Here is a 111132-nt window from a genome sequence, read left to right as displayed (position 1 = left end):
TACCAGGCCTACGCCGACTACCGCGACAACATGGACCTCACCGAGGAACTGTTCCGCGAGCTGGCGCAGCTGGTACTGGGCAGCACCGACGTGCCGTACGGCGACAAGGTGTTCCACTTCGGCGAGCCGTTCGTGCGCCTGTCGGTGTTCGACTCGATCCTCAAGTACAACCCGCAGCTCACCGCCGCCGACCTGCAGGACGTCGACCGTGCTCGCGAGATCGCCAAGAAAGCCGGCGCCAAGGTGCTCGGCCACGAAGGCCTGGGCAAGCTGCAGGTGATGATTTTCGAAGAGCTGGTCGAGCACAAGCTGGAACAGCCGCACTTCATCACCGAGTACCCGTTCGAAGTCTCGCCGCTGGCCCGTCGCAACGACGACAACCCGGCCGTGACCGACCGCTTCGAGCTGTTCATCGGTGGCCGCGAGATCGCCAACGCCTACTCCGAGCTCAACGATGCCGAAGACCAGGCCGAGCGCTTCCTGGCCCAGGTGGCCGAGAAGGACGCCGGTGACGATGAGGCCATGCACTATGACGCCGACTTCGTTCGTGCCCTGGAGTACGGCATGCCGCCGACCGCCGGTGAGGGCATCGGTATCGACCGTCTGGTGATGCTGCTGACCAACTCGCCGTCGATCCGCGACGTGATCCTGTTCCCGCACATGCGCCCACAGGCCTGAGCGATCTGAACAAGCCGCCTTTCGAGGCGGCTTTTTCATGCCTGAAGCTTTATGTTGTTTGTGCTGGCCTCTTCGCGGGTAAATCCGCTCCCACAGGGGCGTCGCACATAACCTGTGGGAGCGGGTTTACCCGCGAAGAGGCCGGCACCGGCAACCCACTGTTCATGAGGTACCTCCAGTGACCCCCGCAATGCCCCACCAGGGCGCCGCCGGCATCGCCACCGCCGTCGCCGAGAGCGTGCAGTACCAGGGCCGCAAGACCGCCCGCCAGGGCAGCGAACAGCGCCGCCAGCAGATCCTCGACGCTGCCATGCGCATCGTCGTGCGCGATGGCGTGCGCGGCGTGCGCCACCGCGCCGTGGCCGCCGAGGCCGCTGTACCGCTGTCGGCCACCACCTACTACTTCAAGGACATCCAGGACCTGCTGGCCGATACCTTCGCCCAGTACGTCGAGCGCAGCGCGGCCTACATGGCCAAGCTCTGGACCAACACCGAAGGCGTGCTGCGCCAGTTGCTGGCCCAGGGCGACGGCAGCCCCGAGGCCCGGGCGCACCTGGCCGATGAAGTGGCGCGCATGCTGGCAGACTACGTCCTGCGCCAACTGAACAACCGCCGCGACTTCCTCATGGCCGAGCAAGCCTTTCGCCAGGAGGCGCTGCTGTGCCCGCGCCTGGCCGAGCTGGTGCAGGCCCACGAGCAGATCCTGCTGCATGGCGCGCGGCAGATCCTGCAGGTGGTCGGTTCGCGCCAACCCGAGCAGGATGCCCAGATGTTGACGGCGATAATCGAGCAGATGGAATATCAGGGCCTGCTCAAGGATGCGAATGCGCAGGCCGATGAGCAGATGCTCGCTATCCTTGTCCGATACCTGCAGATGGTGCTGGCCTCGGCCTGAGTGGCGAACGACTTTTCAAGGAGAACCTGATGAAAGCCTGGCGTGTGGTGTTGTTGACCTTGTCATTCCTCCTGCTGGGCGGTTGTCTGGTGACGTTTGACGAGCCGCTGCCGGCCAACCAGCCGGCGCCTAAGACCCTGCTCGGGCAGTGGAGCAGCAAGGACGCCTGGGGCCAGCCGCTGAAGCTGAGCATCAGCCGCGCCGGCGGCAACACCTACAAGGCGGTGGCCCGCGCCCAGGGCAAGGCGCCCGAGGAGTACGCGTTCACCGTGGCCCGGCACGGCAACCGCTGGTACCTGTCGGCCGGCGTGCCCAAGCGCCTGGGCGGCAACTTCCTGATCGGTGGCTTCGAGGTGATCGACGGCAAGCAGCTGGTGGTCTACAACCTCGATGTCGAGCAGGTGCAGCAGGCCGTCGCAAAGAAAGAACTGAGCGGGCGCAATACCGAAGTGCCGGAAGATAACGGCGAGGGCGTGCTGATCGACAGTCCGACCGAGCGGGTGCTGGCGTACCTGGACGATCCCGCCAACTCCGATCTGTTCGTCGAGGTGGCGCGCTTCCAGCGTGTTGGCAAATAGTGGCGACAGTGTGTGCCTTTTCGCGGGTAAACCCGCTCCCACAGGCACTGCGCAGCTTTGTCGACGGCGCTGAACCTGTGGGAGCGGGTTTACCCGCGAAAAGGTCTGGCACGTATCTGAACCGTTAAGGAGTCCCGCGTGGACGAGTACCAGCAGACCATACGCACGTTGTCCGACCGCATCGTCGCCACCCAGACCCCGATCCGCGTGCTCGACGCAGTGAAATGGGACGACGGCATCCGCCAGGGCTTCCTCAAGGCCAAGGGCAAGGAGCCACCGGCGGTGGACCGTGCCTACTACCAGAGCCGCCCGCTGTCGTTCGACTCCAGCGCGGTGAAGGCCGAGTTCCAGAGCATCGAGCGCGACATCACCCGGCAATTGGGCCAGTTCAACCCGGTCGGGCAGATCATGCGGCGCATGTGCAAGGAATACCGCATGGTGGTGCGCATGCTCGAGGCACGCGGCACCGAGGACTTCGGATTGATCTCCCAGGAGCTCTACGGCGCCGCCTCCGATGCTTTCCACGCCGGTGATCCGACCCTGGCCGACCTGGGCCTGATGCTCTCGGACTACCTGAACAACATCGACGGTCGCGGCGACCTGAAGGACGAACCGAAGAACCTCACGGCCAAGGAAGCGGTGGCGATCCTCCAGCGTCGCCTGAACAAGGTGTTCGGCGAAGCCGAGGAGACCATCCGCGTGTTCGAGTCCGACGGCATCGTCGCTGACGCCGCGGCCGGCGCCGACTACATCAAGGTGCGCGCCGACGCGATGTTCAACAGCCGCGACGTGCGCGCCCTGGAAGTGCATGAAGGCCTGGTGCACGTCGGCACCACCCTCAACGGCCTGAACCAGCCGATCTGCACCTTCCTGGCCAAGGGCCCGCCCTCGTCGACGGTGACCCAGGAGGGCCTGGCCATCCTCATGGAGGTGATCGCCTTCGCCTCCTACCCCAGCCGCCTGCGCAAGCTCACCAACCGCACCCGTGCCATCCACATGGTGGAGGAGGGCGCCGACTTCCTGCAGGTCTTCGAGTTTTTCCGTGGCCAGGGCTTCGAGATGGGGCAGAGCTACAGCAATGCCAGCCGGGTGTTCCGTGGTTCGGTGCCCAATGGCCTGCCATTCACCAAGGACTTGTCCTACCTCAAGGGCTTCATCATGGTTTACAACTACATTCAGTTGGCCGTGAAGAAGGGCAAGCTCGAGCAGATCCCGTTGCTGTTCTGCGGCAAGACCACCCTGGAAGACATGCGCACGCTGCGCCAGCTGGTCGAGGAAGGGCTGGTCGAGCCGCCCAAGTACCTGCCCGAGCAGTTCCGCGACCTCAACGCGCTGTCGGCCTGGATGTGCTTCTCCAACTTCCTCAATCACCTGAGCCTGGACCGTATTGAAGCCGACTACGCGAACATTCTCTGACGCCTGCCGTCACCTCGCCTTCGGCCTCGGGTTGCTGCTGTTGAGCGGCTGCAGCAGCCTGCTGTTCTACCCTGAGCCCGGCCAGCCGTTCACCCCGGAAATGGCCCACCTGCAGTACCAGGACCTGACCCTCAACGCCGCCGACGGCACGCGTCTGCATGGCTGGTGGCTGCCTGTGCCGCAGGGTGTCGAGGTCAAGGGCACGGTGCTGCACCTGCATGGCAATGGCGGCAACCTGGCCTGGCACCTGGGCGGCAGCTACTGGTTGCCGAAAGAGGGCTACCAGGTGCTGATGATCGACTATCGCGGCTATGGGCTGTCCCAGGGCAAGCCGACATTGCCTGACGTGTATGGCGACATCGGCGCGGCGCTGGACTGGCTCGACAAGGCGCCCCAAGCCAAGGGCAGGCCGCTGGTGCTGCTGGGCCAGAGCCTCGGCGGGGCCATGGCCATCCACTACCTGGCCCAGCACCCCGAGCAGCGCCGACGCTTCAGCGCCCTGGTGTTCGATGGCGTGCCGGCCAGCTACCGGGCGGTGGGGCGTTATGCCCTGAGCACTTCGTGGATGACCTGGCCACTGCAGGTGCCGCTGTCGTGGCTGGTGCCGGACGGCGACAGTGCGATCAACTCGATCGCCCGCCTGGACAGCCCGCCGAAGCTGTTCTTCCACAGCATCGACGACAACCTCGTGCCGTTGGACAACGGACTGCGCCTGTACCGCCAGGCGCCGCCGCCCCGGGTGCTGCAGCTTACCCGGGGCGACCATGTGCAGACTTTCGCCGACCCGACCTGGCGCCAGGTGATGCTGCGCTTCCTGGAAGACCCTAGCCATTTCAACGGCCTGCGCCGCCTGGCCGAAGTACCCAACTACCCTGACGAGAAGAACAAGCAATGAGTGAAGAACGCAACGCCATCCCGCTGATCCTGACCGGCGTCGGCAGCATCATCGTGACGGTGGGAGCCCTCTGGTACTACGGCTACCTGCATTTCGCCAAGCCCGAGGATGCGCTGTTGCTGCAGGATTTCACCATGCTCAAGACCATTCCGGGCGAAGACTACAAGCTCTCGCTGACGCCGGCGCCACAGGTGGCGCAGTGCATCGATGGTGTGCTGGTGCTGTTCGACACCGAGCAGAAGGGTCTGACCGGCGTGCTGGTGGACAACCGCAAGCGCGCGGTGCGTTGCATGGGGCAGGAGACGCCGCAGCAGGTGCAGTGAGCGTGTCCTGATTTCAGATGGGACAGGTGCTAGGACAGGCTTCAGGAGGGTGCATCTGCGTGGGAGCGGGCTTGCCCCGCGATGCGTCGCCCGCACGATGTTCAATCCTAAGCCATGAAAAACCCCGCCATCAGGCGGGGTTTTTCACTCAAGCACCAGCGATTACTGGATCTGGCTCACCGCCCGCGGTGCCACCGGCTGGTTGTCGTTGGAGATGGTCACCTCCACCCGACGGTTCTGCGCGCGGCCCGAGTTGCTGCCGTTGTCGGCCACCGGGTACTCCTTGCCATAACCCTGGGCGACGATGCGCGCGGGATCCACGCCGGCACGTACCAGTGCCATACGCACGGCGGCGGCGCGGCGCTCGGACAGGGTCTGGTTGTAGTTGGCCGAGCCGACACTGTCGGTGTAGCCCTCGACGATCACCTTGCGCTCAGGGTTCTCCTGGAGGAACTGGGCCAGCTTGGTGACGTTGGGGTAGGCGCTGCTCTTGAGCACGGCCTTGTTGAAGTCGAACAGCACGTCACCGAAGGTCACCAGGGTGCCACGGTCGGTCTGCTTGGCGTTCAGGCTGTCCTGCAGCTTCTTGATCTGCGCGTCGCGGGCGTCCAGCTTGGCCTGGGCGCGCTGGGCGGCGGCGTTCTTGAGCTCGGCCTCGGCGCCGCGCAGGGCGATGGTCTGCTTGGCCACTTCGACACGCTGGTTGGTCAGGTAGGCGAGCTGGTCGACTTTCTTCGAGTCCTCGCGCTCCATGTAGGCCTTGTCGGCCTTGTTCAACCAGTCCTGGGCGTCCTTGGTCTCGAGTGCGGCCACCTTGCTCGATTGCGGGTCGCTCTGCAGGGCGGAGAAGTTGGTGCGGGCCGACTCCAGGTTGGCGTTCGGGTCGTGGGAGCAGGCGGCGAGGCCCACGCTCAGGGCCAGCAGGGCGGGAATCATGACGTAGTTGCGCATAGTGTTCATCCTTTGATCGTTAACGAAGGCTCATGAGGCAGGGCAGGGCTCATTCGGCGCTGCGCAGGCCTTCCTCGCGTACATCGTTGATACCCTGGCGGGCATCCTGCACGGCCTTCTGGGCCTTGGCCGCCTGGGCCTTGCGCTCGGCGACGCGGGCGTCCCACTCAGCTTGCTCGGCCAGCAGCTTGGCCTGGTCGTACTGCTTGTCGTGCATGGCGATCTCGGCCTTCTTGAACTTGTCCTGGGCAGCCTTCATTTCCACTGCGGCGAACTCGGTGCCACCGGCACTGACCGCCGAGTTGACCGCCGATTGGGTCACGGCGTATTGCTCGGTCGGCGGTTTGCCCGCGCAGCCGGCCAGCACCAGGCTGCTGCCCAGGGCCAGCGCGGCCAGCTTGAGCCCGCGCAGGTGAGTGGAGGAAGGTTGTGCGATGCGGGTCTTCATGGTGGTCAACTCCATTGGGTCACTCCTGTTAAACGACGATGCCACGCCGTGGCTATCGCTGTTCCCCTGTGGCCAGCGTCGGGCGCAAAGGCCCGTGTTTACAGGGTTTTGCCGTGATGGCTATTGGCTGTGACCGAGGCGTTTTTTGAATAGTTCAGAAAAATTTGCACGCTAAAGGTATTTTTTTCTGACTAATCAGTCAGCGGAATTTCCATGGAACTTCCGCTGTGGATGACGGTATGCCGGGTCTTGCCCGGCACCCGGAAAGGCTCAGTGCGACTGCTCTTCCTGCACCCGGCCAAGGGCCTGCAGGTGGCGCCGGGAGAGGGCCAGGAAGCGCGGCGTAGGGCCGATGTCCTCGTACAGCGGGTCGCCTTCCTCGTCGGTGGCGATCACCTGCTGGCCCTTGATGTAGGGGAAGCTGGTCTCCAGTTCCTCGAGCGCCGCCGCCACCAGTTCGCCCAGCAGTTCCTCTGGGCTGCGCTTGGGGTACATGTCGATCAGCGCGGCCAGGCGCGCTTCGGCTTCCATTTCCAGGTGCAGGACATGGCCGGTGGGGCTAAGACGGCCGGCGGCGTTCTGTTCCCAGTGCTGGGCAAGTTGGCGAATTTTCATGATGACCTCTGTCAAAGCCTGGTAATGGCATTGCTTCGGATGTCCTGTGTTCACTTTAGTTGCTCTGGCCGCTTCTGGCTTGCCAGGCGCAGGCGCGAGTGGGCACTCTTGGGCGCATGCGGTTTCCTGGAGTGGAGAAGGCTGATGAGTGATATCGATCTGCGCTTGCGCGAGGATGTGCACCTTTTGGGAGAACTGCTGGGCGAGACCATCCGCCAGCAGCATGGCGAGGCGTTCCTGCAGAAGATCGAGGACATCCGCCACAGTGCCAAGGCCGACCGGCGCGGGCAGGGCGAGCGACTGAGCTCGACCCTGGGTGACCTGGCCGAGGAGGACCTGCTGCCGGTGGCGCGGGCGTTCAACCAGTTTCTCAACCTGGCCAACATCGCCGAGCAGTACCAGCTGATCCGGCGTCGCGACGCCGACCAGCCCGAGCCCTTCGAGGCGCGGGTGCTGCCGGAACTGCTGGCGCGGCTGAAGACGGCGGGCCACGGCAACGATGAGCTGGCCCGGCAACTGGCCAGGTTGAACATCGAGCTGGTGCTTACCGCCCATCCCACCGAGGTAGCCCGCCGCACCCTGATCCAGAAGTACGACGCCATCGCCGCGCAACTGGCCGCGCAGGACCACCGTGACCTCGTTCCCGGCGAGCGCCAGCAGGTGCGCGAACGCTTGCGCCGCCTGATCGCCGAAGCGTGGCACACCGAGGAGATCCGTCGCACCCGGCCGACCCCGGTGGATGAAGCCAAGTGGGGCTTCGCGGTCATTGAGCACTCGTTGTGGCAGGCGATCCCCAACCACCTGCGCAAGGTCGACGCGGCCTTGTTCGAGGCCACCGGGCTGCGCCTGCCGCTGGAGTCGGCGCCAGTGCGCTTCGCCTCCTGGATGGGCGGTGACCGCGACGGCAACCCCAATGTCACGGCGGCGGTCACCCGCGAAGTCCTGCTGCTGGCGCGCTGGATGGCCGCCGACCTGTTCTTGCGCGATATCGACGGCCTGGCCGCCGAACTGTCCATGCAGCAGGCCAGCGCCGCCCTGAAAGACAAGGTCGGCGACAGCGCCGAGCCTTATCGCGCCCTGCTCAAGCAACTGCGCGACCGCCTGCGCGCCACCCGCGCCTGGGCCCATGCCTCGCTGACGAGCACGCAGCCGGCCAGCGCCGCGGTGCTGGTGGACAACCGCGAGCTGATCGCGCCGCTGGAGCTGGCCTACCAGTCGCTGCATGAATGCGGCATGGGTGTGATCGCCGACGGCCCGTTGCTCGACTGCCTGCGTCGGGCGGTGACCTTCGGCCTGTTCCTGGTGCGCCTGGACGTGCGCCAGGATGCCGCCCGCCACCGCGATGCGCTGTCGGAAATCACCGACTACCTCGGCCTCGGTCGCTATGCCGAGTGGGACGAGGAGCGACGCATCACGTTCCTTCAGGCTGAGCTGAAAAACCGTCGCCCGCTGTTGCCGGCGCACTTCCAGCCCCAGGCCGAGACGGCCGAGGTGCTCGCCACCTGCCGCGAGATCGCCGCCGCGCCTGCGGCGTCGCTGGGGTCGTACGTGATCTCCATGGCTGGCGCGGCCTCCGATGTGCTGGCGGTGCAGTTGCTGCTGAAGGAGGCCGGGCTGACCCGGTCGATGCGCGTGGTGCCGCTGTTCGAGACCCTGGCCGACCTGGACAACGCGGGCCCGGTGATGGAGCGCCTGCTCGGTTTGCCGGGTTACCGCGCCGGTCTGCAAGGGCCGCAGGAGGTGATGATCGGCTATTCCGACTCGGCCAAGGACGCCGGCACCACCGCGGCGGCCTGGGCCCAGTACCGCGCCCAGGAGAACCTGGTGCGCATTTGCCGCGAGCACCAGGTCGAACTGCTGTTGTTCCATGGCCGGGGCGGCACGGTCGGGCGCGGCGGCGGCCCGGCCCACGCGGCGATCCTGTCGCAGCCACCGGGCTCGGTGGGCGGACGTTTCCGCACCACCGAGCAGGGCGAGATGATCCGCTTCAAGTTCGGCTTGCCGGGCATCGCCGAACAGAACCTCAACCTTTACCTGGCCGCCGTGCTGGAGGCGACCCTGCTGCCGCCGCCACCGCCGGAGCCGGCCTGGCGCGCGCTGATGGACCAGTTGGCCGCCGACGGCGTCAAGGCCTACCGCGCCGTGGTGCGCGAGAACCCGGACTTCGTCGAGTACTTCCGCCAGTCCACCCCCGAGCAGGAGCTCGGCCGTCTGCCGCTGGGCAGCCGGCCGGCTAAGCGCCGCGCCGGGGGCATCGAGAGCCTGCGGGCGATCCCGTGGATCTTCGGCTGGACCCAGACGCGACTGATGTTGCCGGCCTGGCTGGGCTGGGAAACGGCGCTGAACAATGCCCTGGCACGCGGGCAGGGGGCGCTGCTGGCACAGATGCGCGAGCAATGGCCGTTCTTCCGCACCCGCATCGACATGCTGGAGATGGTCCTGGCCAAGGCCGATGCGCAAATCGCCGAAGCCTACGACGAACGTCTGGTGCAACCCGAACTGCTGCCGTTGGGCGCGCACCTGCGCGACCTATTGTCGCAGTCGTGCCAGGTGGTACTGGGCCTGACCGGGCAGCCGGTGCTACTGGCGCACAGCCCGGAAACCCTGGAATTCATCCGTCTGCGCAACACCTACCTGGACCCGCTGCACCGCCTGCAGGCCGAGTTGCTGGCACGCTCGCGCAGCCGTGAAGCCGCTCTGGACAGCCCGTTGGAGCAGGCCTTGCTGGTGACCGTGGCGGGGATCGCGGCAGGTTTGCGCAACACCGGCTGAGGTTGTTCGAGGCCGGTCGTGGTCATTAGCCGGGCTGGCCTCGACCCAACCCCCGACGGCCGGTTGCGCCGGGCGCAACCAGTGCCCCGGCCAGCGGCGGGCGGCCCGTTCCTGGCACTTTTGGACGCTTGTCGGGGGGGCGGGCGCTGTGTATCTTGAGCAGCCTTTTGACCGATTTTACGGTCTCGTCCGATTTTCCGGAGTTGGCCTTGTGCGCCGAATCCGTTGATTTGCAAAGAAAAATATGAGGAGCACAAGATGCGCGTAATTCTGCTGGGAGCTCCCGGGGCCGGTAAAGGTACTCAGGCAAAGTTCATCACCGAGAAGTTCGGTATTCCGCAGATCTCCACCGGTGACATGCTGCGTGCCGCCGTCAAGGCCGGCACCCCGCTGGGCCTGGAGCTGAAAAAGGTCATGGATGCCGGCCAGCTGGTCTCCGACGAGCTGATCATCAGCCTGGTCAAGGAGCGCATCGCTCAACCGGACTGCGCCAACGGCTGCCTGTTCGACGGCTTCCCGCGTACCATCCCGCAAGCTGAAGCCATGGTCGCTGCCGGTGTCGACATCGACGCCGTGGTCGAGATCGCCGTGGACGACGAAGAGATCGTCGGCCGCATGGCCGGTCGCCGCGTGCACCTGGCCTCGGGTCGCACCTACCACATCCAGTACAACCCGCCGAAGGTGGAAGGCAAGGATGACGTTACCGGCGAAGACCTGATCCAGCGCGACGACGACAAGGAAGAAACCGTGCGTCACCGCCTGTCGGTCTACCACAGCCAGACCAAGCCGCTGGTGGACTTCTACCAGAAGCTGTCGGCGGCCAACGCCGGCAAGCCGAAGTACAGCCACATCGAAGGTGTCGGCTCGGTCGAGTCGATCACCGCCAAGGTACTGGCAGCCCTGAGCTGATCCGTCGACCTTGTCCGACAACGGCCCGCTTGCGGGCCGTTGTCGTTTATACTGCCGCTCTTTTTCCCCTGTTGCCTGGATACCTCGTTCGATGACCACCTTGCTGGCCCTGGATACCGCCACCGAAGCCTGTTCCGTCGCCCTGCTGCACGACGGCAAGGTGACCAGCCACTACGAGGTGGCCCCACGCCTGCACGCGCAGAAGCTGTTGCCGATGATCAAGCAGCTGCTGGCCGACTCGGGTGTGGCGCTGAGCGCGCTGGACGCCATCGCCTTCGGTCGCGGCCCGGGCGCCTTCACCGGCGTGCGTATCGCCATCGGCGTGGTCCAGGGTCTGGCTTTTGCCCTCGAGCGTCCGGTGCTGCCGGTATCCAACCTGGCGGCCCTGGCCCAGGGCGCGCTGCGCGAGCGAGGCGTGCAGCAGGTGGCCGCGGCCATCGATGCGCGCATGGACGAGGTGTACTGGGGTTGCTACCGCGCCGAGCAGGGTGAGATGCGCCTGCTCGACCAGGAAATGGTGCTGCCGCCCGAGCGGGTAACGCTACCGCAAGGTCTGGATGGCGAGTGGTTCGGCGCCGGTACCGGCTGGGGCTACGCCGAGCGCCTGGCGGTGCAGGTCGCGGCGAGCGACGCCGTTGCCTTGCCCAGCGCCCTGGACATCCTTGCCCTGGCCGGCTTCGCCTGGGCCCGGGGCGAGGCGGTCGCCGCCGAGCAGGCGCAACCGGTCTATCTGCGCGATAATGTGGCTACGCCCAAGGCGCGTTGAATGCAGTTCGTCGGCTATCGCTGTTCACGATAAAACCTTTTGCGCGTTCTGTGGTCCAGTTATCAGTTCGGGCATTAGCGAAGGATTCCTGATGCTGCTAAATTGCCATCATTGATCCTGAGTGCCCCTGTCATGCGTATCGACGGCTTCTCCTCACAGAGCTACCCCATCAAGCGTACGCCTCGCAAGGCGCCAGCGCGTGACGAAGCCATCGACGAAGCCGATGCCGAGATCATCGAGGACATCGACGCACAGGTCAGCCGTGCCAGCCGTCGCGGCGAGAACCTGCCGGCCCGCCAGCAGGACCTGATCTACCCCCGCGCCCGCGACCGGCGTACCTCCACGGCCCTGGCCAGCTACCTGACCACTGCCGGCTTCACCGACTGGGAGATGGAAGTACTGGGGCTGGACCTGTACATTTGATGGATGACGCCATCACCCCTCCCTTATTTCCTCGGTTGCCCGTCCTGGGCTGAAAACGCCTGGCGCGAGTACCTGTACCCCGCCGACGCTCGCACCAGCGAATTCCTCGGGCTGTACAGCCAGGTATTCAACGCCGTCGAAGGCAACACCACCTTCTATGCCCGTCCCGCGCCAGCGACGGTCGAGCGTTGGGCGCAGATCATGCCGATGGGGTTTCGCTTCACCGCCAAGTTTCCCGGGGATGTCAGCCACGCGGGCGACCTGCGCGAACAGCTCGACTCGGCGCTGGACTTCACCCGACTGATGGCCCCCTTGGGCGAGCGCGTGTCGCCTTACTGGCTGCAATTGCCGGCGATGTTCGGCCCGGCGCGCCTGGGCGAGCTTGCGTACTTCCTCGATGAGATCGGCGTGCCGGTGGCGGTGGAGGTGCGCAACGACGCATTCTTCGCCCGTGGCGAGGAGGAGCGCCAGCTCAACCGGCTGTTGCATGAGCGTAGTGTCGAACGCATCTGCCTGGATCCGCGTGCGCTGTTCAGCTGCGCTTCGCGCGAGCCCGCCGTGCTTCATGCCCAGGCCAAGAAGCCCAAGGTACCGCCGCGCCCGGCAGCCTTTACCCAACACCCGCAGGTGCGCTTCATCGGCCATCCCGAGCTCGAGGCCAATGAGCGCTTTCTCACGCCCTGGGTGGACAAGGTCGCCGCCTGGATTGAAGAGGGGCGCCGCCCCTACGTATTCCTGCACACCTCGGACAACCGCCTGGCTGCGGCACTGGCGCAGCGTTTTCACCAGCGCCTGATGACCCTGTTGCCAGGCTTGGCGGCGCTGCCTGAATTGCCGCGCGCCCCTGAGGTCGAACAACTGGGATTACTGTGATCTGACTGTCGGAGGTTGAACCATGGATGTGCAAACCCTGCGAGCCGAAGCCTTCAAGGCACTGCATGAGCGTGATGGCGCGTTCGTCATTCCCAACCCGTGGGATGGCGGCTCCGCACGGTTGCTGGCCAGCCTGGGTTTCGAAGCGCTGGCCACCACCAGTGCCGGGTTGGCGTTCAGCCTCGGACGGCCGGATGCCGAAGGCGCGCTGACGCTCGAGGAGACCCTCGACAATGCCCGCGCCATCGTCGATGCCACGCCGTTGCCGGTGGCGGCGGACCTGGAAAACGGCTTCGGCGATCTGCCGGAAGACTGCGCGCAGACTATCCTGCGCGCTGCCGAGGCGGGGCTGGTGGGTGGTTCGATTGAAGATGCCAGCGGGCGCAACGATGCGCCGATCTACGATTTCGAACGCTCCGTGGCACGGGTGCGTGCCGCCGTTACGGCCGCCCGCAGCCTGGCCTTCCCCTTCACCCTCTGTGCCCGCGCCGAGAACCTGCTGCACGGGCGCCTCGACCTGGACGACACCATCCGCCGGTTGCAGGCCTATGCCGAAGCCGGAGCGGACGTGTTGTACGCGCCCGGTCTGCGCAGTGTCGATGAGATCCGCGCGGTGGTGCAGGCCGTGGCCCCCAGGCCTGTGAATGTGTTGATGGGCATGGCAGGCGTGCCCTTGAGTGTGAACCAGTTGCAGGACCTGGGGGTGAAGCGCATCAGTGTCGGCTCCTCGCTGGCGCGGGCGGCGTTGGGCGCTTTCCAGCGGGCTGCGCTGGAGATCCGCGAGCTGGGCACCTTCGGCTATGGCGAGCAGGCCCTGCCTTTCGCCCAGCTCAACGATCTGTTCCGTCGCTGAGGTCGCATGCGCAGAATGTTCACCCTGCTGGGCGGCCTGTTGCTGGTTGTGCTGCTCGCCTGGTTGTCGGGCTGGCGTCTACCGGATGCCTGGAACCCCTGGGCTGCCCTGGATGTGCGGCATCCTCCGAATCTGCTGACGCCCTACAAGCTGTCGCGCCTGCGCGACGATCCCGAGCTATGCCGCCAGGCGTTGCAGACCACCCCGCTGCGGTATCGACCGCAGAGTGACAGCCCGCCGCAGGCCGCTTGCCCGTTGCGCAACGTCTGGCGTGTGGAGGGAGGACAGGCGCGCTTGAGCAGCAGTTTCCTCGCCAGTTGTCCGCTGGCGGTGGCCTATGCGCTGTTCGAAGTGCATGGATTGCAGCCGGCGGCGCAGCGGGTGTTCGGTCAGCCGGTGGTCCAGGTCGATCATCTGGGCAGTTTCGCCTGCCGCAATGTCTACCACCGCAAGCAAGGCCGGCTCAGCCAGCATGCCACGGCCAATGCGCTGGATATCAGCGGTTTTCGCCTGAAGGATGGCCAGCGCATCGTACTGGCTCAGGACTGGCGGGGAGAGGGCCTCAAGGCTGACTTCCTGCGGCAAGTTCAGGCGGCGGCCTGCGAGAGCTTCAGCACGGCTTTGGGGCCGAACTACAACGCCGCGCACCACAACCACTTTCACCTGGACATGGGTTTCTGGCAGATCTGCCGTTGAACTCAGGCGTGTACGCGCACGTTGTTCAGCACCACCGGGCGCGCCCAGTGGATATCGAACTCCAGGTCGTTCTGCTGCTTGGCCAGCGTCTGCTCGTCGAAGGGTTCGGGCGCAGGGTCGAGCAGGTTGGTCTCGAACTCGGCGATCGGCAGGAACAGCGGCCGTGGCGATGGGCCGGGGCCGGGCTCGGCGGTGGGGTGGCCCTGGCTCATGACCACAGGGCGCAGCCAGCTGTTGCTGATATCGAGCTGGCGCTGTTGCTCGATCAGTTCGACGGTGTCGAAGGGCTCGGGGGCGGGCGGCAGCAGCTTGGCTTCCAGTTCTGCCTTGGGCAGGAACAGCGGCTCAGGCGGAGCCACTTCGGTGTCGTGAACAGGCAGGGTGCGCTGGGCATCGATCAGGGCCAGGGCGCGGGCGCCGCCGACTGGTTCGCCGCTGTCCTGGTCGCACTGCATCAGCGCCTGGCTGAAGGTGTCGACTTTGCCTTGCGATTGCTCTGCCATGGCCTGGGCGAAGAAATCCTGCCACAGGTGGCTGACGCCACCCAGTGCCTGGGTATTCTGTCGACCGTAGTTGCCGACGGGCGACAAGTAGGTCAAGCCGATGGGAAGAGTGTCTGACATGGCAGTCGCGGACGTTGAGCTCTGGCAGAATAGCGGGATATTGCCTGTATCGGCTCTGGCCGGGGTTTCATTAATTTATTTCGAGTGCGGGAACGGATGGTAGATCAGCAGCAGGGCGCAGGTATCAGGGTCGAGGCACTGGCCCCGCAGTTCCAGGCACAGGCCGAGGCATGGGCCGAGCGGCTGGGCTTGCCGTTGGTCGATGAAACCGCGGAATTCGCCGTGCAGCTGGGGGGCGAGGGGCTGCAGATCCAGCAGCTCGGGCCGCAGGCGCCGGGGCCGGTGCGGGTGGATTTCGTCGAGGGGCAGGCGGCGCACCGGCGGTTGTACGGGGGTGGCAATGGGCAGATGATCGCCAAGGCCGTGGGCATCGCCCAGGGCGTGCGCCCGCAGGTGCTCGACGCTACTGCGGGGCTGGGCAAGGATGCGTTCGTGCTGGCCAGCCTGGGTTGCCAGATGACCCTGATCGAGCGTCAGCCGTTGATCGCTGCGCTGCTGGAGGATGGTCTGGCGCGGGCGCGTGGGGACGAGGAGATCGGACCGATCGTTGCGCGCATGCGGTTGCTGACTGGCAATGCCATCGAGCGGATGCGGGCTTGGGAGGGGGAGGCGCCGCAGGTGATCTACCTGGATCCGATGTTTCCGCATCGGGACAAGAGTGCGTTGGTGAAGAAGGAAATGCGGGTGTTTCGGCCTTTGGTCGGCGATGACCTGGATGCGCCTGCTTTGCTCGAGGCGGCTTTGGCGCTCGCCACGCATCGAGTGGTGGTCAAGCGGCCGCGCAAGGCGCCTGTTATCGAGGGGGCCAAGCCGAGTCATAGTCTGGAGGGGAAGTCGAGTCGGTACGATATATATCCCAAGAAGGCTTTGAAGGCTTGACTGCTGGTTAGTTAGTTAGTTAGTTAGTTAGTTAGTTAGTTAGTTGGTTGGTTGGTTGGTTGGTTGGTTGGTTGGTTGGTTGGTTGGGGTGTTTGTTTTTTAAGTTGTAGACGCATTCGTTTGCGATGTCGACGCTTATTCACCTTTCCGCCCTTACGGCGGGTTACTTTGGTCTTGGCCAAAGTAACCAAAGCCGTTGCGCTCCATTCATCCGGCCCTCCGCTTCGCTCCGGGTCCCCTCACTCCGGTCTTGCTCCCGGGAGGACCGCGCTGCAGGGCCCATCCTGGGCCCCAGCGCTTGACGGGCATCCATGCCCGTCACCTCCCTCCGCAAGAACTCCGTTCGGCCTCCTGAAGTCGCGAAGTTACGGGCGGCGCCTGGACTGGCGCAGCTGTCGCTAGTTGAAATTTAATTGATCTCCCGATCGCATCGCGGGGCAAGCCAGCTCCCACGCAATAGTCGCCGCGATATATAAACCTGTAGGAGCGGGCTTGCCCCGCGAAAGGGCAGGAACAGCCAATACATAATTAACTGTCAAACAACAAACTTCGAATTTCTTGCTCTTGCTCTTGCTCTTGCTTCTAAGCGCGCAATAGTCCAGGCACCACCAATTGCGACTTCAGGAGGCCGAGCGGAGTTCTTGCGTAGGGAGGTGACGGCCATAGATGGCCGTCAAGCGCTGCGCCCCAGGATGGGGCGTTCAGCGCGGTCCTCCCGGGAGCAAGAACGGAGCGAGGGAACCCCGGAGCGAAGCGTAGGGGCCGGATGATGGAGCGAGGATTTTTTGGTTCCTTTTTGATCCTTCAAAAAGGGACCCGCCGTAAGGGCGGAAAGGTGACTATGCGTCACCATCGCCAATGAATGCGCATAAAAAAATAAAAACAATCATCCCCGAACCCGATCCCGATCTACCCCCGAAAAGCCCGAACAAAAACCCCAACAGCCTCCCGCACATGCGCCTCAGCCTCATCCCCACTCAGCGCCTGCGCACACCCCAGCAACAACCGATAATCCGGCGCCCCCTTCACCAGGCAGAAGAAATGCTCCGCCGCCCGCAACGGGTTGTCGATCCGCAGCAACCCCCGCTGGTCGACACAGTGCAGCAGCGCCGCCATCCCGGCCATCACCCGCTTCGGCCCCGCCTCGTAGAAGTACTGCCCAAACCCCGGATCCTGGCTCCCGAGGGCAAAGATCAGGCGACTCAGCTTGACCGCCTCGTCACTGCTGATCAGCGCCTGGAACCCACGGGCAATGTTCAGCAGCACATCCTCCACCGCCACCCCTTCCGGATACTCGAACATCAAGTCAGGCAATTGGTTCTGGCAGGTGGACATGACCGCCGCGCCAAACAGCGTCTGCTTGTCGGTGAAATGGCTGTAGACGGTGAGCTTTGAAACACCTGCCGCCGCCGCGACCGCATCCATGCTGGTGTTGGCATAGCCAAGGCTGAGGAACAGGTGCTTGGCGGCTTCGAGGATGGCCTCGCGCTTGGCCAGGTCCTTGGGCCGGCCTGGGCCGATGGGTGCGTCGTTGGACATGAGGGACCGCATTCAGTGTGAAAGGGGCACATCTTACCGGGTCGTGAAGCCGTCGGCTGCAGCATACGTCGCAACGCAAATATGAGTTTTCTCTGAAACGCCCGCTTCCCCGGCAAGGTTCGCTGACTTAATATACTCGCCAGTATAAATATTCGATGCACCCTCTGCCAAAGGTCATTCATCATGTTGCGTCGTGCGTTGTCCCTCGCCCTGCCGGCAGCCGCCGTGCTCCTGCTTTCCGCCTGCGGCCAGGAGGCCGCGCCACCTGCCGCGCCGCGGCCGGCGCTGGTGGTCCAGCCGCAACCCGCGCAGGCTTCGGCCGACAGCTATCCGGGCGAGGTGCGCGCGCGCTTCGAGCCTGAACTTGCGTTCCGCATCGGTGGCAAGGTCAGCAAGCGCCTGGTGGAGGAGGGGCAGCGGGTCAAGACCGAGCAGCCGCTGGCCGAACTCGATCCCCAGGACGTGCGCCTGCAACTGGAGGCCAACCGCGCCCAGCTGGCGGCGGCCGAGGCCAACCTGGCGCTGGTGCGCGCCGAGCGCGACCGCTACCAGAAACTGCTGGACCGGCAGATGGTCAGCCGCTCCCAGTTCGATAACGCCGAGAACCTCTACCGCGCCGGCCAGGCGCGCCTGAAACAGGCCAAGGCCGAGTTCGAGGTGGCCGGCAACCAGGCCGAGTACGCGGTGCTGCGCGCGCCCCAGGCCGGGGTGATCGCCAAGCGCCAGGTCGAGGTGGGCCAGGTGGTGGCCGCCGGGCAGACCGTGTTCACCCTCGCCGCCGACGGTGAGCGCGAAGTGGTCATCGGCCTGCCGGAGCAGCAGTTCGCCCGCTTCGCCGTCGGCCAGACGGTGAGCGTGGAGCTGTGGTCGCACCCGAACCGACGCTTCGAGGGCCGCATTCGCGAGCTTTCCCCGGCGGCGGACCCGCGTTCGCGGACCTTTGCCGCACGCATCGCCTTCACCTCCAACGACACGCCGGCCGAGCTCGGCCAGAGCGCCCGGGTGTTCATCGACCATGCCGAACGCTCGCCGCTGGCGGTGCCGCTCTCGGCGGTGACCGCCGAGGCCGGCCAGGCCTATGTCTGGAAGGTCGGCAAGGACAACCGCCTGGAGCGCGCGCAGGTGCGCCTTGGCGCCTATGGCGCCGACAGTGTGCCGGTGCTCGAAGGGCTGCAGGCCGGCGATTGGGTGGTCGCCGCGGGCGGCCATGTGCTGCGCGAGGGACAACAGGTGCGGCCTGTGGACCGCAGCAACCGTGAAGTGAACCTGGCGGCCAAGGAGTAAGTCCCGATGGGTTTCAACCTTTCCGCCTGGGCGCTGCGCAATCGCCAGATCGTGTTGTTCCTGATGATCCTGCTGGCGGCGATCGGCGCCATGTCCTACACCAAGCTGGGGCAGAGCGAGGATCCACCCTTTACCTTCAAGGCCATGGTCATCCGCACCCTGTGGCCCGGGGCGACCGCCGAGGAAGTGTCGCGCCAGGTCACCGAGCGCATCGAGAAGAAGCTGATGGAGACCGGCGAGTACGAGCGGATCGTCTCGTTCTCGCGGCCCGGTGAGTCCCAGGTCACCTTCATGGCCCGCGACGCGATGCATTCCAAGGACATCCCCGAGCTGTGGTACCAGATCCGCAAGAAGGTCGCGGACATCAAGCACACCCTGCCGCCCGAGGCGCAGGGGCCGTTCTTCAACGACGAGTTCGGCACCACCTTCGGCAACATCTATGCCCTGACCGGCGCCGGCTTCGACTATGCGGTGCTCAAGGACTACGCCGACCGTATCCAGATCCAGTTGCAACGGGTCAAGGACGTGGGCAAGGTCGAGCTGATCGGCCTGCAGGACGAGAAGGTCTGGATCGAGCTGTCCAACGTCAAACTGGCCACCCTGGGCATACCGCTGGCCGCCGTGCAGCAGGCGCTGCGCGAGCAGAACGCGTTGAGTACCGCAGGCTTCTTCGAGACGCCCAGCGAGCGCCTGCAACTGCGGGTCAGCGGGCGCTTCGACAGCGTCGAGCAGATTCGCCAGTTCCCCATCCGCGTAGGTGACCGCACCTTCCGTATCGGCGACGTCGCCGAGGTGCAGCGCGGTTTCAATGACCCGCCCGCGCCGCGCATGCGCTTCATGGGCGAGGATGCCATCGGCCTGGCGGTGTCGATGAAGGACGGCGGTGACATCCTGGTGCTTGGCAAGGCCCTGGAAGGCGAATTCGCCCGCCTGGCGCAAAACCTGCCGGCGGGCATGGAGCTGCGCAAGGTGTCCGACCAGCCGGCGGCGGTAAAGGCCGGGGTCGGCGAGTTCGTGCAGGTGCTGATCGAGGCCCTGGCGATCGTCCTGTTGGTGAGCTTCTTCTCCCTGGGCCTGCGCACCGGACTGGTGGTGGCGCTGGCGATCCCGCTGGTGCTGGCCATGACCTTTGCCGCCATGTACTACTTCGGCATCGGCCTGCACAAGATTTCCCTGGGGGCGCTGGTGCTGGCCCTGGGCCTGCTGGTGGACGACGCGATCATCGCGGTGGAGATGATGGCGATCAAGATGGAGCAGGGCTACGACCGGCTCAAGGCAGCGAGCTACGCCTGGACCAGCACGGCATTCCCGATGCTCACAGGTACCCTGATCACCGCCGCCGGTTTCCTGCCGATCGCCACGGCGGCTTCCGGCACGGGGGAGTACACCCGTTCGATCTTCCAGGTGGTGACCATCGCCCTGCTGACCTCATGGGTCGCCGCGGTGGTGTTCGTGCCCTACCTGGGTGAGCGCCTGCTGCCGGACCTGGCCAAGCTTCACGCGGCCCGCCATGGCGCCGACGGGCATGCCCCCGATCCGTACGCCACGCCGTTCTACCAGCGCGTCAGGCGGGTGGTGGAGTGGTGCGTGCGGCGGCGCAAGACGGTGATCGTCCTGACCATCGCCGCGTTCGTCGGCAGCATCCTGCTGTTCCGCTTCGTGCCGCAGCAGTTCTTCCCGGCCTCCGGCCGGCCGGAGCTGATGGTCGACCTGAAACTGGCCGAAGGTGCCTCGCTGAACAACACCTCCGAACGGGTCAAGCAGCTGGAGGCGCTGCTCAAGCAGCAGGATGGCATCGCCAACTACGTCGCCTACGTCGGCACCGGCTCGCCGCGCTTCTACCTGCCGCTGGACCAGCAACTGCCGGCGGCGAGCTTTGCCCAGTTCGTGGTGCTGGCCAAGTCGCTGGAGGACCGTGAGCGGCTGCGCAGCTGGCTGATCGGCACCCTCGACCAGCAGTTCCCCGACCTGCGCTCACGGGTCACGCGCCTGGAGAACGGCCCGCCCGTGGGCTATCCGGTGCAATTCCGCGTCACCGGCGAGCACATCGAGAAGGTCCGCGCCCTGGCCCGCGAGGTGGCGGGCAAGGTGCGCGAGAACCCGCATGTGGTCAACGTGCACCTGGACTGGGAGGAGCCGAGCAAGGCGGTGTATCTGGACATCGACCAGGACCGTGCCCGGGCGCTGGGGGTGAGCACTGCGCACCTGTCGAGCTTCCTGCAGAGCTCGCTGACCGGCAGCAGCGTCAGCCAGTACCGCGAGGACAACGAACTGATCGAGATCCTTTTGCGCGGCACCCCGGAGGAGCGGCGTGAACTGGGTAACCTCGGCAGCCTGGCGGTGCCCACCGACAACGGCCAGAGTGTGGCCCTGTCGCAGGTGGCGACCCTGGAGTATGGCTTCGAGGAAGGCATCATCTGGCACCGCAACCGCCTGCCCACCGTCACCGTGCGCGCCGACATCTACGACAAGGAGCAGCCGGCGACCCTGGTCAAGCAGATCCAGCCGACCCTGGCCCAGATCAAGAGTGAGCTGCCCGATGGCTACCTGCTTGAAGTGGGCGGCACGGTGGAAGACTCCGAGCGTGGCCAGCGCTCGGTGAACGCCGGCATGCCGCTGTTCATCGTGGTGGTGCTGAGCCTGCTGATGATCCAGCTGCGCAGTTTCTCGCGGATGTTCATGGTGTTCCTCACCGCGCCCCTCGGGCTGATCGGCGTGACCCTGTTCCTGCTGGTGTTCCGCCAGCCGTTCGGTTTCGTCGCCATGCTCGGGACCATCGCCCTGGCGGGGATGATCATGCGTAACTCGGTGATCCTGGTGGACCAGATCGAACAGGATATCGCTGCGGGGATGGCGCGTTGGCAGGCGATCATCGAGGCCACGGTGCGGCGCTTCCGGCCGATCGTGCTGACCGCATTGGCGGCGGTGCTGGCGATGATTCCGCTGTCGAGGAGCGTGTTCTACGGGCCGATGGCGGTGGCGATCATGGGTGGCTTGATCGTCGCCACGGTGTTGACCCTGCTGTTCCTGCCGGCGTTGTATGCGGCGTGGTTCAGGGTCAGGAAGGACTGAAAACCGCAGGGGAGGGCTGTGCCCTCCGTTCGCGGCACAAGGCCGCTCCTACAGGGATACGCAATCCACTGTAGGAGCGGCCTCGTGCCGCGAAAGGGCTGCAAAGCAGCCCCCATGGCCCTCAAAGAGCGCCGAACACCTTCTTGGCCAGGCTGGTCGCGGCACCGGCCGGGTTCTGGCGAATGCTTTCTTCCTGCTTGGCGATCATCTCGAACAGCCCGTCCAGGGCTTTCTCGGTCACGTAGCTCTCGATGTTGGCGCTCTTGGCGTCGACCACGCCCAGGCCTGCGGCTTGCCCGGCGAAGTTGTTGTACTGCTGGGCCAGGCCGACCTTGTCGGTGGCCTGCTTGACGATCGGCAGGAACTTGGCGCGGATCTGCTCGCGGCTGCTCTTGTTCAGGTACTGGGTGGCCGAATCCTGGCCGCCGCTGAGGATGCCCTTGGCATCGGTCACGGTCATCTTCTTCACCGCGTCCACCAGGATCGCCTGGGCTTGTGGCACCGCAGCCTCGGCGGCCTTGTTCATGCTGGATTCCAGGGCTTCGACCTGTTCACCCTTGCCGAACATCTTCATGGCCTTGGCGGCCTTGCCGAGGTTGCCCGGCAGCTCGATGCGCACGTCGGGGTTGTTGCTGAAACCGCCGGGGGTGCTCAGTTGCTTGACGGCGATCTGCGCGCCTTGGGTGAGGGCGTCCTTCAGGCCGCCGGAGGCGTCGCTCTGGGACAGGTCGCCGAGCGACAGGGCCAGGGCGCTGGCCGACAGCAGCAGGCCGGCGCACAGGGTGGTGAAGCGCAGGGAGGAGCGGATCATGGGGATTTCCTTATGGGCAGAATGGTGCAGGTTCAGCGTATCGGGTAGACCGGGATCGGGCCAGTTCACTCAACCGCCACAGGTTCCGGTGTTTCATCGCGGTGCAAGGCTACCTGGCGAATCGACAGACGCAGCTCTGCCGACAGTACCCGCTTGGCCACGCCCTCGGCCAGCTCGGCAAGCTTGTCGTGGTAACCCAGCTTGCCGTTGTCGTCCGGCTGCAGCACGCCTTCGCGCACCAGGGTCTGGATGAAGTGGCGGAACAAGGTCTTGTCGAAGAACTCCGGGGCGTTCAGGCCATGCAGGATCGACAGGCGCTGGGCCATCATCACGCACAGCTCCTCCAGCTCTTCGGCGCTCAGTGTGTGCTGGCCGCTGTTGAGCAGCAACGAGGTGGCCATGTAGAAGCGCTGCAGGGTCTGGGTGATGGTGCGTGCCAGCAGGGTCAGCAGGACGAACTGCCGCGAGCTGGGAGCTGGACGCATGTAGATGTCCTGCTCCCTGCGCAGCAGCCCCTGCTCGACCAGCGCCGTCAGCCACTGGTCGATCACCTCGTCCAGTTGCTCGGGCGTCCAGCGCAGGAACAGCTCGGCCTGCAGGTACGGATACAGCGCCCGCACGTACTGGCCCAGCAATTCGCGGCTCATGCGCGAGCTGCTGAGGAAGAAGCTCGCCAGCAGCCCCGGCAGGGCGAAGATGTGCAGTACGTTGTTGCGGTAATAGGTCATCAGCACCGCATTGGCTTCGTCCAGGTAGAGGATGCGCCCCAGCGCGTCCTTCTGCTCGGCCAGCAGGTCCATGCCCAGCACGTGGTCGATCAGCGCCTTGCCGTCGCCATCGGGCAGCGTGGTATGCGGCGAGTAGGGCACCTGGCGCAGCAAGGCCAGGTACAGGTCGAGTACGCGGGTCAGGGCGCGTTCGTCCAGGGCCAGGCGGCTGGTCGACAGCAGGGCCAGGGCCACCAGGTTGACCGGGTTGATCGCCGCGGCTTCGTTCAGGTGACGGGCGACCGTCTCGCCCAGACGGGTGGTGGTGTCGTTGAGCCAGTCCGGGCGGAACTGCGGGCCGAGCGGCTGATCGCGCCAGCCGGGCTGCTGTTCGTCGAGGAAGCTGTTGAGGCGGATCGGCTCGCCGAAGTTGACGTAGACCTGGCCGAAGCGCTGCTTGAGCGCGCCGATGACCTTGAAGATGTCGAAGATCGATTCTTTCTTCTTGCTGGCGCCGCGCAGTTCGCCCAGGTAGGTGCGGCCTTCGAGCACCCGCTCGTAGCCGATGTACACCGGGACGAAGACGATCGGCGTGCGCGAGGAGCGCAGGAAGCTGCGCAGGGTGATCGCCAGCATGCCGGTGCGCGGCTGCAGCATGCGCCCGGTGCGCGAGCGGCCGCCCTCGACGAAGTACTCGACCGGGAAGCCCTTGGTGAACAGGGTGTGCAGGTACTCGTTGAACACGGCGGTGTACAGCGGGTTGCCCTTGAACGTGCGGCGCATGAAGAAGGCGCCGCCGCGGCGCAGCAGGCCGCCGATCACCGGCATGTTGAGGTTGATGCCGGCGGCGATGTGCGGCGGCGTCAGGCCGTTGCGGAACAGCAGGTAGGACAGCAACAGGTAGTCGATGTGGCTGCGGTGGCAGGGTACGTAGATCACCTCGTGGCCGGGGGCGATGCCCTGCACCTGCTCGATGTGGTTGACCTTGATGCCGTCGTAGATCTTGTTCCAGAACCAGCTGAGCACCACTTCGAGGAAGCGGATGGCGGTGTAGGTGTAGTCCGAGGCGATCTCGTTGCCATAGTGCAGCGCCTTGGCCTCGGCCTTGGCGTAGGGGATCTTCTCGCGATCGGCCTCGTCGCTGATGGCCTGGCGCACCAGCGGGTCGTGCACCAGGCCCTTGACCAGGTTGCGTCGGTGCGAGATGTCGGGGCCGATCACCGCGGTCTTCAGGTTGCGGAAATGCACGCGCATCATGCGCTGGGCCATGCGCACGGTGCGCTCATGCCCCTTGTTGTGCTGCACCAGCTCGCGCAGGTGGATCGGCGCGGAGAACTGCACGCGGGTCTTGCGCCCCAGGATCAGCACGCTGAGCAGGCGGCGCAGGCGGCCGGTGACGGCCCAGCTGTCGGCGAACAGCAGCTTCCACGGGCTCGACTCGCTGGCGGGGGTCTGGCCCCAGAAAACGCTGACCGGAATGATCTGCGCGTCTTCCTCGGCGTGCTGGCTGATCGCCGCGACCAGGCGCTCGAGCGTCGGTGGCGCGCCGCGTTTGTCCTGGCGGCCGAGCCAGTCAGGCTCGGGGGTCAGGTAGAAGAACGCCGCGGGCTCCTGCAGCGGGCCGACGGCCACCGGCAGCACCGGACGTGGCAGCCCCGCCTTGGTGCACTCGTGGTCGATCACGGCCAGATCGGTGAGCGACGGCGAGGAGAGGGCGTAGAACACCGGTCGGCTGCGGTCGAGCTTGAGCGTCAGCGAGGACTGGTTGATGGTTTCGGAGCGCACCCACAGGTAGAGAACGCGACGCAGGGCGCCGAAGATGAGGCGGCGCAGGGGGGAACGGGTCATGGGGTGGGGCCCTGGGTGAAAGTTTTCGTGTTTTACTGCCCGTTAGTCTGCCGTATCTGCGTAAGTTCAGCAAAATTCGGCCAAAAATGACCCTGTCATGAATTTTTTTTGTTCCCTGTCATATACTCGGCCTGCCGCTTGCAGGATATTCGTGCAAGCTGCGTCGGCGCGGACGGTGAACCCGCGCCAGCAAGGCGATCTTCAAAATAAAAATCCGGAGTAGTTCAGATGTCGTCTCGTGAGACTGGGAATGTGAAGTGGTTCAACGATGCCAAGGGTTATGGCTTCATTCAGCGCGAAGGTGGTGCGGACGTGTTCGTCCACTATCGGGCTATCCGCGGTGAGGGGCATCGCACCCTGGTCGAAGGGCAGCAGGTCGAGTACGCCCTCGTGCAAGGCCAGAAAGGCCTGCAGGCCGAGGACGTGGTAGGGCTCTGAGCCTCGCGGCTGTACGCTCAAGCTGCAAGTTGACCGTGGAACTTGCAGCCTGATGCGAACGCCTTCAGTTCGTGCGCCAGGTGATTTCCTGTTCACCGTCGGCGCTGATGCGGATCCAGCGATCGGCATCTTCTTCCCCGTCTTCCTCCGCCCAGCTGCCAGGCGCACAGCGCACTTCGACGTTGAGCGCGGCGAATGCCGCACGGGCGCAGGCGATGTCGTCGGCCCACGGGGTCTGGTCGCTTTCCAGGTACAGGCTGTTCCATTTCCCCACAGCTTTCGGTAACCAGGTGACCGGAATGTTACCGGCCATGCACTTGAAGGTCTGGCCTTTCTGCTTCCATTCGCTGCACGGGCCCAGGGCCAGGGCGAGCCAGTCGGCGATCTGCTTGTGATCGACGTCGTCGTCCTTGAGGTAGATCTCGATATCGGGTTGACGCATGGGGGGCTCCAGTGTGCTCAGTCTTGGCGCACGAAATAGTCATAACGCATGGAAACGGTGACCTCAAAGGGTTCGGGCTGGTCGATCACCCGTGCGCGCTTCTCGGCGCTGGCACGCCAGCCGTGCGGGGTCATGGCCAGCAGGTCGGCGCGGGCCTTGGCGTCGGCCAGGCTCAGGCGGAACTCGAGGATCTCGCCGTGGGCGTGGGCCATGCCCTCGGGGACCAGGGCCAGGTGCTTGTCGTCGGCGTACGGGCGCACTTCATCGTAGAGCACCTCGCGCAGTTCCATCAGGTGGCCGCTGGTCGGTCCGACCCGCATCAGGCCGCCGCCGGGGGCGAGCAGGCGCCTGGCCTCCTGCCAGTCGAGCGGGCTGAACACGCTGGCGATGAAGCCGCAACTGGCATCGGCCATGGGCACGCGGGCCATGCTGGCGACCATCCAGGTCACCTCGGGGGCGCGGCGGCAGGCGCGCTTGACCGCCTCGCGGGAGATATCCAGGGCGTAGCCGTCGGCGGCCGGCAGGGCCTGGGCGATCTGCGCGGTGTAGTAGCCTTCGCCGCAGCCGATGTCCAGCCAGGCCTGTGGCTGGCGCTCGGCAGCCAGTTGCGCCAGGCGGTGCGCTACCGGGGCGTAGTGGCCGGCGTCGAGGAAATCGCGGCGGGCTTCGACCATGGCCTGGTTGTCGCCCGGATCGCGGCTGTTCTTGTGCTGCACCGGCAGCAGGTTCAGGTAGCCCTGGCGGGCGCGGTCGAAACGGTGGCCGGCGGGGCAGGCCACGCCATTGTCGAGTTGCGCCAGCGGCGCCTGGCAGAGAGGGCAGGCGAGCATCAGGCGAGCAACCGTACCAGGGTCTGGTAGTAGATCTCGGTCAGCAGGTCGAGGTCGCTGGCCAGGATGCGTTCGTCCACCTGGTGGATGGTGGCGTTGACCGGGCCGAGCTCGACCACCTGGGTGCCCATGGTGGCGATGAAGCGGCCGTCGGAGGTACCGCCGCTGGTCGATGGGCGGGTTTCGCGACCGGTGACCGCCTTGATGCTCGACGACACCGCATCGAGCAGGTCGCCCGGCTCGGTGAGGAACGGCAGGCCCGACAGCGCCCAGTCGATGTTCCATTCCAGCTGATGCTTGTCGAGGATTGCCGCGACGCGCTGCTGCAAGCCTTCGACCGTCGATTCGGTGGAGAAGCGGAAGTTGAACAGCGCGGTCAGCTCGCCCGGGACCACGTTGGTGGCGCCGGTACCGGAGTTGAGGTTGGAGATCTGGAAGCTGGTCGGCGGGAAGAACGCGTTGCCTTCGTCCCAGTGCTCGGCGGCAAGTTCCGCCAGGGCCGGCGCGGCCAGGTGGATCGGGTTGCGCGCCAGGTGTGGGTAGGCCACGTGGCCTTGCTTGCCGCGCACGGTCAGCTTGGCGCCAAGTGAGCCGCGACGGCCGTTCTTGACCACGTCACCGAGCAGGGTGGTGCTGGACGGTTCGCCGACGATGCACCAGTCCAGGCGTTCGTTGCGTGCCTTGAGGCGCTCGACCACGGCCTTGGTGCCATGGTGGGCCGGGCCTTCCTCGTCGCTGGTGATCAGGAAGGCGACCTTGCCGCGGTGGTTCGGGTAATCGTGCACGAAGCGCTCGCTGGCTACCACCATGGATGCCAGGCTGCCCTTCATGTCGGCGGCGCCACGGCCGCAGAGCATGCCGTCGGCATCGATCAGCGCCTCGAACGGTTCATGCTGCCACTGTTGCACCGGGCCGGTGGGGACCACGTCGGTGTGGCCGGCGAAGCACAGCACCGGGCCGTCCTGGGTGCCATGGCTGGCCCAGAAGTTGTCGACGTCCTCGATGCGCATCGGCTCGAGCTGGAAGCCGACGGCGCCCAGGCGGTTCATCATCTGGGTCTGGCAATCGGCATCGACCGGGGTGACCGAGGGGCGACGGATCAGGTCGCAGGCCAGTTGCAGGGTAGGCGAGAGCTCGGCTGGGGCCGTCATTGAAGGACTCCGGGGCAAGGCAAGGCGGGGAAACTGAGGGGCGTTATCTTATATCAAACCATGGTGGAATGGGGCCGCGTTACGGCCCTTTCGCGGCACAAGGCCGCTCCTACAAAGACCGCGCTGCCTGTGTAGGAGCGGCCTTGTGCCGCGAAAGGGGCGCAACGCGCCCCCGGCGATCTCAAGCCTGTTGTGGCTCTGCAACCTTCTCGGCGGGCTTGGGCAACGACGACAGCAACGCCATCACCAGCGCCGCCAGGTACGGCAACGACTGCACCAGCAACATCGCCACCCAGAAGCGCATGTCCGAACTCGGCAGCCCCTGCACCAGGTAGATCCCCAGCGCCGCGCCCCACAGCAGCAACATGATGAACAGCTCTTCTCGGGCTTCGGAGATCGCCACCAGCACACCGTGGCTGTCGGCATTCTTCGGTGTGCGGAAAAACGGCATGCTGCTGGTGAAGAAACCGTACAGCACCGCCTTGGCAATGGTGTGCGACAGCGCCAGCCCCGCCAGCGCTGCAGCGAAGGCATCTTTCATGTTGACCCCCACCGCGCGGCGGTAGAGGAAGACGATCTTGCCGACCTTGAAGAAGAACAGCGCCAGCGGCGGAATGGCGAACATCATCAGCGGCGGGTCGACCCGGTGCGGCACGATGATCATCGCCGCCGACCACAGCAGCGCGCCGACGGTGAAGAAGATGTTCATGCCGTCGGCGATCCATGGCAGCCAGCCGGCCAGGAAGTGGTAGCGCTGGCCGCGGGTCAGCTCGCTGCCCTTGCCGCGCAGCAGGGCGCCGGCGTGGTGCTTGATGATCTGGATGGCGCCATAGGCCCAGCGGAAACGCTGTTTCTTGAAGTCGATGAAGGTGTCGGGCATCAGGCCCTTGCCGTAGCTGTTATGGGCATAGGCTGCCGACAGACCCTTCTCGAACACGCGCAGGCCAAGCTCGGCATCCTCGCAGATGCACCACTCGGCCCAGCCCAGCTCCTCGAGCACGCTGCGCCTGGTCATGGTCATGGTGCCGTGCTGGATGATCGCGTCACGGTCGTTGCGGGTGACCATGCCGATATGGAAGAAGCCCTTGTATTCGCTGTAGCACAGCTTCTTGAAAGCGCTCTCGTGCTGGTCGCGGTAGTCCTGGGGCGATTGCACCACGGCGATCTTCGGGTCGGCAAAGTGCGGCACCATGTGCTTGAGCCAGTTGCGATCGACACAGTAGTCCGAGTCGATCACCGCGATCACCTCGGCGTCCTTGGCCGTGTGCGGGATCAGGTAGTTCAGCGCGCCACCCTTGAAACCGGCCAGCGGCGCGACGTGGAAGAACCTGAAGCGCTCGCCGAGCTTTTCGCAGTGGGCCTTGAGCGGCTCCCACACGGCCGGGTCCTTGGTGTTGTTGTCGATCACCAGCACTTCGTAGTCCGGGTAGTCCAGCGCGGCGAGGGCGTCGAGGGTCTGCTTCACCATCTCCGGCGGTTCGTTGTAGCACGGCACGTGCACCGAGACCTTGGGCCGGTAGGCGCTGTCGCCCTGCACGGGCAGGAACTCCCGCCGTCGCTTGTGAATCCACACCGCCTCGGCCAGTTCATGGGCCTCGGTCAGCAGCACGATGAACACCCCGAGGGCGCCCAGCGCCAGCAGCACGCCCACGGTGAGGCTGAACCAGGTGCTGTACTGCTGGCTGTAGTCATAGGCGATCCACACCAGCACCGACCCGCACAGGAAGGTGATGAAGGTGAGGAAGGTGCGCCCGCGCTGGCGCAGGGCCGAGCCGTCGATCAACAGGATGGCCAGGGCGATCATCGCCAGCACCACCGAGGCCACGGCCAGGGCGCGCCATTGCGGGATCGCCACGATCGGGCCCTCGAAGTTGAATTTCTGCTGGCGCTCGGCGTTGTACACGCCCCAGTAGGCGCCCACCGAGCCTTCGTCGCTGGCCTTCCACGGCTGATCGTAGGCTTCGATGACGAAATAGTTGTAGCCGCGGCGGTTGAGGGTGTTGACCAGGGTGCGCAGGTAGATGGCCTGGTCGGCCTGGGTGGCGTCGGCGCCGCCGCGCATGCGGCCGTTGCTTGGCCAGCCGACCTCGGACAACAGCAGCGGCTTGCGCGGGAACTGCTTGCGCAGCTCGCGGGCACGGTCGAGGACGAACTGCACCGAGTCCTTCATGGGCACGAACTCCCAGTAGGGCAGGATGTGCGCGGCGACCAGGTCGACGTGTTTCGCCAGTTCCGGGTGCTCCTTCCAGATGTGCCACTGCTCACTGGTGGTCACCGGCACCTTGACCGCGGCGCGGACCCGGTCCAGGTATCCGATCAGTTGCTCGGCGGTGACTTCCTCGCGGAACAATGCTTCGTTGCCGACCACTACCCGCACCACGCTGCGCGAGGTGTTGGCCAGGCCGATGGCCTTTTCGATCTCCCGCTCATTGCGTTCCTGATCGTTGCTGATCCAGATCCCCAGGGTGACACGCAGGCCAAGCTCTTCGGCCAGGCGCGGCACCTCGGCCTGGGTACCCTCGACGGTGTAGATACGGATGTTGTCGGTCAGCTTGTTCAGTTGCTCGAGGTCCTGGCGGATCTCGTCCTCGCTGGGGTATTGGCCCTTCTGTGGGCTCTGGCCGAGACGGAACGGCGAGTAGGAGAAACCGGAAATCTGTTCCGGCCAGGCGGGGGCGGATACCGGGCGGTTGATCAAGGCCCAGAACCCGGTGAACAGCGCGGCGATGGCCAGGACCACCACCAGGTTGAGACCGAATTTACGTGATGACATAGGTGTTCGAGGTTCCGAAGAGGGGAGCGAGGCGTCGCCGCTGGGGCGTGGGTCCTACGGATTCCGGGGAAGGTAATCCGTTGGATTGTCGACAGAGGATGTAGTTCTCAGTCCGCCTGGCTGTCGTCCAGATATAGTTGCTTGATAGGACATTAAAGCAGGCATGGCAGGATTTTTTCCAACCCGTGGCCGCTCTGGCACGCCCAGGTGGCGTGATCGGGCCGTGCGCTATGCCCGCGAGCCCATGGCTTGGCCTATAATGCGCGCCGGTTTTTTCGGGGTATCAGCATGAGCACAGAAGATCCACGCTTCGCCGGCGTCGCCCGGCTCTACGGCGACGACGGCTTGCAGCGCCTGAGTCAGGCCCATGTGGCCATCGTCGGCATTGGCGGGGTTGGCTCGTGGGCGGCCGAGGCCCTGGCCCGCAGCGGCGTGGGCGAGATCAGCCTGTTCGACCTGGATGATGTCTGCGTGAGCAACACCAACCGTCAGGCCCATGCCCTCGAAGGCCAGGTCGGCCGAGCCAAGGTCGAGGTGATGGCCGAGCGCCTGCGGGCGATCAACCCAGCCTGCACGGTGCATGCGGTGGCCGATTTCGTCACCCGCGAGACCATGGCTGAGTACATCACCGAGCAGATGGACTGCGTGATCGACTGCATCGACAGCGTGATGGCCAAGGCGGCGCTGATCGCCTGGTGTCGCCGTCGCAAGATCGCCATCGTCACCACCGGTGGTGCCGGCGGGCAGATCGACCCGACCCAGATCCAGCTTGGCGACCTCAACAAGACCTTCAACGACCCGTTGGCTTCACGGGTGCGCTCGACCCTGCGCCGCGACTACAACTTCTCGCGCAACACCAGCCGCAACTATGGCGTGCCGTGCGTGTTCTCCAGCGAACAGCTGCGCTACCCCAAGGGGGATGGCAGCGTGTGCCTGCAGAAGAGCTTTGTCGGTGAAGGCGTGCGCCTGGACTGCGCCGGTGGATTCGGCGCGGTGATGATGGTGACCGCGACCTTCGGCATGGTCGCGGCGAGCAAGGCCGTGGAGAAACTGGTGGCCGGGGCGCGCCGGCCTTCTGAGCGGATCAAGCCTGAATAAATGGGGCCCTTCGCGGGTAAACCCGCTCCCACAGGTCTTGCACACTTCCTGTGGGAGCGGGTTTACCCGCGAAGAGGGCAGCACCGATTCAACGGTTAGACACCAGCTCCGCCATCTTCAGCAACACCGCATGCAGCCCATTGCTGCGTGACGGCGACAACTGCCGCTCCAGCCCCAACTGGGTAAACCAGGCGCTCAGGTCCAACCCCATCAGTTGATCGCTGGCCAAGCCTTGCACCCGCACCAGCAGAAGCGCCAGCAAGCCCCGCAGCATCCGCGCATCGCTGCCGGCCTTGAACCGCCATTGGCCGTCATCTTGCACCGCCACCAGCCATACCAGGCTTTCGCAACCGTGCACGCGGTTGTCCTCGGTCTTCTCCGCATCCGTCAAAGGCTCAAGGCGATCCCCCCACTGCATCAGCAACCGCGCCCGCTGCTCCCACCCGCGCGCCTGCTGGAAACTCTCCAGCGCCTGGCTGGCCTCGGCCGACAGGCTCATCGCAGCAGCTCCAGGCCCTGGTCGAGCGCCTCGAAGAAACGTTGCAGGTCGTCGCTGTCGGAATAGAGCCCCAACGACACGCGGATCGCGCCGTCCAGGCCCAGGTGCCTGAGCAGCGGCATGGCGCAATGATGCCCGGCGCGCACGGCGATGCCCTGTTCGGTCAGCAGGTGGGCAATATCGGCGTTGTGCACCCCATCGATGACGAAACTGGCCAGCGCCACCTGGGGCGCGCCGAGCAGACGAACCCCCTCGCGATCAGCCAGACCGCGTACCAGATGCTGGTGCAGGGTGGCCTCATGGGCAACCACCGCGTTGGCATCGAGGCTGGCCAGGTAATCCAGGGTGGCGCCCAGTCCGATGACGCCCGCGATCGGCGGCGTGCCGGCTTCGAAGCCCAGCGGTGCCGGGCGGAAGCTGGCCTCCTGGTAGTCCGCCAACTGCACCATCTCGCCGCCGTACTGCCAGTGGCGCAGCAGTGCCAGCGCCTGCTGGCGGCCGTACAGCACGCCCACGCCATCCGGGCCGTAGAGCTTGTGGCTGGAAAACACATAGAAGTCGCAGTCCAGTTGCTGCACGTCGTGGCGACCATGGACCACGCCTTGCGCGCCATCGACCACGCTCAGCGCGCCTTGGGCTCGGGCATGGGCCAGCAACGGTGCCAGCGGCTGCCAGGTTCCCAGCACATTGGACAACTGGCTGATCGCCAGCAAGCGGGTGCGCGGGCCGATCAGTTGCAGGGCCTGTTCCAGGTCGACATGCCCCAGGTCGTTCACCGGCAGGATCACCAGGCGCAGTTGACGTCGATGCGCCAGTTGTTGCCAGGGCAGCAGGTTGGCGTGGTGTTCCAGGGCGCTGACGGCGATTTCGTCACCGGCCTCGAAGCGGTGCTCCAGGCCATAGGCCAGAAGGTTCAGGGCCGAGGTGGCGCCGTGGGTGAAAACGATCTGCCGCGAGTCGGCGGCATTGAGCCAGGCGGCGACCTTGTCGCGGGTACCCTCGAAGGCCTGGGTGGCCAGGGCGCCGGGCAGGTGCTGGGCGCGGTGCACGTTGGCGGCGCCATGGCCATAGTAATGGCTCAGGGCATCCAGCAAGGCCTGGGGCTTCTGGGTGGTGGCGGCGCTGTCCAGGTAGGTCTGGTGCTGCCGTTGCAGGGCGGCGATGGCGGGGAAATCGGCGCGCCAGGGAGAGGGCTGGAACATGTTAGCGGGGCCTGGAATAAAAATCGGGTCTGCCCACAAGCAACGCCTGGGAGCAGACCCGATCTTATCACTTCAAACCCGGGCAGGTTCTCAGTTGTGCGCGTGCAGCGCCTCGTTCAGTTCGATGGCCGACTTGTGGGTCTTGCACTCCACCGCGCCATTGAGCGAGTTGCGACGGAACAGCAGGTCGGTCTGGCCGGCCAGGTCGCGGGCCTTGACCACCTTGACCAGCTGGTTGTTCTCGTCCAGCAGGTTCACCTTGGTGCCAGCGGTGATGTACAGGCCGGCCTCGACGGTGTTGCGGTCGCCCAGCGGGATGCCGATGCCAGCGTTGGCGCCGATCAGGCAGCCTTCGCCGACCTTGATGACGATGTTGCCGCCACCGGACAGGGTGCCCATGGTCGAGCAGCCGCCGCCCAGGTCCGAGCCCTTGCCGACGAACACGCCGGCGGAGACACGGCCTTCGATCATGCCCGGGCCTTCGGTACCGGCGTTAAAGTTGACGAAGCCTTCGTGCATGATGGTGGTGCCTTCGCCGATGTAGGCGCCCAGGCGCACACGGGCGGTGTCGGCGATGCGCACGCCGGCCGGCACGACGTAGTCGGTCATCTTCGGGAACTTGTCCACCGAGAACACTTCCAGCAGTTCGCCTTTCAGGCGCGCTTCCAGTTGCAGCTCGGCCAGCTCGGCCAGGTCGACCGCGCCCTGGTTGGTCCAGGCGACGTTCGGCAGCAGCGGGAAGATGCCGGCCAGCGATACGCCGTGCGGCTTGACCAGGCGGTGCGACAGCAGGTGCAGCTTGAGGTAGGCCTCGGGGGTGGAGGTCAGCGCGCCGTCTTCGGCCAGCAGGGTGGCGACCAGCGGCTTGTGGCTCTCGGCCAGGCGGGTCAGCAGCGCGGCCTGGGCGGCATCGACGCCCTTGAGCGCGTCGGCCAGCTGGGCGGCCTGGGCGGTGGTGAAGGCGATGGCCTGGTTGCCCCCTTCATAGCCCAGTACCGGTGCAACGGCCGCGACCAGTTCGGCGGACGGCTTGAGCACAGGCTGTGCGTAGAAGACTTCCAGCCAGGCGCCCTGGCGGTTCTGGGTGCCGACACCGAAGGCCAGGCTGAACAGCGATTGAGACATGCGATTACCTCGTACGAAATTGGGATGGAGCGTAATGCGGGATCAGGTCAGCGCCGCGGCGTACAGGTCGGGCTTGAAGCCGACCAGCGTGCGCTCGCCGAGGTCGAGCACCGGGCGCTTGATCATCGACGGTTGGGCGAGCATCAATTCGACGGCCTTGGCCTGGTCGAGATCGGCCTTGCTGGCGTCATCGAGCTTGCGGAAGGTGGTCCCGGCGCGGTTCAGCACGACTTCCCAGCCGTGCTCGTCGCACCAGCGGTTCAGGCTGTCGCGGTCGATGCCCTGGGTCTTGTAGTCGTGGAAGTCGAAGCCGATGGCCTTGTCTTCAAGCCAGGTGCGGGCCTTTTTCATGGTGTCGCAGGCTTTGATGCCGTAGAGAGTGTAAGCCATTGAATGCCTGGGGCAGCCTGGTCGGGCCGGGCGTCCCCGATGCTCCTTGAAGATTGGGTGGGCCGATTATGCGGCATCGATGGGGCTGGCGCCACGGCTGCGGGCTGGAAGGCCACGCCGATGTGTTTCACCGCTTCTCGCGTAGCATTGTGTTACATATTCACGGCCAGGCTGCGACTATCGTGCAGCGGTCCACGATAGCGCGTCCCCGCTAACATATTGTTTCAATGGCGATGTTTCGCCTCGCTGTGGTTTCTCCGATCAAACAGGAAGCTTGCCGATGCAGTCAGCCTATACCGTCCTTATCCTGCTGATGCTGGTGAGCGTGTCAAAACTGGTCGGGCGGGTGCTGCCGCTGCCCTTGCCGCTGGTGCAGATCGGCGCCGGCGCCTTGCTGGCCTGGCCGACCCTGGGGCTGCACGTGGCGCTGGACCCTGAGCTGTTCCTGTTCCTGTTCCTGCCGCCGCTGCTGTTCGCCGACGGCTGGCGCATGCCCAAGCGCGAACTGTGGCGCATCCGCGGACCGGTGGTGGCGCTGGCGGTGGGGCTGGTGCTGTTCACCGTGGTCGGGGCCGGCTACTTCATCCACTGGTTGCTGCCGAGCATTCCGCTGGCGGTGGCCTTCGCCCTCGCGGCGGTGCTGTCGCCCACCGACGCCGTGGCCGTGTCGGCCATCGCCCAGGACCGTCTGCCGACACCGCTGATGCACATGCTTCAGGGCGAGGCGCTGATGAACGACGCCTCGGGCCTGGTGACCTTCAAGTTCGCCCTGGTGGCGGCGATAACCGGGGTATTCTCGTTGACCGAGGCCAGCCTGACTTTCGTCCTGGTCGCCCTTGGTGGCCTGGCGGTGGGGGTGGCGTTGAGCTGGCTGGTCGGGCGCCTGCGCATGTGGATGATCACCCGTGGCTGGGACGACCCGGCCACCCACGTGGTGTTCATGCTGCTGCTGCCCTTTGCCGCCTACGTGCTCGCTGAGCGCCTCGGCGTGTCCGGCATTCTCTCGGCGGTGGCCGCCGGGATGATGCAGAGCTGGCTGGACCTGCTGCCCCGGCAGACCAGCACCCGCCTGCTCAACCGCAGTGTCTGGTCGCTGCTGGAGTTCGCCTTCAACGGGCTGATCTTCCTGCTGCTGGGCCTGCAACTGCCGGACATCATCAAGGCGGTGGTGAGCGACGAGGCTGCCGTGTGGTCGACCCTGGCCTGGCGCTGCCTGGATGTGGTGGCAATCTTCGCCACGCTGGTGCTGTTGCGGTTCATCTGGGTGCAGAGCATCTGGCGAGCTATCGGCGTGGTTAGACGCTGGCGTGGCAAGCCCGCGCTGGTGCTGATGCCGACTGCGCGCTCGTGCTGGTTGCTGACCCTGGGCGGCGTACGCGGCGCGGTGACCCTGGCGGGCGTGATGTCGGTGCCGCTGCTGATCGGCGCGAGCAAGGCGTTCCCCGAGCGCGACCTGCTCATCTTCATCGCCGCCGGGGTGATACTGCTGTCGCTGGTCAGCGCCTGCATTGCCTTGCCGATCCTGCTGCGCGGCGTGACCAAGAGCCCGGACGAGCGCTTGCACCAGGAAGTGCAGGAGGCCTGGCGACGCACGGCAGAGGCGGCGATCCATGCGCTCGAGGCCGAGGAGGTGATCGATGCCAACGCGCCGCAGGATGCCGCCCAGGCGACTCTGGCCACCGAGCTCAAGGCGCGGCTGATGGCCGAGTACCGCGATGAGCTGGACAGCTACAACGACAGCGCCGAGGCCAGGGCGCTGGCCGAGCAGATGGATCAGCTGGAGCGTCGTTTGCGCCTGCGCGCCCTGCGTGCGCAACGGCTGGAACTGTACGAGCTGCATCGCCAACACTTGGTGGGGGACGAAGTGGTGCGCCAGGTGCTGGGCGAGCTGGACCTGAGCGAGGCCAATCTCGGGCAGGTCCGCTAGTTACTTGCACGAAGCCGGATAGACCAGGCGCATGAAGCGCTTGTCCTTCTTGCTTATTTTCAGGTTATGGCTGCGCTTGAAGCCATGGTGCGTGAGCTTCTGCCTGATGCGGTAATGCATGATCGACTGGCTGTCATAGGGCAGGATGAGCAGGTCGCCGTTGTCGGGCAGTGGCAGGAACTGAGTGGCGAGGTCCTCTTCGATCAGCTCGTCGAGGTCATCCGGGTTGTTGGCCTCGTCGACCAGGAGCACGGCCAGCAACTGGCGCAACGCGTCCAGGTCCCAGGGGATGTTGGCTTGTGGGTGCTGGTGCTCGTGCTCCATGCCCAATGCGTGCCCGAACTCATGCAATACGTACGACTCGAACAACGGGTCCGACAGCTTGACCCCCAATGCCATGGTGGCGCCGTCCACTTCCAGGGCCTGGTTGCCCAGGAAACTGAAATTCACGCCTTCCTGCACATCGGTCTGGATGCGGATCTCGGCTTCGTTGACGTTGTTGTCGAGGAGTTCGAATGTCAGGTTGGCGTATTTCAGCCATTGGCACGCGGTGTCGAAGATCGCTTTCTTGAGCCACGGGCAGGGCGTACCGATGAACGAGATCCTCAGCGTCTGGCCTGGGCGCCAGAACACGGAATGATCGGCCACCGAGCGCTTCTTGCGCGGCTTCATCGCTTGGGGCAGTTGCAGCTTCTGGCGTAGGCGGTAGGTCGCGTTTGCCACGAGAACATCGGACATCGTTGTGCACCTTCAGGGGTTGGGAGGTGCCAACTATCGGTCGCCAGCGTTCTGCACCGACGGTACTTAATGCTTGCCTTGATTGAGATTGCGCCCCCCCTGTGAGGAGGGGCGCCTGCCATCAGCGGCCCAGGAACGCGCGAATCCGCTCGGCCGCCTCGATGCACTCGGCCAGCGGCGCGACCAGCGCCATGCGCACGCGCCCAGCGCCCGGATTGACCCCGTCCACTTCGCGGGAGAGGTACGAACCCGGCACCACGGTCACATGCTCGGCCTCGAACAGGTCGCGGGTGAAGTCGGCGTCGCTGCCTGGCACCTTGGCCCACAGGTAGAAGCTGCCGTCCGGGCGTTGCACATCGAGCACTGGCTGCAGGATGTCGAGCACGGCATCGTACTTGGCGCGGTACTGGTCGCGGTTGTCGCGCACATGGGCCTCGTCCTGCCAGGCGGCGATGCTGGCCAGCTGGGTCTGCACCGGCATGGCGCAACCATGGTAGGTGCGGTACAGCAGGAACGGCTTGATGATCGCGGCGTCGCCCGCGACGAAGCCCGAACGCAGCCCCGGCAGGTTGGAGCGCTTGGACAGGCTGTGGAACACCACGCAGCGCTTGAAGTCATGGCGGCCCAGCTGCGCGCAGGCGCTGAGCAGGCCCGGTGGTGGCGCGTCCTCGTCGAAGTACAGCTCGCTGTAGCACTCATCGGCGGCGATCACGAAGTCGTGCTCGTCGGCCAGGGCGATCAGCTTTTTCAGGGTGTCCATCGGCACCAGGGCGCCGGTGGGGTTGCCCGGGGAGCACAGGAACAGGATCTGGCAACGTTTCCAGACTTCGGCCGGCACGGCGTCGAAGTCGGGGTTGAAGCCATTGTCTTCCAGGCAGGGCAGGTAGTGCGGGGTGGCGCCCGCCAGCAGGGCCGCGCCTTCGTAGATCTGGTAGAACGGGTTGGGGCTGACCACCAGGCCATCTGCCGAGCGATCGACCACGGCCTGGGTGAAGGCGAACAGCGCCTCGCGGGTGCCGTTGACCGGCAGGATATGGCGGTCGGCGTCCAGCCAGCCGGCCGGCACGCTGAAGCGCCGTTCGCACCACTGGCCGATGGCCTGGCGCAGGGCCGGCAGGCCCAGGGTGCTGGGGTAGACCGCCAGCTTGTCGAGGTTGTCAGCCATGGCCTTGGCGACGAAGGCCGGCGATTCGTGCTTCGGCTCGCCGATCGACAAGGCGATCGGGCGTTTGTCCGCCGCCGGCTTCACGCTCCCCAGCAGGGCACGCAGTTTCTCGAACGGGTAGGGCTGGAGCTGGGTCAGTGCTGGGTTCATTGGCGCAAGGTCTCGTTATCGTCAAAAGGTCATGCGGGTGGGGCTGGCATCGCTGGCCTGGCCGGCCTGCAACTGCTGGACGATGGCCTCCTGCAGGCGGCTGCACAGCTGCGGGTCGGACAGCGGCTGGTTGTCGGCGTCGGTGATGAAGAACACGTCCTCCACGCGCTCGCCGAGAGTGGCGATCTTGGCGTTCTGCAGCGAGATGTCGAACTCCAGGAAGATCCGCCCGATCCGCGCCAGCAGGCCGGGCCGGTCCGGGGCGGTGATCTCGAGGATGGTCACCGGGCGCTGGGCATCGTTGAGAATGGTCACCTGCGGTGGGAAATCGAAGTGCTTGAGCTGGCGCGGGACCCGGCGCTGGATGATCGCCGGGTAGTCCTCGGGGGTGCGTAGCGCTTCGGTCAGGCCATCGCGGATCTGCCTGACCCGCTGTGGGTTGTCGCCGATCGAGCCGCCGTCGTTGTCGAGCACGATATAGGTGTCGAGGGTGAACTGGCTGCTCGAGGTGATGATCCGGGCGTCGTGGATGTTCAGGTTGAGCTGGGCCATGGCGGCCACGGTCACGGCGAAGAAATCGTGCTGGTCGGGGGCGTAGATGAAGATCTGCGTGCCGCCCTCGAACTCGCGCTGGGTGGTTTCCTTGATCAGCACCAGCGGCCCGCCGTCGGCCGGCTGCTGGAGGATCGCGTCGCTGTGCCAGGCCACGTCGGCAGCGTTGTGCTTGAGGAAGTAGTCGTCACCCAGTTGCGACCAGAGTTGCTCGACGTCGTCCGGGTCGGTGCCTTCGCGCACCAGGATGTCGAGTGCGGCGCTCTGGGTCTGGCGGATCTGCTCCTCGCGGTCCAGCGGGTTTTCCAGGCCCCGGCGCAGGGCGCGCTTGGTCTCGGTGTAGAGCTGGCGCAAGAGGCTCGCCCGCCAGGAGTTCCACAGGCTGGGGTTGGTGGCGTTGATGTCGGCCACGGTCAGCACGTAGAGGTAGTCCAGGCGCGTCTCGTCGCCCACGTGCAGGGCGAAGTCGTTGATCACCTGCGGGTCGGAGAGGTCCTTGCGCTGGGCAGTGGTAGACATCACCAGGTGGTTCTGCACCAGCCAGACGATCAGCCGGCTGTCCCAGGCCGGCAGCTGGTGACGCGCGCAAAAGGCTTGTGCGTCCACTGCGCCCAGCTCGGAATGGTCGCCCTGGCGACCCTTGCCGATGTCGTGGTAGAGGCCGGCCAGGTAGATCAGCTCGGGCTTGGGCAGGCGACCCATGAGCTTGCTGGCCAGCGGGAATTTCTCGGAAACCGGGGTGTACTGCAGCTTGCGCAGGTGTTTGATCAGGTTGAGGGTGTGCGCATCGACTGTATAGATGTGGAACAGGTCGTGCTGCATCTGCCCGACGATCAGGCCGAACTCCGGCAGGTAGCGGCCGAGGATGCCATAGCGGTTCATCCGTCGCAGGTTGCGGTGGATGCCGATCTCGCATTTGAACAGCTCGATGAACAGGCTGGTGTTGCGGATATCGTTGCGGAACTTGTCGTCGATCAGGTGGCGGTGCTCGCGCAGCAGGCGCACAGTGTCGGCGCGCACCCCCTTGATCTCGGGGTGCTGGGCCATCAGCACGAAGATTTCCAGCATGGCGAACGGGGTGCGCCGGAAAACATTCGGGTTGACCGCTTCTATATAGCCGTCGTGCAGGCGGAAGCGTGCGTTCAGTGGCTGGGTGGCGCCACTGTCATCATCGGCGAGGATCACTTCCTCGAAGTGCTGGATGATCAGGTCGCACAGCTGGCTGATGCTCATCACCACCCGGTAGTACTGCTGCATGAACTGTTCGATGGCGCGTTTGGGATTGTCGTCGGTGTAGCCCAGCAGCGCGGCGATGCTGCGCTGGTGGTCGAACAGCAGACGGTCCTCGGCACGCCCGGCGAGCATGTGCAGGGCATAGCGCACGCGCCAGAGGAAGGCCTGGGACGAGGCCAGCAGTTCGTTCTCGCTTTCCAGCAGGAAGTCCTCGCCGGCCAGGGCGTGCAGGTTCAGGGTGCCGTACTGGCGCCGGGCCACCCAGAGCACCGTCTGGATGTCGCGCAGGCCGCCCGGCCCGCCCTTGACGTTGGGCTCGAGGTTGTACTCGGTGTCGTTGTACTTGTGGTGGCGGGCCTTGAGTTCGGCACGCTTGGCCAGGAAGAACTCCTTGCTCGGCCACATGTGCGCGGTGCTGGTGGCGTCGAGCATGCGCCGACGCAGCGACTCGGGGCCGGCAATGGTGCGGCTTTCCATCAGGTTGGTGATGACCGTGAGGTCGGCCCGGGCCTGTTCGGCGCATTCGTCGATGGTGCGCACGCTCTGGCCGACTTCCAGGCCAATGTCCCACAGCAGCGTGAGGAAGCGTTCGATGGCGTCGCGGTACTGCTCGTGCTCGGCGGCGTCGAGCAGGATCAACAGGTCGATGTCCGAGAACGGGTGCAGCTCGCCACGGCCGTAGCCGCCCACCGCCACCAGGGCGATGCCGTCCGGCGCGCCCCAGCTGAACTGGTGCCAGGCCTGTTGCAGGATGTTGTCGACGAACCAGGCGCGGTCCTCGATCAGCCGGCGGATCTCGCGGCCTTCACGGAAACGCTTGTCGAGCACCTCGCCGGCCATGCGGATGGCCTTCTTGAAAGCGGCGATGGGGCTTGCCTTGAGGGCCAGTTCCGCCTGGAACTGGCCGCGGTCGAACAGCTCGGGATCCACCTGGGGCATCGAGTCGCGTTCCTGTTAGTCAGTATCAGGCCGAGGTGCGCGGGATGGTGTCGTCCTTGCGCAGGGTGAAGATCTCGTAGCCGCTGGCGGTCACCACCAGGGTGTGTTCCCACTGGGCCGAGAGCTTGCGGTCCTTGGTGATGGCGGTCCAGCCGTCACCCAGCACCTTGGTGTCGGCCTTGCCCTGGTTGATCATCGGCTCGATGGTGAAGGTCATGCCTTCCTTGAGTTCCATGCCGGTGCCGGCGCGGCCGTAGTGGAGGATCTGCGGCTCTTCGTGGAACACCTTGCCGATGCCGTGGCCGCAGAACTCGCGGACCACCGAGAAACCGTTCTTCTCGGCGTGTTTCTGGATCACTTCGCCGATGTCACCCAGGCGGCAGCCGGGCTTGACCAGCTCGATGGCCTTGTACAGGCACTCCTGGGTGACCTTGGACAGGCGCTCGGCCCATGGCGCGACGGTGCCGACATGGAACATGCGGCTGGTGTCGCCGTGGTAGCCGTCCTTGATCACGGTCACGTCGATGTTGATAGTGTCGCCGTCCTTGAGCGCCTTGTCATTGGGAATGCCGTGGCAGACCACATGGTTGATCGAGGTGCAGATCGACTTGGGGAAGCCCTTGTAGTTGAGAGGGGCGGGGATCGCCTGCTGGACGTTGACGATGTAGTCGTGGCACAGGCGGTCGAGCTCCTCGGTGGTGACGCCGGGCTTGACGTGCTCCTCGATCATTTCCAGCACTTCGGCGGCCAGGCGGCCAGCGATGCGCATCTTCTCGATGTCTTCTGCAGTCTTGATGGTGACGGTCATGAACAGGCTCTCTACGGCGCCCTGTACGGCGCGAACGAACGGGAAAGGCCGGATTCTACCAGAGCGCGGCGGCGATCTGTCGGGAGAGTCCCGTGGATCCGGTGGTCTATTGAAGGCATTCTGGCCGCAAAGCGCGGGTGCTGCAAAAGCCGCTGACGGACGAAGCATGATCCGGGTTCCGTTCGCGCTCGGCCTGTGGTATAAAATGCGCCGCTTTCGGGGGATGACCTCCGTCAGCTCAAACCCACACACGTGTCGACACGATGGCCTGGGTGCCCGGTTTCCCTGGAAACACGGGTTGGTCATTGGGATACGTGGAGGCCCAACCCGACTTATCAAGGAACTATCATGTCCCAAGTCAACATGCGCGATATGCTGAAGGCCGGTGTGCACTTCGGCCACCAGACCCGTTACTGGAACCCGAAAATGGGCAAGTACATTTTCGGCGCGCGTAACAAGATCCACATCATCAACCTGGAAAAAACCCTGCCAATGTTCAACGAAGCTCTGGCTTTCGTAGAGCGTCTGGCCCAGGGCAAGAACAAGATCATGTTCGTCGGCACCAAGCGTTCCGCCGGCAAGATCGTTGCCGAGCAAGCTGCTCGCGCCGGTTCGCCATACGTTGATCACCGCTGGTTGGGCGGCATGCTGACCAACTACAAGACCATCCGTGCTTCGATCAAGCGTCTGCGCGACCTGGAAACCCAGGCCGAAGATGGCACCTTCGCCAAGCTGACCAAGAAAGAAGCCCTGATGCGTTCGCGCGATCTGGAAAAGCTGGACCGCAGCCTGGGTGGTATCAAGGACATGGGCGGCCTGCCTGATGCCCTGTTCGTGATCGACGTTGACCACGAGCGCATTGCTATCACCGAAGCCAACAAGCTGGGCATCCCGGTAATCGGCGTTGTCGATACCAACAGCAGCCCGGAAGGTGTTGATTACATCATCCCAGGCAACGACGACGCCATCCGCGCCATCGAGCTGTACATGACTTCGATGGCCGACGCCATCATCCGCGGCCGCAACAACGTTGCCGGCGGCACTGAAGTCTACGCTGAAGAAGCGGCTGCACCTGCTGCTGAGTAATTGACGCCTGGCGTCTACTCGGCACGCAAAAAGGGGGCTTGGCCCCCTTTTTGCCACCTTGAAATCCTGCTGTCAGCAACGGCCCCGCATCATGGGCGAGCTGATATAAAGGCAGCGATTTGCAGAATTTAACGCCCGTGACGAGCGGGTGGAATGGTTGAAAAACTTTCCAAGAGGATTTTGAAATGGCAGCAATTACTGCGGCGCTGGTCAAAGAACTGCGCGAGCGTACTGGCGAAGGCATGATGGATTGCAAAAAGGCCCTGGAAAAGGCCGGCGGCGACATCGAGAAAGCCATTGACGACATGCGTGCCTCGGGCGCCATCAAGGCCGCCAAGAAGGCTGGCAACGTCGCTGCTGAAGGCGCTATCGCCGTCAAGACCGACGGTAAATCCGCCGTTCTGCTGGAAGTGAACTCGCAGACCGACTTCCTGGCTCTGCAGGACGACTTCAAGAACTTCGTTGCTGAAAGCATCGAAGAAGCCTTCGCCCAGAAGCTGACCGACGCAGCTCCGCTGATCGCCTCGCGTGAAGCCGCTCGTGAAGCCCTGGTTGCCAAGTGCGGCGAGAACGTCAACATCCGTCGCCTGGTGCGCGTTGAAGGCGACGTTGTCGGTGCCTACCTGCACGGCAACAAGATCGGTGCCGTTGTTGTCCTGAAAGGCGGCGACGTCGACCTGGCCAAGAACATTGCCATGCACGTTGCAGCCTCGAACCCAGAGTTCCTGGATGCGTCGGAAATCTCCGCCGAGGCCATCGAGCGCGAGAAGAACGTCTTCCTGCAGCTGAACGCCGACAAGATCGCCGGCAAGCCGGAAAACATCGTTGAAAACATGATCAACGGTCGTATCTCCAAGTTCAAGGCCGAAGCCTCGCTGAAAGAGCAAGCCTTCGTCATGGATCCGGAAGTCAAAGTCGGCGCGCTGGCCAAGAAAGCCGGTGCTGAAATCGTTTCCTTCACCTACTTCAAGGTCGGCGAAGGCATCGAGAAGCCGGTTGACGACTTCGCTGCCGAAGTTGCCGCCCAGGTAGCTGCCGCCAAGCAGTAAGACGGATTCGTCTGTCGCCCCGAAGAGGCTGCCCGCTTACGCGCGCAGCCTCTTTGTCAAAGCGGGAGCGGTTCACGAGACCGTTGTTCGCTGACGCATGAATTGCGTCACGCTAGAGTTACGCGCAGGCTGAAACAGCCCGCCAGATTTTTACAAACGCCGCAGGAGAGATTCGCAATGGCTCAGCAGGGCAGTGGTCATCAGGCTCGCTATAAACGCATTCTACTCAAACTTAGCGGCGAGGCCCTGATGGGCTCGGAAGAGTTCGGGATCGACCCTAAGGTCCTGGATCGCATGGCGCTGGAAGTCGGCCAGCTGGTCGGCATCGGCGTTCAGGTCGGCCTGGTGATCGGTGGTGGCAACCTGTTCCGTGGCGCGGCGCTCAGTGCAGCCGGCATGGACCGCGTTACCGGCGACCACATGGGCATGCTGGCCACCGTGATGAACGGCCTGGCCATGCGCGACGCGCTGGAGCGGGCGAACATCACCGCCATCGTCATGTCGGCCATCTCCATGGTAGGCGTGACCGATCACTACGATCGCCGCAAGGCCATGCGCCACCTGAACTCCAAGGAAGTCGTGATCTTCGCTGCCGGTACCGGCAACCCGTTCTTCACCACCGACTCCGCCGCTTGCCTGCGCGCCATCGAAATCGATGCCGACGTGGTATTGAAGGCAACCAAGGTCGATGGTGTATACACTGCAGATCCATTCAAGGACCCGCATGCCGAGAAGTTCGATCATCTGTCCTACGATGAAGTGCTGGATCGCAAGCTGGGCGTAATGGACCTGACGGCAATCTGCCTTTGCCGCGATCACAAGATGCCGCTGCGCGTCTTCAACATGAACAAGCCCGGCGCCCTGCTGAACATCGTGCATGGCGGCGCGGAAGGAACTCTGATCGAGGAAGTTCAAAAATGATCAACGAAATCAAGAAAGACGCCCAGGCGCGCATGCAAAAGTCGCTGGAGTCGCTGATCCACGCATTTGGCCAGATCCGCACCGGCAAGGCGCATCCGAGCGTCCTGGGCAGCGTGATGGTGCCTTACTATGGCTCCGACACCCCGCTGACCAGTGTCGCCAACGTGACCGTCAAGGACAACCAGACCCTGCAAGTCGTGCCTTTCGAGCGCAACATGCTGGGCGCCATCGACAAGGCCATCGGCAGCGCCGGCTTGAATCTCAATCCGACCAACCTGGGCGAGTTGCTGCTGGTCAATATGCCCCCGCTGACCGAAGAAACCCGCAAGGGCTTCACCAAGCAGGCTCGCGCCGCGGCCGAAGATGCGCGCGTTGCCGTGCGCAACATCCGTCGTGACGCCATGGGTGACCTGAAGAAGCTGTCCAAGGACAAGGAAATCAGTGAAGACGAAGAGCGTCGTGCCAGTGCCGACATCGACAAGCTGATCAAGGATATCGAGGCACAGATCGCCAAGGCCACTGAAGCCAAAGAAAAGGACCTGATGGCCATCTAAGGGTCAGGACGCCTTCATGGAAAAGACCAAGCAGACTGTGCCCTCCGTGGTGCCGCGTCACGTGGCGATCATCATGGATGGGAATAATCGCTGGGCGAAGAAACGCTTCATGCCCGGCGTTGCCGGGCATAAAGCGGGTGTCGATGCGGTGCGCGCCGTGATCGAAGTGTGCGCCGAGGCGAAGGTCGAGGTGCTCACGCTTTTTGCGTTCTCCAGTGAGAACTGGCAGCGACCGGCGGACGAAGTCAGTGCCCTGATGGAGCTGTTCTTCAAGGCGCTGCGCCGCGAGGCCTCGCGCCTGAACGACAACAACATCAGCCTGCGCATCATTGGCGACCGCTCGCGCTTCCATCCTGAGCTTCAGGCGGCGATGCGCGAGGCCGAGGCCGCGACCGCAGGCAGCAACCGTTTCATCCTGCAGATCGCCGCCAACTACGGCGGCCAGTGGGATATCGCCCAGGCTGCCCAGCGCCTGGCGCGTGAGGTTCAGGCCGGTCATCTGCGGCCGGACGACATCACACCGGAGTTGTTGCAGACCTGCCTTGCCACCGGCGACCTGCCGTTGCCCGATCTGTGCATCCGCACCGGCGGCGAGCACCGTATCAGCAACTTCCTGCTGTGGCAGCTGGCCTACGCCGAGCTGTACTTCTCCGACCTCTATTGGCCGGACTTCAAACACGAGGCCATGCGCAACGCGCTGGCCGATTTCGCTTCGCGCCAGCGCCGCTTCGGTAAGACCAGCGAGCAGGTCGAAGCCGGAGCCCGTGCTTAATGCTTAAACAACGCATCATTACCGCGCTGATCCTGCTGCCGATCGCGTTGGGTGGTTTCTTCCTGCTCAACGGTGGAGATTTCGCCCTGTTCATCGGCTTCGTGGTGACGCTCGGTGCCTGGGAGTGGGCGCGCCTCGCCGGCCTGGTCGCGCAGCCGCTGCGCATCGCCTACGCCGCGGTGGTGGCGGGCGGCCTGATGTTGCTCTACCTGATGCCCGACCTTGCGCCCTGGGTGCTGGGCGCCTCGGTGATCTGGTGGGCCCTGGCCACCTGGCTGGTGCTGACCTACCCGCGCAGCGGCGAGCTGTGGAGCAGCGCCGCCTGTCGCCTGCTGATTGGCCTGCTGGTACTGCTGCCTGCCTGGCAGGGCCTGGTACTGCTCAAGCACTGGCCGTTGGGCAACTGGCTGATCCTGTCGGTGATGGTGCTGGTCTGGGCTGCCGATATCGGCGCGTACTTCTCCGGTCGGGCCTTCGGCAAGCGCAAGCTGGCGCCGCAGGTCAGTCCGGGCAAGAGCTGGGAGGGCGTCTATGGCGGCCTCGCGGTCAGCCTGTTGATCACCCTGGCCGTGGGTTTCTCCCGCGACTGGAGTATCGGCCAGGTGCTGCTGGGCCTGCTGGGGGCTGTCGTTGTAGTGATGTCCTCGGTGGTCGGCGACCTGACCGAAAGCATGTTCAAGCGCCGTGAAGGCATCAAGGACAGCAGCAACCTGCTGCCGGGTCATGGCGGCGTGCTCGATCGCATCGACAGCCTGACCGCGGCGATTCCGATGTTTGCCGTGCTGCTGTGGGCGGCTGAGTGGGGTGTGATGTGAGTGCCGTGCAACGCATAACCGTGCTGGGGGCCACCGGCTCCATCGGCCTGAGCACGCTGGATGTCATTGCCCGCCACCCTGACCGTTACCAGGTGTTCGCCCTCAGCGGCTATTCGCGCATCGACGAACTCCTGGCCCTGTGCGAGCGTCATCGTCCGGCGTTCGCCGTGGTGCCGAGCGCCGAGGCGGCCATGCGCCTGCGTCAGGGGCTGGCCGCGGCGGGCTGCGCCACCGAGGTGCTCGAGGGTGAGGCCGGGTTGTGTCAGGTGGCCGCTGCGTCCGAGGTGGATACCGTGATGGCGGCTATCGTCGGCGCCGCCGGCCTGCGCCCGACCCTGGCCGCGGTCGAGGCGGGCAAGAAGGTGCTGCTGGCCAACAAGGAGGCCCTGGTGATGTCCGGGGCCCTGTTCATGGATGCGGTGCACCGCAGTGGTTCGGTGTTGTTGCCGATCGACAGCGAGCACAACGCGATCTTCCAGTGCATGCCCGGCGATTACGCCCGTGGCCTGGGCGCTGTCGGCGTGCGCCGGATCCTGCTGACCGCCTCCGGCGGGCCGTTCCGCGAAACCCCTGCTGAAGCATTGCTGGATGTAACTCCGGAGCAGGCCTGCGCGCACCCGAACTGGTCCATGGGTCGCAAGATCTCGGTCGATTCGGCCAGCATGCTGAACAAAGGCCTGGAACTGATCGAGGCCTGCTGGCTGTTCGATGCCAAGCCGTCCCAGATTGAAGTGGTGGTGCACCCGCAGAGCGTCATTCACTCGCTGGTGGATTACGTCGATGGCTCGGTGCTTGCCCAGTTGGGCAACCCGGACATGCGCACGCCGATCTCCAACGCCCTGGCCTGGCCGGAGCGTATCGATTCGGGCGTCGCGCCGCTGGACCTGTTCGCCATCGCCCGTCTGGATTTCCAGGCGCCCGACGAACAGCGCTTCCCATGCCTGCGCCTGGCGCGTCAGGCTGCCGAGGCGGGCAACAGCGCGCCGGCGGTGCTCAACGCCGCCAACGAAGTGGCTGTCGAGGCGTTTCTCCAGCGGCGTATCCGCTTCCCGGAGATCGCGGGTATGATCGAACAGGTGCTCGACCAGGAGCCCGTGGTGGCATTGCCCACCCTCGAGGCGGTGTTCGCCGCCGACCAGCGTGCCCGGGAGCTGTCCCGGGAATGGCTGCGACGCCACGGCCGCTGAAGCCTGCGGCCGACTCCGCCGAATGTCACCCGGAGATTGGACATGACTGCGCTCTACATGATTGTCGGCACCCTGATTGCCCTGGGTGTGCTGGTTACCTTCCACGAGTTCGGCCACTTCTGGGTGGCGCGGCGTTGCGGGGTCAAGGTCCTGCGTTTCTCGGTGGGCTTCGGCACGCCACTGGTGCGTTGGCATGATCGCCACGGCACCGAGTTCGTCGTCGCCGCGATCCCCCTGGGCGGCTACGTCAAGATGCTCGACGAGCGCGAGGGCGAGGTCCCGCCAGCGCTGGCCGAGCAGTCGTTCAACCGCAAGTCGGTCCGCCAGCGCATCGCCATCGTGGCCGCCGGCCCCATCGCCAACTTCCTGCTTGCCATCCTGTTCTTCTGGGTGGTGGCCATGCTGGGCTCGCAACAGGTGCGTCCGGTCATCGGCGGCGTCGAGGCCGGCAGCCTGGCGGCCAGCGCCGGTCTGAGCGTCGGCCAGGAAATCGTCTCCATCGATGGCGAACCGACCAATGGTTGGTCGGCGGTCAACCTGCAGCTGGTGCGCCGCCTCGGCGAGAGCGGCACGCTGCGGGTCGGGGTGCTCGACGAGGGCGCGACCACCGAGCGCCAGCTCGATGTTTCCCTGAATCAGTGGCTCAAGGGCGTCGATGAGCCGGAGCCGATCCAGTCCCTTGGCCTGCGCCCCTGGCGCCCGGCGGTGGCGCCGGTGCTGGCCGAGATCGATCCGAAGGGGCCAGCGGCGGCGGCCGGGCTCAAGACCGGTGACAAGCTGCTGGCGCTCGACGGCGTCGAGCTGGCCGACTGGCAGCAGGTGGTCGACGCGGTCCGCGCGCGTCCCGAGAAAAAGGTCAGCCTGCGCATCGAGCGCGACGGCGCGCCACTCGAGGTTGCCGTCACCCTGGCGCGCAAAGGTGAGGGGCAGGCTTCTGGCGGCTATCTGGGCGCCGGGGTCAAGGCCGCCGAGTGGCCGGCGAAGATGCTCCGCGAGGTCAGCTATGGTCCGCTGGAAGCAGTCGGCGAGGGGCTTTCCCGCACCTGGAGCATGAGCGTCCTGACCCTCGAATCGCTGAAGAAAATGCTGTTCGGGGAGCTCTCGGTAAAAAACTTGAGCGGACCGATAACCATTGCTAAAGTGGCGGGCGCTTCAGCCCAGTCGGGCGTTGGGGATTTCCTGAATTTCCTGGCCTACCTGAGCATAAGCCTGGGGGTTCTGAACCTGCTGCCCATCCCGGTACTGGATGGGGGGCATTTGCTGTTCTACCTGATCGAGTGGGCGCGCGGTCGTCCGCTCTCGGATCGGGTGCAAGGTTGGGGGGTCCAGATCGGTATCAGTTTGGTCGTCGGGGTGATGTTGCTCGCCCTGATCAACGATCTGGGTCGACTATAAAAGCTTCGCTCAATCGCGAAAACCTGCCGCCTTGTCGCGGCAGGTTGTTTATTGCCAGTTGGAATAAAAGGACTTCATGAAACGTCTGCTGCTAACTGCGGTGCTCTCCGCACTGATGATCGCTGAAGTTCACGCCGAGTCCTTCACCATCTCCGATATTCGTGTCAACGGCCTGCAGCGGGTGTCCGCCGGCAGCGTGTTCGGCGCGTTGCCGCTGAACGTCGGTGACCAGGTCGACGACCGCCGTCTGGTCGAGTCGACCCGCTCGCTGTTCAAGACCGGCTTCTTCCAGGACATCCAGCTGAACCGCGACGGCAATGTCCTGATCATCAACGTGGTCGAGCGCCCCTCGGTGTCGAGCATCGAGATCGAAGGCAACAAGGCGATCAGCACCGAAGACCTGATGAAAGGCCTGAAACAGTCGGGCCTGGCCGAAGGCGAGATCTTCCAGCGCGCGACGCTGGAAGGCGTGCGTAACGAACTGCAGCGCCAGTACGTGGCCCAGGGCCGCTACTCCGCCGAGGTCGACGCCGAAGTCGTGCCGCAGCCGCGCAACCGCGTGGGCCTGAAGATCAAGATCAACGAAGGCACCGTGGCCGCGATCCAGCACATCAACGTGGTGGGCAACACGGTCTTCGACGACGAGACCCTCGGCCAGCTGTTCGAGCTCAAGACCACCAACTGGTTGTCGTTCTTCAAGAACGACGACAAGTACGCCCGGGAAAAACTCTCCGGTGACCTGGAGCGCCTGCGTTCCTACTACCTGGACCGCGGCTACATCAACATGGACATCGCGTCCACCCAGGTGTCGATCACCCCGGACAAGAAGCACGTCTACATCACCGTCAACATCAACGAGGGCGAGAAGTACACCGTCCGCGACGTGAAGCTGTCCGGTGACCTGAAAGTGCCGGAAGACCAGGTCAAGTCGCTGCTGCTGGTGCAGCCGGGCCAGGTGTTTTCGCGCAAGGTGATGACCACAACCTCCGACCTGATCACCCGTCGCCTGGGCAACGAAGGCTACACCTTCGCCAACGTCAACGGCGTGCCGCAGCCGAACGACCAGGATCACACCGTCGACATCATGTTCGTCGTCGATCCGGGCAAGCGTGCCTACGTCAACCGCATCAACTACCGCGGCAACACCAAGACCGAAGACGAAGTGCTGCGTCGTGAAATGCGCCAGATGGAAGGTGGCTGGGCTTCGACCTACCTGATCGACCAGTCCAAGACCCGCCTCGAGCGCCTGGGCTTCTTCAAGGAAGTCAACGTCGAGACGCCGCCGGTGCCGGGCACCGACGACCAGGTCGACGTCAACTACAGCGTCGAAGAGCAGGCCTCCGGCTCGATCACCGCCAGCGTCGGCTTCGCCCAGAGCGCCGGCCTGATCTTGGGCGGCTCGATCAGCCAGAACAACTTCCTCGGTACCGGTAACAAGGTCTCCATCGGCCTGACCCGTTCCGAGTACCAGACCCGCTACAACTTCGGCTACGTCGATCCCTACTTCACCGCCGATGGCGTGAGCCTGGGCTACAACGCCTTCTACCGCAGCACCGACTACGACGACCTCGACGTCGACGTGGCCAGCTACGCGGTGGACAGCCTCGGTGCCGGTGTCAGCCTCGGCTACCCGATCAGCGAGACCTCGCGCCTGACCTACGGCCTGACCGTGCAGCAGGACAAGATCAAGACCGGCCGCTACACCGTCGACGAGATCTTCAAGTTCCTCCAGGACGAGGGCGACAACTTCCTGAACTTCAAGGCGTCGATCGGCTGGTCCGAGTCGACCCTGAACAAAGGCGTGCTGGCTACCCGCGGTCACTCCCAGAGCCTGACCCTGGAAACCACCGTGCCTGGCAGCGACCTGTCGTTCTACAAGCTCGACTACCGCGGCCAGCTGTTCAAGCCGATCAACAACGAGTACACCCTGCGCCTGCACACCGAACTGGGCTATGGTGATGGTTTCGGCTCGACCTCCGGCCTGCCGTTCTATGAAAACTACTACGCGGGCGGCTTCAACTCCGTGCGCGGCTTCAAGGACAGCACCCTGGGTCCACGCAGTACTCCGAGCCGCGGCGCCGCGGTGACCGGCAACCAGGGCACCCTGGCCGACCCGGACCAGGATCCGCTGCCGTTCGGTGGCAACGTCCTCGTCCAGGGTGGCGTGGAGCTGCTGTTCCCGCTGCCGTTCGTCAAGGATCAGCGTTCGCTGCGCACGTCCGTGTTCTGGGACGTGGGTAACGTGTTCGACACCAACTGCGGCTCCAAGCCCGATTGCACCAAGGTCGGTTTCTCGGACATGGCCAGCTCGGTCGGTCTGGGTGTGACCTGGATCACCGCGCTGGGCCCGTTGAGCTTCAGCCTGGCGATGCCGATCAAGAAGCCGGACGACGCCGACACGCAAGTGTTCCAATTCTCTCTGGGCCAGACCTTCTGAGGTCGGCCCTTGCATAACGACAACGGATTATCCAGGAGTGCATCGTGCGTAAGTTGACCCAACTGGCCCTCGTGGCCGCGGCGCTGGTCGCCACCCCGGCTTTCGCCGAAATGAAAGTTGCCGTGCTGAACTATCAGATGGCCCTGCTGGAATCCGATGCGGCCAAGAAGTACGCCGTTGACGCCGAGAAGAAGTTCGGCCCGCAACTGACCAAGCTCAAGGGCCTGGAAAGCAGCGCCAAAGGTATCCAGGACCGCCTGATCAAGGGCGGCGACAAGATGCCTCAGCCTGAGCGTGAACGCCTGGAACTCGAGTTCAAGCAAAAAGCCCGTGACTTCCAGTTCCAGTCCAAGGAACTCAACGAAGCCAAGGCCGTGGCCGACCGCGACATGCTCAAGCAACTCAAGCCGAAGCTTGACGGTGCTGTCGAGGAAGTGATCAAGAAGGGCGGTTTCGACCTGGTTCTGGAGCGTGGCGCGGTCATCGATGTCAAGCCGCAGTACGACATCACCCGCCAGGTCATCGAGCGCATGAACCAAGCTCGTTGATATGACCGTGACCATGACGCTCGGCCAGCTGGCCGAGGCCCTCGGGGCCGAACTCAAAGGCCCCGAAGCGCTGCAGATCACCGGGCTGGCCACCTTGCAGGAGGCCGGTTCCGGGCAGTTGAGCTTCCTGGCCAACAAGCAGTACCGCAAGTTCCTGGACGATTCCTCGGCCAGCGCGGTATTGCTCAAGGCCGAGGACGCCGAAGGTTTTGCCGGCAACGCCCTGATCGTTCCCGACCCTTACCTGGCCTATGCACGCATTTCGCACCTGTTCGATCCAAAGCCCAAGGCTGTGGCGGGAGTCCATCCTAGCGCCGTGGTTGCCGAGGATGCCCAGGTGGATGCCAGCGCCAGCATCGGCCCGTTCGCGGTGATCGAGAGCGGTGCGCGCATTGGCGCCAATGTAACGGTTGGCGCGCACTGCTTCGTCGGTGCCCGCTGCGTCATCGGCGAGGGTGGCTGGCTGGCCCCGCGGGTCACGCTGTATCACGACGTGACCATCGGCAAGCGGGTGGTCATCCAATCCGGCGCGGTGATCGGCGGCGAGGGCTTCGGCTTTGCCAACGAGAAAGGTATCTGGCGCAAGATCGCGCAGATCGGCGGCGTCACCCTGGGTGATGACGTGGAGATCGGTGTGAACACCGCGGTAGACCGTGGCGCGCTGTCGGACACCCGCATTGGCGATGGCGTCAAGCTCGACAACCAGATCCAGATCGCCCACAACGTGCAGGTCGGCGACCACACGGCGATGGCGGCCTGCGTCGGGATTTCCGGCAGCACCCGGATCGGCAAGCATTGCATGATTGCCGGTGGCGTCGGGATGGTCGGCCACATCGACGTCTGCGACAATGTCTTTGTCTCCGGCATGACCATGGTGACCCGTTCAATTACCGAGCCGGGTGGCTATTCTTCCGGTACGGCCATGCAACCCTTGGCCGAGTGGCGCAAGAGCGCCGCTCGCATTCGCCAGCTGGACGAGATGTCCAAGCGTCTCCAGCAGCTGGAAAAGCGTGTCGACACCGTGACCTCAGGTGGCCAGCCGGCATCAGAAGGCTGATACCATTTACTGAGCAAGCGCTACAGTCGCTAGCTGGCTCCTCTTTGGATCTGCAAAAGGAGCGTGTGGTCAGCACCTGCGCTCCCTATTCTTATACAGGCTTCCCCCCGAAATGATGGACATCAACGAGATTCGCGAATACCTGCCTCACCGTTACCCGTTCCTGTTGGTGGATCGTGTGACGGACCTGGACTTCGAGGCCCAAAGCATTCGTGCCTACAAGAATGTCAGCATCAACGAGCCGTTCTTCAATGGCCACTTCCCGGCGCATCCGATCATGCCGGGCGTGCTGATCATCGAGGCGATGGCCCAGGCGGCCGGGATTCTCGGATTCAAGATGCTCGACGCCAAGCCGGCGGACGGCACCCTCTACTACTTCGTCGGCTCCGACAAGCTGCGCTTCCGCCAGCCGGTGCTGCCGGGCGACCAGCTGGTGCTGGAAGCCAGGTTCCTCAGCCGCAAGAGCATGATCTGGAAGTTCGAGTGCCGCGCCCTGGTGGACGGCAAGCCGGTCTGCTCGGCCGAGATCACCTGCGCGGAACGCTCCCTATGAGTTCGATTGACCCAAGGGCGATCATCGACCCCTCGGCCAAGCTGGCCGAGGGCGTCGAGGTCGGCCCCTGGTCGATCGTAGGCCCCGATGTGGAAATCGGGGAGGGCACCGTCATCGGTCCGCACGTGGTGCTCAAGGGGCCGACCCGCATCGGCAAGCACAACCGTATCTACCAGTTTTCATCTATCGGTGAAGACACCCCTGACCTGAAGTACAAGGGTGAGCCGACGCGCCTGGTGATCGGTGACCACAACGTGATCCGCGAGGGTGTCACCATCCACCGCGGCACCGTCCAGGACCGTTCGGAAACGACCCTGGGCGATCACAACCTGATCATGGCCTATGCCCACATCGGCCACGACAGCGTCATCGGCAACCACTGCATCCTGGTCAACAACACCGCGCTGGCGGGCCATGTGCATGTTGGCGACTGGGCGATCCTGTCCGGCTACACCCTGGTACACCAGTACTGCCATATCGGCGCCCACGCGTTTTCCGGCATGGGCACCGCGATCGGCAAGGACGTACCGGCCTACGTCACCGTGTTCGGCAGCCCGGCCGAGGCGCGCAGCATGAACTTCGAAGGCCTGCGCCGTCGCGGTTTCAGCGACGAAGTACTGCACGCCCTGCGTCGCGCCTACAAGATCGTCTACCGGCAGGGCCTTACCGTCGAAGAGGCGCTCAAGGAGCTGGATGAACTGGTAACGCAGTTCCCCGAAGTCGACCTGTTCCGCCAATCGATCGCCAATTCCGCACGCGGCATCACCCGCTGACATGGCCCGGCTCTGCGTGGCGCTGGTCGCGGGCGAGGCCAGCGGCGATATTCTTGGTTCCGGCCTGATGCGCGCCATCAAGGCACGTCATCCCGATGTACGGTTCATCGGTGTTGGCGGTCCCTTGATGGAAGCCGAGGGCATGACCTCCTACTTTCCGATGGAACGTCTGGCCGTCATGGGCCTGGTCGAGGTGCTCGGGCGCCTGCGCGAGCTGCTCAAGCGGCGCAAGGAACTGATCCAGACGCTGATCGGCGAAAAGCCCGACGTGTTCATTGGCATCGACGCCCCCGATTTCACCCTCAATATCGAACTCAAGCTGCGCCAGGCCGGGATCAAGACGGTGCATTACGTCAGCCCGTCGGTCTGGGCCTGGCGGCAGAAGCGCGTGCTGAAGATTCGCGAGGGGTGCGACCTGATGCTCACCCTGCTGCCGTTCGAAGCGCGTTTCTATGAAGAGCAAGGTGTGCCGGTGCGTTTCGTCGGCCATCCGCTGGCGGACACCATTCCCCTGGAGGCCGACCGTGGCGCGGCGCGTGCCGAGCTCGGCCTGGGCGAAGGGCCGGTGATCGCGCTGATGCCCGGCAGCCGGGGTGGTGAGGTGGGGCGCCTGGGTGCCTTGTTCCTCGATGCCGCCCAGCGCCTGTGCGAGCTGGTGCCCGGCGTGCGCTTCGTGCTGCCGTGCGCCAATGCCGCCCGGCGCGCCCAGGTCGAGCAGATGCTCGAAGGGCGCGAGCTGCCGCTGACCCTGCTGGACGGCCGCTCGCACCAGGCGTTGGCCGCCTGTGACGCGGTGCTGATCGCCTCCGGCACCGCCACCCTTGAAGCGATGCTGTACAAGCGACCGATGGTGGTGGCCTACCGCCTGGCGCCGCTGACCTATTGGATCCTCAAGCGCATGGTCAAGAGCCCGTACGTGTCGCTGCCCAACTTGCTGGCCCAGCGCCTGCTGGTGCCGGAGCTGCTGCAGGACGCCGCCACCAGCGAAGCCCTGGCGCAGACCCTGGCGCCGCTGGTCAAGGACGGCTCGCAACAGACCGACAGCTTCGACCAGATCCACCGCACCCTGCGCCGCGACGCCTCCAACCAGGCGGCCGACGCGGTGCTCGCCCTGTTGAAGGACAGCTGACATGCAGATGGGACTGGATTTCAACCTGGTTGAAGAGCTGGTGGCCGGCGTCGATGAAGTGGGTCGCGGCCCGCTGTGCGGCGCGGTGGTCACCGCGGCGGTGATTCTCGACCCGCGCCGACCGATCCTCGGCCTGAACGACTCGAAGAAGCTTACCGAGGCCAAGCGCGACGCGCTGTTCGACGAGATTCGCGAAAAGGCCCTGAGCTTCTTCATCGCCCGGGCCGAGGTCGAGGAGATCGACCGCCTGAACATCCTCCAGGCCACCATGCTGGCCATGCAGCGCGCGGTCGAAGGGCTGCACATCACGCCGAAACTGGCGCTGATCGACGGCAACCGTTGCCCGAAGCTGGCCGTGCCGGCGGCGCCGGTGGTCAAGGGCGACTCCCAGGTGCCGGCGATCGCGGCGGCTTCGATCCTGGCCAAGGTTACCCGTGATCGCGAGATGAGCGAGTTCGAGCTGATCTACCCGGGGTACGGGATCGGCGGGCACAAGGGCTATCCGACCCCGGTACACCTCGAGGCCCTGGCACGCCTTGGGCCGACGCCCATTCATCGGCGCTCGTTCGCGCCTGTTCGGGCCGCATGGGAAGCCCGTGAAGGTATATCCACCTCGCTGATCTGATCGGCGCCATTCATCGCGGGGCAAGCCCGCTCCCACGCCAAGCCTGCACTGGAATCGGCTGCGTGGGAGCGGGTTTGCCCCGCGATGCATTCTGCAACCAACCGCTGACCTGCAGGCGAGGCAAGCGAAGAGCAATACGCTACAATCCCGCCCTTGTCGTTCAGCACTGCTACAGGATCCTCCATGCCGGTCTCCTTCGTTCACCTTCGCGTGCACTCCGAATTCTCCCTGGTCGACGGCCTGGTGCGGATCAAGCCGCTGGCCAAGGCCCTGGCCGGGATGAACATGCCGGCGGTGGCGATCACCGACCAGAGCAACATGTGCTCGCTGGTGAAGTTCTACAAGACCGCCATGGGCGCCGGCATCAAGCCGATCTGCGGCGCCGACCTGTGGCTGGCCGGCGCCGACCCCGAGGCGCCGCTGTCGCGCATCTGCTTCCTGGCCATGAACCCCAAGGGCTACCGCAACCTCACCGAGCTGATCTCGCGCGGCTGGACCGACGGCCAGCGCAACGGCCTGGTGATCATTCAGCGCGACTGGATCGCCCCGGCCAGCGAGGGGCTGATCGCCCTGTCCGCTGGCAAGGAAGGTGATATCGGCGTGGCCCTGATGGCCGGGCGCCAAGACGAGGCCCAAGCCCTGCTCGGCGACTGGATGGGCCTGTTCCCGGATCGTTTCTACGTCGAGCTGCAGCGCACCAACCGCGCCGGTGACGAAGAGTACGTGCACGCCGCCGTGGCCCTGGCCGACAAGTTTGGCGCGCCGCTGGTGGCGACCAACGACGTGCGCTTCATCAAGCAGTCGGACTTCGACGCCCACGAGACCCGCGTCTGTATCGGCGAGGGCTGGACCCTCGACGACCCGCGCCGCCCGCGCGGCTACAGCGACCAGCAGTACCTCAAGTCGCCGGAGGAGATGGCCGAGCTGTTCAGCGACCTGCCGGACGCCATCGCCAACACCGTCGAGATCGCCAAGCGTTGCAACATCACCGTGCAGCTGGGCAAGTACTTCCTCCCCGATTTCCCCACGCCCAACGGCATGGGCATCGACGACTACCTGCGTCACGTCTCCCACGAGGGCCTGGAGGAGCGCCTGGCGGTGCTCTGGCCGAAGGAGACCACGCCCAACTACGAAGAGAAGCGCCAGGTCTACCTGGACCGTCTGAAGTTCGAGCTGGATATCATCATCCAGATGGGCTTCCCCGGTTACTTCCTTATCGTTATGGACTTCATCAAGTGGGCGAAAAACAACGACGTGCCGGTTGGCCCGGGCCGGGGATCGGGTGCCGGCTCCCTGGTGGCCTATGTATTGAAGATCACCGACCTCGACCCGCTGGCCTATGACCTGCTGTTCGAGCGCTTCCTCAACCCTGAACGTATTTCCATGCCCGACTTCGACGTCGACTTCTGCATGGATGGCCGCGACCGGGTGATCGACTACGTGGCCGAGGCTTATGGTCGCAACGCGGTGAGCCAGATCATCACCTTCGGTACCATGGCCGCCAAGGCGGTGGTGCGCGACGTGGCGCGGGTACAGGGCAAGTCCTACGGTCTGGCCGACCGCCTGTCGAAGATGATCCCGTTCGAAGTGGGCATGACCCTGGAGAAGGCCTACGAGCAGGAAGAGATCCTGCGCGACTTCCTCAAGGGCGACGAGGATGCCCGCGAGATCTGGGACATGGCCCTCAAGCTCGAAGGTGTCACCCGCGGTACCGGCAAGCATGCCGGTGGCGTGGTGATCGCGCCGACCAAGCTTACCGACTTCTCGCCGATCGCCTGTGACGAAGAGGGCGGCGGCCTGGTGACCCAGTTCGACAAGGACGACGTCGAGGCGGCGGGCCTGGTGAAGTTCGACTTCCTCGGCCTGCGGACCCTGACCATCATCAAGTGGGCGATGGAGATCATCAACCGCGAGCAGGCCAAGAAGAACCTGCCCGACGTCAACATCGACTTCATCCCGCTGGACGACCGCAAGACCTACGAGCTGCTGCAGAAAGCCGAGACCACGGCGGTGTTCCAGCTCGAATCCCGTGGCATGAAGGAGCTGATCAAGAAGCTCAAGCCCGACTGCCTGGAAGATCTCATCGCACTGGTGGCGCTGTTCCGTCCGGGCCCGCTGCAATCGGGCATGGTCGACGACTTCATCAACCGCAAGCACGGCCGGGCAGAGCTGGCCTACCCGCACTCCGACTACCAGTACGAAGGCCTCAAGCCGGTACTCGCGCCTACCTACGGCATCATCCTGTACCAGGAACAGGTGATGCAGATCGCCCAGGTGATGGCCGGCTACACCCTCGGTGGCGCCGACATGCTGCGTCGGGCCATGGGCAAGAAAAAGCCCGAGGAGATGGCCAAGCAGCGCGGCGGTTTCATCGAAGGCTGCGTTGCCAACAACATCGAGGCGGACCTGGCCGGCAACATCTTCGACCTGGTAGAGAAATTCGCCGGCTACGGCTTCAACAAATCCCACTCCGCCGCCTATGGCCTGGTGTCGTACCAGACCGCCTGGCTGAAGACCCACCACCCGGCGCCGTTCATGGCCGCGGTGCTGTCGGCGGATATGCACAACACCGACAAGGTGGTGGTGCTGGTCGAGGAAGTGCGCAGCATGAAGCTGCGCCTCGATGCGCCGGACGTGAACTTCTCGGACTTCAAGTTCACGGTCAATAACGATGGCCGCATCGTCTATGGCCTGGGCGCGATCAAGGGCGTGGGCGAGGGGCCGGTGGAGGCGATCGTCGAGGCACGTGCCCAGGGCGGCCCGTTTAAGGACCTGTTCGACTTCTGCGAGCGCATCGACCTCAAGCGGGTCAACAAGCGTACCCTCGACGCGTTGATCCGCAGTGGTGCGCTGGACCGCCTGGGGCCGCACTTCCATGACGAGATCAAGGCCTACCAGGCCAACATCGACATCAACCGTGCAACCTTGCTGTCGGCGCTGGGCGAGGCGGTCAAGGCTGCCGAGCAGGCCGCTCATACCGCGGACAGTGGCCACGTCGACCTGTTCGGCGGCATGTTCGACGAGGCGGATGTCGACGTCTACGCCAACCATCGCAAGGTGCGCGAGCTGACGCTCAAGGAACGCCTCAAGGGCGAAAAGGACACCCTCGGCCTGTACCTGACCGGCCACCCGATCGACGAATACGAGACCGAGATCCGCCGCTTCGCCCGCCAGCGCATCGTCGACCTCAAGCCGGCGCGAGATACCCAGACCATTGCCGGCATGATCATTGCCCTGCGGGTAATGAAGAACAAGAAGGGCGACAAGATGGGCTTCGTCACCCTGGATGACCGTTCCGGGCGCATCGAGGCCTCGCTGTTCGCCGATGCCTTCATGGGCGCCCAGGCCCTGCTGCAGACTGACGCCATGGTGGTGGTGGAAGGGGAGGTGAGTAACGATGACTTCTCCGGCGGCCTGCGCCTGCGGGTCAAGACCGTGATGACCATGGAGGACGCCCGGACCAAGCTGGCCGAGAGCCTGCGCCTGAAGGTCGGCCACGACGCGCTCAAGGGCGATCGTCTGAAGTGGTTGGGCGAGCTGATCACCCGCCATCGCGGTGGTTGCCCGATCACCCTGGAGTACACCGGCAGCGACGCCAAGGCCATGCTGCAGTTTGGCGACCAGTGGTCGATCGATCCGGCCGATGGGCTGATTCAGGCACTGCGTGACCAGTTCGGGCGTGAGAACGTCTTCCTGCAATACCGTTGAAACGACGAATTTTAATCTCGACCTTTATGCGCCTGATCCCTTAAGGTAGGGCGCCAAACGGATCAACCGGCCGGCCGCCTGGCCGTAGACCCAAGACGGAAGCCTATGAACCCGAATTTCCTCGATTTCGAACAGCCGATTGCCGACCTGCAAGCCAAGATCGAAGAGCTGCGCCTGGTGGGCAACGACAACTCGCTGAACATCAGCGATGAAATTGCCCGTCTGCAGGACAAGAGCAGCACCCTGACCGAGAGCATCTTCGGCAACCTGACCAGCTGGCAGATCGCTCGCCTGGCCCGTCACCCGCGCCGCCCTTACACCCTCGACTACATCGACCACATCTTCACCGAGTTCGAGGAGCTGCACGGCGACCGTCATTTCGCCGACGACGCCGCCATCGTCGGTGGTACCGCGCGTCTGAACGACAAGCCGGTCATGGTCATCGGTCACCAGAAGGGCCGTGAAGTGCGCGAGAAGGTGCGCCGCAACTTCGGCATGCCGCGCCCTGAAGGCTACCGCAAGGCCTGCCGCCTGATGGAAATGGCCGAGCGCTTCAAGATGCCGATCCTGACCTTCATCGACACCCCGGGCGCCTACCCGGGCATCGACGCCGAGGAGCGCAACCAGAGCGAGGCCATCGCCTGGAACCTGCGTGTGATGGCGCGCCTGAAGACGCCGATCATCGCCACCGTGATCGGTGAAGGCGGTTCCGGCGGCGCACTGGCCATCGGCGTGTGCGACCAGCTGAACATGCTGCAGTACTCGACCTACTCGGTGATCTCGCCGGAAGGTTGCGCCTCGATCCTGTGGAAGACCGCCGACCGCGCAGCCGATGCCGCCGAGGCCATGGGCGTGACCGCCGAACGTCTGAAGAGCCTGAACATCGTCGACAAGGTCATCGCGGAGCCGCTGGGCGGTGCTCACCGTGATCCGGCGAAGATGGCGGCCAATGTTCGCGCCGACCTGATCGAACAGCTGGACATGCTCGGCAAGCTCGACAACGACGCGCTGCTCAAGCGCCGTTACGATCGCCTGATGAGCTACGGCCTCTGATCGTAGTCTGACGCCCTCGATCGCGGGGCAAGCCCGCTCCCACGTTCTGTAGCGTGGGAGCGGGCTTGCCCCGCGATGCGATTTGAAGAGGGACTACTATGCTCGACCTCACTGCGCAACTCTCTCCCTGGCTCAACGCCCCCGCCTGGCACGTCGCCTTCTCCGGCGGCCTGGACTCCACCGTCCTCCTGCACCAGCTCGCCGAATACTCCCGCAACCATTCAACGCCGCCCCTGCGCGCCCTCCATGTCCATCACGGCCTGCAAGCCGCCGCCGATGCCTGGCCCGATCACTGCCGAGCGGTGTGCGCTGCCCTGGGTGTCGAACTCGACGTAATCCCTGTCCAGGTCGCCCCCGGCGCCAGCCTCGAACAAGCGGCCCGCAACGCCCGCTACGGCGCCTTCGAAAAACGGCTGGGCGCAGGCGAGGTACTGTTCACCGGTCAGCACCGCGATGACCAGGCCGAAACCCTGCTGTTGCGTCTGTTGCGCGGCGCTGGCCTGCGTGGGCTGGCCGCCATGGCGCAACAGCGTCCGCTGGGCCAGGGCAGCCTGGTGCGGCCGCTGCTGGGGCTGTCGCGCCAGCAGTTGCAGGCCTACGCCGACAGACACGGGTTGGTATGGGTCGACGACCCTTCCAATAGCGATACGGCCTTTGCCCGCAACTTCCTGCGCGGCGAGGTCTTCCCAATCCTGCGCCAGCGCTGGCCCCAGGCCGAAGCCAATCTGGCGCGCAGCGCCGAACACCTGGGCGAGGCACTGGGCCTGCTGGACGAACTGGCCGCCAGCGACCTGGCGGTCGCCTGCGACAATGCGCCGCTGTCATGGCTGGGTTTGGATTCACTCAGCCTCGAGGCGCTCACCGCACTGTCCCCGGCGCGTCAACGCAACGCCATGCAATTCTGGCTCAGCCAGCGCACCCGCCTGCCCGACAGCCGCCACTGGGCCGGCTGGAGCGACCTGCGCGACGCGGCGGCCGATGCCTGCCCGGTCTGGCGTCTGACCGACGGCGAAATGCATCGCAGCCATGGACGTATCTGGTGGCTGAGTGGCGATTGGCTGGCTGCGGTGTCGGGCGTTTACCCCTGGCTGGACAGCGGGAAACCGTTGTGCCTGCCGGGTAATGGCAGCGTTCGCCTGATGTCGGGCCTGCCAGGTGAAGGCCTGCATATCCGCTACCGCCAGGGCGGCGAGGTCATGCAACTGCCCGGCCGCGGCCGGCGCGATCTCAAGCGCCTGCTCAACGAGCTGCAGGTCCCGCACTTCGTGCGCCCGCGCCTGCCGCTGCTGTATCGTGGCGAGCAGTTGCTGGCGGTGGCCAACCTGCCCGAGCGGGTGCAGGCAGATTGCCAGCTGCACTGGCAGCCGCCGACGAACGTGCAAGGTTTGAGCTGAAGGGTACATTCCGGTAGACTACCCTCCCTTCTTGATACAACTTCTGTGGGTTGCGCAAAAACACAGGAGTTGCCGATTACCAAGCAGTTTTTTGCTGGGCTGATTTCTTAAAATGACGAGCGAGCTCCATGCCGGGGATACCCCTGGTCTGTACAGACGCGGCAGTTTTTCGAGATGCACTGTGATTGACGCAGGTGATCGGGGGCTTCGGCCTTCCTTCGCTTTCTCCGGCGGCGCTGGCCGCCTTAACGCAGACTTCTAGGGTTTTTCATGACGCGCTACATATTCGTCACGGGCGGTGTTGTTTCTTCATTGGGGAAAGGCATTGCCTCGGCTTCCCTGGCGGCCATCCTGGAAGCGCGGGGGCTCAAAGTCACCATGCTCAAGCTGGACCCGTACATCAACGTCGACCCGGGCACCATGAGCCCGTTCCAGCACGGTGAAGTATTCGTCACCCACGACGGCGCCGAGACCGACCTCGACCTGGGCCACTACGAGCGGTTCATCCGCACCACGATGACCCAGAACAACAACTTCACCACCGGCCGTATCTACGAGCACGTGCTGCGCAAGGAGCGCCGTGGTGATTACCTGGGCGCGACCATCCAGGTCATCCCGCATATCACCGACGAGATCAAGCGCCGCATCATCAAGGGCGCCGGCGATGCCGACGTCGCGCTGGTCGAAATCGGCGGCACCGTGGGTGACATCGAGTCGCAACCGTTCCTCGAGGCGATCCGCCAGCTGCGCGTCGAAGTGGGCTCCAAGCGCGCCATGCTGATGCACCTGACCCTGGTCCCGTACATCGCCACCGCCGGCGAGACCAAGACCAAGCCGACCCAGCACTCGGTGAAGGAGCTGCGCTCCATCGGCCTGCAGCCGGATGTGCTGATCTGCCGCTCCGACCACCCGGTCGATGCCTCGTCGCGTCGCAAGATCGCGCTGTTCACCAACGTCGAAGAGCGTGCGGTGATCTCGCTGGAAGACGTCGACACCATCTACAAGATCCCTGGTGTGCTGCACGCACAAGGCCTGGACGACTTCGTCGTCGAGCGCTTCGGCCTGCAGTGCAACAGCGCCGACCTGTCCGAGTGGGACAAGGTCGTCGACGCCAAGCTCAACCCTGAGCAGGAAGTGACCATCGCCATGGTCGGCAAGTACATGGAGCTGCTGGATGCGTACAAGTCGCTGATCGAAGCGATGAGCCACGCCGGCATCACCAACCGCACCAAGGTCAACCTGCGCTACATCGACTCCGAAGACATCGAGAACCAGGGCACCAGCCTGCTCGAAGGCGCCGATGCCATCCTGGTCCCGGGCGGTTTCGGCCTGCGTGGCGTGGAAGGCAAGATCACCGCGGTGCAGTACGCCCGTGAGAACAAGGTTCCGTACCTGGGCATCTGCCTGGGCATGCAGGTGGCCGTGATCGAGTTCGCCCGTAACGTGATGGGCTGGAAAGACGCCAACTCCACCGAGTTCGACCGCAACAGCGGCCACCCGGTCGTCGGCCTGATCACCGAGTGGGCAGATGCCACCGGCGCGGTCGAGACCCGTACCGAAGCCTCCGACCTGGGTGGCACCATGCGCCTGGGCGCGCAGGACTGCCAGCTGGCGGCTGGCTCCAAGGTCCACGACTGCTACGGCAAGGACGTGATCACCGAGCGTCACCGTCACCGCTATGAAGTGAACAACAACCTGCTGCCGCAACTGGTCGATGCCGGCCTGGTGGTGTCCGGTCGTTCCGAAGACGGCGCGCTGGTCGAAGTGGTCGAGTCCAAGGAGCACCCATGGTTCGTCGCCTGCCAGTTCCACCCGGAATTCACCTCGACCCCGCGTGACGGCCACCCGCTGTTCAGCGGCTTCGTCAAGGCTGCCCTGGCACAGAAGAACAAGGCCTGATCCATGACTCAGAAGATCATTCGCGTCGGTAACATCGAGATCGCCAACGACAAGCCGTTCGTCCTGTTCGGCGGCATGAACGTCCTGGAGTCCCGTGACCTGGCCCTGAAGGTCTGCGAGGAGTACGTGCGGGTGACCGAGAAGCTCGGCATCCCGTACGTGTTCAAGGCGAGCTTCGACAAGGCCAACCGTTCGTCGGTCAACTCGTATCGCGGCCCCGGCATGGAAGAAGGCCTGAAGATCTTCGAAGAGATCAAGCAGACCTTCAACGTGCCGGTGATCACCGACGTGCACGAGCCCTACCAGTGCGAGCCGGTGGCCAAGGTGTGCGACATCATCCAGCTGCCGGCCTTCCTGTCGCGCCAGACCGACCTGGTCGTGGCGATGGCCAAGACCGGTGCCGTGATCAACATCAAGAAGGCGCAGTTCCTGGCGCCCCACGAGATGAAGCACATCCTCGCCAAGTGCGTCGAGGCCGGCAACGATCAGCTCATCCTCTGTGAGCGCGGTTCGAGCTTCGGCTACAACAACCTGGTCGTGGACATGCTCGGCTTCGGCATCATGAAAGAGTTCGAGTACCCGGTGTTCTTCGACGTGACCCACTCGCTGCAGACCCCGGGTGGTCGCGCCGACTCCGCCGGCGGCCGTCGCGCCCAGGTCACCGACCTGGCCAAGGCCGGTATGAGCCAGGGCCTGGCGGGCCTGTTCCTCGAGGCCCACCCGGATCCGGACAACGCCAAGTGTGACGGTCCGTGTGCCCTGCGCCTGGACAAGCTGGAGCCGTTCCTGGCCCAGCTCAAGCAACTGGACGACCTGGTGAAAAGTTTTCCGACGGTAGAAACCGCGTAAAGCTCGTTTCTCGGGTAAAGTACCGCCCGTTCCACCCCTGACCTTTCGGTCAGGGGCTCCCTTCGCCAGGCCTGCCCGTGCCATGTCGCCTGGTGAACGGCAAGAATTCCCAAAAGCTGCGTTGTTTTCGTCAATTCTGGAGTGCTTACAACAATGGCAAAGATCGTCGACATCAAAGGTCGTGAAGTTCTCGATTCGCGTGGCAACCCCACCGTGGAAGCCGATGTACTGCTCGACAACGGCATCATCGGTAGCGCCTGCGCGCCGTCGGGTGCTTCCACTGGCTCGCGCGAAGCGCTGGAGCTGCGTGATGGCGACAAGAGCCGTTACCTGGGCAAGGGCGTGCTGAAGGCCGTCGGCAACATCAACGGCCCGATCCGCGACCTGCTGCTGGGCAAGGACCCGGCCGACCAGAAAGCCCTGGACCGTGCCATGATCGAGCTGGACGGTACCGAGAACAAGGCCAAGCTGGGCGCCAACGCCATCCTCGCCGTGTCCCTGGCCGCCGCCAAGGCCGCCGCCCAGGACCTGGACCTGCCGCTGTACGCGCACATCGCCAACCTCAATGGTACCCCGGGCCAGTACTCCATGCCGGTGCCGATGATGAACATCATCAACGGCGGCGAGCACGCCGACAACAACGTCGACATCCAGGAGTTCATGGTGCAGCCGGTTGGTGCCAAGACCTTCTCCGACGGCCTGCGCATGGGCACCGAGATCTTCCACCACCTCAAGGCCGTGCTGAAGGCCCGTGGCCTGAACACCGCCGTCGGTGACGAAGGTGGCTTCGCCCCGAACCTTGCGTCCAACGAAGACGCCCTGGGCGCCATCGCCGAAGCCGTCGAGAAGGCCGGCTACAAGCTGGGCACCGACGTGACCCTGGCCCTGGACTGCGCGGCTTCCGAGTTCTATGAAGGCGGCAAGTACAACCTGTCCGGCGAAGGCAAGTCGTTCGACGCCGAAGGCTTCGCCGACTACCTGAAGGGCCTGACCGAGCGCTTCCCGATCATCTCGATCGAAGACGGCCTGGACGAGTCCGACTGGGCCGGCTGGAAGATCCTGACCGACAAGATCGGCGAGAAGGTCCAGCTGGTCGGCGACGACCTGTTCGTGACCAACACCAAGATCCTCAAGGAAGGCATCGAGAAAGGCATCGGCAACTCGATCCTGATCAAGTTCAACCAGATCGGCTCGCTGACCGAGACCCTGGAAGCCATCCAGATGGCCAAGGCCGCCGGCTACACTGCGGTGATCTCGCACCGTTCCGGTGAAACCGAGGACTCGACCATCGCCGATCTGGCCGTGGGTACTGCTGCCGGCCAGATCAAGACCGGTTCGCTGTGCCGTTCCGACCGCGTCAGCAAGTACAACCAACTGCTGCGCATCGAGGAGCAACTGGGCGCCAAGGCCGTATATCGCGGTCGTGCCGAGTTTCGCGGCTGAGCAAGAGATGGTAAAAAGGCAGCAGCCGGGGCCGGCTGAACGTTCGTACTGATCGTTCGGTTGTCTCCACGGGTTTCTGTCGACGAAGCCTGGCCTCGGCCAGGCTTCGTGCTATCGGAAGCTCGCTGCGGCGGCCTTTTTTACCCTGGATATCTTCATGCGCAGTCCCTATTGGTTGTTCCTCGTCCTGCTCCTGCTGCTCGGCGGCCTGCAATATCGCCTTTGGGTAGGTAATGGCAGCCTGGCGCAAGTGACCGAACTCAAACAGCAGATCGCCGACCAGCATGCGGAAAACGAACGCCTGCTGGAGCGCAATCGTGTGCTCGATGCCGAGGTCCTGGAGTTGAAGAAAGGTATGGAGACCGTGGAAGAACGGGCTCGTCATGAGCTGGGGATGGTCAAGGAGGGCGAAACCCTCTACCAGCTGCCGCAGAAATGACAAACGAACTGCCGGCCTTCTGGGCCGTGATTCCCGCCGCGGGCGTTGGTGCCCGCATGGCTGCCGACCGTCCCAAGCAGTACTTGCAACTGGGCGGGCAGACGATTCTCGAGCACAGCCTCGACTGTTTCCTCGACCATCCCATGCTCAAGGGCCTGGTGGTCAGCATTGCCGAACAAGACCCCTACTGGCCCGGCCTGCGTTGCGCCAGCGATCCGCGCATCCAGCGCGCCCCGGGCGGTAGCGAGCGCGCCGACTCGGTGCTCAACGCGCTGTTGCTGCTGCATGCCCAGGGCGCGGCGGATGACGACTGGGTGCTGGTGCACGACGCCGCGCGGCCGAACCTGGCACGTAGCGATCTGGACAAGTTGCTGTCAGCCCTGGCTGAAGATCCCGTCGGCGGATTGCTCGCCGTACCCGCCCGGGACACGCTCAAGCGTGCCGACGGCGAGGGCCGGGTGGCGGCCACGGTTGATCGCAGCACCGTCTGGCAGGCCTATACCCCGCAGATGTTCCGCCTTGGCATGCTGCACCGGGCGCTGGCCGAGTGCCTGGTGTCCGATGTGGCGGTCACCGACGAGTCGTCGGCCATCGAATGGGCCGGTTATGCGCCGCGCCTGGTCGAAGGGCGCAGCGACAACATCAAGGTGACCCGGCCAGAGGACTTGGAGTGGCTGCGCCAGCGCTGGGCCGGGCGCCGCTGAGCGCCGACCTGGCACTGTCCCTGTAGGAGCGGGCTTGTCCCGCGAACACCGGCAAAGCCGGTGCCATGCGACGCGGCGCCTGCTTCGCGGGGCAAGCCCGCTCCTACAGGGGAGTGCTGCTATATTCTGGCAACTGCGCCAACCCTTCCTTGAGATAGTCCACCAATCGCCTCACCTTCGGCGACAGATGCCGCTGCTGCGGATACAACGCCCACACTGCCGTATTCGGCGGCTGATGCCCCTCCAGCAACGACACCAGCGCCCCGCTGTGCAAATGTTCGAGCACGTAGTAGTCCGGCAACTGGCACAGCCCCATCCCCTGCAGCGCCGCGTCCAGCACCGCCTGGCCGCTGTTGCAGCGCCAGTTGCCCTGCACCCGCTGGGTGATCTCGCGACCCTCCTGCTGCAGTGCCCACAGGTCCGAACTGCCCACCAGGCAGTTGTGCCGCGCCAGCTCCGACAGGCTGTGCGGCCGCCCATAGCGCTCCAGGTAGGCCGGCGACGCGCACAGGTACATGCGCCTTGGTGCCAGGCGCGTGGCCACCAGCCGCGAATCCTGCAAGCGCCCCAGGCGAATCGCCAGGTCCATGCCTTCATGCAGCAGGTCGAGGGTACGGTTGCTCAGCTCCACTTCGACCCGCAACTGCGGATACTGCGCCATGAAGCGCGTCACCAGCGGCACGATGAAGCGTTCGCCATAGGCCACCGCGCAGGTCATGCGCAGCAGGCCCTTGGGCTCGCTGGCCAGGTCGCCCATGGCGCGCAGCGCCTCCTCGCGGCCATCCTGCAGGCGCTGGCAGTGCTGGAGAAAGGTCTGCCCGGCTTCGCTCAGGGTCACCCGTCGGGTGCTGCGATACAACAGGCGAGTCTGCAGGCGTTCTTCCAGGCGGGCGATCTGCCGGCTGATGTGCGAGGACGACACCCCCAGGCGTTCGGCGGCGGCGGTGAACTGGCCCGATTCGGCCACCGCGACGAACTCGTCGATGCCCTCCCAGCGACTGCTCATGGATTATCCCTGTATGGCAATAATGTTTTGTGAGTGGCTGGATTATTCATCAAAAGGCGGTGAATTACACTGACCGCCAGTAACCGACATCTTTCTGGAGACCTTTGATGATCAAGTCCCGCGCTGCCGTCGCCTTCGAGGCCAAGAAACCCCTGGAAATCGTCGAAGTGGACGTGGCCATGCCCAAGGCCGGCGAAGTGCTGCTGCGCGTCGTCGCCTCGGGTGTCTGCCATACCGACGCCTACACCCTGTCCGGCGCCGACCCGGAAGGTATCTTCCCGTCGATCCTCGGTCACGAAGGCGGGGCGATCGTCGAGGCGGTGGGCGAGGGCGTTACCTCGGTGGCGGTCGGTGACCATGTGATCCCGCTGTACACCCCCGAATGCGGCCAGTGCAAATTCTGCCTGTCGGGCAAGACCAACCTGTGCCAGGCCATCCGCGCCACCCAGGGCAAGGGCCTGATGCCCGACGGCACTACCCGCTTCAGCTACAAGGGCCAGCAGCTGTTCCACTACATGGGCACCTCGACCTTCTCCGAGTACACCGTGCTACCGGAAATCTCCGTGGCCAAGATCCAGAAGGAAGCTCCGCTGGAGAAGGTCTGCCTGCTCGGTTGCGGCGTGACCACCGGCATCGGCGCGGTACTCAACACCGCCAAGGTCAAGCCGGGTGACACCGTGGCCATCTTCGGCCTTGGCGGCATCGGCCTGTCGGCAGTGATCGGCGCGGTCAAGGCCAAGGCTTCGCGCATCATCGCCATCGACATCAATCCGGCCAAGTTCGAGATCGCCCGCCAGCTGGGCGCTACCGACTGCATCAACCCGAAAGACTACGACCGCCCGATCCAGGAAGTAATCGTCGACCTCACCGACGGCGGCGTCGATTTCTCCTTCGAGTGCATCGGCAACGTGCAACTGATGCGCGCGGCGCTGGAGTGCTGCCACAAGGGCTGGGGCGAGTCGGTGATCATCGGCGTGGCCGGTGCTGGCCAGGAAATCGCCACCCGTCCGTTCCAGCTGGTCACCGGCCGCGTCTGGCGCGGTTCGGCCTTCGGCGGCGTGCGTGGTCGCAGCGAGCTGCCGAGCTACGTCGAGATGTCCGAGAAGGGCGAGATCCCGCTGGACACCTTCATCACCCACACCATGGGCCTGGAAGACATCAACAAGGCCTTCGACCTGATGCACGAAGGCAAGAGCATCCGCAGCGTGATCCACTTCTGAGGGCCTCGCCATGACCCTGGAAAACCTCTCCTGCCAGAAAAGCTTCGGCGGCTGGCACAAGCGTTACCGGCACACTTCCAAGGTGCTCGGCTGCGACATGGTGTTCGCCGTCTACCTGCCGCCCCAGGCCGAGCAGGGCGAGAAGCTGCCGGTGCTGTACTGGCTCAGCGGCCTGACCTGCACCGACGAGAACTTCATGCAGAAGGCCGGTGCCCAGCGCCTGGCCGCGGAGCTCGGGCTGATCATCGTCGCTCCGGACACCAGCCCGCGTGGCGAGCAGGTGCCGGGCGATCCGGATGGTGCCTGGGATTTCGGCCTGGGCGCCGGGTTCTACCTCAATGCCAGCCAGCAGCCGTGGGCGCAGCATTACCGGATGCACGACTACGTGGTCCAGGAGTTGCCGGCCCTGATCGAGGCGCACTTCCCGGCGTCCGACCAGCGCAGCATCAGTGGTCACTCGATGGGCGGACACGGCGCGTTGGTCTGCGCCCTGCGCAACCCCGGGCGCTACCGTTCGGTGTCGGCGTTCTCGCCGATCAGCAACCCGATGGATTGCCCCTGGGGCGAGAAGGCGTTTTCCCGCTACCTCGGCGAGGACCGTGCGCGCTGGCGCGAGTGGGATGCCAGCGTGCTGCTGGCCGAGGCCGGGCAGTGCCCGCCGTTGCTGGTGGACCAGGGTGATCGCGATGACTTCCTCGACAAGCAGCTCAAGCCGCAGGCGCTGGAGCAGGCAGCGCGCAAGGGCGGCCATGCGCTGACCCTGCGCCTGCAGCCGGGCTATGACCATAGCTACTACTTCATCGCCAGCTTCATCGAGGAACACCTGCGTCATCATGCGGTGGCGTTGGGCAGGGTTTGACCTGACAGCGCGGTGTTGGCTTTTTCGCGGGTAAACCCGCTCCCACAGGGTATCTGCAGCCCTCGGCTTGCAGCGTTCCTTGTGGGAGCGGGTTCACCCGCGAAGGGCTGCACGGCAGCCCCAATACTGCATGAAAGCAGGTAGAATCACGCCCTGACTCAATCAGGGCGTTTTTCTATGCGTATTGGCCACGGCTACGATGTCCACCGTTTCTGCGACGGTGATTTCATTACCTTGGGCGGGGTGCGTATCCCCCACAAGTTCGGCCTGCTGGCCCACTCCGACGGCGACGTGCTGCTGCACGCCCTGAGCGATGCCCTGCTTGGCGCTGCGGCGCTGGGCGACATCGGCAAGCATTTCCCCGACACCGACCCGCAGTTCAAGGGCGCCGACAGCCGCGTCCTGTTGCGCCACGTGGTTACCGTCGTGCGCGACAAGGGCTGGAAGGTCGGCAACGTCGACGCCACCATCGTCGCCCAGGCGCCGAAGATGGCCCCGCATATCGAAATCATGCGCCAGCAGATCGCCGCAGACCTGCAGGTCGAACTCGACCAGGTCAACGTCAAGGCCACCACCGAAGAAAAGCTGGGCTTCACCGGTCGCGAGGAGGGCATCGCCGTGCACGCGGTCGCCCTGCTGCTGCCAGCATGACCGAACTGGAACTGCTGGGCCCACGGGCCTCGGGCGATGCATTGGGCACTGCAGTGCTCAAGGCGGTGGCCGAAGACTTCCAGGTCGATGAAGTCCTTGATATCCCGCTGTCCGGCCAGGGCGAGCACCTGTGGCTGTGGGTCGAGAAGCGCGACCTCAACACCGAGGAGGCGGCCCGCCGCCTGGCCCGCGCCGCCGGCGTGCCGGTGCGCGCCATCAGCTATGCCGGCCTCAAGGACCGCCAGGCCCTGACCCGCCAGTGGTTCAGCCTGCACCTGCCGGGCAAGGCCGACCCCGACCTGTCCCGCGCCGAGGACGACACCCTGCGGGTGCTCAAGCAGGTGCGCCACCAGCGCAAGCTGCAGCGTGGCGCGCACTCGGCCAATGGCTTCACCTTGCGCCTGACCGCGCTGCAGGCCGACCGCCCGGCCCTCGATGCCCGCCTGGAGCAACTCAAGCTGCAGGGCGTGCCCAATTACTTCGGCAGCCAGCGTTTCGGCCATGGCGGTGGCAACGTGCATGATGCCCAGGGCTGGGCCGCACGCCAGGCATTGCCCGAGCAGCGTAACGTGCGCTCGCGGTTGTTGTCGGCCGGGCGCAGCTACCTGTTCAACCAGGTGCTGGCCGCCCGGGTGGCAGACGGCAGCTGGCAGCGCGCCCAGGTCGGCGACCTGCTGGCGTTCACCGACAGCCGCAGTTTCTTCCCAGCAGGGGAGGCCGAGTGCAGCGATCCGCGCCTGGCCATTCTCGACCTGCATCCCACCGGCCCGCTGTGGGGCGAGGGGCAATCGCCTTGCGCTGGCGCGACCCAGGCGCTCGAGAGCGAAGTTGCCGCCCGCCATCCGGCGTTGTGCCAATGGCTGGCGCGAGCGGGCATGGATCACGAACGGCGCATCCTGCGGCTCCCTATTGGGCGTCTGTCGTGGCATTATCCCGAGCCTGATATCCTGCAACTGGAATTCGTCCTTCCGGCCGGATGCTTCGCCACCGTGGTGGTGCGCGAACTCGTCGATCTGGTGCCGGCAGGGCAGACGGACAGCCCATGCGTATTCTGATTTCGAATGACGACGGTGTTACCGCACCCGGCATCGCCGCGCTGCATGAAGCGCTGGCGGATTACGCCGAGTGCGTGGTGATTGCCCCGGATCAAGACAAGAGCGGCGCCAGCAGTTCGCTGACGCTCGACCGGCCGCTGCACCCGCAGACCCTGGCCAACGGCTTCATCAGCCTCAACGGCACGCCCACCGACTGCGTGCACCTGGGGCTCAACGGCCTGCTGCCGGAAACCCCCGACATGGTGGTGTCCGGCATCAACCTGGGTGCCAACCTGGGGGATGACGTGCTGTATTCCGGCACGGTCGCCGCCGCGCTGGAAGGGCGTTTCCTCGGCGGCACCTCGCTGGCCTTCTCGCTGCTTTCGCGTCTGCCCGATAACCTGCCGACCGCCGCCTATATCGCCCGGCGCCTGGTCGAGGCGCAGTCGCGCCTGGAACTGCCGCCGCGCACCGTGCTCAACGTCAACATCCCCAACCTGCCGCTGGAGCACATCCGCGGCATCCAGCTTACCCGCCTGGGGCACCGGGCGCGTGCCGCGGCGCCGACCAAGGTGGTCAACCCGCGGGGCAAGGAAGGTTACTGGATCGCCGTGGCCGGCGATGCCGAGGATGGCGGGCCGGGTACCGATTTCCATGCGGTGATGCAAGGCTACGTGTCGATCACGCCGTTGCAGCTGGACCGTACCTTCAACGATGCCTTCGAGCGCCTCGACGGCTGGCTGGAGGGCGTGCTCTGATGCGCGAACAGGACGATCTGCAGCGTCGCGGCATCGGCATGACCTCCCAGCGTACCCGGGAGCGGCTGATCCAGCGCCTCTACGAAGAAGGCGTGTCGAACGCCAAGGTACTCGAGGCCATTCGCCGCACCCCGCGCCACCTGTTTGTCGATGAAGCCCTGGCCCATCGAGCCTACGAGGACACGGCGCTGCCGATCGGCCACAACCAGACGATCTCCCAGCCGTTCATGGTCGCGCACATGAGCGAGCTGCTTCTGGAGGCCGGGCCCCTGGACAAGGTGCTGGAGATCGGCACCGGTTCTGGCTACCAGACCGCGATCCTGGCCCAGCTGGTGGAGCGGGTGTTCTCGGTGGAGCGGATCAAGGTCCTGCAGGACCGGGCCAAGGAGCGCCTGGTCGAGCTCAACCTGCGCAACGTGGTGTTCCGCTGGGGCGACGGCTGCGAAGGCTGGCCGGCGCTGGCGCCGTACAACGGCATCATCGTTACCGCGGTCGCCCCGGAAGTGCCCCAGGCACTGCTCGACCAGCTGGCGCCGGGCGGGCGCATGGTGATCCCGGTCGGGCCGGCGGGGGAGACCCAGCAGCTGATGCTGATCGTGCGCGAAGAACATGGCTTCTCGCGCCGGGTACTCGGGGCCGTACGCTTCGTACCCCTGCTCAACGGCCCGCTGGCCTGACCTGCGCAACGGAATATTTGCGCCGGCGACGAATTCTTGCGCCTGGCCCCTGTCTATCTGGCGTGGCGTTTTTCGTACACCGATCAGGCCAACAGCGAGTCACCCCAAGGTGGGTGGCTCGGTTATAATTGAAACAATATTGCATTTCGTATCGTCATTTTTGACAGCATGAGGGGAGCGCGGGTGGGTCACACAGGCATGCGGCAGCGCAAGGAACGGTCGGTATTGAAGCTTCTGGTGATTGCGCTGGCCATGGGGACCCTGTTGGCTGGCTGTTCCAGCACCAGCTCCAACGGCGCCCGCGTGGTCGACCGCAACAACGCCGCGCCCAAGCGCCCGACCGTCACCTCGGGGCAGTACATCGTCAAGCCCGGCGACACGCTGTTCTCCATCGCCTTCCGCTATGGCTGGGACTACAAGGAGCTGGCGGCGCGCAACAACATTCCCGCCCCCTACACCATCCGTCCGGGCCAGCCGATTCGTTTCAGCAGCGGCGCGGGGGGCAGCACCACGGTTGTCAGCAGCCCTTCTTCGTCGAGCAAGACCACCGTCATCCGCCGACCGGTCGGCAGCACCGCGCCGACGACCAGTAATGGCAAAAGTGCCACTACTGCCTCTTCCACCACCTCGCAAACGGTTGCCCAGGTGCCCGCCGCAGAGCGCGCCGTCGGCGGTTGGACGTGGCCGGCGAGCGGCGTGCTGATTGGTAAATTCGCTTCAAACGGTAGTTTGAATAAAGGCATTGATATCGCCGGTGATTTGGGACAGCCTGTTTTTGCTGCGTCTGATGGAGCGGTGGTCTACGCCGGCAGTGGCTTGAGGGGCTATGGCGAGCTCATCATCATCAAACACAGCGATACCTACGTCAGTGCCTACGGTCACAACCGCAGGCTTTTGGTTCGGGAGGGGCAGCAGGTCAAGGCAGGGCAGACGATCGCAGAAATGGGGTCCACGGGCACTGATCGGGTGAAGCTGCATTTCGAGATTCGCCGCCAGGGCAAACCCGTCGATCCTCTCCAGTTCCTGCCACGCCGTTGATCATTGTCCCGGCCTGTTCCTTGGATGTAGAGGGGACAGGCTCCAGCGCTGCCATGGAAGGGTGACGCTCGAGTCTGAGTTCGAACTCAGCAAAGGACTATAACAATGGCTCTCAGTAAAGAAGTGCCGGAGTTTGACATCGACGATGACCTCCTTCTCATGGAGACGGGCATCGTTTTGGAAACGGATGTGGTGTCAGACGAACCTGCTGTACCTTCGGTTCGGACCAAGTCGAAACAGGGCGCATCGCTCAAGCAGCACAAGTACATCGACTACAGTCGCGCACTTGATGCTACTCAACTGTATCTGAATGAAATCGGCTTCTCGCCCCTGCTTTCGCCAGAGGAAGAAGTGCATTTCGCGCGCCTGTCGCAAAAAGGCGACCCGGCCGGTCGCAAGCGCATGATCGAAAGCAACCTGCGCCTGGTGGTCAAGATCGCCCGCCGTTACGTCAATCGTGGCTTGTCGTTGCTCGACCTGATCGAGGAAGGCAACCTGGGACTGATCCGTGCGGTGGAGAAATTCGACCCCGAGCGGGGCTTCCGCTTCTCGACCTACGCGACCTGGTGGATCCGCCAGACCATCGAACGGGCGATCATGAACCAGACCCGCACCATCCGCCTGCCCATCCATGTGGTCAAGGAGCTCAACGTCTACTTGCGCGCTGCCCGCGAGCTGACGCAGAAACTCGACCACGAGCCGTCGCCGGAAGAAATCGCCAGCCTGCTGGAAAAACCGGTGGCCGAGGTCAAGCGCATGCTCGGCCTGAACGAGCGGGTGTCCTCGGTGGATGTCTCGCTCGGCCCTGACTCCGACAAGACGCTGCTCGACACGCTCACCGACGATCGCCCCACCGATCCGTGCGAACTGCTGCAGGACGACGACCTGTCGCAGAGCATCGACCAGTGGCTGGGCGAGCTGACCGACAAGCAGCGCGAGGTGGTGGTGCGGCGTTTCGGCCTGCGTGGGCATGAAAGTAGCACCCTCGAGGATGTCGGCCTGGAGATCGGCCTGACCCGCGAGCGCGTGCGGCAGATCCAGGTCGAAGGCCTCAAGCGTCTGCGCGAGATCCTTGAGAAGAATGGCCTGTCCAGCGAGTCGCTGTTCCAGTAGTCACTGACGTGCTTAGGCGAACGCCCCGACTTGTTCGGGGCGTTTGCGTTTTAGATTGGCTGAATCAGACGTCATCGCGGGGCAAGCCCGCTCCCACGCTGCTTTTGGGGGCTGGACGCGAAACCTGTAGGAGCGGGCTTGCCCCGCGAAGGCGTCCTCAATACCAACCCCATAGCCTGCTCCCCTGCGAAGTATTTATTTCTCCACCCTCGTAGCATCGCATGTAAGCATTCGCTTACTCGTCATGTAAGTGATCGCTGTAGGGATCAGTAAATCAATGTCGTTTCCAACGGCGTACTTTTTCTAACTAACTGATATTTATGACTTTTATAAATATCAAAAGATGTGTCACCTGAATCATCCTGAGATATTCGCCGCTTGTTCCCTACCGGGGAATCGCTAGTATTCGAACTGTGTCAAGGGACAGACACAGGCCTTCAAGGATGACGGCCAGGGACATCGCGGGACGCGATTCATCAGGATGATGATTGGGACATACAGGGACTACGGAAAAAATGTGGGCGGGTCAAACCGCCCCTTTTTTTTGCCCGTCGGAAATGAAAAAAGGCCCTTTCGGGCCTTTTTCGCAACTGGGCGCTATCAGCGCTCCAGGTCGGCAATCTTGCCCGTCTTGCCATCCCACTCTTCGGCGTCCGGCAGGGCGTCTTTCTTCTCGGTGATGTTCGGCCAGATCTCCGCCAGCTCGGCGTTCAGCTCGATGAAGTTCTCCATGCCGGACGGCACTTCGTCTTCCGAGAAAATCGCCTGGGCCGGGCACTCCGGCTCGCACAGCGCACAGTCGATGCACTCGTCCGGGTGAATCACCAGGAAGTTCGGGCCTTCGTAGAAGCAGTCCACCGGACAGACTTCCACGCAGTCGGTGTACTTGCATTTGATGCAGTTGTCGGTGACGACGAAGGTCATTTCTAATTCTCTCCTCAGGCGACGGCAGCTTGCCCTTCCTTACCAGGGCAGCGCGGTTCACGGTGCTGGCTGCAGGCCAGGCTAATAACCTGCAGTGCTCGCAAACCGCGCCGGATTCTACCAGCTTGCGCGGTGGGCCGTTATAACAGGTTTTTCAGTTGATATAGCATTTCGATAGCTTGGCGCGGCGTCATGTCGTCCAGGTCCAGCTTGCCCAGCTTCTCGATGGCTGGGTGTGGCAGGCTGGCGAACAGGTCGCTCTGGTGCGGCACGTGAGGCATGTTGTCGCGGGCTGGCGTGATCGGCGCTTCGTGGGGCAGGCTGGCGGTCTCCAGCCGGCCCAGGTGCTCGCGGGCACGCTGGATCACCGCCGCCGGCACGCCCGCCAGCTGCGCCACGGCCAGGCCGTAGCTCTGGCTCGCCGGGCCCGGCAGGACGTGGTGCAGGAACACGATGCGTTCGTTGTGCTCGGTGGCGTTCAGGTGCACGTTGGCCACCAGCGGCTCGCTGTCCGGCAGCACGGTCAGTTCGAAGTAGTGGGTGGCGAACAGCGTGTAGGCGCGCAACTGGGCCAGGCGCTCGGCGGCGGCCCAGGCCAGCGACAGGCCATCGAAGGTACTGGTGCCGCGGCCGACTTCGTCCATCAGCACCAGGCTGCGGTCGGTGGCGTTGTGCAGGATGTTGGCGGTCTCGCTCATCTCGACCATGAAGGTCGAACGCCCGCCGGCCAGGTCGTCGCTGGAGCCGATACGGGTGAAGATGCGGTCGACCGGCGACAGTTCGCAGGCGGCGGCCGGGACGAAGCTGCCGATATGGGCCATCAGCACGATCAGCGCGGTCTGGCGCATGTAGGTGGACTTACCGCCCATGTTCGGGCCGGTGATGATCAGCATGCGCGTGCTGTTGTCCAGGCCCAGGTCGTTGGCCACGAATGGCGTGGTCAGCACCTGCTCGACCACCGGGTGACGGCCCTGCTCGATGCGCAGGCACGGCTCCTCGACGAAGCTTGGGCAGTTCAGGTCCAGGTTCAGGGCGCGCTCGGCCAGGTTGCTCAGCACATCCAGTTCGGCCAGGGCGGCGGCGCTGTCCTGCAGCGGCGCCAGGTGTTCGATCAGGGTTTCGAGCAAGGCATCGTAGAGCATCTTCTCGCGGGCCAGGGCGCGGCTCTTGGCCGACAGTGCCTTGTCCTCGAAGGTCTTGAGCTCGGGGGTGATGAAGCGTTCGGCGCCCTTGAGCGTCTGCCGCCGGATGTAGTCGGCGGGTGCCTGCTCGGCCTGCTTGGTCGGCAGTTCGATGAAGTAGCCGTGCACGCGGTTGTAGCCAACCTTGAGGTTGGCCAGGCCCGTGCGGGCCTTCTCGCGGGCTTCGAGGTCGATGAGGAACTGGCCGGCGTTCTCGCTGATCGCCAGCAGCTCGTCCAGTTCGCTGTCGTAGCCGGTCTTGAGCACGCCACCGTCGCGGATCACCGCCGGTGGGTTGTCGATGATCGCCCGCTCCAGCAGGCCGGCCAGCTCCGGATAGGTGCCGGTGATCGCGGCCAGGCGCGCCAGGTGTGGCGCCTCCAGCTCGGTCATGGCGTTCTGCAGCTCGGGCAGGGCGCCGAGGGCGTCGCGCAGGCGCGCCAGGTCACGGGGACGGGCGTTGCGCAGGCCGATCCGCGCGAGGATCCGCTCGATGTCGCCGATTTCCTTGAGCTGCGGCTGCAGCTTCTCGAAACGGTAGCCGTCGAGCAGGCAGCGGATCGAATCCTGGCGGGCCTTGAGCACCTTCAGGTCGCGCAGCGGACGGTTCAGCCAGCGGGTCAGCAGGCGGCTGGCCATGGCGGTCTGGCAACGGTCGATGACCGATTGCAGGGTGTTGTCGCGGCCACCGGCCAGGTTGATGTCCAGCTCCAGGTTGCGGCGGCTGGCGGCATCGAGGATGACCGTGTCGTCCAGGCGCTCGTGACGCAGGCTGCGCAGGTGGGGCAGGGCGGTGCGCTGGGTTTCCTTGGCGTAGGTCAGCAGGCAGCCGGCGGCGCCGATGGCCAGGGTCAGCTTGTCGCAGCCAAAGCCCTTGAGGTCCTGGGTGGCGAACTGCTGGCAGAGGCTCTTGCGCGCCGTGTCGCGGTCGAAGTCCCACGGTGCGCGGCGACGGGCGCCGGGGCGCTTTTCGGCCGGCAGGCCCTGCGGCCAATCGTCGGGGATCAGCAGTTCCACCGGGTTGATGCGTTCGAGCTCGGCCAGCAGGTTCTCCCAGCCCTTGATTTCCTGCACGGTGAAGTTGCCGCTGGTGATGTCCAGCACCGCCAGGCCGAACAGGCGCTCGTCACCCAGCAGGGCGGCGATCAGGTTGTCGCGGCGCTCGTCGAGCAAGGCCTCGTCGCTGATCGTGCCCGGGGTGATGATGCGCACCACCTGGCGCTCCACCGGGCCCTTGCTGGTGGCCGGGTCGCCGATCTGCTCGCAGATGACCACCGACTCGCCGAGCTTGACCAGCTTGGCCAGGTAGCCTTCCAGCGAGTGGAACGGAATCCCGCACATGGGAATCGACTGGCCCGCCGACTGCCCGCGGGCGGTCAGGGTGATATCCAGCAGTTTTGCGGCTTTCTTCGCATCTTCGTAGAAGATCTCGTAGAAATCGCCCATGCGGTAGAACATCAGCTGGTCCGGGTGCTGGTTCTTCAGCTTCCAGTACTGCTGCATCATCGGGGTGTGTGCGGAGAGATCAGACATTCAGGGCCTTACAGCGGGTGGTCTGGTGGCAAATTTCGAAACCGCTAATGGTACAGGCTTTTTCCAGCCGACGCAGGCCGGATGGGTAGGACAAATCTGCGCAGGCTGCCTGTGGCGGGCGTCAGCGCGGGTGGCCGAAGAACTGGTTGAGGAACATCAGTTCCATGATCACGACCAGCACGCAGAACATCACGAAACCCCGGGTGAAGACGCGTCGTGGCCGTTCAAAGGAAGGTAATTCCTGGATGTTCAGCGCGACCATGATCGCCACGATCAACCAGGTCAGCAGTTGCGTGGGCCAGCGGCGTCGAGGCGAAAGGTCCATGCCTTGTTTCGATCCTTGGTCAGGGAAACCGCGACGATAGCGATGGCCTCGGGGTGGGGCAATCTTTCTTTTCCCGTTGCAGGGGCCATTGCATTTCCGTTTCCGCGGTTGCATTATGCGCATTATGCAAAAACGCAACGTAGCCTCCGTACTCAGAGAACTGCTCGCCCGCCACGGCCTGTCCCCCACAGAGCTGCATCGGCGCACGGGCGTGCCTCAATCCACCCTGTCGCGGATTCTCAGCGAGAAGATCGTCGATCCTTCGGACAAGCACGTCTCGAAGATCGCCGAGTACTTCGGCGTGAGCACCGACCAGTTGCGCGGCCGCGTCGAATTGGGCGAGTCCCGTGACGCGGCCCCGCTCGCCCAGGGCCACGCAGCCCTGAGCGATATCAGCCTGTGGGACGATGAAACCCCCGTCGAGGACGACGAGGTGTCCGTTCCTTTTCTTCGTGAGGTCGAGTTGGCAGCAGGATCAGGAAGATTCGTCATCGAGGAAAGCGAGAACGCTCGCTTGCGCTTCGGCAAACGCAGCCTGCGCCACAATGGCGTGCAGTTCGACAACGCCAAGTGCGTGACGGTGCGCGGCAACAGCATGCTGCCGGTGCTGCGCGATGGCGCCACGGTCGGGGTCAATACCGGTAAAAGCACCATCGGCGATATCATCGACGGTGACCTTTATGCCATCAACCACAATGGCCAGCTGCGGGTGAAACAGGTGTACCGCCTGCCTACCGGCATTCGCCTGCGCAGCTTCAACCGCGACGAGCACCCCGACGAGGACTACAGCTTCCAGCAGATGCAGGAAGAACAGATCAGCCTCCTTGGCCACGTCTTCTGGTGGGGCATGTACGCCCGTTGATCCCCAGCCCTCGATAAAAACCCGCCTCGGCGGGTTTTTTTTCGCCCTCAGAAAACCCCTACAGCCACGTCAGATCAGGCCTCCATGCATAGAAGCAAAAGCTGATGCATAAAAATTTGAATTTGTGCATTGACTGCATATGCATGAGTGCATAAAATGTATCCCAAGCCGGACGCAAACCGGTTGAGATACAGGCAGCGATGAACAGGCCTCGACTGTTCAGAGGGTTGGCAACTGGCCCGGGTGTGCAGCGTAAAGCACCACGATCAGTTATCCGGCGGGCAGGCGGCCGCGGTCGGAGTCACCAATTTGAAGCGCAACCGCACGGCGTCACCAGTCGTGGCCGGCGGTTACACCGCGCATTACTGAAAAGCCTGCAGGGCGGGCTTTTTGGAATGCCGAGTCAAGCCAATCACGATCCGCCGGCATGTCGCCGGCGGGCAACACACAGGAGGCAGGAACGTGACGAACGAGCAACAGGCGTTGCTGGAGATGCCGCTCTGGCTGGTGATCCTCCTGGCATTGCTGGGCGGGCTTTCCGGCGAGATGTGGCGCGCCGACAAGGCCGGCGCCCGCGGCTGGGGGCTGCTCAGGCGGCTGGCGCTGCGCTCCGGGGCCTGCATGGCCTGCGGGGTATCGACGGTCATGCTGCTGTACGCCAGCGGCATGTCGATCTGGAGTGCCAGTGCCTTTGGCTGCCTCACCGCCATGGCTGGCGCCGACGTGGCCATCGGTCTCTATGAGCGCTGGGCCGCGCGCCGGCTGGGGCTGGACGACCAGCCCGCAGTGGCGCGCCAGGACGAAGAATGAACGCGGTAACAAGGAAGAAAGCGGATGTTCAACGAGTTTCGCTGCGGTAAATGCAACCGCTTGCTGGCCCGCATCGGCGGGTCGGCGCTGGTCCAGATCAAGTGTTCGCGCTGCGCGACCTTGAACCACATGAAGGCCACGGGCCTCGACAACGTGCCACCGAGCGATCAGGACGGGCCGCAGAGCCCAGCTCCCCTTCAATCGATCCAGTAGGAGAAACACCATGGCAGGTCGTACCCGCATTCCTTTCAACGGCGTCGGCACTTCGGTGCTGCCCGCTTACCAGACCCTTTCGGCGGGCCAGTACCTGCTGTCGCCCAACCAGCGCTTCAAGCTGCTGCTGCAGGGCGATGGCAACCTGGTGATCCAGGACAACGGCGCCACCGTCTGGGTCGCCAATGAACAGCAACCCTTCAGTTCGAGCATTCCCCTGCGCAACAAGAAAGCCCCGCTGGCCTTCTACGTGCAGTACGGCGCATTCCTCGACGACTACTCGCGGCGCCGGGTGTGGCTGACCAACAACAGCACCTTCACCAGCAACGACCAGTGGAACCGCACGCACCTGGTGCTGCAGGACGACGGCAATATCGTGCTGGTCGACTCCCTGGCGTTGTGGAACGGCACGCCGGCCGTCCCGCTGGTGCCTGGCGCCGTCGACTCGCTGCTGCTGGCGCCTGGCTCCGAGCTGGTACAGGGCATGGTATACGGCGCGGGCGCCAGCAAGCTGGTGTTCCAGGGCGACGGCAATCTCGTGGCCTATGGCCCGAACGGCGCGGCCACCTGGAACGCCGGTACCCAAGGCAAGGGCGCCGTGCGCGCAGTGTTCCAGGGCGACGGCAACCTGGTGGTCTACGGTGCCGGCAACGCGGTGCTGTGGCATTCGCACACCGGCGGCCATGCCAGCGCGGTGCTGCGCCTGCAGGCCAACGGCAGCATCGCCATCCTCGACGAGAAACCGGTGTGGGCGCGCTTCGGCTTCCAGCCGACCTATCGCCATATCCGCAAGATCAACCCTGACCAGAAGCCAATCGACATCTGGACCTGGCACTTCTGAGCCGGGCGCCGGGCCTTCGCGGGCCCGGCCTTCGCCGAACCGAGCGTTCAAGGAGCACAAGCATGAGCGAACTGGCCCAGTTGTACGCGGCCGTCACCTCCACCCTGCGGGCGGCGTTGCCGGCCTTCGCCACGGTCGCCACGGAGGGCGACGACATTACCGAGCCGGCCCTGCCCGCCTTGGTGCATGGCGTGTTGCGCATGCGTGGCGACGAGGCGCTGCGTGACGGTCGCTCATTGCTGATGACGACCTTCGAAGCCCGCGTCACCGCCCAGGGCACCCCCGCGCAGGCACGGACGCAGGCCGGCGTGCTGGCGGCGCAGCTGATCGATGTGCTGCGCCAGCAGTCCTGGGGCCTCGATTACGTCGAGGGCGCACGGGACATCCTCGCCGAAGCCGAGGGCAGCACCTGGCGGGTGCAATGGGAACAACCGGTCCTGCTGGGGAATGCCCACTGGCCTTGGCCCGACCAGCCGCCGGGCAGCCTGATGCTGGGCTTCGCCCCGGACACCGGGCTCGGCAACCAGGACAAGTACCTGTCACCGGAGGACCTGGCATGAGCTACGCCAGCGCCATGCACGATCGCATGCTGGCCAGCCTGGTGATCCCCTGCCGGGTGGTGGCGGTGGACCTGGCCGCGGCCCGGGTGCGGGTGTCCGACGGCGGTGGCTGGACCAGTGCTTGGGTGCGCTGGCATGCCCAGGCTGCCGGCAAGGCCCGCCACTGGCGAGTGCCGAGCCTGGACGAGCAGGGCGTGCTGATCAGCCCCAGCGGCGAACCGGCCCTGGGCACCTTCGTCCCGGGGTTGTACGGCAATGCCGGGACGGCGCCGGACAACCGCGACCATATCGAAGTCTGGCGCTTCGACGACGGCGGCTCGCTGACCTACGACTGGCAGGCCAAACGCTATGACATCCAGCTGCCCAGCGGCCAGGCCACGGTCAAGGTCGGCGCCAGCACCCTGGTGGTCAGCGACAACGCCATCACCCTCGACGCTGCGTCGATCACCCTGACCGGCACGGTCGCCATCAACGGTCCGCTGACGGTCAGCGGCGACATCAACGGCGGTGGCCGGATCATTGACACGGCCGGCAACACCGCCAACCACAAGCACTGAACAAGGAACTGATCAGACCATGAAAAAGCTCAAACCTACCTTAGTTGCGCTCACCCTGCTGTGCAGCGTCATGACCCCTGCGGCCTGGGCGGCGACTGCCCAATCGTGGAATCTCGCCCGGGACATGTATATCGCCACCCAGAGTGCTGCAGTCGACTCCCCCTGGACGTTCATGCAGAACAAGACTGGGGTCAACGTGCCGGCCAACTACACACCACTACCGACGTTCGTTGCCGACAACTGCAGTGGCGCCAACGTCACTTGCTGGCGCGATGACACCAATAGCGCGTATGTGAGTGTCATCAAGAAGAGCTTCACCTTCAGCGGCTCGGGTGGCAGCTTCGTCTTCAAGCAGGGCGATGTGGCCACCCATCCGGGCGGCGACAGCCAGAGTATCGTGCGCTGGGCCAGCCCGATCAGTGGCCGGGTCAATGTGCTGGGCCGGGTCAACGATCTGCACAGCGCGTGCGGCGATGGCGTCGCCTGGTCGCTCAACCTGGGTGACCGCGTGGTGCAGTCGGGCGACCTCGCCAATGGCGGTAGTGCGGTCATCAAGGCCAACGACATCGAAGTGAGCACCACCTCGATGCTCTATCTGGTCATCGACAAGAAGACCAGCAACGCCTGTGACGCCACCAGTCTGGATCTGCTGATCACCAATTGATTTCTGCCACCGAGCAGTGCCTGGACGTGCGCCTGTGCCATCACGCAAGGCGTCTCCAGCGAAACGCGATCGCCTGTGAGCGACATGTCTTGCGCAACGACGCGCATCTGATCATTCGACTCAAAAGGTAAAGCAACATGGAAGCAGTAAAAGTCGGCAAGCACTTCTTCAACGCCCACCCAACCGCCGTCAGCCAGGTCTTCAGTGCCGCGGACAACAAGGATGGCGTGTACCTGCGCACCGCCACCCTGTGCACCGGCGGCGGCATCCTCAACCTGTACACCGGCCCGAAGGCGCCGGCCTACATCGGCGACATGAGCGTCCACGCCATCATGGGCGGGATCAACGGCGGCATCGACTCGCAGTACACCCTGCCTTATCCGCTGTTCATCCCGGCGGGTTACGGCCTGTGGACCGTCGCCAACAACGCCACGGCGGCCATCGCCCTGACCTACGACTTCGTCTCCTGAAGCGGCTGCCCGGCTTGTCCGGGCAACCCATTCCTTTCTTCCAGGTGATAACCATGCGCTATCCGAACAGGCTATCTGGAGCCTCAATCCCAGGAGGTGCCCCATGATCGGCATGGACCGCCGCACCGGCCAGCCCCTGTCGGGCGTGGCCCACCTGCGTCAATCCATCGAAGACATCCTCACCACGCCGCTTGGCAGCCGGCGCATGCGCCCGGAGTACGGCAGTCAGCTGCGCCGCTACGTCGACCTGCCGGTCAACGAAGGCTGGAAAAGTGCGGTGCAGGCGGAAGTGGCCCGCGCCCTCGGGCGCTGGGAACCGCGCCTGAAGCTGGACCGGGTCAAGGTCGTGGCCGTGCTCGACGGCCAGGTCAGCCTGGCCTTGAGTGGCCGCTACCTGGGTGACGACGCGCTGGTGGAGGTGACTGTATGAGCCAGGTCGACCTGTCGAAACTGCCCGTCCCGCAACTGCTCGAAGACCTCGACTTCGAGGCACTGTACCTGGAGGACCTGGCCAGCTTCCGCGCCCAGATGGGCGACAGCTGGACCGCCAAACTGGAAAGCGACCCGGTGATCAAGCTGCTGGAGGTCGGTGCCTACCGCAAACTGCTCAACCGGGCGCGGGTCAACGATGCGGCCAAGTCTTTGCTGTTGGCCTACGCCCAGGAAGGCGACCTCGACCAGCTGGCGGCCAACGTCAGCCTGCAACGCCTGGTGATCCGGGCCGCGAACCCGAACACGATCCCGCCGATCGAGCTGCTCCTCGAGTCCGACGACGCGCTACGCGAAAGGGTGCAGCTGGTGTACGAAGGGCTGACCACGGCTGGCCCGCGCAACAGTTACATCCTCCATGCTCGCAACGCCTCGGGACGGGTCGCTGACGCGACCGCCGAGAGCCCGTCGCCAGCGGTGGTAGACGTCACGGTACTGAGCCTGGATGGTAATGGTAGGGCCGGCGCGCCACTGCTGGCGCAAGTCGCCAGCTACCTTAACGACGACGATATCCGCCCGGTTGCCGACCGGGTCAACGTGCGCAGTGCCGAGATCCTGCCCTACCGCGTAGAGGCGGTGCTGCACATGGCTGACAGTGGCCCGGAGTACGAAACGATACTCGGTGAATGCCGACGGCGCCTGGAGGCATGGGTCAACCCACGGCGACGATTGGGTGTCGAGGTAGCCCGCTCCGGTGTCGACGCACAGTTGCACATCGAGGGCGTGAGCCGGGTCGAGCTGGTGGATTGGACCGACATCCGCCCCACCAAGGCACAGGCAGCCTGGTGCACCGGCATCGACCTCAAGCGCGGGGGCTGACATGGACACGCTCTTGCCGCTCAATCGCACGCCGCTGGAACGCGCCCTGGAGGCGGCTGCCGACGAAGACCTCAAGGTCGGCCTGCGCACCCTCTACAACCCCGATACCTGCCCGGCGCACCTGTTGTACCAACTGGCCTGGGCCTGGTCGGTGGATCGCTGGGACGACCGCTGGAGCGAGTCGATCAAGCGCTCGGTGATCCGTTCGGCGTTCTTCGTCCACGCCCACAAAGGCACCCTCGGCGCCCTCCGGCGGGTGGTCGAACCGTTCGGCTACCTGATCGAAGTCGAGGAGTGGTGGCAGACACAGCCTGTCGGGGTGCCAGGCACATTCGCCCTGAAACTCGGGGTGACCGACGCCGGCATCAGCGAAGAAACCTACAACGAACTGTCGTCGCAGATCGACGATGCCCGACCGGTCAGCCGCCACCTGACCGGCCTGGTGATCAGCCTCGAAAGCCGTGGCGCCTTCTACCTTGGCTGCGCGCTGCAGGACGGCGATGAACTCGACGTCTACCCGCCAGCACCCCCTGACGTCATCGTCAGCGGTGCGATCGGGCGCGGTGGCCGGGAACACACAATCGATACCTTGGACATTGCACATGGTTGACCAGAATTCACAGTTCTACGCCATCCTCACCAAAGTGGGCGCGGCGAAGCAGGCCAATGCGGATGCCTTGGGCATTCCGTGGAAAATTACCCAGATGGGGGTGGGCGACGCCAATGGCCTCGACCCCACCCCCAATGCCACCCAGACCAGCCTGATCAACGAATGGCGTCGCGCACCGCTGAACCAGCTCAAGGTGGACGACAAGGACAGTTCGGTGATCGTCGCCGAGCAAGTCATCCCTGCGGAAGTGGGAGGCCGCTGGATCCGCGAAGTCGCGCTGTACGACGCCGACGGCGACATGGTTGCCGTGGCCAACTGCGCGCCCACCTACAAGCCGTTGCTCAACCAGGGTTCGGGCCGCACCCAGGTGGTGCGCCTGAACCTGATCGTCAGCAGCGCCAGCCTGGTACAGCTGAAGATCGACCCTGCGGTTGTCCTCGCTACCCGTGAATGGGTTACCGAGGAACTGGCCAGGCAAGACTTCAAACATTCGGTGCAGGCAGCCACCACCGGTCCCATCACCTTGAATGGGTTGCAGACCATCGACGGCGTCGCGCTGCTGGCGGGTGCCCGTGTACTGGTGAAAAACCAGGCGGCAGCCAAGGACAACGGCTTGTACCAGGTCGGCGCAAGTGCCTGGGTTCGCTGCAGTGATGCCGATACCGATGCCAAGGTCACACCTGGCTTGCTGGTGCTGGTGGAGAAAGGCACGGTCAATGGTGACAGCGGCTGGCAGCTGGTCACCGATGCAACGATCACATTGGGCGTGACGGCCCTGGCGTTCGAGATGGCGTTTGGCCGCACGGGTGTGTCCGAGGGTACGTATCGGAGCGTGCAGGTCGACAAGTACGGTCGCGTCGTTGCGGCGAGCAATCCGACCACCGTGGCGGGTTACGGTATCACCGACGCCTACACCAAGAGTGAAGTCTTCACCCGGGCGGAAACCTCCAATGCCGTGGCGCAGGCGGTTGCAGCCCTGGTTGGTTCGGCCCCGGCCGCACTGGACCAGCTCAACGAACTGGCGGCCGCGATCGGCAACGATCCGAACTTCGCCGCCACGATGGTCAACGAGCTGTCGAAGAAGGCCACCATCGAACAGGTGAATGCCATCGCAGGCCTGACCGCCGGCCATGTCGCCCACTTCGCGATGAGCGTGCCACCAGCGGGTTGGCTGAAGCGTAACGGCGCAGCGGTTTCGCGCGTGACCTATGCGCGCTTGTTCGCGGTCATCGGTACCCAGTTTGGCGCTGGCGATGGCTCGACGACGTTCAACCTGCCCGATGACCGTGGTTACTTCGACCGCGGCTGGTCGGATGGACGCAACGTCGACCCTGGCCGGGCATTGTTCTCGGATCAGGGCAGCCAGAACCTCGAACACGCCCACTCCGGGGCCACCTCGGCCGCGGGTGCCCACTCGCACGTGACGCTGCTGGTGAGGGAGCGGATCAATGCGGCAATGGTCACCAGCGGCGGTAACGCCGTGCTCGGTGACGAGATGGGCGATGGCGTGAACTCGGCCTATACCGACACGGCGCCGGCCCATGCCCACAGCTTCGTCACCAGCGTCAGCGGCGGCAATGAATCCAGGCCATTCAACCGGGCCTATCTGGCCTGTATCAAATTTTGAGAGTGCCCATGACCGATCAAATCATTCAAGGCGCCGTGGCGGCGGTGCAGTCCTACCTGGCCGCCACTACCACCTGGTGGCAACAGGCCGGTGTCGTTGCGCCGCTGGTGTGCAACGTCGACCCTGCCAGCGGTGAGTTTCTTGGGGCCTGCGCGGCCGATCCCAGCCCGCTCGAACCTGGAGTCTGGCTGATCCCGGCCCACAGCTATCGCATCCAACCGCCTGAGTTGAAGACGGGCTTCGCCGCCATCGCTACCCAGGACGGCAAGCACTGGGACCAGGTGGTCGATCATCGAGGCGCGACGGTGTATCGCACCGCCGATGGTGAGGCGCAGGTCTGGACCATGCTGGGCGAACTGCCTGGAGATTTCACGCTGCAAGCGCCGACCTCGGACTTCGATACCTGGAACGGCAGCGCCTGGGTTGTCAACCAGTTGGCCAGGGGCAAGGCGCTGCGCCAATCGGGCGCCAACAAGCAGGCACTGCTGGTCCGATACGCCACGCTGCGCATCTCGAGCCTGCAGGACGCCGTTGCCCTGGAAATGGCCACAGATGCCGAAGTAACGGCGCTGACGGCCTGGAAGCGCTACCGGATCGAACTGAACCGGTTGGATCTCTCGGCCGCGGCGCCCACCGCCGATAGTTGGCCGGCGAGCCCTGACGAGGCGGCGGCTGCCGACTGGCTGACCAGCCAAGGCTTCGAAGAAGTCGCCTGAACCTGAGCGCCCGCGACGCCGGGCGTTTTCCCAAACCGATCTACCCCTTCCAGGCCCTGCACCCGCAGGGCCTTTTCACACCTGAACCTGGAGCAAACCTACATGAGTGGATTCTTCCACGGCGTCACCGTGACCAATGTCGACACGGGTGCCCGCAACATCGCGTTGCCTTCGTCCTCGATCATCGGCCTGGTCGATACCTTCACCGAAGGCCCGGGCGTCACTGCAAAGGCCAACGACCTGGTACTGATCACCAGTGAGCGCGAAGCAGTGGCTGCGTTCGGTGGCAATGCCGCCATCACCAAGGCCTGCCGCGCCGTCTTCGCTCGCGCCAAGGCAGTTATCGTCGCCTGTGGCGTGGCCAAGGTCGATGACACTGCCGAACAGATCTCGGCGATTATCGGTACCGTCGGGATCAACGGCAAGCGTACCGGCCTGCAAGCGTTGCTCGACGGCAAAAGTCGATTCAATGCCCAACCGCGCCTGCTGATCGTTCCGGGCCACAGCTCGGTCAACACCATTGCCACCGCCCTGGTGGGCCTGGCCGACAAACTGCGTGGCATCGCCATCCTGGATGGCCCCAACACCACCGAAGAGCAAGTGCTTGCCTACGCCAAGCAGTTCGGCGCCAAGCGGGCCTTCATGGTCGACCCCGGCGTGCGCTACTGGGACAACGAGGCCCTGGCTACCGTCGATGCCCCCGCGTCGGCCTGGGTCGCCGGCCTGTTCGCCTACACCGACCGCGAGTACGGCTTCTGGGCTTCGCCTTCGAACAAGGAATTTGTCGGCATCACCGGCACCACCCGCGCCGTGGAATTCCTCGACGGCGATGACACCTGCCGCGCCAACCTGCTGAACAACGCCAACATCGCCACCATCATCCGCGACGACGGCTTCCGCCTGTGGGGCAACCGCACCCTGTCGAGCGACCCGAAATGGGCCTTCGTCACCCGCGTGCGGACCATGGACATCGTCATGGACGCGATCCTCTACGGCCACAAGTGGGCCGTCGACCGCTCCATCACCGCCACCTATGTCAAGGACGTCACCGAGGGCCTGCAGGCCTTCATGCGCGACCTGAAGAACCAGGGCGCGATCATCAACTTCGAAGTCTTCGCCGACCCGGAGCTGAACACCGCCAGCCACCTCGAGCAGGGCAAGGTGTACTGGAACATCCGCTTCACCGATGTCCCGCCTGCCGAAAACCCCAATTTCCGCGTCGAAGTCACCAACCAATGGCTGACCGAAGTCCTCGATTCCGTCGCTTAAGGAGCGCATCTACATGGCAATGATTCCCGAAACCCTGGCCAACCTGAACCTGTTCGTCGATGGCGTCAGCTTCCAGGGCGATGTACCTAACCTGACCCTGCCCAAGCTCACGCTGAAGATGGAAGAGCACCGCCCCGGCGGCATGGACATGCCGGTCGAGATGGACCAGGGCATGGAAAAACAGGAAGCCGCCTTCACCACCACCGGCGTACGCCGCGAGTCGCTGAAGTTCTTCGGCCTGGCCGACGGCACCGCTTTCAACGGCACCTTCCGCGGCGCCTTCAAGGGCCTGAAGGGCAAGATCAACCCAGTCATCGTCACCCTGCGCGGTTCGCTGAAAGAGATCGACATGGGTGACTGGAAGTCCGGCGACAAGGCCGAGATCAAGCACAGCATCGCCGTCACCTACTACAAGCTCGAAGTCGATGGCCGCCTGGTCTACGAAATCGACGCCCTGGGCATGAAACGGGTGATCGACGGTGTCGACCAACTGGCCGCGCAGCGCGCCGCACTGGGTCTTTAAGGAGAACGCTCGATGGCTCAAACGAAGAAACTGCCGCAATGGCTGACCGTCAACGCCGAGCGCGTGACCGTGCGCCTGTCGCGCCCCAGCGAGGCGAACGGCGTGCAGGTCGACAGCCTGTCGCTGCGCGCACCGACCGTGCGTGACATCCGCAACGCACAGGCCGGTGGCGTGGCTGACGACGAGCAGCGCGAACTGAACTTGTTCGCCTCACTCGCCGAGGTTGGCGTCAAGGACCTCGAGGGCCTGGCCCTGAAGGACTACAGCCGCCTGCAGACGGGCTACTTTCGCCTGGTGCAGGACGACGAGGTTTGACCCTGCCCGGCAGAAGGCCGCCGCCAGGCGGCTGGCCAAGGAGCTGAACTTTTCTGCCAGCGAGATCATGGCCATGTCGTTCAGCGACATGGTCTGGTGGCTGGCGGACTGAAGGGGGAGACACGGATGGCGAACAGATCAACGACAGCGCTGGGCGCAGTCGGTGCCACCGTTCCGGAACTTGCGGGGCCGTTGGAGGGGCTGCGTGGCCGCACGGTACCCATGGGGGCGCTGGGGGGGACCCAGCGGCCTGCCGATGTCGGCGGCGGGGGAAATACTGCCCCGTCCCCGCAAGGGGCGAGGGCACTACGGGACAAGGATACGCAGGCCGAGTCCTTGAAAGTACAGCAACAGCAGGTCGGGCTGCTTCAACAGCACAAGGTACTCCTGGAGCGTTCCCTGGGCGGCAGGCCGGCCCAGTCGGGGCCTGAGTTGCTGCCTCAGGTCGGCCAGGCAGCACGCGATGTCGCGTCGTCGCTCCTGATCGCGGGCGGTGGTTACCTGGCGGCGAAGGGAATCGCCCAGGGTAGCGCACCTGGCCGTCCGGGTACCCTGTACCTACCGGCCTTGGTGATTGGCAGCACCGATGGCGCGCCAGGCAGCGAGGATTACCCGCTTGGCGCGGATGCGATGCCGGCCCCGCTGCCTCGCAGCGATGGGCCAGGGCGTTGGGCGCAGGCGCTGCAGGCCGGGAAGTCGGCTACCGGCATGGCCGGACTGGATGCATTGACGAAGCTCGTCTTTACGGCAACCACGGCTTCCACTGCGCAGCAGAGGGGAGAGGGGGTGGGGGCCGCCGCCGGTGGTTTCTTGGGGGCCGTATCGGGGGCCATGTTGGGCGCAGGCCTCAAACTGGGCGCCCCAGCGGCCTCGATGATGCTCGGCTTTGCCGGCGACAAGGTCGGTGGAGTGCTAGGCAAGGGGCTGATGGCCAGGTCCGACAGTGCTTCTGTGGCGGGCGTTGGCAACGGGCAATCGACGCCGTCAGCAGACGCTGCCCCGCCATCGGCATCGAGTACATTATGGGGCACCTTGGCCAGCGCCCTGGGAATAGGCGCGGGGGCTGCCGCCTACAAGCATCGTGGCCGTTTACGCCGTGCCGGACGTGGGGTTGGGCTGGACGAACCTTATCCGCTAGGGGCGGATGCCGGACCGTCACCCTCCGGCCTCAATCCTTCACCTGGGCGTTGGGCCAGACTGACGGAGGCTTTCAAGGCGGCTGGCAAACTGCCTTGGCTCGAGGCCGGGGTAAAGGGGGCTTACACCTATGCCACGGCCAAGACGCCCGAGGAGAAGGGGGCGGGTTATGGTGGTGCGATTGGCGGAGCAGTGGGCACAGTGCTGGGAGGGATGTTTCTCAGTGGTGTTGTTGGTCCGCCAGTTGCGATGCTGATCGGCAACATGGTTGGCGACAAGGTCGGTGGCGTGATCGGGGGATGGGCTGGAAAAACATTCTTTAGCGCCTCTGACGAGCCTCCCAAGAGTCCCCGTCCAGCAATCTCCCTGAGCGATCCGCGGCAGATCACGCTCGTACCGAAGGGAGAGGTGCTCGATGGGCAGGTCGGCACACGGATGGCCAGGCAGCTACTGTCGCCATCGCAGGTGGCGCTTTCCAAGCCTCGGGCGGCAGTCGATGCGCGCGCCGCTGGTGGTGTCGAGGTACCGCTGGCGATTGGGCCTGGAGCGCCGATCGGTGCGCCTGTGGGCAAGTATTTCTCCGAGCGTGCCGCCGAGTTCAAACCGCAGGAAACGAGCGTACCTGTTGGGCCGCTGGCGTTGCCCGACGCCGGGCCGCGTCCGGCGCAGAGCCAAGGCTTGGCCACGCAGCCCGTCAGCCAGCAGCTCACGTTCACCGCGAACATGCCTATCACCGTGCAGGGTAGCGTGGACTCGCCCAACCAGCTCACCCAGCAACTCGAAGAGGCGGTCCGACGTGTCATGCAGGACCTGCAGAGGCAGGCCTACAACGCACAGTTGGCCGATCATCCCAATCCATTCTGACAGGAGGATCCATGACCTATATGGAGCAGCTGCAAGCCACGCTGCACGCCCTGGTCAAGGCAGGAGAAGCAGGGCGTCGGCATGCCGACGCCATGCTTGATCCGATGAACGACGCGATCGGCCATGTACAGGGTGCGGTCGTCGTGCTGGAGGGGCTGCCAGTGGTCGGCCCGTTCATCGCCGCCAAGCTCCAGCGCACGATGCGCGCGATCACCAATGCCCAGGCTCGGGTCGCCAAGGTAGCGGCCAGGTATGAGCAGACACTGGCCGTGGTACGCCAGGTACGCGATCGCATCGATACCTTCGCCGGGCATATCGCCAAGGCCGGCACCGCCGTAAAACGGTTGGTAAAGACGTTACCCTCGGCCGTCAACGGCGTGTTGTCGACACTGGGCTTCGCGCCCGAGGCGACGCCCTCCGCCGAAGCGATAAAACCGTTCCCGCACCTGCTGGTGCTGCAACCGCTCAAGGCGGGCGCGGCGCCGTACTACTTCAACCTCGACACCGCCGCCTTCGACCAGTTGCGCCGACAGACGCGTTTTCGCTGGGCCGGGCAGGAACGCCTGAGCCGCGAGAGCGCCCAGCAGGCGGTCAGCCTGGGCGAGGAGAGCATCAACATCCGTGGCGCGATCTTCCCCGGGTTCAAGGGCGGCCTCGGCCAGTTGCAGACGCTGCGCAGCATTGGCCGTCAGTTGCTGCCGTTGTCGTTGACCACCGGCTACGGCGAGGTACTCGGTACTTGGTGCCTGACCAGCATCGAGGAGGAGCAGAGCGTCCTGCTGGCCGGTGGCATTCCGCGTAAACAAGGGTTTTCACTGGAGTTCGTGAGCTATGGCCAAGACCTGCACAACGTCTGAGGGTGACCTGCTCGATACCCTCTGCCAGCACTACTACGGCCATCTTTCCGGCACGGTCGAGGCCGTGCTGGATGCCAACCAGGGCCTGGCGGACGAGGCGCAGCCGTTTCGCGCCGGGGTGAGGATACTGTTGCCGGAACTGCCGATGACGACCAGCACCAGCCTGCAGCTGTGGGATTGACCACTCGCCCCAGTACCGTGGGAGCGGGCTTGCCCCGCGATGGCGCCGTCGCGGGGCAAGCCCGCTCCCACGCCGTCCTCGCTACACCAATACAGCGGAGCCCCAACCATGCAACCTCAATTTCGCATCATCGCGGACGGCCATGACATCACCACGCTGCTTAACGACCGCCTGCTGCTGTTACGCACCACTGATAAGCCAGGTCTGGAATCCGACGAGTTCGAACTGCGCCTCGATGCCCGCGACGGTGCCCTGGCCTTGCCAGCCAGGGGCGCAGTGGTCGAGGTGCACCTGGGTTACGCCGGGCAGCCGCTGAACCGCCTGGGCCGCTACACCGTGGACGAGGTCGAGCTGTCCGGCCCGCCGGACACCCTGGTAATCCGCGGCAAGGCCAGTGACCTGCGCGGCAGCGGCAAGACCATTCGCAGTGGCAGTTGGGAGAACGCTACGCTGCAGCGCATCGTCGCCGAGATCGGTGCCCGCAATGGCTGGCAGGCCGTGTGCCCGTTGGCTGTGCAAGTGCCGCGGGTCGACCAGTACAGCGAGTCGGACTTCAACTTCATCACTCGCCTGGCGCGCCAGCACGACTGCACCGCCAAGCTCGCCAACGGCCAGTTGCTGGTGCTGCCGCGCCAGGGTGGCCAGAGCGCCAGCGGCAAGCCTCTTGATGTGGTGGGCATTGCCCGCAGCGAGGTCAGCCAGTGGCAGTTTCGCCTGGCCGACAAGAGTACCCACAAGGCCGTCAGGACCCGCCACCAGGACAGCGCCAGCGGGCGCCTGCAGGCGGTGGAACTGGTCAATGGCGATGCGCCGGACGGCCTGCAGCCGGTCTACACCGACCGCCACCTCTACCCCAACCGCGCGGCGGCGGAACAGGCCGCCCGCGCCCGGCTGGCCAGCTTCAACCGCGACACCGCCAGCGTGCGCCTGGACATGCCCGGGCGCACCGACCTGTTCGCCGAGCGCGCCATCGATGTCCAGGGCTTCCTGGCCGGGCTCGATGGGCACTACCTGATCGAGTCGGTCGAGCAGGTGTTCACTAGCAGCGGCTGGCGCACCACCGTGCAGTGCAACGGCGGCCGTCAGGGCAAGGCCAAAGCCAAGGGTTCCGCGCCTCGGCGGACGGGTTCGCTCAAGGCCTGAGACAGGGCGGTGAGGGTTTCCCGATGCCTGCCGGCGGCGGCGCTCCCTATAGTCGTTGCCAGCCGGCCGCATCACCCTGTTTCCGAGCTCCAGATCAGCTGCGGCGATTGCCACACCTTGACCCCTGTGAAAGCCACGCGCTTCGAGCCATCGCCCATGAGCGAGCCACAGGCGGCACCGGCCGCCTTTCGATCAGACCGCAATGGAGAATGCACCGATGCCGCTCACTGAACAGCAACTCAAACAGATCTACCCGCTCGCCGGCCAGCGCGTCACCGCCTTCCTGCCGGCGCTGAACACGGCCATGGCCAACTGGGAGATCGACCACCCCAAGCGTATTGCCGCGTTCCTGGCCCAGGTCGGCCATGAGTCCGGCCAACTGCGTTACGTCAAGGAACTGGGCAACGACCGCTACCTGGCTCGTTATGACACTGGCAGCCTGGCCCTGCGCCTGGGCAACACCCCCGAAGCCGACGGTGACGGCCAGCGCTATTGCGGCCGTGGCCTGATCCAGGTGACCGGGCGCAACAACTACCAGGCCTGCAGCCGTGCGCTGTTCGGCGACGAGCGCCTGCTGGCGCAACCGCAGATGCTCGAACAGCCGCGCTGGGCCTGCGAATCGGCGGCCTGGTTCTGGCACTCGCGCGGGCTCAACGCCCTGGCCGACCAGGGTGAGTTCAATCGCATCACCCGGCATATCAACGGCGGCCTGAACGGCTTGTCGGAGCGCCTCGAACTGTGGGCGCGGGCGCGGGAGGTGCTGTGCTGAGCCGCCTGCAATTGACGCTATGCATCGGTTTGATGGCGTTGTCCGCGGTGCTGGCCTGGCAGCTGCAAGGCTGGCGCCTCGGGCGTCAGCTGGCCGAGCAGGAGCAGGCGCTGGTGCAGCAGCGCCTGGACCAGGCCGAGGCGCTGCACGGCCTGCTGCTCGCCGAACGCGATCAGCGCCAGGGCCTCGAACAACGCCTGCACGACAGTGAAACTAAGCATTTCCAGGAGCTGACCGATGCCCAACAGACTCAGGCTCGCCTGCGTGACCGCCTTGCTACTGCCGATCTGCGCCTGTCGGTCCTGGTCGAGCGCGACACCGCCTGTGCCCCAGTGCCTGCCGCCGCCGGCGCCGGCGGCGTGGATCATGGCCCCGTACGCGCCCGACTTGACCCGGCGCATGCTCGACGAATTGTCGCCATCACCGACGACGGCGACCGTGGACTGATCGCCTTGCGGGCGTGCCAGGCCTATGTGCGTGCGCTGTCGCGCTGATCTGTATTTCTTATCTTTTGTCCATGGCCGGCCTCACTTTCGTGGGGCCGGCCATTTTTCAAGCAAGCCAATTCAAGGAGTAGAGAATGGGCGAAAAGAACATCATCGTGAACCGTGGCATTCCCCCTTCGGGATCTGCCGGTGGCGGCCTGGGTGGTCGCGGTGGCAGTTCGGGGGGAGGCATCAGTATCCCGCTGGGCATCAATGGCGAACCCGCCGGGCATTCAGTCAATGGCGCCGTTTTGATGAACAGTACGGTAGTGGAAGCGGTGCTGGAAGGGCATGGCTGGCCAAGCCCGGAAGCGTATTACGACCTGGGCGTCGACATGTGGGGCATGCTGCCCTACCAGATCCTCGAAGTGCGTGATGAGCTGAGCGGCAACTACATCAGGCAGGAGCGCAATCTGCCGGCCGACCTCAATGCCGAACTGGCTGGCGCCGAAGCCGCGGCAGGCAGCAATGCGGCCTTGTCAGACTCGAAGAAAGCCGAGCGTACCATTGGCTTGATCAAGTCGATGATGGCCAAGCGGGACCAGCAGATTGCCTTCAACCGTGGGCGGTTGGCCACGGAGCAGGGCGGTCGCTTCGATAACCGCGGTGTCAAGGAACTGGTCGATGGCCTGCGCCAGCTGGATGAGTACGACGTACCGGCCGCGCTGGATGTCGAACTTTCGCTGTATACCGCAGCCCTGGCGTTGTACGTTGATCTTCAGGCTCAGGAGCAGTTGCGCGAAAAGCTCGATGCCCTGGAGAAGGCGCGCCGCGATGCGCTGGAGAAAGAGTCCTACAAGGACGCGGCCACCTACGCCAGTGACACTGGCAAGGAAATCGCCAATCGCTTTGGCAACCAGGTGGCGCAGGCCGCCAACGACATGCAGAAGGGCATCGCGGGCAAGCGCATAGGCAGCTACCAGGAGGCCTTGAAGGCCTTCGAAAAGCTGTCGCAAAACCCCGGCTTGCGGCTGAACGCCAAGGACTCGGCGGCGGTTGCCCAGGCACTTGAGGCGCTGGACAAGGCCACGCTTGGCGATAACATGCTGCGTTTGGGCAAGGCCTTCGGTGTGACCGGTGGCGTCATTCAGGCTGCCGGGCTGGTTGACTCGGCAGTGAGCGGTTTCAAGACCGGTGACTGGAAACCCTTTCTTCTGGAACTGGAAAGCGCTGTCGTCGGCAAGGTGGCGGGCAGTCTGGCGGGCGCCATGGCTGGCATTGCCCTGGGCTTGCTGGTTTCCGCCCCCGTTGCCGCAGTGGCGGGAACCGTTGTGGCGGCTGTCTTCATCGGGGCTGCCAGTTCATACTTCGATACCGAGAAGGTCGACCAGATCAATCAGTGGGTCATGGGCGTAGTAGCACCCTGATACCCTTGCACCGAGAGCGCACAACGTTGCTCTCGGTGCTTAGGCTCTGTACGAAATGTATCTGCACTCGCCCATACTGCGTTGAAACGGGGCTCGGAATGCTCATGTACTCCAGTACACTGCGCTTGCTCCCCCCGTTTCGCCTTGTCTGGCCTTCGCGCAGACACATTTCGTACAGACCCTAGCAACCTGTCTGTGCAAGGAGTTGTGACGTTGAACGCGAAGCACACGGCCAGTCACTGGCCGTTGTATCTGATCACGGTCTCGAGCCTGCTGCCGGTATTCCTGCTGGCCTGTTGGGTGCCGACGCTGAGTCAGGAACAAGCCTTGGTCCTGGATCGCCTGCTTGACCAGCATCTGCTGGGGCAGGTGGGTGTCTGGTCGTCCAATTTTGCGCTGATGTCCAAGGCGGTCGCCAACTATGTCGCGATCGCCGCGCCGTTGTGTTCAATCGGCCTGGCGCTGCTGGTATGCCGCCATCATCTACGTCCCTTGGAGCAACTGCCGGTGCTGTCATTGCGCCGCCAGTTGTTTTTCCATGTCGGTTGGGTGGTGGTGGTTGGGGTGCTACTTGCCCAGAACTACTTCGGTTACACAGATTTCGCCCACCATCGTGCGAAGTTTCGCTGGGTGGGCAATCACCCAGGTTTGTATCCCTTTTTTGCCAGCATGATGTTGCTTGCGCTCGAATTCGCGTTCGTCTTCAGCTATGTCGTGCTGGTGCATTACCCATTGCTGCGCCTGGCCCGTCGGCGCAAGGCGAGACAGGACTGAGCCTGGCTTGAGTGGTAGGGTATGGCGGTCGCAACGAGGAGCCGCCATGGACCCGATCACCGTACTTTCCACTCGCCTGGGCGAACACCTGCGGCGCTTCAACGCCCAGGTGAGCACCGCCGAATCCTGCACCGGCGGCGGCATCGCCGAGGCCATCACCCGCATCCCCGGCAGCTCGGCCTGGTTCGAGGCCGGCTACGTCACTTATTCCAATGCCCAGAAAACCCGCCAGTTGGGCGTCCCCGAGGCGTTGTTCGCCCAGGTGGGGGCGGTCAGCCAGGAAGTGGTCGAGGCCATGGTGCGGGGCGCCCAGGCCGCCAGCGGAGCGCGCTTCGCGGTGGCGGTCAGCGGCGTGGCCGGGCCAGACGGCGGTTCGCCGGCCAAGCCGGTGGGCACGGTGTGGCTGGCCTGGGCCGACGGAACCCACGTGAGCAGCGAGCGCCGGCACTTCGACGGCGACCGCGAAGCGGTGCGCCGACAGACGGTGATCGCCGCGTTAGACGGCTTGTTACAGCTTGGCGCGGAGTAATTCGCCCGACGGGGGTTTGCGGAAACGAATCGCTGTGGAATAATACTGGCTACTTATACAGTTATTCCGGCCGTCAGGGCCACGTCGAACACGTGAGGATTTCAATGGACGACAACAAGAAGCGCGCCTTGGCTGCGGCCCTGGGTCAAATCGAACGCCAATTCGGCAAGGGCGCGGTCATGCGCATGGGCGACCACGAGCGCCAGGCCATTCCCGCCATCTCCACCGGTTCCCTGGGCCTGGACATCGCCTTGGGCATCGGCGGCCTGCCGAAAGGCCGTATCGTCGAGATCTACGGCCCGGAGTCCTCGGGTAAAACCACGCTGACCTTGTCGGTCATCGCCGAAGCCCAGAAGAACGGCGCCACCTGCGCCTTCGTCGACGCCGAGCACGCCCTCGACCCTGAATACGCCGGCAAGCTGGGCGTCAACGTCGACGACCTGCTGGTCTCGCAGCCGGACACCGGCGAGCAGGCCCTGGAAATCACCGATATGCTGGTGCGCTCCAACGCCGTTGACGTGATCATCGTCGACTCCGTGGCCGCCCTGGTCCCCAAGGCCGAGATCGAAGGCGAGATGGGCGACATGCACGTCGGCCTGCAAGCTCGCCTGATGTCCCAGGCACTGCGCAAGATCACCGGTAACATCAAGAACGCCAACTGCCTGGTCATCTTCATCAACCAGATCCGTATGAAGATCGGCGTAATGTTCGGTAGCCCGGAAACCACCACCGGTGGTAACGCCCTGAAGTTCTACGCCTCGGTGCGCCTGGACATCCGCCGTACCGGCGCGGTCAAGGAAGGCGACGAAGTGGTCGGCAGCGAAACCCGCGTCAAGATCGTCAAGAACAAGGTTTCGCCACCGTTCCGTCAGGCCGAGTTCCAGATCCTCTACGGCAAGGGCATCTACCGCAACGGCGAGATCATCGACCTGGGTGTGTCCCAAGGCCTGGTGGAAAAATCCGGTGCCTGGTACAGCTACCAAGGCAACAAGATCGGTCAAGGCAAGGCCAACGCCGCCAAGTACCTGCAAGAGAATCCGGCCATTGGCAGCGAGATCGAGAAGCAGATTCGCGACAAGCTGCTGACCGCTGGTGCTGCCGCCGCTGCAGCAGCGGCCGCCAAGGCTGGTGCAGCCGAAGCCGATGCCGACGACCTGGCTGACGCCGACGCCGGTTATTGATTGGCCCCATGTCCGTCGTACTCGACACCCCCGTCGCCGTTCGGCGGACAGCCATGGACCTGCTCGCACGCCGCGAGCATGGTCGCGTCGAGCTGACGCGCAAGCTGCGTCAGCGTGGCGCACCGGACGAGCTGATCGAGCCTGCGCTCGATCGGCTGGCCGAAGAAGGGCTGCTCAGTGAAGCCCGCTATCTGGAAAGCTTCATTCGCTACCGGTCCAGTGCCGGCTACGGCCCCGCGCGAATTCGCGAGGAGCTTGGCCAGCGTGGATTGAACCGTGGCGATATCGACCAGGCCCTGCGCGACAGCGAAGTGGACTGGGCGACGCAACTGCGTGATGTCTGGCAGCGCAAGTTCGCCGGGCAACGCCCGCAAGACCCACGCAGTCGGGCGCAGCAGACGCGTTTTCTCGCCTACCGTGGTTTCCCCATGGACATGATCGGCCGGCTGCTCAGCGGTCGCGATCTCGACGATTATTGATGCCCTGTACGGCTGACGCCCATGCGTGTCAGCTGTACAGGGCATTTTACGTTCAGCTGACCCGCAAGGCTTCCCGGGCTCGCTGGGTGGTGTGCATCGGCTGGGGCTTGGCCCAGTTTTCCGGCAGGTTGATGAAGTCCACCAGTTCGCGCAGACGGCCCTGGTCGCGCCCGTTGAAGGCGAAGGTCAGGCGTGTCAGGTGGCTGAAGTTGCCTTCCTCGTGTTCGGCGCCACTGTCCGCTTGCTGGTGGTACCTGCCGCTCAGGCGCAAGTCGGCGAAGCCTTCCTCGACATCATGCAGGGCTGCCTCGCTCAAGGGGTGGTGCATGCGGATCACGAACTGGTTCTTCAACCAGCGGCTGGAGTGGTAGTTGCTGTAGAACTGGTTGATCTCCTCGACCGCTTCGTCGGCATTGTGCACCAGGCGCACCAGCTTGAGGTCGCTGGGCAGGATGTAGCGGTTCTCTTCTAGCTGGCGACTGATGAAGGCCAGGGCGTCCTGCCAGAAGCTGCCGCCGGGTGAGTCGAGCAGCACCACCGGTACCAGTGGGCTCTTGCCGGTCTGGATCAGCGTCAGCACCTCCAGCGCCTCGTCGAGGGTGCCGAAGCCGCCTGGGCAGAGCACCAGCGCGTCGGCTTCCTTGACGAAGAACAGCTTGCGGATGAAGAAGAAATGGAACGGCAGCAGCTTGTCTGTGCCATTGACCGTGGCATTGGCGTGCTGTTCGAACGGCAGGGTGATGTTGAAACCCAGGCTGTGGTCGGCTCCGGCGCCCTCGTGTGCGGCGGCCATGATGCCGCCGCCGGCGCCGGTGATGACCATCAGGTCCGAACGTGCCAGCGTCGCACCCAACTCCCGGGCCAGCGCGTACATGGGGTGTTCCATTGGTGTGCGCGCCGAACCGAACACGGTGACCTTGCGCCGCCCCTTGTAGCGCTCGAGGGTGCGGAACGAATGGTCGAGTTCGCGCAGGGCCTGCAGGGTGATCTTGGCGTTCCAGCGGTTGCGGTCGTCGTGGGCCATGCGCAGCACAGTCAGCAGCATGTCGCGATACAACGGCAGGTTGGGGCTGTTCGGCGCGACCAGTTGCAGTTGCTCATCGATCTTGCTCAGGTCGATGCCGTTGTCCCTGAAATGGTTGAACAGCAGCTCGTTCGATTGGTAAGGCATTCAACGTCTCCTTCTGCAGCAAAACCTCTGACCGGGTCGATGGCGTGTCCCGGCCGCGACACTGCGTGTGTCGCTGGCTGCTGTGGCTCGAGTGTGCCCCCCGAGCGTTGCAGTGGGCCTTCAAGGCCATGTTGCAGTGGCAATTCCATCGCGTTGTCGTTGTTATGGGTACTCGATATCAATCTAGACCCTGGCGCGGTTTCGTGCCGCCACAGGCGCGCGCTACCGCCGGTCAGACGGGATACAGGAATGACCGGGCTTTGGTTAACTGGGGGCAGAAGGGTGAGGCAGCGAGGTGGCGGTATGCACCGGCTGGAGATCGAAGTGGATGGGCAACTGTTGCAGTTGCTCGAGCACGAGGCCAAGGTTCATCACCTGAGCCTTGAAGGGGAGTGCCTGCGCCGCCTGCAGGGCGCCGAGGCGCATTCGCGTTACCTGCAGGCGCTGCTGGCCGAATTGCGCGCCGATGATGAGCAACGGCGCGCCAGAAACAGCGATCAGTTGGCCTGAATCACTTCTTCTTGTTGCCGGCCGAGCAGCTGGCTGCGTCGAAGGCCTGGTCCATGACCGGCTGGTTGGTCTTGTAGACAGTGAAGCGGTAGACCATCACGGCGCCCTTGGACATCAGCTGGCGGTAGCCGTTATTACGGCACACGCTGTCGCCCAGCTGGCTGCGGACCTGCGCGGGATTGCCCTGCATGCGCTGGGCATGCTCCTGGCGTACGCTCAGGTGATTGACCAGTGCCTTGCCTTCGACGGTGTAGCCCTGGTCGAGAATGTCTTCGTTGATGGCCCGCGGGGTACCGACGCTGCTTTCCTTGGCGACCTTCTGCAGCATCTGGTTCAGCTCGTACTCCTGCTTGGACGCGGCCTGGGCGGCCAGCGGCAGGGCGAGCAGCAGGCTCAGGGTCGGGACGATAAGACGCAGCATGGATCTCTCCTGGTTCGATGACTGGCGCTTTGACCAGCGCCGGCGGGCGGCGTTCCATGAAACCGCAGGGTTTCCAGGCCGCCAGAAACTGCGATTATAAAGGAGCGGCGTCGTTGGCTGCACGGCAAATGACGTGGGCTCTGGTAGACTGGGCACCTTGTTTTCATCGAGTTGTCGCCGTGCCCCTCCCACTTCCCTGCCAAGGCCTGCTGCCATGAGCCACGCGGTAGCGCGCCTGCGCGCCGAGCGCCTGGCGCGCAGCATCAAACCCTTTGTTGCCCGAGGCTCGCGCGCCGAGCGTTGCGCGGATTGCCGGGTGATCGCCACGCACTGCCTGTGCGCCTGGAAACCCCGGGTGCCGGCCGAGTCCGGCATGTGCCTGCTGATGCATGACACCGAGCCATTGAAGCCGACCAACACCGGCTGGCTGATCGCCGACGTGATCGAGGACACCTCGGCCTTCGGCTGGTTGCGCACGTCGGTGGACGAGGGGCTGCTGGCGCTGCTGGACGATCCCCGTTGGCAGCCCTACATCGTCTTTCCGGGCGAGTTCGTCAAGGAAGATCGGGTGGTCAGTGAGGTTGTGCGCGAGCCGGGCAAGCGCCCGTTGTTCATCCTGCTCGACGCCACCTGGACCGAGGCGCGCAAGATGTTCCGCAAGAGCCCGTACCTCGACCGTTTCCCGGTACTGAGCCTGCAGCCCGAGCAGATGTCGCGCTACCGCCTGCGCCGTTCCAAGCGTGATGATCACTTCTGCACCGCCGAAGTGGCCGCCATGTGCCTGGAACTGGCCGGCGACGGCCAGGCCTCGCAGGCCCTGGACGCCTACCTGGACGTCTTCAGCCTGCACTACCTGAGCGGCAAGCGGCGCCTGCCGCTGGACGAGCAGGACGAGGTCCACCAGCGTTTGCATACCTTCCTATAGTCCAAGGGGCAGGCGCGACAGTTTGGTTCATACTGTCGGGGCTGGCAGCCAGGGTAGGCGGGTTCGACCGGGCAATTGGCTTGACCACCCGGGGCGTGCTCGGCATCCTTGGCGCCGCTTCGGGCACGACGAAGCTGCTGTTACCCCGGACTTCGCCGTGCCATCCCGGCCGGCGGCCCTGCCGTTCGCGCCATGAGTTGCCCGCCAGGCGTCTCCCGTATCCCCTGCGCCTGGCACAGAACAGGATCCATAGATCGATGGCCACATACGAAATCCTGATTGCCGATGACCACCCGCTGTTTCGCAGCGCACTGCGCCAGGCCGTTACCCTCGGCCTGGGCCCGGACGTGCGTCTGGTCGAGGTGGCGAGCATCGCCGAACTGGAAACCAGCCTCACCGAGAAAGCCGACTGGGACCTGGTCCTGCTGGACCTGAACATGCCCGGTGCCTACGGATTCTCCGGCCTGGTCCTGCTGCGCGGCCAGTACCCGCAGATCCCGGTGGTGATGGTTTCGGCCCAGGAGGAGGCGGCCGTCGTGGTCAAGTCCCGCGAATTCGGCGCCAGCGGCTTCATTCCCAAGTCCAGCGAGCTGAGCAAGATCCAGGAAGCAGTGCGCAACGTGCTCGACGGCGATGTCTGGTGGCCGCCGCAGGCCTTTGACAAGGTTGATGTGTCGGCCGAGGCCAAGGCCGCCAGCGAAGGCCTGGCCAGCCTCACCCCGCAGCAGTTCCGCGTGCTGACCATGGTCTGCGAAGGACTGCTGAACAAGCAGATCGCCTATGAACTGAGTGTTTCCGAGGCGACCATCAAGGCCCACGTGACGGCGATCTTCCGCAAGCTGGGGGTGCGCACGCGAACCCAGGCGGCGCTGCTGCTGCAACAACTTGAATCGGTTTCGGCCAGCTAAGTACCCGTGCATTCACGCTTTTTTGACTCCGACTGGACTAGTGTCCTGTCTCGGAAATAGGCTGTTCACTTTTGGCGGCGTCTTGGGCGCCCGGCCGGCGTTGCCACTCCTCGCCATAGCCCTGCTATGACTCGTCGCGGCGCCTTGGCCGGACACCCAAGCCACTCGCCAAAAGAGAACGTATTTCCGAGACAGGGCACTAGCCTGCCGACCTTATCTCCGGTGAAGTGACGGACACACATGTCGCCATTCAAAGGCCAGACCGGCCTCAAACGTATCGTCAACGCCGCCGGCTATTCGCTGGACGGCCTGCGCACCGCCTTCAAGGGCGAGGCCGCCTTCCGCCAGCTGGTGCTGCTCAACGTGCTGTTGGTGCCACTGGCCTTCTGGCTGCCGGTCAGCCGCGCTGAGCGGGCGATCCTCATTGCCGTGTGCCTGCTGGGGCTGATCGTCGAGTTGCTCAATTCGGCGGTGGAGGCGGCCATCGACCGCATCTCGCTCGATCGCCACCCGCTGTCGAAGAACGCCAAGGACATGGGCAGCGCCGCGCAGCTGGTGGCCATGAGCATGGTCGCGGTGGTCTGGGGCGTGATCCTGCTCGGTTGAGCGCTCAGGCGATCGGCGGCAGCACGATCTCGTCGCTGCGCCGCACGCCGGCGGTGAAGCTGCGGCACAGCTCGAGGAACTCGCGCATGGCCGAGGTCTGGTACTTCTGCTTGTGCCAGATGAAGTAGAACTGCCGCGCCAGATCCAGGGCCGGGGTTTCCACCGGCACCAGGCTGCCGCGGCGGAAGGCATCGCGCAGGGCCAGGCGTGAGATGCAGCCGATGCCCAGGCCCGACTCCACGGCGCGCTTGATCGCTTCGGTGTGTTCCAGCTCCAGGCGGATGTTCAGGTTGGCGCGGTGATGGCGCATGGCCTGGTCGAAGGTCAGGCGCGTGCCCGAGCCCTGCTCGCGCAGGATCCAGGCTTCATGGGACAACTGCTCGATACCGGCATGGCCGACCTTGGCCAGGGGATGCTGGGGCGCGCAGAACACCACCAGTTCATCCTCCACCCAGGGCTGCACCTCGAGATCGGGGTGGTTGCAGTCGCCTTCGATTAGACCCAGGTCAATTTCATAGTGGGCGACCTGTTGCACGATATGCGCAGTGTTCTGCACGTGCAGCTTGACCTGGCTTTCCGGGTGCACCTGCATGAAGCTGCCGATCAGCAGGGTGGCCAGGTAGTTGCCGATGGTCAGCGTGGCGCCGACGGCCAGCGAGCCGAAGCCCGACTTGCCGTTGAGCAGGTCTTCGATTTCCTTGGCCTGGTCGAGCAGGGCCACGGCCTGGGGCAGCAACTGGTGGCCCAGAGCGTTGAGGCTCAGGCGCTTGCCGGCACGGTCGAACAGCTGGCAGCTGGACTGGCGCTCCAGTTCGGTGATCGATGTACTTGCCGCAGATTGCGACAAGGCGAGGACGCCGGCGGCCCGCGACACGCTCTGGTGCTGGGCGACGGCGACGAATACCTGGAGCTGACGGAGTGTGAATCGCATATCTATATAACCGATAACACATATCTTGATAATTCAGTTAACAGATATTGTCGCTGCCCCTAAACTATCGCGCAACTGCGCGTCTTGCGCGCGCCGCGTTTTCCTTCAGGAGCCCCATCGATGAGCAACATGAACCACGAACGTGTCCTCAGTGTGCACCACTGGAACGACACTCTGTTCAGCTTCAAGTGCACCCGTGATCCGGGCCTGCGCTTCGAGAACGGTCAGTTCGTGATGATCGGCCTGCAGCAGGACAGCGGCCGTCCGCTCATGCGCGCCTATTCCATCGCCTCGCCGAACTGGGAAGAGCACCTGGAGTTCTTCAGCATCAAGGTGCCGGACGGCCCGCTGACCTCGCAGCTGCAGCACCTGAAGGAAGGCGACGAGATCATCATCAGCAAGAAGCCTACCGGTACCCTGGTGCTCGACGACCTGAACCCGGGCAAGCACCTGTACCTGCTGAGCACCGGCACCGGCCTGGCGCCGTTCATGAGCGTCATCCAGGACCCGGAGACCTACGAGCGCTTCGAGAAAGTGATCCTGGTTCACGGCGTGCGCTACGTCAACGAAGTGGCCTACCGCGAGTTCATTACCGAGCACCTGCCGCAGAACGAGTTCTTCGGTGAGTCCGTACGTGACAAGCTGATCTACTACCCGACCGTGACCCGCGAGCCGTTCGAGAACCAGGGCCGCCTGACCGACCTGATGCGCAGCGGCAAGCTGTTCAGCGACATCGGCCTGCCACCGATCAACCCGCAGGACGACCGCGCGATGATCTGCGGCAGCCCGAGCATGCTCGACGAGACCAGCGAAGTGCTGGACAGCTTCGGCCTGAAGATCTCCGCGCGCATGCGCGAGCCGGGTGACTACCTGATCGAGCGTGCGTTCGTCGAGAAGTAAGGCGAATCGTAGTAACGAAAAACGCAGACCTGAGTCTGCGTTTTTTTATGCCTGCAGGATCTAGGTTGCCAGTGCCGGCCTCTTCGCGGGTAAACCCGCTCCCACAGATTTTGCGCAACCTGTGGGAGCGGGTTTACCCGCGAAGAGGCCTGGCCTGAAAACGAAAGAGCTTCAGCTTTCCCGCACCACTTCCAGCACCCGGATCCGATCCGGGTGCGGGTAGTGCCACCTGACTTGCACATCCCAGAACTTTACCCCGTAGACCCGCTCCGCAGGCGGTACCTGGTAGGCCGGTCGCGGGTCCTGCGCAAGACACTGTTCGATCAGCTCCACCAGTGGCTGATCCAGGCGCAGTGCATGGTCGCGGGCTTGGGGCAGGGCGCTTTCGCTCCATTCGACGGCAATCGCCTCTGGTGCATCATTGGCCATCAGGTTGCTCGCGCCGGCAATGCTGTCCGCATAGGGCACATAAGGCTTGATATCCAGCACCGGGGTGCCGTCCAGCAGGTCGATCCCCGACAGCAGCAGACGCCCCGGCTCGACGCCTTCCAGGCGCACCACCGACTGACCGATGCCATTGGGCCGGTGGGTGGCCCGGGTGGCGAACACTCCCATGCTCTTGTTGCCGCCCAGGCGCGGTGGACGCACTTTCAGGCGTGGCTTGTCTTCCAGTGCCTGGTGGAACAGGAACAGCAGCCACACATGACTGACCTGCTCCAGCCCTTCGACGGCATCGCCCTGGTCAAAGGGCGGCAGCAGCTCCAGCACGCCACGGGCGGCCGGCGCCAGCTGGGGCTGGCGCGGGATGGCGAACTTCTCCTTGAAACAGGAGCGGACAATGCCGACCGGCGAGACGGTATGCTGCATCCTGGCTCAGCCGCGCACGCGAAGGGTCAGGCCCTTGAGGAAGTTGCGCAGCAGCTGGTCGCCGCAGGGGCGGTAGTTGTCGTGGCCGACCTTGCGGAACAATGCGCTGAGCTCAGGTTTGGATACCGGGAAGTTGACCGACTTGAGCACCGCGTGCAGGTCGTCTTCCTTCAGCTCGAAGGCCACCCGCAGCTTCTTGAGCACGGTGTTGTTGGTCACCGGCACTTCGATCGGCTGCGCTGGACGGCTGTCGTCACGGCCGCGACGGTGGATTACCAGGCCGTCGAGGAAGTGCGCCATGACCTTCTCCGGGCAGAGCACGAAGCCGGGTTCCTCTTCCTTCTTGACGTAGCCGGCGATGGCCTCGACCGAAACCTCCAGGCCCGAGAGCTTGATGATCTCGGCCAGCTTCTGGTCGTTGGCCTTGAGCATGTAGCGCAGGCTGCGCAGTACATCGTTGTGGTTCATTGCAGCGAATCCTGTTCTGTTGCCGTGTCAGTCATTGCGCGGCGGTAATGCTAGGCTCTGTACGAAATGTATCTGCACTCGCCCATACTGCGTTGAAACGGGGCTCGGAATGCTCATGTACTCCAGTACACTCCGCTTCCTCCCCCCGTTTCGCCTTGTCTGGCCTTCGCGCAGACACATTTCGTACCGACCCTAGAAGCGTTCGGTGGCGGCCACATAGCGCCACTGGCCCACTGGCAGCTTGCCCATCGACACGCCGCCCAGGCGAATGCGGCGCATCGCCAGGACCTTGAGGCCGGCGGTCTCGCACAGTTGTTCGATCAACCCGGGCTGCGGGTTCTTCAGGACCATGCGCAGGTGTTGCTCGTTCTGCCAGCTGGCCTTGGCCTTCGGCAGTTCGACGCCCTTGCGCTCGACACCGCGGGCCAGGCGGTCGAGAGCCCCCGGCTTGGCCTGGCCGCTGACCTGGACAATGTATTCCTGCTCCATGCGGCGCAGGTCGGCGTCGAGCTTGCGGGTCACCCGCCAATCCTGGGTGAACAGTTGCAGGCCGCTGGCGCCGGGCAGTAGCGGAGCGACACAGGCCTGGCGGACGAAGTGCCCGTGCAGCGCGCGCACGCCTTCGCGGTGCGCTTCACTTAGACTGGCCATGCTCATGCCTGCCTGGGCGCTGGCGGTGTCCTGTCCGAGCGGCTGGTTGAGCAGCAGGGTCACCGGCTCCAGCGCTTCGGCACGGGCACCCGGGAGCAGTTCAACGCGTTGCCCGGCGACCTTGAACTGCGGCTGCTCGACGACCTGGCCATCGACCGTGACCCAGCCTCCTTCAATGTACAGTTCGGCCTCTCGGCGAGAGCAGCCAAGCTGTTCGATAAGGTGTTTGGAAAGACGAATGGGTTCGGACATGGACACGGGCATCACGCGGCAGGGAAAGCTTTCATTGTACCTGCCTGCGCAGGTTAGCGGCTGCAAATCGATGTCATTTCCGCCAATTCGGAGCGGGGCGATGGTTTCCTTGGTTCGCGTCCTAGGACGTTGTACGAACAAGCCTCATGTGCAGTAGGGGATAGGGCTGCCCCAGGCCGTCGGTTTCCGAGCGCCCGTACACCTCGAAGCCTTCGTGCAGATAGAAGCCCAGGGCCTGCGGGTTCTGTTCGTTGACGTCCAGGCGTTCGGCATTGAGCTCGCTTACCGCATGCCGCAGCAGGCGCTGGCCGATACCCTGGCCACGGTACTGCGGCGCGACGAAGAGCATGTCGACACGGCCGCTGGCCACGCCGGCGAAGCCGAGGAT

At 64.6% G+C, this 111132-nt stretch carries 112 protein-coding genes (2 of these 112 cut by a window edge); 82 read left to right on the top strand and 30 right to left on the bottom strand.

Going from position 1 to position 111132, the window contains the following annotated elements; all coding sequences use genetic code 11:
- The 6 genes from lysS to AC0MAZ_RS24070 form a co-directional block, all read left to right on the top strand.
- Positions 1 to 678 carry the final stretch of a lysine--tRNA ligase gene (gene lysS / locus AC0MAZ_RS24095; RefSeq protein ID WP_232857712.1) on the top strand. It extends 825 nt beyond the left edge of the window, so 678 of the gene's 1503 nt are visible here — the last part of the coding sequence; its start codon lies beyond the left edge, outside the window; it ends in the stop codon at positions 676 to 678.
- Positions 679 to 868: 190 nt separating this feature from the next.
- Positions 869 to 1573 (top strand): TetR/AcrR family transcriptional regulator, encoded by a 705-nt coding sequence (locus AC0MAZ_RS24090; protein ID WP_203652602.1) that lies wholly within the window; start codon positions 869 to 871, stop codon positions 1571 to 1573.
- A 29-nt stretch (positions 1574 to 1602) separates the two neighbouring features.
- Positions 1603 to 2151 carry a LolA-like protein gene (locus tag AC0MAZ_RS24085; RefSeq protein ID WP_254463941.1) on the top strand — a complete coding sequence of 183 codons (549 nt, stop codon included), beginning with the start codon at positions 1603 to 1605 and terminating at the stop codon, positions 2149 to 2151.
- 138 nt (positions 2152 to 2289) lie between these two features.
- Positions 2290 to 3567: a flavohemoglobin expression-modulating QEGLA motif protein gene (locus tag AC0MAZ_RS24080; protein WP_232857714.1), complete on the top strand. Its 1278-nt coding sequence runs from the start codon at positions 2290 to 2292 to the stop codon at positions 3565 to 3567.
- Positions 3539 to 4462, top strand: a complete 924-nt coding sequence (locus AC0MAZ_RS24075) for an alpha/beta hydrolase (RefSeq protein ID WP_475859439.1) — start codon at positions 3539 to 3541, stop codon at positions 4460 to 4462. Before AC0MAZ_RS24080 ends, AC0MAZ_RS24075 begins: the two co-directional genes overlap by 29 nt.
- On the top strand, positions 4459 to 4785 hold the full coding sequence (locus AC0MAZ_RS24070) for a PA3694 family proteiin (protein ID WP_186659985.1): 327 nt from the start codon (positions 4459 to 4461) through the stop codon (positions 4783 to 4785). Before AC0MAZ_RS24075 ends, AC0MAZ_RS24070 begins: the two co-directional genes overlap by 4 nt.
- Positions 4786 to 4947: 162 nt before the next feature.
- On the opposite strand, the gene lptF is transcribed toward AC0MAZ_RS24070, so the two are convergent.
- The 3 genes from lptF to AC0MAZ_RS24055 all read right to left on the bottom strand — a co-directional run bounded on the left by lptF (position 4948) and on the right by AC0MAZ_RS24055 (position 6799).
- On the bottom strand, positions 4948 to 5736 hold the full coding sequence (gene lptF / locus AC0MAZ_RS24065) for a lipotoxin F family OmpA-related lipoprotein LptF (protein ID WP_475859436.1): 789 nt from the start codon (positions 5734 to 5736) through the stop codon (positions 4948 to 4950).
- Positions 5737 to 5785: 49 nt separating this feature from the next.
- Positions 5786 to 6199, bottom strand: a complete 414-nt coding sequence (locus AC0MAZ_RS24060) for a DUF4398 domain-containing protein (protein WP_028691568.1) — start codon at positions 6197 to 6199, stop codon at positions 5786 to 5788.
- Between the two features lie 255 nt (positions 6200 to 6454).
- On the bottom strand, positions 6455 to 6799 hold the full coding sequence (locus AC0MAZ_RS24055) for a pilin assembly protein (protein ID WP_475859434.1): 345 nt from the start codon (positions 6797 to 6799) through the stop codon (positions 6455 to 6457).
- A 144-nt stretch (positions 6800 to 6943) separates the two neighbouring features.
- Between AC0MAZ_RS24055 and ppc the strand changes: the two genes are divergently transcribed.
- The 7 genes from ppc (at position 6944) to AC0MAZ_RS24020 (ending at position 14091) form a co-directional block, all read left to right on the top strand.
- On the top strand, positions 6944 to 9571 hold the full coding sequence (ppc, locus tag AC0MAZ_RS24050; protein ID WP_475859432.1) for a phosphoenolpyruvate carboxylase: 2628 nt from the start codon (positions 6944 to 6946) through the stop codon (positions 9569 to 9571).
- 258 nt (positions 9572 to 9829) lie between these two features.
- Entirely contained in the window at positions 9830 to 10480 is a 651-nt protein-coding gene (adk, locus tag AC0MAZ_RS24045) for an adenylate kinase (protein ID WP_028691565.1), read from the top strand.
- 91 nt (positions 10481 to 10571) lie between these two features.
- Positions 10572 to 11246 (top strand): tRNA (adenosine(37)-N6)-threonylcarbamoyltransferase complex dimerization subunit type 1 TsaB, encoded by a 675-nt coding sequence (gene tsaB, locus AC0MAZ_RS24040; RefSeq protein ID WP_232857720.1) that lies wholly within the window; start codon positions 10572 to 10574, stop codon positions 11244 to 11246.
- 132 nt (positions 11247 to 11378) lie between these two features.
- Positions 11379 to 11669 (top strand): hypothetical protein, encoded by a 291-nt coding sequence (locus tag AC0MAZ_RS24035; protein WP_203651067.1) that lies wholly within the window; start codon positions 11379 to 11381, stop codon positions 11667 to 11669.
- A gap of 3 nt (positions 11670 to 11672) precedes the next feature.
- Entirely contained in the window at positions 11673 to 12542 is an 870-nt protein-coding gene (locus AC0MAZ_RS24030) for a DUF72 domain-containing protein (RefSeq protein ID WP_475859430.1), read from the top strand.
- A 22-nt stretch (positions 12543 to 12564) separates the two neighbouring features.
- Positions 12565 to 13395, top strand: coding sequence for an isocitrate lyase/PEP mutase family protein (locus tag AC0MAZ_RS24025; protein ID WP_475859428.1), 831 nt, complete (start codon positions 12565 to 12567; stop codon positions 13393 to 13395).
- Between the two features lie 15 nt (positions 13396 to 13410).
- Positions 13411 to 14091, top strand: a complete 681-nt coding sequence (locus AC0MAZ_RS24020) for an extensin-like domain-containing protein (protein ID WP_443201123.1) — start codon at positions 13411 to 13413, stop codon at positions 14089 to 14091.
- 2 nt (positions 14092 to 14093) lie between these two features.
- Here the strand turns inward: AC0MAZ_RS24020 and AC0MAZ_RS24015 are convergent, their stop codons facing one another.
- On the bottom strand, positions 14094 to 14714 hold the full coding sequence (locus AC0MAZ_RS24015; protein ID WP_475859426.1) for an energy transducer TonB: 621 nt from the start codon (positions 14712 to 14714) through the stop codon (positions 14094 to 14096).
- Between the two features lie 96 nt (positions 14715 to 14810).
- Between AC0MAZ_RS24015 and AC0MAZ_RS24010 the strand changes: the two genes are divergently transcribed.
- Positions 14811 to 15593 carry a class I SAM-dependent methyltransferase gene (locus tag AC0MAZ_RS24010; RefSeq protein WP_475859424.1) on the top strand — a complete coding sequence of 261 codons (783 nt, stop codon included), beginning with the start codon at positions 14811 to 14813 and terminating at the stop codon, positions 15591 to 15593.
- A gap of 909 nt (positions 15594 to 16502) precedes the next feature.
- Here the strand turns inward: AC0MAZ_RS24010 and AC0MAZ_RS24005 are convergent.
- Positions 16503 to 17144: a TetR/AcrR family transcriptional regulator gene (locus AC0MAZ_RS24005; RefSeq protein WP_084942489.1), complete on the bottom strand. Its 642-nt coding sequence runs from the start codon at positions 17142 to 17144 to the stop codon at positions 16503 to 16505.
- A 171-nt stretch (positions 17145 to 17315) separates the two neighbouring features.
- On the opposite strand from AC0MAZ_RS24005, the gene AC0MAZ_RS24000 reads away from it, so the two are divergent.
- Positions 17316 to 18416, top strand: coding sequence for an efflux RND transporter periplasmic adaptor subunit (locus tag AC0MAZ_RS24000; RefSeq protein ID WP_232856787.1), 1101 nt, complete (start codon positions 17316 to 17318; stop codon positions 18414 to 18416).
- A 6-nt stretch (positions 18417 to 18422) separates the two neighbouring features.
- On the top strand, positions 18423 to 21488 hold the full coding sequence (locus tag AC0MAZ_RS23995) for an efflux RND transporter permease subunit (RefSeq protein ID WP_254463931.1): 3066 nt from the start codon (positions 18423 to 18425) through the stop codon (positions 21486 to 21488).
- Positions 21489 to 21609: 121 nt separating this feature from the next.
- Here AC0MAZ_RS23995 and AC0MAZ_RS23990 read toward each other — a convergent pair whose 3' ends face one another.
- Both AC0MAZ_RS23990 and plsB read right to left on the bottom strand, forming a co-directional pair.
- Positions 21610 to 22299 (bottom strand): DUF4197 domain-containing protein, encoded by a 690-nt coding sequence (locus AC0MAZ_RS23990; protein ID WP_475859421.1) that lies wholly within the window; start codon positions 22297 to 22299, stop codon positions 21610 to 21612.
- 65 nt (positions 22300 to 22364) lie between these two features.
- On the bottom strand, positions 22365 to 24854 hold the full coding sequence (gene plsB, locus AC0MAZ_RS23985; protein WP_203651085.1) for a glycerol-3-phosphate 1-O-acyltransferase PlsB: 2490 nt from the start codon (positions 24852 to 24854) through the stop codon (positions 22365 to 22367).
- A 228-nt stretch (positions 24855 to 25082) separates the two neighbouring features.
- Between plsB and AC0MAZ_RS23980 the strand changes: the two genes are divergently transcribed.
- Positions 25083 to 25292, top strand: coding sequence for a cold-shock protein (locus AC0MAZ_RS23980; RefSeq protein WP_011535295.1), 210 nt, complete (start codon positions 25083 to 25085; stop codon positions 25290 to 25292).
- A gap of 64 nt (positions 25293 to 25356) precedes the next feature.
- Here AC0MAZ_RS23980 and AC0MAZ_RS23975 read toward each other — a convergent pair whose 3' ends face one another.
- The 4 genes from AC0MAZ_RS23975 to AC0MAZ_RS23960 form a co-directional block, all read right to left on the bottom strand.
- A complete protein-coding gene (locus AC0MAZ_RS23975; protein WP_203651087.1) occupies positions 25357 to 25734 on the bottom strand; it encodes a hypothetical protein in 378 nt (125 codons plus the stop codon).
- 17 nt (positions 25735 to 25751) lie between these two features.
- Positions 25752 to 26564 (bottom strand): putative RNA methyltransferase, encoded by an 813-nt coding sequence (locus AC0MAZ_RS23970; protein WP_203651089.1) that lies wholly within the window; start codon positions 26562 to 26564, stop codon positions 25752 to 25754.
- Positions 26564 to 27715: a succinyl-diaminopimelate desuccinylase gene (dapE, locus tag AC0MAZ_RS23965; protein WP_232856790.1), complete on the bottom strand. Its 1152-nt coding sequence runs from the start codon at positions 27713 to 27715 to the stop codon at positions 26564 to 26566. Before dapE ends, AC0MAZ_RS23970 begins: the two co-directional genes overlap by 1 nt.
- Positions 27716 to 27896: 181 nt before the next feature.
- Positions 27897 to 30488: a glycosyltransferase gene (locus AC0MAZ_RS23960; RefSeq protein ID WP_203651100.1), complete on the bottom strand. Its 2592-nt coding sequence runs from the start codon at positions 30486 to 30488 to the stop codon at positions 27897 to 27899.
- Positions 30489 to 30776: 288 nt separating this feature from the next.
- Between AC0MAZ_RS23960 and tcdA the strand changes: the two genes are divergently transcribed.
- Positions 30777 to 31586, top strand: coding sequence for a tRNA cyclic N6-threonylcarbamoyladenosine(37) synthase TcdA (gene tcdA, locus AC0MAZ_RS23955; protein ID WP_203651101.1), 810 nt, complete (start codon positions 30777 to 30779; stop codon positions 31584 to 31586).
- An 88-nt stretch (positions 31587 to 31674) separates the two neighbouring features.
- Here the strand turns inward: tcdA and AC0MAZ_RS23950 are convergent, their stop codons facing one another.
- The 4 genes from AC0MAZ_RS23950 to AC0MAZ_RS23935 all read right to left on the bottom strand — a co-directional run bounded on the left by AC0MAZ_RS23950 (position 31675) and on the right by AC0MAZ_RS23935 (position 34802).
- Positions 31675 to 32085, bottom strand: a complete 411-nt coding sequence (locus AC0MAZ_RS23950) for a SufE family protein (protein WP_475859418.1) — start codon at positions 32083 to 32085, stop codon at positions 31675 to 31677.
- Positions 32082 to 33287, bottom strand: coding sequence for a cysteine desulfurase (locus tag AC0MAZ_RS23945; protein WP_254463928.1), 1206 nt, complete (start codon positions 33285 to 33287; stop codon positions 32082 to 32084). The genes AC0MAZ_RS23950 and AC0MAZ_RS23945 overlap by 4 nt, the downstream gene beginning before the upstream one ends.
- A gap of 90 nt (positions 33288 to 33377) precedes the next feature.
- Entirely contained in the window at positions 33378 to 34412 is a 1035-nt protein-coding gene (gene dapD / locus AC0MAZ_RS23940) for a 2,3,4,5-tetrahydropyridine-2,6-dicarboxylate N-succinyltransferase (RefSeq protein WP_062574945.1), read from the bottom strand.
- 42 nt (positions 34413 to 34454) lie between these two features.
- Positions 34455 to 34802 carry an ArsC family reductase gene (locus tag AC0MAZ_RS23935; RefSeq protein WP_203651108.1) on the bottom strand — a complete coding sequence of 116 codons (348 nt, stop codon included), beginning with the start codon at positions 34800 to 34802 and terminating at the stop codon, positions 34455 to 34457.
- A 280-nt stretch (positions 34803 to 35082) separates the two neighbouring features.
- On the opposite strand from AC0MAZ_RS23935, the gene AC0MAZ_RS23930 reads away from it, so the two are divergent.
- A complete protein-coding gene (locus tag AC0MAZ_RS23930) occupies positions 35083 to 36729 on the top strand; it encodes a Na+/H+ antiporter (RefSeq protein WP_234562479.1) in 1647 nt (548 codons plus the stop codon).
- On the opposite strand, the gene AC0MAZ_RS23925 is transcribed toward AC0MAZ_RS23930, so the two are convergent.
- The 4 genes from AC0MAZ_RS23925 to map form a co-directional block, all read right to left on the bottom strand.
- Complete coding sequence (locus tag AC0MAZ_RS23925; RefSeq protein WP_203651110.1) at positions 36730 to 37467, bottom strand: zinc metalloprotease; 738 nt, start codon at positions 37465 to 37467, stop codon at positions 36730 to 36732.
- Between the two features lie 121 nt (positions 37468 to 37588).
- Positions 37589 to 38782, bottom strand: a complete 1194-nt coding sequence (gene dapC, locus AC0MAZ_RS23920) for a succinyldiaminopimelate transaminase (protein ID WP_203651114.1) — start codon at positions 38780 to 38782, stop codon at positions 37589 to 37591.
- 21 nt (positions 38783 to 38803) lie between these two features.
- On the bottom strand, positions 38804 to 41506 hold the full coding sequence (locus tag AC0MAZ_RS23915; protein ID WP_475859417.1) for a [protein-PII] uridylyltransferase: 2703 nt from the start codon (positions 41504 to 41506) through the stop codon (positions 38804 to 38806).
- Positions 41507 to 41531: 25 nt separating this feature from the next.
- Positions 41532 to 42314, bottom strand: coding sequence for a type I methionyl aminopeptidase (gene map / locus AC0MAZ_RS23910; protein WP_050704409.1), 783 nt, complete (start codon positions 42312 to 42314; stop codon positions 41532 to 41534).
- A 348-nt stretch (positions 42315 to 42662) separates the two neighbouring features.
- Between map and rpsB the strand changes: the two genes are divergently transcribed.
- From rpsB to ispD, 23 genes are all read left to right on the top strand, one after another.
- Positions 42663 to 43400: a 30S ribosomal protein S2 gene (gene rpsB, locus AC0MAZ_RS23905; protein WP_027595792.1), complete on the top strand. Its 738-nt coding sequence runs from the start codon at positions 42663 to 42665 to the stop codon at positions 43398 to 43400.
- Between the two features lie 185 nt (positions 43401 to 43585).
- Complete coding sequence (gene tsf / locus AC0MAZ_RS23900; RefSeq protein WP_050704410.1) at positions 43586 to 44449, top strand: translation elongation factor Ts; 864 nt, start codon at positions 43586 to 43588, stop codon at positions 44447 to 44449.
- Between the two features lie 177 nt (positions 44450 to 44626).
- The gene (pyrH, locus tag AC0MAZ_RS23895; protein WP_028690676.1) at positions 44627 to 45370 is read left to right on the top strand and encodes a UMP kinase; all 744 of its coding nucleotides are present in this window, start codon (positions 44627 to 44629) and stop codon (positions 45368 to 45370) included.
- Complete coding sequence (gene frr / locus AC0MAZ_RS23890) at positions 45367 to 45924, top strand: ribosome recycling factor (protein WP_203651124.1); 558 nt, start codon at positions 45367 to 45369, stop codon at positions 45922 to 45924. The genes pyrH and frr overlap by 4 nt, the downstream gene beginning before the upstream one ends.
- 16 nt (positions 45925 to 45940) lie before the next feature.
- Positions 45941 to 46696: a polyprenyl diphosphate synthase gene (gene uppS, locus AC0MAZ_RS23885; protein ID WP_203651126.1), complete on the top strand. Its 756-nt coding sequence runs from the start codon at positions 45941 to 45943 to the stop codon at positions 46694 to 46696.
- Positions 46696 to 47511, top strand: coding sequence for a phosphatidate cytidylyltransferase (locus tag AC0MAZ_RS23880; RefSeq protein WP_062574937.1), 816 nt, complete (start codon positions 46696 to 46698; stop codon positions 47509 to 47511). The genes uppS and AC0MAZ_RS23880 overlap by 1 nt, the downstream gene beginning before the upstream one ends.
- Complete coding sequence (ispC, locus tag AC0MAZ_RS23875) at positions 47508 to 48698, top strand: 1-deoxy-D-xylulose-5-phosphate reductoisomerase (RefSeq protein WP_203651128.1); 1191 nt, start codon at positions 47508 to 47510, stop codon at positions 48696 to 48698. The genes AC0MAZ_RS23880 and ispC overlap by 4 nt, the downstream gene beginning before the upstream one ends.
- Before the next feature lie 42 nt (positions 48699 to 48740).
- The gene (gene rseP, locus AC0MAZ_RS23870; RefSeq protein ID WP_475859411.1) at positions 48741 to 50093 is read left to right on the top strand and encodes a sigma E protease regulator RseP; all 1353 of its coding nucleotides are present in this window, start codon (positions 48741 to 48743) and stop codon (positions 50091 to 50093) included.
- A 76-nt stretch (positions 50094 to 50169) separates the two neighbouring features.
- The gene (gene bamA, locus AC0MAZ_RS23865; RefSeq protein ID WP_203651135.1) at positions 50170 to 52530 is read left to right on the top strand and encodes an outer membrane protein assembly factor BamA; all 2361 of its coding nucleotides are present in this window, start codon (positions 50170 to 50172) and stop codon (positions 52528 to 52530) included.
- Between the two features lie 44 nt (positions 52531 to 52574).
- A complete protein-coding gene (locus AC0MAZ_RS23860; RefSeq protein ID WP_023629834.1) occupies positions 52575 to 53078 on the top strand; it encodes an OmpH/Skp family outer membrane protein in 504 nt (167 codons plus the stop codon).
- Position 53079: 1 nt separating this feature from the next.
- Entirely contained in the window at positions 53080 to 54135 is a 1056-nt protein-coding gene (gene lpxD, locus AC0MAZ_RS23855) for a UDP-3-O-(3-hydroxymyristoyl)glucosamine N-acyltransferase (protein ID WP_203651136.1), read from the top strand.
- A gap of 112 nt (positions 54136 to 54247) precedes the next feature.
- Positions 54248 to 54688 (top strand): 3-hydroxyacyl-ACP dehydratase FabZ, encoded by a 441-nt coding sequence (fabZ, locus tag AC0MAZ_RS23850; RefSeq protein ID WP_051097422.1) that lies wholly within the window; start codon positions 54248 to 54250, stop codon positions 54686 to 54688.
- Positions 54685 to 55461 carry an acyl-ACP--UDP-N-acetylglucosamine O-acyltransferase gene (lpxA, locus tag AC0MAZ_RS23845; protein ID WP_028690667.1) on the top strand — a complete coding sequence of 259 codons (777 nt, stop codon included), beginning with the start codon at positions 54685 to 54687 and terminating at the stop codon, positions 55459 to 55461. The genes fabZ and lpxA overlap by 4 nt, the downstream gene beginning before the upstream one ends.
- A 1-nt stretch (position 55462) precedes the next feature.
- Positions 55463 to 56590, top strand: coding sequence for a lipid-A-disaccharide synthase (gene lpxB, locus AC0MAZ_RS23840; protein ID WP_475859407.1), 1128 nt, complete (start codon positions 55463 to 55465; stop codon positions 56588 to 56590).
- A gap of 1 nt (position 56591) precedes the next feature.
- Positions 56592 to 57215, top strand: a complete 624-nt coding sequence (gene rnhB, locus AC0MAZ_RS23835) for a ribonuclease HII (protein WP_203651138.1) — start codon at positions 56592 to 56594, stop codon at positions 57213 to 57215.
- A gap of 183 nt (positions 57216 to 57398) precedes the next feature.
- Positions 57399 to 60923 carry a DNA polymerase III subunit alpha gene (gene dnaE / locus AC0MAZ_RS23830; protein ID WP_203651140.1) on the top strand — a complete coding sequence of 1175 codons (3525 nt, stop codon included), beginning with the start codon at positions 57399 to 57401 and terminating at the stop codon, positions 60921 to 60923.
- A 105-nt stretch (positions 60924 to 61028) separates the two neighbouring features.
- Positions 61029 to 61976, top strand: coding sequence for an acetyl-CoA carboxylase carboxyltransferase subunit alpha (locus AC0MAZ_RS23825; RefSeq protein WP_110738407.1), 948 nt, complete (start codon positions 61029 to 61031; stop codon positions 61974 to 61976).
- Between the two features lie 98 nt (positions 61977 to 62074).
- Entirely contained in the window at positions 62075 to 63370 is a 1296-nt protein-coding gene (tilS, locus tag AC0MAZ_RS23820; RefSeq protein WP_475859404.1) for a tRNA lysidine(34) synthetase TilS, read from the top strand.
- A gap of 270 nt (positions 63371 to 63640) precedes the next feature.
- The gene (locus AC0MAZ_RS23815) at positions 63641 to 65269 is read left to right on the top strand and encodes a CTP synthase (protein ID WP_186714670.1); all 1629 of its coding nucleotides are present in this window, start codon (positions 63641 to 63643) and stop codon (positions 65267 to 65269) included.
- Positions 65270 to 65272: 3 nt separating this feature from the next.
- Positions 65273 to 66118: a 3-deoxy-8-phosphooctulonate synthase gene (kdsA, locus tag AC0MAZ_RS23810; RefSeq protein WP_110701896.1), complete on the top strand. Its 846-nt coding sequence runs from the start codon at positions 65273 to 65275 to the stop codon at positions 66116 to 66118.
- A gap of 153 nt (positions 66119 to 66271) precedes the next feature.
- Entirely contained in the window at positions 66272 to 67561 is a 1290-nt protein-coding gene (gene eno, locus AC0MAZ_RS23805) for a phosphopyruvate hydratase (RefSeq protein WP_254463922.1), read from the top strand.
- Positions 67562 to 67718: 157 nt separating this feature from the next.
- Positions 67719 to 68000, top strand: coding sequence for a cell division protein FtsB (gene ftsB / locus AC0MAZ_RS23800; RefSeq protein WP_011535259.1), 282 nt, complete (start codon positions 67719 to 67721; stop codon positions 67998 to 68000).
- A complete protein-coding gene (gene ispD / locus AC0MAZ_RS23795) occupies positions 67997 to 68704 on the top strand; it encodes a 2-C-methyl-D-erythritol 4-phosphate cytidylyltransferase (RefSeq protein ID WP_232856797.1) in 708 nt (235 codons plus the stop codon). The genes ftsB and ispD overlap by 4 nt, the downstream gene beginning before the upstream one ends.
- Positions 68705 to 68807: 103 nt before the next feature.
- Here ispD and AC0MAZ_RS23790 read toward each other — a convergent pair whose 3' ends face one another.
- Positions 68808 to 69710, bottom strand: coding sequence for a LysR substrate-binding domain-containing protein (locus AC0MAZ_RS23790; RefSeq protein ID WP_254463921.1), 903 nt, complete (start codon positions 69708 to 69710; stop codon positions 68808 to 68810).
- A gap of 107 nt (positions 69711 to 69817) precedes the next feature.
- Here AC0MAZ_RS23790 and AC0MAZ_RS23785 point away from each other — a divergent pair, with 107 nt between their 5' ends.
- The 8 genes from AC0MAZ_RS23785 (at position 69818) to rpoS (ending at position 77060) form a co-directional block, all read left to right on the top strand.
- Positions 69818 to 70930 (top strand): S-(hydroxymethyl)glutathione dehydrogenase/class III alcohol dehydrogenase, encoded by a 1113-nt coding sequence (locus AC0MAZ_RS23785; protein ID WP_254463920.1) that lies wholly within the window; start codon positions 69818 to 69820, stop codon positions 70928 to 70930.
- 10 nt (positions 70931 to 70940) lie between these two features.
- Entirely contained in the window at positions 70941 to 71789 is an 849-nt protein-coding gene (fghA, locus tag AC0MAZ_RS23780) for an S-formylglutathione hydrolase (protein WP_475859402.1), read from the top strand.
- 177 nt (positions 71790 to 71966) lie between these two features.
- On the top strand, positions 71967 to 72440 hold the full coding sequence (ispF, locus tag AC0MAZ_RS23775; RefSeq protein WP_232856801.1) for a 2-C-methyl-D-erythritol 2,4-cyclodiphosphate synthase: 474 nt from the start codon (positions 71967 to 71969) through the stop codon (positions 72438 to 72440).
- Positions 72437 to 73495 carry a tRNA pseudouridine(13) synthase TruD gene (gene truD, locus AC0MAZ_RS23770; protein ID WP_232856803.1) on the top strand — a complete coding sequence of 353 codons (1059 nt, stop codon included), beginning with the start codon at positions 72437 to 72439 and terminating at the stop codon, positions 73493 to 73495. Before ispF ends, truD begins: the two co-directional genes overlap by 4 nt.
- Positions 73483 to 74232 (top strand): 5'/3'-nucleotidase SurE, encoded by a 750-nt coding sequence (gene surE / locus AC0MAZ_RS23765; RefSeq protein WP_232856805.1) that lies wholly within the window; start codon positions 73483 to 73485, stop codon positions 74230 to 74232. The genes truD and surE overlap by 13 nt, the downstream gene beginning before the upstream one ends.
- A gap of 38 nt (positions 74233 to 74270) precedes the next feature.
- Complete coding sequence (locus AC0MAZ_RS23760) at positions 74271 to 74909, top strand: protein-L-isoaspartate(D-aspartate) O-methyltransferase (protein ID WP_162175259.1); 639 nt, start codon at positions 74271 to 74273, stop codon at positions 74907 to 74909.
- A 183-nt stretch (positions 74910 to 75092) separates the two neighbouring features.
- On the top strand, positions 75093 to 75947 hold the full coding sequence (locus tag AC0MAZ_RS23755) for a peptidoglycan DD-metalloendopeptidase family protein (protein WP_232856807.1): 855 nt from the start codon (positions 75093 to 75095) through the stop codon (positions 75945 to 75947).
- 105 nt (positions 75948 to 76052) lie between these two features.
- Positions 76053 to 77060 (top strand): RNA polymerase sigma factor RpoS, encoded by a 1008-nt coding sequence (gene rpoS / locus AC0MAZ_RS23750; RefSeq protein WP_011535249.1) that lies wholly within the window; start codon positions 76053 to 76055, stop codon positions 77058 to 77060.
- 600 nt (positions 77061 to 77660) lie between these two features.
- Here rpoS and fdxA read toward each other — a convergent pair.
- From fdxA to AC0MAZ_RS23735, 3 genes are all read right to left on the bottom strand, one after another.
- Positions 77661 to 77984 (bottom strand): ferredoxin FdxA, encoded by a 324-nt coding sequence (gene fdxA / locus AC0MAZ_RS23745; RefSeq protein WP_050704429.1) that lies wholly within the window; start codon positions 77982 to 77984, stop codon positions 77661 to 77663.
- A 140-nt stretch (positions 77985 to 78124) separates the two neighbouring features.
- Positions 78125 to 80698, bottom strand: coding sequence for a DNA mismatch repair protein MutS (mutS, locus tag AC0MAZ_RS23740; protein ID WP_475859399.1), 2574 nt, complete (start codon positions 80696 to 80698; stop codon positions 78125 to 78127).
- Between the two features lie 121 nt (positions 80699 to 80819).
- A complete protein-coding gene (locus AC0MAZ_RS23735; RefSeq protein WP_203652730.1) occupies positions 80820 to 81023 on the bottom strand; it encodes a hypothetical protein in 204 nt (67 codons plus the stop codon).
- A 115-nt stretch (positions 81024 to 81138) separates the two neighbouring features.
- Here AC0MAZ_RS23735 and AC0MAZ_RS23730 point away from each other — a divergent pair, with 115 nt between their 5' ends.
- The 27 genes from AC0MAZ_RS23730 (at position 81139) to recX (ending at position 102134) form a co-directional block, all read left to right on the top strand.
- Positions 81139 to 81885: a LexA family transcriptional regulator gene (locus tag AC0MAZ_RS23730; protein ID WP_082337656.1), complete on the top strand. Its 747-nt coding sequence runs from the start codon at positions 81139 to 81141 to the stop codon at positions 81883 to 81885.
- Between the two features lie 462 nt (positions 81886 to 82347).
- A complete protein-coding gene (locus tag AC0MAZ_RS23725) occupies positions 82348 to 82695 on the top strand; it encodes a phage holin family protein (protein ID WP_203651175.1) in 348 nt (115 codons plus the stop codon).
- A 24-nt stretch (positions 82696 to 82719) separates the two neighbouring features.
- Positions 82720 to 82908, top strand: coding sequence for a Com family DNA-binding transcriptional regulator (locus AC0MAZ_RS23720; RefSeq protein ID WP_203651177.1), 189 nt, complete (start codon positions 82720 to 82722; stop codon positions 82906 to 82908).
- Positions 82909 to 82918: 10 nt separating this feature from the next.
- Entirely contained in the window at positions 82919 to 83749 is an 831-nt protein-coding gene (locus AC0MAZ_RS23715; RefSeq protein ID WP_203651179.1) for a putidacin L1 family lectin-like bacteriocin, read from the top strand.
- Between the two features lie 62 nt (positions 83750 to 83811).
- Positions 83812 to 84309 carry a hypothetical protein gene (locus AC0MAZ_RS23710; protein WP_232856816.1) on the top strand — a complete coding sequence of 166 codons (498 nt, stop codon included), beginning with the start codon at positions 83812 to 83814 and terminating at the stop codon, positions 84307 to 84309.
- A complete protein-coding gene (locus tag AC0MAZ_RS23705) occupies positions 84306 to 84866 on the top strand; it encodes a phage baseplate assembly protein V (RefSeq protein WP_234562545.1) in 561 nt (186 codons plus the stop codon). The genes AC0MAZ_RS23710 and AC0MAZ_RS23705 overlap by 4 nt, the downstream gene beginning before the upstream one ends.
- 19 nt (positions 84867 to 84885) lie before the next feature.
- Positions 84886 to 85530 carry a hypothetical protein gene (locus AC0MAZ_RS23700; RefSeq protein WP_475859395.1) on the top strand — a complete coding sequence of 215 codons (645 nt, stop codon included), beginning with the start codon at positions 84886 to 84888 and terminating at the stop codon, positions 85528 to 85530.
- Positions 85531 to 85667: 137 nt separating this feature from the next.
- Positions 85668 to 86000 (top strand): hypothetical protein, encoded by a 333-nt coding sequence (locus AC0MAZ_RS23695; protein ID WP_110738424.1) that lies wholly within the window; start codon positions 85668 to 85670, stop codon positions 85998 to 86000.
- Positions 86001 to 86103: 103 nt separating this feature from the next.
- A complete protein-coding gene (locus AC0MAZ_RS23690) occupies positions 86104 to 86430 on the top strand; it encodes a GPW/gp25 family protein (RefSeq protein ID WP_232856818.1) in 327 nt (108 codons plus the stop codon).
- Positions 86427 to 87308 (top strand): baseplate assembly protein, encoded by an 882-nt coding sequence (locus tag AC0MAZ_RS23685; RefSeq protein ID WP_232856819.1) that lies wholly within the window; start codon positions 86427 to 86429, stop codon positions 87306 to 87308. The genes AC0MAZ_RS23690 and AC0MAZ_RS23685 overlap by 4 nt, the downstream gene beginning before the upstream one ends.
- A gap of 1 nt (position 87309) precedes the next feature.
- A complete protein-coding gene (locus AC0MAZ_RS23680) occupies positions 87310 to 87918 on the top strand; it encodes a phage tail protein I (RefSeq protein WP_232856820.1) in 609 nt (202 codons plus the stop codon).
- On the top strand, positions 87911 to 89545 hold the full coding sequence (locus tag AC0MAZ_RS23675) for a phage tail-collar fiber domain-containing protein (protein ID WP_232856821.1): 1635 nt from the start codon (positions 87911 to 87913) through the stop codon (positions 89543 to 89545). Before AC0MAZ_RS23680 ends, AC0MAZ_RS23675 begins: the two co-directional genes overlap by 8 nt.
- Positions 89546 to 89553: 8 nt before the next feature.
- Complete coding sequence (locus AC0MAZ_RS23670; RefSeq protein WP_475859391.1) at positions 89554 to 90261, top strand: tail fiber assembly protein; 708 nt, start codon at positions 89554 to 89556, stop codon at positions 90259 to 90261.
- Between the two features lie 102 nt (positions 90262 to 90363).
- Positions 90364 to 91530 carry a phage tail sheath subtilisin-like domain-containing protein gene (locus AC0MAZ_RS23665; RefSeq protein WP_232856823.1) on the top strand — a complete coding sequence of 389 codons (1167 nt, stop codon included), beginning with the start codon at positions 90364 to 90366 and terminating at the stop codon, positions 91528 to 91530.
- Positions 91531 to 91543: 13 nt separating this feature from the next.
- Entirely contained in the window at positions 91544 to 92053 is a 510-nt protein-coding gene (locus AC0MAZ_RS23660; RefSeq protein ID WP_232856824.1) for a phage major tail tube protein, read from the top strand.
- A gap of 12 nt (positions 92054 to 92065) precedes the next feature.
- Positions 92066 to 92368 carry a phage tail assembly protein gene (locus tag AC0MAZ_RS23655; protein WP_475859389.1) on the top strand — a complete coding sequence of 101 codons (303 nt, stop codon included), beginning with the start codon at positions 92066 to 92068 and terminating at the stop codon, positions 92366 to 92368.
- A gap of 336 nt (positions 92369 to 92704) precedes the next feature.
- Positions 92705 to 94369 (top strand): hypothetical protein, encoded by a 1665-nt coding sequence (locus tag AC0MAZ_RS23650; RefSeq protein WP_232856828.1) that lies wholly within the window; start codon positions 92705 to 92707, stop codon positions 94367 to 94369.
- 11 nt (positions 94370 to 94380) lie between these two features.
- A complete protein-coding gene (locus AC0MAZ_RS23645) occupies positions 94381 to 95226 on the top strand; it encodes a phage tail protein (RefSeq protein WP_475859388.1) in 846 nt (281 codons plus the stop codon).
- Entirely contained in the window at positions 95201 to 95407 is a 207-nt protein-coding gene (locus tag AC0MAZ_RS23640; protein WP_203651200.1) for a tail protein X, read from the top strand. The genes AC0MAZ_RS23645 and AC0MAZ_RS23640 overlap by 26 nt, the downstream gene beginning before the upstream one ends.
- 108 nt (positions 95408 to 95515) lie before the next feature.
- Complete coding sequence (locus AC0MAZ_RS23635) at positions 95516 to 96550, top strand: phage late control D family protein (protein WP_475859386.1); 1035 nt, start codon at positions 95516 to 95518, stop codon at positions 96548 to 96550.
- Positions 96551 to 96767: 217 nt separating this feature from the next.
- The gene (locus AC0MAZ_RS23630; RefSeq protein WP_475859384.1) at positions 96768 to 97319 is read left to right on the top strand and encodes a glycoside hydrolase family 19 protein; all 552 of its coding nucleotides are present in this window, start codon (positions 96768 to 96770) and stop codon (positions 97317 to 97319) included.
- Positions 97320 to 97351: 32 nt separating this feature from the next.
- Entirely contained in the window at positions 97352 to 97813 is a 462-nt protein-coding gene (locus AC0MAZ_RS23625) for a lysis system i-spanin subunit Rz (protein WP_475861490.1), read from the top strand.
- 86 nt (positions 97814 to 97899) lie between these two features.
- Positions 97900 to 99171, top strand: coding sequence for a colicin-like pore-forming protein (locus AC0MAZ_RS23620; RefSeq protein WP_475859383.1), 1272 nt, complete (start codon positions 97900 to 97902; stop codon positions 99169 to 99171).
- A gap of 213 nt (positions 99172 to 99384) precedes the next feature.
- Positions 99385 to 99945, top strand: coding sequence for a hypothetical protein (locus AC0MAZ_RS23615; protein WP_475859381.1), 561 nt, complete (start codon positions 99385 to 99387; stop codon positions 99943 to 99945).
- A gap of 46 nt (positions 99946 to 99991) precedes the next feature.
- Entirely contained in the window at positions 99992 to 100474 is a 483-nt protein-coding gene (locus AC0MAZ_RS23610; RefSeq protein ID WP_028690617.1) for a CinA family protein, read from the top strand.
- A gap of 104 nt (positions 100475 to 100578) precedes the next feature.
- Positions 100579 to 101655, top strand: coding sequence for a recombinase RecA (gene recA / locus AC0MAZ_RS23605; protein WP_028690616.1), 1077 nt, complete (start codon positions 100579 to 100581; stop codon positions 101653 to 101655).
- Between the two features lie 8 nt (positions 101656 to 101663).
- Positions 101664 to 102134, top strand: coding sequence for a recombination regulator RecX (recX, locus tag AC0MAZ_RS23600; protein ID WP_028690615.1), 471 nt, complete (start codon positions 101664 to 101666; stop codon positions 102132 to 102134).
- A 52-nt stretch (positions 102135 to 102186) separates the two neighbouring features.
- Here the strand turns inward: recX and AC0MAZ_RS23595 are convergent, their stop codons facing one another.
- Positions 102187 to 103305 (bottom strand): LOG family protein, encoded by a 1119-nt coding sequence (locus AC0MAZ_RS23595; protein WP_234560200.1) that lies wholly within the window; start codon positions 103303 to 103305, stop codon positions 102187 to 102189.
- 303 nt (positions 103306 to 103608) lie between these two features.
- Here AC0MAZ_RS23595 and AC0MAZ_RS23590 point away from each other — a divergent pair, with 303 nt between their 5' ends.
- Complete coding sequence (locus AC0MAZ_RS23590; RefSeq protein ID WP_203651207.1) at positions 103609 to 103815, top strand: hypothetical protein; 207 nt, start codon at positions 103609 to 103611, stop codon at positions 103813 to 103815.
- A 1-nt stretch (position 103816) separates the two neighbouring features.
- Here the strand turns inward: AC0MAZ_RS23590 and AC0MAZ_RS23585 are convergent, their stop codons facing one another.
- Positions 103817 to 104236 carry a quorum-sensing-regulated virulence factor family protein gene (locus AC0MAZ_RS23585; protein WP_254463911.1) on the bottom strand — a complete coding sequence of 140 codons (420 nt, stop codon included), beginning with the start codon at positions 104234 to 104236 and terminating at the stop codon, positions 103817 to 103819.
- A 214-nt stretch (positions 104237 to 104450) separates the two neighbouring features.
- On the opposite strand from AC0MAZ_RS23585, the gene AC0MAZ_RS23580 reads away from it, so the two are divergent.
- The 3 genes from AC0MAZ_RS23580 to AC0MAZ_RS23570 all read left to right on the top strand — a co-directional run bounded on the left by AC0MAZ_RS23580 (position 104451) and on the right by AC0MAZ_RS23570 (position 106675).
- Entirely contained in the window at positions 104451 to 105161 is a 711-nt protein-coding gene (locus AC0MAZ_RS23580) for a tRNA-uridine aminocarboxypropyltransferase (RefSeq protein ID WP_234560202.1), read from the top strand.
- A gap of 257 nt (positions 105162 to 105418) precedes the next feature.
- On the top strand, positions 105419 to 106069 hold the full coding sequence (gene erdR, locus AC0MAZ_RS23575) for a response regulator transcription factor ErdR (protein ID WP_203651208.1): 651 nt from the start codon (positions 105419 to 105421) through the stop codon (positions 106067 to 106069).
- Between the two features lie 240 nt (positions 106070 to 106309).
- Positions 106310 to 106675: a diacylglycerol kinase gene (locus tag AC0MAZ_RS23570; RefSeq protein ID WP_198744388.1), complete on the top strand. Its 366-nt coding sequence runs from the start codon at positions 106310 to 106312 to the stop codon at positions 106673 to 106675.
- 4 nt (positions 106676 to 106679) lie between these two features.
- Here AC0MAZ_RS23570 and finR read toward each other — a convergent pair whose 3' ends face one another.
- Positions 106680 to 107606 carry a LysR family transcriptional regulator FinR gene (finR, locus tag AC0MAZ_RS23565; RefSeq protein ID WP_110738445.1) on the bottom strand — a complete coding sequence of 309 codons (927 nt, stop codon included), beginning with the start codon at positions 107604 to 107606 and terminating at the stop codon, positions 106680 to 106682.
- A 120-nt stretch (positions 107607 to 107726) separates the two neighbouring features.
- On the opposite strand from finR, the gene fpr reads away from it, so the two are divergent.
- On the top strand, positions 107727 to 108506 hold the full coding sequence (gene fpr / locus AC0MAZ_RS23560) for a ferredoxin-NADP reductase (RefSeq protein ID WP_046856781.1): 780 nt from the start codon (positions 107727 to 107729) through the stop codon (positions 108504 to 108506).
- Between the two features lie 171 nt (positions 108507 to 108677).
- Here fpr and tsaA read toward each other — a convergent pair whose 3' ends face one another.
- The 4 genes from tsaA to AC0MAZ_RS23540 form a co-directional block, all read right to left on the bottom strand.
- The gene (gene tsaA / locus AC0MAZ_RS23555) at positions 108678 to 109373 is read right to left on the bottom strand and encodes a tRNA (N6-threonylcarbamoyladenosine(37)-N6)-methyltransferase TrmO (RefSeq protein WP_475859374.1); all 696 of its coding nucleotides are present in this window, start codon (positions 109371 to 109373) and stop codon (positions 108678 to 108680) included.
- Between the two features lie 6 nt (positions 109374 to 109379).
- The gene (locus AC0MAZ_RS23550) at positions 109380 to 109841 is read right to left on the bottom strand and encodes a YehS family protein (RefSeq protein ID WP_203651209.1); all 462 of its coding nucleotides are present in this window, start codon (positions 109839 to 109841) and stop codon (positions 109380 to 109382) included.
- Positions 109842 to 110033: 192 nt separating this feature from the next.
- On the bottom strand, positions 110034 to 110744 hold the full coding sequence (locus AC0MAZ_RS23545; protein ID WP_232856843.1) for an rRNA pseudouridine synthase: 711 nt from the start codon (positions 110742 to 110744) through the stop codon (positions 110034 to 110036).
- Positions 110745 to 110865: 121 nt separating this feature from the next.
- Positions 110866 to 111132, bottom strand: the 3' portion of a protein-coding gene (locus AC0MAZ_RS23540) for a GNAT family N-acetyltransferase (protein WP_232856845.1). It continues 192 nt past the right edge of the window; 267 of the gene's 459 nt are visible here — the last part of the coding sequence; its start codon lies off the right edge, out of view; the stop codon is at positions 110866 to 110868.

Source organism: Pseudomonas sp. A, assembly GCF_056270345.1.
This window is presented reverse-complemented; position numbering and strand designations above follow the sequence as displayed.

Excerpts from the sequence above, each read along its gene's own strand:
- AC0MAZ_RS24090 (WP_203652602.1), top strand. The coding sequence starts at position 869 with ATGCCCCACCAGGGCGCCGCCGGCATCGCCACCGCCGTCGCCGAGAGC.
- AC0MAZ_RS24085 (WP_254463941.1), top strand. The coding sequence starts at position 1,603 with ATGAAAGCCTGGCGTGTGGTGTTGTTGACCTTGTCATTCCTCCTGCTG.
- AC0MAZ_RS24070 (WP_186659985.1), top strand. The coding sequence starts at position 4,459 with ATGAGTGAAGAACGCAACGCCATCCCGCTGATCCTGACCGGCGTCGGC.
- lptF (WP_475859436.1), bottom strand. The coding sequence starts at position 5,736 with ATGCGCAACTACGTCATGATTCCCGCCCTGCTGGCCCTGAGCGTGGGC.
- AC0MAZ_RS24060 (WP_028691568.1), bottom strand. The coding sequence starts at position 6,199 with ATGGAGTTGACCACCATGAAGACCCGCATCGCACAACCTTCCTCCACT.
- AC0MAZ_RS24055 (WP_475859434.1), bottom strand. The coding sequence starts at position 6,799 with ATGAAAATTCGCCAACTTGCCCAGCACTGGGAACAGAACGCCGCCGGC.
- ppc (WP_475859432.1), top strand. The coding sequence starts at position 6,944 with ATGAGTGATATCGATCTGCGCTTGCGCGAGGATGTGCACCTTTTGGGA.
- adk (WP_028691565.1), top strand. The coding sequence starts at position 9,830 with ATGCGCGTAATTCTGCTGGGAGCTCCCGGGGCCGGTAAAGGTACTCAG.
- tsaB (WP_232857720.1), top strand. The coding sequence starts at position 10,572 with ATGACCACCTTGCTGGCCCTGGATACCGCCACCGAAGCCTGTTCCGTC.
- AC0MAZ_RS24035 (WP_203651067.1), top strand. The coding sequence starts at position 11,379 with ATGCGTATCGACGGCTTCTCCTCACAGAGCTACCCCATCAAGCGTACG.
- AC0MAZ_RS24030 (WP_475859430.1), top strand. The coding sequence starts at position 11,673 with ATGACGCCATCACCCCTCCCTTATTTCCTCGGTTGCCCGTCCTGGGCT.
- AC0MAZ_RS24025 (WP_475859428.1), top strand. The coding sequence starts at position 12,565 with ATGGATGTGCAAACCCTGCGAGCCGAAGCCTTCAAGGCACTGCATGAG.
- AC0MAZ_RS24020 (WP_443201123.1), top strand. The coding sequence starts at position 13,411 with ATGTTCACCCTGCTGGGCGGCCTGTTGCTGGTTGTGCTGCTCGCCTGG.
- AC0MAZ_RS24015 (WP_475859426.1), bottom strand. The coding sequence starts at position 14,714 with ATGTCAGACACTCTTCCCATCGGCTTGACCTACTTGTCGCCCGTCGGC.
- AC0MAZ_RS24010 (WP_475859424.1), top strand. The coding sequence starts at position 14,811 with ATGGTAGATCAGCAGCAGGGCGCAGGTATCAGGGTCGAGGCACTGGCC.
- AC0MAZ_RS24005 (WP_084942489.1), bottom strand. The coding sequence starts at position 17,144 with ATGCGGTCCCTCATGTCCAACGACGCACCCATCGGCCCAGGCCGGCCC.
- AC0MAZ_RS24000 (WP_232856787.1), top strand. The coding sequence starts at position 17,316 with ATGTTGCGTCGTGCGTTGTCCCTCGCCCTGCCGGCAGCCGCCGTGCTC.
- AC0MAZ_RS23995 (WP_254463931.1), top strand. The coding sequence starts at position 18,423 with ATGGGTTTCAACCTTTCCGCCTGGGCGCTGCGCAATCGCCAGATCGTG.
- AC0MAZ_RS23990 (WP_475859421.1), bottom strand. The coding sequence starts at position 22,299 with ATGATCCGCTCCTCCCTGCGCTTCACCACCCTGTGCGCCGGCCTGCTG.
- plsB (WP_203651085.1), bottom strand. The coding sequence starts at position 24,854 with ATGACCCGTTCCCCCCTGCGCCGCCTCATCTTCGGCGCCCTGCGTCGC.
- AC0MAZ_RS23980 (WP_011535295.1), top strand. The coding sequence starts at position 25,083 with ATGTCGTCTCGTGAGACTGGGAATGTGAAGTGGTTCAACGATGCCAAG.
- AC0MAZ_RS23975 (WP_203651087.1), bottom strand. The coding sequence starts at position 25,734 with ATGCGTCAACCCGATATCGAGATCTACCTCAAGGACGACGACGTCGAT.
- AC0MAZ_RS23970 (WP_203651089.1), bottom strand. The coding sequence starts at position 26,564 with ATGCTCGCCTGCCCTCTCTGCCAGGCGCCGCTGGCGCAACTCGACAAT.
- dapE (WP_232856790.1), bottom strand. The coding sequence starts at position 27,715 with ATGACGGCCCCAGCCGAGCTCTCGCCTACCCTGCAACTGGCCTGCGAC.
- AC0MAZ_RS23960 (WP_203651100.1), bottom strand. The coding sequence starts at position 30,488 with ATGTCATCACGTAAATTCGGTCTCAACCTGGTGGTGGTCCTGGCCATC.
- tcdA (WP_203651101.1), top strand. The coding sequence starts at position 30,777 with ATGAGCACAGAAGATCCACGCTTCGCCGGCGTCGCCCGGCTCTACGGC.
- AC0MAZ_RS23950 (WP_475859418.1), bottom strand. The coding sequence starts at position 32,085 with ATGAGCCTGTCGGCCGAGGCCAGCCAGGCGCTGGAGAGTTTCCAGCAG.
- AC0MAZ_RS23945 (WP_254463928.1), bottom strand. The coding sequence starts at position 33,287 with ATGTTCCAGCCCTCTCCCTGGCGCGCCGATTTCCCCGCCATCGCCGCC.
- dapD (WP_062574945.1), bottom strand. The coding sequence starts at position 34,412 with ATGTCTCAATCGCTGTTCAGCCTGGCCTTCGGTGTCGGCACCCAGAAC.
- AC0MAZ_RS23935 (WP_203651108.1), bottom strand. The coding sequence starts at position 34,802 with ATGGCTTACACTCTCTACGGCATCAAAGCCTGCGACACCATGAAAAAG.
- AC0MAZ_RS23930 (WP_234562479.1), top strand. The coding sequence starts at position 35,083 with ATGCAGTCAGCCTATACCGTCCTTATCCTGCTGATGCTGGTGAGCGTG.
- AC0MAZ_RS23925 (WP_203651110.1), bottom strand. The coding sequence starts at position 37,467 with ATGTCCGATGTTCTCGTGGCAAACGCGACCTACCGCCTACGCCAGAAG.
- dapC (WP_203651114.1), bottom strand. The coding sequence starts at position 38,782 with ATGAACCCAGCACTGACCCAGCTCCAGCCCTACCCGTTCGAGAAACTG.
- AC0MAZ_RS23915 (WP_475859417.1), bottom strand. The coding sequence starts at position 41,506 with ATGCCCCAGGTGGATCCCGAGCTGTTCGACCGCGGCCAGTTCCAGGCG.
- map (WP_050704409.1), bottom strand. The coding sequence starts at position 42,314 with ATGACCGTCACCATCAAGACTGCAGAAGACATCGAGAAGATGCGCATC.
- rpsB (WP_027595792.1), top strand. The coding sequence starts at position 42,663 with ATGTCCCAAGTCAACATGCGCGATATGCTGAAGGCCGGTGTGCACTTC.
- tsf (WP_050704410.1), top strand. The coding sequence starts at position 43,586 with ATGGCAGCAATTACTGCGGCGCTGGTCAAAGAACTGCGCGAGCGTACT.
- pyrH (WP_028690676.1), top strand. The coding sequence starts at position 44,627 with ATGGCTCAGCAGGGCAGTGGTCATCAGGCTCGCTATAAACGCATTCTA.
- frr (WP_203651124.1), top strand. The coding sequence starts at position 45,367 with ATGATCAACGAAATCAAGAAAGACGCCCAGGCGCGCATGCAAAAGTCG.
- uppS (WP_203651126.1), top strand. The coding sequence starts at position 45,941 with ATGGAAAAGACCAAGCAGACTGTGCCCTCCGTGGTGCCGCGTCACGTG.
- AC0MAZ_RS23880 (WP_062574937.1), top strand. The coding sequence starts at position 46,696 with ATGCTTAAACAACGCATCATTACCGCGCTGATCCTGCTGCCGATCGCG.
- rseP (WP_475859411.1), top strand. The coding sequence starts at position 48,741 with ATGACTGCGCTCTACATGATTGTCGGCACCCTGATTGCCCTGGGTGTG.
- bamA (WP_203651135.1), top strand. The coding sequence starts at position 50,170 with ATGAAACGTCTGCTGCTAACTGCGGTGCTCTCCGCACTGATGATCGCT.
- lpxD (WP_203651136.1), top strand. The coding sequence starts at position 53,080 with ATGACCGTGACCATGACGCTCGGCCAGCTGGCCGAGGCCCTCGGGGCC.
- fabZ (WP_051097422.1), top strand. The coding sequence starts at position 54,248 with ATGATGGACATCAACGAGATTCGCGAATACCTGCCTCACCGTTACCCG.
- lpxA (WP_028690667.1), top strand. The coding sequence starts at position 54,685 with ATGAGTTCGATTGACCCAAGGGCGATCATCGACCCCTCGGCCAAGCTG.
- lpxB (WP_475859407.1), top strand. The coding sequence starts at position 55,463 with ATGGCCCGGCTCTGCGTGGCGCTGGTCGCGGGCGAGGCCAGCGGCGAT.
- rnhB (WP_203651138.1), top strand. The coding sequence starts at position 56,592 with ATGCAGATGGGACTGGATTTCAACCTGGTTGAAGAGCTGGTGGCCGGC.
- dnaE (WP_203651140.1), top strand. The coding sequence starts at position 57,399 with ATGCCGGTCTCCTTCGTTCACCTTCGCGTGCACTCCGAATTCTCCCTG.
- AC0MAZ_RS23825 (WP_110738407.1), top strand. The coding sequence starts at position 61,029 with ATGAACCCGAATTTCCTCGATTTCGAACAGCCGATTGCCGACCTGCAA.
- tilS (WP_475859404.1), top strand. The coding sequence starts at position 62,075 with ATGCTCGACCTCACTGCGCAACTCTCTCCCTGGCTCAACGCCCCCGCC.
- AC0MAZ_RS23815 (WP_186714670.1), top strand. The coding sequence starts at position 63,641 with ATGACGCGCTACATATTCGTCACGGGCGGTGTTGTTTCTTCATTGGGG.
- kdsA (WP_110701896.1), top strand. The coding sequence starts at position 65,273 with ATGACTCAGAAGATCATTCGCGTCGGTAACATCGAGATCGCCAACGAC.
- eno (WP_254463922.1), top strand. The coding sequence starts at position 66,272 with ATGGCAAAGATCGTCGACATCAAAGGTCGTGAAGTTCTCGATTCGCGT.
- ftsB (WP_011535259.1), top strand. The coding sequence starts at position 67,719 with ATGCGCAGTCCCTATTGGTTGTTCCTCGTCCTGCTCCTGCTGCTCGGC.
- ispD (WP_232856797.1), top strand. The coding sequence starts at position 67,997 with ATGACAAACGAACTGCCGGCCTTCTGGGCCGTGATTCCCGCCGCGGGC.
- AC0MAZ_RS23790 (WP_254463921.1), bottom strand. The coding sequence starts at position 69,710 with ATGAGCAGTCGCTGGGAGGGCATCGACGAGTTCGTCGCGGTGGCCGAA.
- AC0MAZ_RS23785 (WP_254463920.1), top strand. The coding sequence starts at position 69,818 with ATGATCAAGTCCCGCGCTGCCGTCGCCTTCGAGGCCAAGAAACCCCTG.
- fghA (WP_475859402.1), top strand. The coding sequence starts at position 70,941 with ATGACCCTGGAAAACCTCTCCTGCCAGAAAAGCTTCGGCGGCTGGCAC.
- ispF (WP_232856801.1), top strand. The coding sequence starts at position 71,967 with ATGCGTATTGGCCACGGCTACGATGTCCACCGTTTCTGCGACGGTGAT.
- truD (WP_232856803.1), top strand. The coding sequence starts at position 72,437 with ATGACCGAACTGGAACTGCTGGGCCCACGGGCCTCGGGCGATGCATTG.
- surE (WP_232856805.1), top strand. The coding sequence starts at position 73,483 with ATGCGTATTCTGATTTCGAATGACGACGGTGTTACCGCACCCGGCATC.
- AC0MAZ_RS23760 (WP_162175259.1), top strand. The coding sequence starts at position 74,271 with ATGACCTCCCAGCGTACCCGGGAGCGGCTGATCCAGCGCCTCTACGAA.
- rpoS (WP_011535249.1), top strand. The coding sequence starts at position 76,053 with ATGGCTCTCAGTAAAGAAGTGCCGGAGTTTGACATCGACGATGACCTC.
- fdxA (WP_050704429.1), bottom strand. The coding sequence starts at position 77,984 with ATGACCTTCGTCGTCACCGACAACTGCATCAAATGCAAGTACACCGAC.
- mutS (WP_475859399.1), bottom strand. The coding sequence starts at position 80,698 with ATGTCTGATCTCTCCGCACACACCCCGATGATGCAGCAGTACTGGAAG.
- AC0MAZ_RS23735 (WP_203652730.1), bottom strand. The coding sequence starts at position 81,023 with ATGGACCTTTCGCCTCGACGCCGCTGGCCCACGCAACTGCTGACCTGG.
- AC0MAZ_RS23730 (WP_082337656.1), top strand. The coding sequence starts at position 81,139 with ATGCGCATTATGCAAAAACGCAACGTAGCCTCCGTACTCAGAGAACTG.
- AC0MAZ_RS23720 (WP_203651177.1), top strand. The coding sequence starts at position 82,720 with ATGTTCAACGAGTTTCGCTGCGGTAAATGCAACCGCTTGCTGGCCCGC.
- AC0MAZ_RS23715 (WP_203651179.1), top strand. The coding sequence starts at position 82,919 with ATGGCAGGTCGTACCCGCATTCCTTTCAACGGCGTCGGCACTTCGGTG.
- AC0MAZ_RS23710 (WP_232856816.1), top strand. The coding sequence starts at position 83,812 with ATGAGCGAACTGGCCCAGTTGTACGCGGCCGTCACCTCCACCCTGCGG.
- AC0MAZ_RS23705 (WP_234562545.1), top strand. The coding sequence starts at position 84,306 with ATGAGCTACGCCAGCGCCATGCACGATCGCATGCTGGCCAGCCTGGTG.
- AC0MAZ_RS23700 (WP_475859395.1), top strand. The coding sequence starts at position 84,886 with ATGAAAAAGCTCAAACCTACCTTAGTTGCGCTCACCCTGCTGTGCAGC.
- AC0MAZ_RS23695 (WP_110738424.1), top strand. The coding sequence starts at position 85,668 with ATGGAAGCAGTAAAAGTCGGCAAGCACTTCTTCAACGCCCACCCAACC.
- AC0MAZ_RS23690 (WP_232856818.1), top strand. The coding sequence starts at position 86,104 with ATGATCGGCATGGACCGCCGCACCGGCCAGCCCCTGTCGGGCGTGGCC.
- AC0MAZ_RS23685 (WP_232856819.1), top strand. The coding sequence starts at position 86,427 with ATGAGCCAGGTCGACCTGTCGAAACTGCCCGTCCCGCAACTGCTCGAA.
- AC0MAZ_RS23680 (WP_232856820.1), top strand. The coding sequence starts at position 87,310 with ATGGACACGCTCTTGCCGCTCAATCGCACGCCGCTGGAACGCGCCCTG.
- AC0MAZ_RS23675 (WP_232856821.1), top strand. The coding sequence starts at position 87,911 with ATGGTTGACCAGAATTCACAGTTCTACGCCATCCTCACCAAAGTGGGC.
- AC0MAZ_RS23670 (WP_475859391.1), top strand. The coding sequence starts at position 89,554 with ATGACCGATCAAATCATTCAAGGCGCCGTGGCGGCGGTGCAGTCCTAC.
- AC0MAZ_RS23665 (WP_232856823.1), top strand. The coding sequence starts at position 90,364 with ATGAGTGGATTCTTCCACGGCGTCACCGTGACCAATGTCGACACGGGT.
- AC0MAZ_RS23660 (WP_232856824.1), top strand. The coding sequence starts at position 91,544 with ATGGCAATGATTCCCGAAACCCTGGCCAACCTGAACCTGTTCGTCGAT.
- AC0MAZ_RS23655 (WP_475859389.1), top strand. The coding sequence starts at position 92,066 with ATGGCTCAAACGAAGAAACTGCCGCAATGGCTGACCGTCAACGCCGAG.
- AC0MAZ_RS23645 (WP_475859388.1), top strand. The coding sequence starts at position 94,381 with ATGACCTATATGGAGCAGCTGCAAGCCACGCTGCACGCCCTGGTCAAG.
- AC0MAZ_RS23640 (WP_203651200.1), top strand. The coding sequence starts at position 95,201 with ATGGCCAAGACCTGCACAACGTCTGAGGGTGACCTGCTCGATACCCTC.
- AC0MAZ_RS23635 (WP_475859386.1), top strand. The coding sequence starts at position 95,516 with ATGCAACCTCAATTTCGCATCATCGCGGACGGCCATGACATCACCACG.
- AC0MAZ_RS23630 (WP_475859384.1), top strand. The coding sequence starts at position 96,768 with ATGCCGCTCACTGAACAGCAACTCAAACAGATCTACCCGCTCGCCGGC.
- AC0MAZ_RS23625 (WP_475861490.1), top strand. The coding sequence starts at position 97,352 with ATGGCGTTGTCCGCGGTGCTGGCCTGGCAGCTGCAAGGCTGGCGCCTC.
- AC0MAZ_RS23620 (WP_475859383.1), top strand. The coding sequence starts at position 97,900 with ATGGGCGAAAAGAACATCATCGTGAACCGTGGCATTCCCCCTTCGGGA.
- AC0MAZ_RS23610 (WP_028690617.1), top strand. The coding sequence starts at position 99,992 with ATGGACCCGATCACCGTACTTTCCACTCGCCTGGGCGAACACCTGCGG.
- recA (WP_028690616.1), top strand. The coding sequence starts at position 100,579 with ATGGACGACAACAAGAAGCGCGCCTTGGCTGCGGCCCTGGGTCAAATC.
- recX (WP_028690615.1), top strand. The coding sequence starts at position 101,664 with ATGTCCGTCGTACTCGACACCCCCGTCGCCGTTCGGCGGACAGCCATG.
- AC0MAZ_RS23595 (WP_234560200.1), bottom strand. The coding sequence starts at position 103,305 with ATGCCTTACCAATCGAACGAGCTGCTGTTCAACCATTTCAGGGACAAC.
- AC0MAZ_RS23590 (WP_203651207.1), top strand. The coding sequence starts at position 103,609 with ATGCACCGGCTGGAGATCGAAGTGGATGGGCAACTGTTGCAGTTGCTC.
- AC0MAZ_RS23585 (WP_254463911.1), bottom strand. The coding sequence starts at position 104,236 with ATGCTGCGTCTTATCGTCCCGACCCTGAGCCTGCTGCTCGCCCTGCCG.
- AC0MAZ_RS23580 (WP_234560202.1), top strand. The coding sequence starts at position 104,451 with ATGAGCCACGCGGTAGCGCGCCTGCGCGCCGAGCGCCTGGCGCGCAGC.
- erdR (WP_203651208.1), top strand. The coding sequence starts at position 105,419 with ATGGCCACATACGAAATCCTGATTGCCGATGACCACCCGCTGTTTCGC.
- AC0MAZ_RS23570 (WP_198744388.1), top strand. The coding sequence starts at position 106,310 with ATGTCGCCATTCAAAGGCCAGACCGGCCTCAAACGTATCGTCAACGCC.
- finR (WP_110738445.1), bottom strand. The coding sequence starts at position 107,606 with ATGCGATTCACACTCCGTCAGCTCCAGGTATTCGTCGCCGTCGCCCAG.
- fpr (WP_046856781.1), top strand. The coding sequence starts at position 107,727 with ATGAGCAACATGAACCACGAACGTGTCCTCAGTGTGCACCACTGGAAC.
- tsaA (WP_475859374.1), bottom strand. The coding sequence starts at position 109,373 with ATGCAGCATACCGTCTCGCCGGTCGGCATTGTCCGCTCCTGTTTCAAG.
- AC0MAZ_RS23550 (WP_203651209.1), bottom strand. The coding sequence starts at position 109,841 with ATGAACCACAACGATGTACTGCGCAGCCTGCGCTACATGCTCAAGGCC.
- AC0MAZ_RS23545 (WP_232856843.1), bottom strand. The coding sequence starts at position 110,744 with ATGTCCGAACCCATTCGTCTTTCCAAACACCTTATCGAACAGCTTGGC.